Annotated in this window: 116 protein-coding genes, 2 tRNA genes and 5 pseudogenes (2 of these 123 cut by a window edge); 51 read left to right on the forward strand and 72 right to left on the reverse strand. The window is 67.7% G+C overall.

The genetic code is table 11. From position 1 onward, the window contains the following. The 7 genes from OG371_RS09520 to OG371_RS09550 form a co-directional block, all read right to left on the reverse strand. Positions 1–988, reverse strand: the 5' portion of a protein-coding gene (locus tag OG371_RS09520; RefSeq protein ID WP_329067660.1) for an MFS transporter. 242 nt of this gene lie to the left of the window's left edge; 988 of the gene's 1230 nt are visible here — the first part of the coding sequence; its start codon is at positions 986–988; its stop codon lies off the left edge, out of view. 62 nt (positions 989–1050) lie between these two features. Beyond that, complete coding sequence (locus OG371_RS09525) at positions 1051–1683, reverse strand: TetR/AcrR family transcriptional regulator (protein WP_329067662.1); 633 nt, start codon at positions 1681–1683, stop codon at positions 1051–1053. 91 nt (positions 1684–1774) lie between these two features. Next, a complete protein-coding gene (locus OG371_RS09530; protein ID WP_329067664.1) occupies positions 1775–2962 on the reverse strand; it encodes a glycoside hydrolase family 5 protein in 1188 nt (395 codons plus the stop codon). A 167-nt stretch (positions 2963–3129) separates the two neighbouring features. Further along, on the reverse strand, positions 3130–3567 hold the full coding sequence (locus tag OG371_RS09535) for a MarR family winged helix-turn-helix transcriptional regulator (RefSeq protein ID WP_329067666.1): 438 nt from the start codon (positions 3565–3567) through the stop codon (positions 3130–3132). Positions 3568–3629: 62 nt separating this feature from the next. Then, complete coding sequence (locus OG371_RS09540; RefSeq protein WP_329067667.1) at positions 3630–4616, reverse strand: amidohydrolase family protein; 987 nt, start codon at positions 4614–4616, stop codon at positions 3630–3632. 123 nt (positions 4617–4739) lie between these two features. Next, positions 4740–6161: a rifampin monooxygenase gene (rox, locus tag OG371_RS09545; protein ID WP_329067668.1), complete on the reverse strand. Its 1422-nt coding sequence runs from the start codon at positions 6159–6161 to the stop codon at positions 4740–4742. 220 nt (positions 6162–6381) lie between these two features. Next, complete coding sequence (locus OG371_RS09550; RefSeq protein WP_329067669.1) at positions 6382–7605, reverse strand: cytochrome P450; 1224 nt, start codon at positions 7603–7605, stop codon at positions 6382–6384. Positions 7606–7666: 61 nt separating this feature from the next. Here OG371_RS09550 and OG371_RS09555 point away from each other — a divergent pair, with 61 nt between their 5' ends. Continuing rightward, positions 7667–8293 carry a TetR/AcrR family transcriptional regulator gene (locus tag OG371_RS09555; protein ID WP_329067671.1) on the forward strand — a complete coding sequence of 209 codons (627 nt, stop codon included), beginning with the start codon at positions 7667–7669 and terminating at the stop codon, positions 8291–8293. Between the two features lie 121 nt (positions 8294–8414). Here OG371_RS09555 and OG371_RS09560 read toward each other — a convergent pair whose 3' ends face one another. Then, positions 8415–9026, reverse strand: a complete 612-nt coding sequence (locus OG371_RS09560) for a TetR/AcrR family transcriptional regulator (RefSeq protein ID WP_329067673.1) — start codon at positions 9024–9026, stop codon at positions 8415–8417. Between the two features lie 94 nt (positions 9027–9120). Between OG371_RS09560 and OG371_RS09565 the strand changes: the two genes are divergently transcribed. The 3 genes and pseudogenes from OG371_RS09565 to OG371_RS09575 all read left to right on the forward strand — a co-directional run bounded on the left by OG371_RS09565 (position 9121) and on the right by OG371_RS09575 (position 11349). Next, entirely contained in the window at positions 9121–10152 is a 1032-nt protein-coding gene (locus tag OG371_RS09565) for a hypothetical protein (protein WP_329067675.1), read from the forward strand. A gap of 297 nt (positions 10153–10449) precedes the next feature. Further along, positions 10450–10758 (forward strand): annotated as a pseudogene (locus OG371_RS09570) (muconolactone Delta-isomerase family protein). A gap of 102 nt (positions 10759–10860) precedes the next feature. After that, positions 10861–11349, forward strand: a complete 489-nt coding sequence (locus OG371_RS09575) for a YkgB family protein (protein WP_329067677.1) — start codon at positions 10861–10863, stop codon at positions 11347–11349. Here the strand turns inward: OG371_RS09575 and OG371_RS09580 are convergent. The 21 genes from OG371_RS09580 to OG371_RS09680 form a co-directional block, all read right to left on the reverse strand. Beyond that, complete coding sequence (locus tag OG371_RS09580; protein ID WP_329067679.1) at positions 11346–11786, reverse strand: hypothetical protein; 441 nt, start codon at positions 11784–11786, stop codon at positions 11346–11348. The genes OG371_RS09575 and OG371_RS09580 overlap by 4 nt on opposite strands. A gap of 41 nt (positions 11787–11827) precedes the next feature. Continuing rightward, positions 11828–12538 (reverse strand): class I SAM-dependent methyltransferase, encoded by a 711-nt coding sequence (locus OG371_RS09585; protein ID WP_329067681.1) that lies wholly within the window; start codon positions 12536–12538, stop codon positions 11828–11830. A gap of 9 nt (positions 12539–12547) precedes the next feature. Then, positions 12548–14053 carry a pyruvate, phosphate dikinase gene (locus tag OG371_RS09590; RefSeq protein ID WP_329067683.1) on the reverse strand — a complete coding sequence of 502 codons (1506 nt, stop codon included), beginning with the start codon at positions 14051–14053 and terminating at the stop codon, positions 12548–12550. Continuing rightward, positions 14050–14658 carry a hypothetical protein gene (locus OG371_RS09595; RefSeq protein ID WP_329067685.1) on the reverse strand — a complete coding sequence of 203 codons (609 nt, stop codon included), beginning with the start codon at positions 14656–14658 and terminating at the stop codon, positions 14050–14052. The genes OG371_RS09590 and OG371_RS09595 overlap by 4 nt, the downstream gene beginning before the upstream one ends. A 238-nt stretch (positions 14659–14896) precedes the next feature. Beyond that, the gene (locus tag OG371_RS09600; protein WP_329067687.1) at positions 14897–16468 is read right to left on the reverse strand and encodes an AMP-binding protein; all 1572 of its coding nucleotides are present in this window, start codon (positions 16466–16468) and stop codon (positions 14897–14899) included. Next, positions 16468–17643 (reverse strand): acyl-CoA dehydrogenase family protein, encoded by a 1176-nt coding sequence (locus OG371_RS09605; protein WP_329067689.1) that lies wholly within the window; start codon positions 17641–17643, stop codon positions 16468–16470. Before OG371_RS09605 ends, OG371_RS09600 begins: the two co-directional genes overlap by 1 nt. Further along, a complete protein-coding gene (locus OG371_RS09610) occupies positions 17640–19292 on the reverse strand; it encodes a PEP-utilizing enzyme (RefSeq protein ID WP_329067691.1) in 1653 nt (550 codons plus the stop codon). The genes OG371_RS09605 and OG371_RS09610 overlap by 4 nt, the downstream gene beginning before the upstream one ends. 12 nt (positions 19293–19304) lie before the next feature. Next, positions 19305–20498 (reverse strand): acyl-CoA dehydrogenase family protein, encoded by a 1194-nt coding sequence (locus tag OG371_RS09615; RefSeq protein WP_329067693.1) that lies wholly within the window; start codon positions 20496–20498, stop codon positions 19305–19307. Between the two features lie 8 nt (positions 20499–20506). Continuing rightward, on the reverse strand, positions 20507–21733 hold the full coding sequence (locus OG371_RS09620) for an acyl-CoA dehydrogenase family protein (RefSeq protein WP_329067695.1): 1227 nt from the start codon (positions 21731–21733) through the stop codon (positions 20507–20509). A 30-nt stretch (positions 21734–21763) separates the two neighbouring features. Then, positions 21764–22654, reverse strand: a complete 891-nt coding sequence (locus OG371_RS09625) for a pyridoxamine 5'-phosphate oxidase family protein (protein ID WP_329067697.1) — start codon at positions 22652–22654, stop codon at positions 21764–21766. Further along, positions 22647–23447 carry a class II aldolase/adducin family protein gene (locus tag OG371_RS09630; RefSeq protein ID WP_329067699.1) on the reverse strand — a complete coding sequence of 267 codons (801 nt, stop codon included), beginning with the start codon at positions 23445–23447 and terminating at the stop codon, positions 22647–22649. The genes OG371_RS09625 and OG371_RS09630 overlap by 8 nt, the downstream gene beginning before the upstream one ends. Then, on the reverse strand, positions 23440–24909 hold the full coding sequence (locus OG371_RS09635; protein ID WP_329067701.1) for an FAD/NAD(P)-binding protein: 1470 nt from the start codon (positions 24907–24909) through the stop codon (positions 23440–23442). Before OG371_RS09635 ends, OG371_RS09630 begins: the two co-directional genes overlap by 8 nt. Positions 24910–24938: 29 nt before the next feature. Continuing rightward, entirely contained in the window at positions 24939–25502 is a 564-nt protein-coding gene (locus tag OG371_RS09640) for an SRPBCC family protein (protein ID WP_329067704.1), read from the reverse strand. A gap of 31 nt (positions 25503–25533) precedes the next feature. Further along, positions 25534–26238 (reverse strand): PIG-L deacetylase family protein, encoded by a 705-nt coding sequence (locus tag OG371_RS09645; protein WP_329067705.1) that lies wholly within the window; start codon positions 26236–26238, stop codon positions 25534–25536. A gap of 85 nt (positions 26239–26323) precedes the next feature. After that, positions 26324–27580 carry an aspartate aminotransferase family protein gene (locus tag OG371_RS09650; RefSeq protein WP_329067707.1) on the reverse strand — a complete coding sequence of 419 codons (1257 nt, stop codon included), beginning with the start codon at positions 27578–27580 and terminating at the stop codon, positions 26324–26326. Between the two features lie 24 nt (positions 27581–27604). Continuing rightward, complete coding sequence (locus OG371_RS09655) at positions 27605–31759, reverse strand: AMP-binding protein (protein ID WP_329067709.1); 4155 nt, start codon at positions 31757–31759, stop codon at positions 27605–27607. A 9-nt stretch (positions 31760–31768) separates the two neighbouring features. Beyond that, on the reverse strand, positions 31769–32596 hold the full coding sequence (locus OG371_RS09660; RefSeq protein WP_329067711.1) for a transglutaminase-like domain-containing protein: 828 nt from the start codon (positions 32594–32596) through the stop codon (positions 31769–31771). A gap of 31 nt (positions 32597–32627) precedes the next feature. After that, the gene (locus OG371_RS09665; RefSeq protein WP_329067713.1) at positions 32628–33908 is read right to left on the reverse strand and encodes an ATP-grasp domain-containing protein; all 1281 of its coding nucleotides are present in this window, start codon (positions 33906–33908) and stop codon (positions 32628–32630) included. Positions 33909–33918: 10 nt separating this feature from the next. Next, positions 33919–35133 carry an MFS transporter gene (locus OG371_RS09670; RefSeq protein ID WP_329067716.1) on the reverse strand — a complete coding sequence of 405 codons (1215 nt, stop codon included), beginning with the start codon at positions 35131–35133 and terminating at the stop codon, positions 33919–33921. A gap of 215 nt (positions 35134–35348) precedes the next feature. Continuing rightward, positions 35349–36398 (reverse strand): ParB/RepB/Spo0J family partition protein, encoded by a 1050-nt coding sequence (locus tag OG371_RS09675; protein ID WP_329067718.1) that lies wholly within the window; start codon positions 36396–36398, stop codon positions 35349–35351. A 135-nt stretch (positions 36399–36533) separates the two neighbouring features. Next, on the reverse strand, positions 36534–37274 hold the full coding sequence (locus OG371_RS09680) for a GNAT family N-acetyltransferase (RefSeq protein WP_329067720.1): 741 nt from the start codon (positions 37272–37274) through the stop codon (positions 36534–36536). 43 nt (positions 37275–37317) lie between these two features. Between OG371_RS09680 and lxmK the strand changes: the two genes are divergently transcribed. From lxmK to OG371_RS09700, 4 genes are all read left to right on the forward strand, one after another. Further along, complete coding sequence (lxmK, locus tag OG371_RS09685) at positions 37318–38373, forward strand: class V lanthionine synthetase subunit LxmK (protein WP_329067722.1); 1056 nt, start codon at positions 37318–37320, stop codon at positions 38371–38373. Then, a complete protein-coding gene (locus OG371_RS09690; RefSeq protein WP_329067724.1) occupies positions 38370–39266 on the forward strand; it encodes a T3SS effector HopA1 family protein in 897 nt (298 codons plus the stop codon). The genes lxmK and OG371_RS09690 overlap by 4 nt, the downstream gene beginning before the upstream one ends. A gap of 92 nt (positions 39267–39358) precedes the next feature. Continuing rightward, entirely contained in the window at positions 39359–39517 is a 159-nt protein-coding gene (locus OG371_RS09695; protein ID WP_329067726.1) for a hypothetical protein, read from the forward strand. Positions 39518–39539: 22 nt separating this feature from the next. Further along, positions 39540–40763 carry an MFS transporter gene (locus OG371_RS09700; protein ID WP_329067729.1) on the forward strand — a complete coding sequence of 408 codons (1224 nt, stop codon included), beginning with the start codon at positions 39540–39542 and terminating at the stop codon, positions 40761–40763. On the opposite strand, the gene OG371_RS09705 is transcribed toward OG371_RS09700, so the two are convergent. Beyond that, positions 40737–43982, reverse strand: coding sequence for an AfsR/SARP family transcriptional regulator (locus OG371_RS09705; RefSeq protein WP_329067730.1), 3246 nt, complete (start codon positions 43980–43982; stop codon positions 40737–40739). The two genes, OG371_RS09700 and OG371_RS09705, sit on opposite strands and share 27 nt — an antisense overlap. A gap of 202 nt (positions 43983–44184) precedes the next feature. On the opposite strand from OG371_RS09705, the gene OG371_RS09710 reads away from it, so the two are divergent. Beyond that, a complete protein-coding gene (locus OG371_RS09710) occupies positions 44185–44448 on the forward strand; it encodes a hypothetical protein (RefSeq protein WP_329067732.1) in 264 nt (87 codons plus the stop codon). A gap of 421 nt (positions 44449–44869) precedes the next feature. On the opposite strand, the gene OG371_RS09715 is transcribed toward OG371_RS09710, so the two are convergent. Next, positions 44870–46078, reverse strand: coding sequence for a hypothetical protein (locus OG371_RS09715; protein ID WP_329067733.1), 1209 nt, complete (start codon positions 46076–46078; stop codon positions 44870–44872). 130 nt (positions 46079–46208) lie between these two features. Here OG371_RS09715 and OG371_RS09720 point away from each other — a divergent pair, with 130 nt between their 5' ends. The 3 genes from OG371_RS09720 to OG371_RS09730 all read left to right on the forward strand — a co-directional run bounded on the left by OG371_RS09720 (position 46209) and on the right by OG371_RS09730 (position 49249). After that, entirely contained in the window at positions 46209–46739 is a 531-nt protein-coding gene (locus OG371_RS09720; RefSeq protein ID WP_329067735.1) for an Rv3235 family protein, read from the forward strand. A 76-nt stretch (positions 46740–46815) separates the two neighbouring features. Further along, entirely contained in the window at positions 46816–47622 is an 807-nt protein-coding gene (locus tag OG371_RS09725; RefSeq protein WP_329067737.1) for an ETEC_3214 domain-containing protein, read from the forward strand. A 235-nt stretch (positions 47623–47857) separates the two neighbouring features. After that, positions 47858–49249 (forward strand): hypothetical protein, encoded by a 1392-nt coding sequence (locus OG371_RS09730; RefSeq protein WP_329067739.1) that lies wholly within the window; start codon positions 47858–47860, stop codon positions 49247–49249. A 202-nt stretch (positions 49250–49451) separates the two neighbouring features. Here OG371_RS09730 and OG371_RS09735 read toward each other — a convergent pair whose 3' ends face one another. From OG371_RS09735 to OG371_RS09765, 7 genes are all read right to left on the reverse strand, one after another. Next, positions 49452–50258, reverse strand: coding sequence for a hypothetical protein (locus OG371_RS09735; RefSeq protein ID WP_329067741.1), 807 nt, complete (start codon positions 50256–50258; stop codon positions 49452–49454). 738 nt (positions 50259–50996) lie between these two features. Beyond that, entirely contained in the window at positions 50997–51224 is a 228-nt protein-coding gene (locus OG371_RS09740; protein ID WP_329067742.1) for a hypothetical protein, read from the reverse strand. Positions 51225–51408: 184 nt separating this feature from the next. After that, positions 51409–51789, reverse strand: coding sequence for a hypothetical protein (locus OG371_RS09745; RefSeq protein WP_329067744.1), 381 nt, complete (start codon positions 51787–51789; stop codon positions 51409–51411). A 220-nt stretch (positions 51790–52009) separates the two neighbouring features. After that, positions 52010–52732 carry an AAA family ATPase gene (locus OG371_RS09750; RefSeq protein WP_329067746.1) on the reverse strand — a complete coding sequence of 241 codons (723 nt, stop codon included), beginning with the start codon at positions 52730–52732 and terminating at the stop codon, positions 52010–52012. Positions 52733–52823: 91 nt separating this feature from the next. Beyond that, entirely contained in the window at positions 52824–53039 is a 216-nt protein-coding gene (locus OG371_RS09755; protein ID WP_329067748.1) for a hypothetical protein, read from the reverse strand. A 236-nt stretch (positions 53040–53275) separates the two neighbouring features. Then, positions 53276–53488, reverse strand: a complete 213-nt coding sequence (locus tag OG371_RS09760; RefSeq protein ID WP_329067750.1) for a DUF397 domain-containing protein — start codon at positions 53486–53488, stop codon at positions 53276–53278. Further along, positions 53485–54366 carry a helix-turn-helix domain-containing protein gene (locus tag OG371_RS09765; protein WP_329067751.1) on the reverse strand — a complete coding sequence of 294 codons (882 nt, stop codon included), beginning with the start codon at positions 54364–54366 and terminating at the stop codon, positions 53485–53487. The genes OG371_RS09760 and OG371_RS09765 overlap by 4 nt, the downstream gene beginning before the upstream one ends. A 250-nt stretch (positions 54367–54616) precedes the next feature. Between OG371_RS09765 and OG371_RS09770 the strand changes: the two genes are divergently transcribed. From OG371_RS09770 to OG371_RS09795, 6 genes are read left to right on the forward strand one after another with little or no spacing between them, the layout of a single operon-like run. Then, positions 54617–54979, forward strand: coding sequence for a hypothetical protein (locus tag OG371_RS09770; protein ID WP_329067752.1), 363 nt, complete (start codon positions 54617–54619; stop codon positions 54977–54979). Further along, on the forward strand, positions 54976–55188 hold the full coding sequence (locus OG371_RS09775) for a hypothetical protein (RefSeq protein WP_329067754.1): 213 nt from the start codon (positions 54976–54978) through the stop codon (positions 55186–55188). The genes OG371_RS09770 and OG371_RS09775 overlap by 4 nt, the downstream gene beginning before the upstream one ends. Before the next feature lie 2 nt (positions 55189–55190). Next, positions 55191–55607: a hypothetical protein gene (locus OG371_RS09780; protein WP_329067756.1), complete on the forward strand. Its 417-nt coding sequence runs from the start codon at positions 55191–55193 to the stop codon at positions 55605–55607. After that, positions 55604–55831, forward strand: a complete 228-nt coding sequence (locus OG371_RS09785; RefSeq protein WP_329067757.1) for a hypothetical protein — start codon at positions 55604–55606, stop codon at positions 55829–55831. The genes OG371_RS09780 and OG371_RS09785 overlap by 4 nt, the downstream gene beginning before the upstream one ends. Then, positions 55828–56238 carry a hypothetical protein gene (locus OG371_RS09790; protein WP_329067759.1) on the forward strand — a complete coding sequence of 137 codons (411 nt, stop codon included), beginning with the start codon at positions 55828–55830 and terminating at the stop codon, positions 56236–56238. The genes OG371_RS09785 and OG371_RS09790 overlap by 4 nt, the downstream gene beginning before the upstream one ends. Before the next feature lie 15 nt (positions 56239–56253). Next, positions 56254–56496, forward strand: a complete 243-nt coding sequence (locus OG371_RS09795; RefSeq protein WP_329067761.1) for a hypothetical protein — start codon at positions 56254–56256, stop codon at positions 56494–56496. A 228-nt stretch (positions 56497–56724) separates the two neighbouring features. On the opposite strand, the gene OG371_RS09800 is transcribed toward OG371_RS09795, so the two are convergent. Further along, entirely contained in the window at positions 56725–57675 is a 951-nt protein-coding gene (locus tag OG371_RS09800) for a hypothetical protein (protein ID WP_329067763.1), read from the reverse strand. A gap of 98 nt (positions 57676–57773) precedes the next feature. Between OG371_RS09800 and OG371_RS09805 the strand changes: the two genes are divergently transcribed. Then, on the forward strand, positions 57774–57968 hold the full coding sequence (locus OG371_RS09805) for a hypothetical protein (protein ID WP_329067765.1): 195 nt from the start codon (positions 57774–57776) through the stop codon (positions 57966–57968). Between the two features lie 52 nt (positions 57969–58020). Here the strand turns inward: OG371_RS09805 and OG371_RS09810 are convergent, their stop codons facing one another. After that, the gene (locus OG371_RS09810) at positions 58021–58350 is read right to left on the reverse strand and encodes a hypothetical protein (protein ID WP_329067767.1); all 330 of its coding nucleotides are present in this window, start codon (positions 58348–58350) and stop codon (positions 58021–58023) included. 498 nt (positions 58351–58848) lie between these two features. Here OG371_RS09810 and OG371_RS09815 point away from each other — a divergent pair, with 498 nt between their 5' ends. From OG371_RS09815 to OG371_RS09830, 4 genes are read left to right on the forward strand one after another with little or no spacing between them, the layout of a single operon-like run. Beyond that, the gene (locus tag OG371_RS09815) at positions 58849–59523 is read left to right on the forward strand and encodes an SAV_915 family protein (RefSeq protein WP_329067769.1); all 675 of its coding nucleotides are present in this window, start codon (positions 58849–58851) and stop codon (positions 59521–59523) included. Between the two features lies 1 nt (position 59524). Continuing rightward, positions 59525–59869 (forward strand): hypothetical protein, encoded by a 345-nt coding sequence (locus OG371_RS09820; RefSeq protein WP_329067771.1) that lies wholly within the window; start codon positions 59525–59527, stop codon positions 59867–59869. Between the two features lie 9 nt (positions 59870–59878). After that, positions 59879–61114, forward strand: coding sequence for a WXG100 family type VII secretion target (locus tag OG371_RS09825; RefSeq protein ID WP_329067773.1), 1236 nt, complete (start codon positions 59879–59881; stop codon positions 61112–61114). 53 nt (positions 61115–61167) lie between these two features. After that, positions 61168–61854 (forward strand): hypothetical protein, encoded by a 687-nt coding sequence (locus OG371_RS09830; RefSeq protein WP_329067775.1) that lies wholly within the window; start codon positions 61168–61170, stop codon positions 61852–61854. Positions 61855–61892: 38 nt separating this feature from the next. Here the strand turns inward: OG371_RS09830 and OG371_RS09835 are convergent, their stop codons facing one another. Further along, complete coding sequence (locus OG371_RS09835) at positions 61893–64910, reverse strand: ATP-binding protein (RefSeq protein WP_329067777.1); 3018 nt, start codon at positions 64908–64910, stop codon at positions 61893–61895. Between the two features lie 688 nt (positions 64911–65598). On the opposite strand from OG371_RS09835, the gene OG371_RS09840 reads away from it, so the two are divergent. The 11 genes and pseudogenes from OG371_RS09840 to OG371_RS47380 all read left to right on the forward strand — a co-directional run. After that, positions 65599–65844: a hypothetical protein gene (locus OG371_RS09840; protein WP_329067779.1), complete on the forward strand. Its 246-nt coding sequence runs from the start codon at positions 65599–65601 to the stop codon at positions 65842–65844. 44 nt (positions 65845–65888) lie between these two features. After that, on the forward strand, positions 65889–66032 hold the full coding sequence (locus tag OG371_RS09845; protein ID WP_329067781.1) for a hypothetical protein: 144 nt from the start codon (positions 65889–65891) through the stop codon (positions 66030–66032). After that, complete coding sequence (locus tag OG371_RS09850; protein ID WP_329067783.1) at positions 66029–66154, forward strand: hypothetical protein; 126 nt, start codon at positions 66029–66031, stop codon at positions 66152–66154. Before OG371_RS09845 ends, OG371_RS09850 begins: the two co-directional genes overlap by 4 nt. A 53-nt stretch (positions 66155–66207) precedes the next feature. Beyond that, the gene (locus tag OG371_RS09855) at positions 66208–66417 is read left to right on the forward strand and encodes a hypothetical protein (protein ID WP_329067785.1); all 210 of its coding nucleotides are present in this window, start codon (positions 66208–66210) and stop codon (positions 66415–66417) included. Beyond that, positions 66414–66980, forward strand: coding sequence for an MT-A70 family methyltransferase (locus OG371_RS09860; RefSeq protein ID WP_329067787.1), 567 nt, complete (start codon positions 66414–66416; stop codon positions 66978–66980). The genes OG371_RS09855 and OG371_RS09860 overlap by 4 nt, the downstream gene beginning before the upstream one ends. Before the next feature lie 341 nt (positions 66981–67321). After that, positions 67322–67498 (forward strand): hypothetical protein, encoded by a 177-nt coding sequence (locus tag OG371_RS09865; RefSeq protein ID WP_329067790.1) that lies wholly within the window; start codon positions 67322–67324, stop codon positions 67496–67498. Continuing rightward, on the forward strand, positions 67495–69771 hold the full coding sequence (locus OG371_RS09870; protein ID WP_329067791.1) for a type IV secretory system conjugative DNA transfer family protein: 2277 nt from the start codon (positions 67495–67497) through the stop codon (positions 69769–69771). Before OG371_RS09865 ends, OG371_RS09870 begins: the two co-directional genes overlap by 4 nt. A 115-nt stretch (positions 69772–69886) precedes the next feature. Continuing rightward, complete coding sequence (locus OG371_RS09875; protein WP_329067793.1) at positions 69887–70714, forward strand: replication-relaxation family protein; 828 nt, start codon at positions 69887–69889, stop codon at positions 70712–70714. Between the two features lie 70 nt (positions 70715–70784). Next, the gene (locus OG371_RS47375) at positions 70785–71159 is read left to right on the forward strand and encodes a helix-turn-helix domain-containing protein (RefSeq protein ID WP_442876095.1); all 375 of its coding nucleotides are present in this window, start codon (positions 70785–70787) and stop codon (positions 71157–71159) included. Between the two features lie 53 nt (positions 71160–71212). Further along, on the forward strand, positions 71213–71866 hold the full coding sequence (locus OG371_RS09880; protein ID WP_329067794.1) for an ImmA/IrrE family metallo-endopeptidase: 654 nt from the start codon (positions 71213–71215) through the stop codon (positions 71864–71866). Positions 71867–71934: 68 nt separating this feature from the next. Further along, positions 71935–72933 (forward strand): annotated as a pseudogene (locus tag OG371_RS47380) (recombinase family protein); the annotation flags it as partial. Between the two features lie 126 nt (positions 72934–73059). Here the strand turns inward: OG371_RS47380 and OG371_RS09890 are convergent. The 6 genes from OG371_RS09890 to OG371_RS09915 form a co-directional block, all read right to left on the reverse strand. Then, entirely contained in the window at positions 73060–73431 is a 372-nt protein-coding gene (locus tag OG371_RS09890) for a hypothetical protein (RefSeq protein ID WP_329067798.1), read from the reverse strand. Positions 73432–73636: 205 nt separating this feature from the next. Beyond that, positions 73637–73712 (reverse strand) — tRNA-Ala (locus tag OG371_RS09895). A gap of 72 nt (positions 73713–73784) precedes the next feature. Next, positions 73785–74654: a divisome protein SepX/GlpR gene (gene sepX / locus OG371_RS09900; RefSeq protein WP_329067800.1), complete on the reverse strand. Its 870-nt coding sequence runs from the start codon at positions 74652–74654 to the stop codon at positions 73785–73787. Between the two features lie 174 nt (positions 74655–74828). Then, positions 74829–75488, reverse strand: coding sequence for a GNAT family N-acetyltransferase (locus OG371_RS09905; RefSeq protein WP_329067801.1), 660 nt, complete (start codon positions 75486–75488; stop codon positions 74829–74831). Between the two features lie 11 nt (positions 75489–75499). After that, the gene (gene glp / locus OG371_RS09910; RefSeq protein ID WP_329067803.1) at positions 75500–76789 is read right to left on the reverse strand and encodes a molybdotransferase-like divisome protein Glp; all 1290 of its coding nucleotides are present in this window, start codon (positions 76787–76789) and stop codon (positions 75500–75502) included. Next, positions 76786–77691: a UTP--glucose-1-phosphate uridylyltransferase gene (locus OG371_RS09915; protein ID WP_329067806.1), complete on the reverse strand. Its 906-nt coding sequence runs from the start codon at positions 77689–77691 to the stop codon at positions 76786–76788. The genes glp and OG371_RS09915 overlap by 4 nt, the downstream gene beginning before the upstream one ends. 24 nt (positions 77692–77715) lie before the next feature. On the opposite strand from OG371_RS09915, the gene OG371_RS09920 reads away from it, so the two are divergent. From OG371_RS09920 to mscL, 4 genes are all read left to right on the forward strand, one after another. Next, the gene (locus OG371_RS09920; RefSeq protein WP_329067808.1) at positions 77716–78342 is read left to right on the forward strand and encodes a 5-formyltetrahydrofolate cyclo-ligase; all 627 of its coding nucleotides are present in this window, start codon (positions 77716–77718) and stop codon (positions 78340–78342) included. A 221-nt stretch (positions 78343–78563) separates the two neighbouring features. After that, positions 78564–78911, forward strand: coding sequence for an FmdB family zinc ribbon protein (locus OG371_RS09925; protein WP_329067811.1), 348 nt, complete (start codon positions 78564–78566; stop codon positions 78909–78911). A 131-nt stretch (positions 78912–79042) separates the two neighbouring features. Further along, on the forward strand, positions 79043–79696 hold the full coding sequence (locus tag OG371_RS09930; protein ID WP_329072976.1) for an SAF domain-containing protein: 654 nt from the start codon (positions 79043–79045) through the stop codon (positions 79694–79696). Between the two features lie 77 nt (positions 79697–79773). Continuing rightward, complete coding sequence (gene mscL, locus OG371_RS09935; protein ID WP_329067813.1) at positions 79774–80184, forward strand: large-conductance mechanosensitive channel protein MscL; 411 nt, start codon at positions 79774–79776, stop codon at positions 80182–80184. A gap of 3 nt (positions 80185–80187) precedes the next feature. Here the strand turns inward: mscL and OG371_RS09940 are convergent, their stop codons facing one another. Then, positions 80188–80358, reverse strand: coding sequence for a hypothetical protein (locus OG371_RS09940; RefSeq protein ID WP_329067815.1), 171 nt, complete (start codon positions 80356–80358; stop codon positions 80188–80190). A 48-nt stretch (positions 80359–80406) separates the two neighbouring features. Then, on the reverse strand, positions 80407–80907 hold the full coding sequence (locus OG371_RS09945; RefSeq protein WP_091617475.1) for a MogA/MoaB family molybdenum cofactor biosynthesis protein: 501 nt from the start codon (positions 80905–80907) through the stop codon (positions 80407–80409). A gap of 124 nt (positions 80908–81031) precedes the next feature. Here OG371_RS09945 and OG371_RS09950 point away from each other — a divergent pair, with 124 nt between their 5' ends. Together OG371_RS09950 and OG371_RS09955 are read left to right on the forward strand one after the other, a co-directional pair. Next, positions 81032–82093 (forward strand): NAD-dependent epimerase/dehydratase family protein, encoded by a 1062-nt coding sequence (locus OG371_RS09950; protein WP_329067819.1) that lies wholly within the window; start codon positions 81032–81034, stop codon positions 82091–82093. A gap of 54 nt (positions 82094–82147) precedes the next feature. Further along, positions 82148–82984 carry an MBL fold metallo-hydrolase gene (locus OG371_RS09955; protein WP_329067821.1) on the forward strand — a complete coding sequence of 279 codons (837 nt, stop codon included), beginning with the start codon at positions 82148–82150 and terminating at the stop codon, positions 82982–82984. A 73-nt stretch (positions 82985–83057) separates the two neighbouring features. Here the strand turns inward: OG371_RS09955 and OG371_RS09960 are convergent, their stop codons facing one another. The 3 genes from OG371_RS09960 to OG371_RS09970 are packed head-to-tail and all read right to left on the reverse strand — an operon-like array spanning position 83058 to position 86226. Next, on the reverse strand, positions 83058–84107 hold the full coding sequence (locus OG371_RS09960; protein WP_329067823.1) for a sensor histidine kinase: 1050 nt from the start codon (positions 84105–84107) through the stop codon (positions 83058–83060). Then, positions 84107–84805, reverse strand: a complete 699-nt coding sequence (locus OG371_RS09965) for a response regulator transcription factor (RefSeq protein WP_329067825.1) — start codon at positions 84803–84805, stop codon at positions 84107–84109. The genes OG371_RS09960 and OG371_RS09965 overlap by 1 nt, the downstream gene beginning before the upstream one ends. Positions 84806–84813: 8 nt before the next feature. Further along, positions 84814–86226: a hypothetical protein gene (locus OG371_RS09970; RefSeq protein ID WP_329067827.1), complete on the reverse strand. Its 1413-nt coding sequence runs from the start codon at positions 86224–86226 to the stop codon at positions 84814–84816. Between the two features lie 154 nt (positions 86227–86380). Between OG371_RS09970 and OG371_RS09975 the strand changes: the two genes are divergently transcribed. The 5 genes from OG371_RS09975 to OG371_RS09995 all read left to right on the forward strand — a co-directional run bounded on the left by OG371_RS09975 (position 86381) and on the right by OG371_RS09995 (position 90618). Next, entirely contained in the window at positions 86381–87040 is a 660-nt protein-coding gene (locus OG371_RS09975; protein ID WP_329067829.1) for a glycosyltransferase family 2 protein, read from the forward strand. Beyond that, positions 87037–87717: a TIGR04282 family arsenosugar biosynthesis glycosyltransferase gene (locus OG371_RS09980; protein WP_329067831.1), complete on the forward strand. Its 681-nt coding sequence runs from the start codon at positions 87037–87039 to the stop codon at positions 87715–87717. Before OG371_RS09975 ends, OG371_RS09980 begins: the two co-directional genes overlap by 4 nt. Continuing rightward, positions 87714–88349 (forward strand): class I SAM-dependent methyltransferase, encoded by a 636-nt coding sequence (locus OG371_RS09985; protein WP_329067832.1) that lies wholly within the window; start codon positions 87714–87716, stop codon positions 88347–88349. The genes OG371_RS09980 and OG371_RS09985 overlap by 4 nt, the downstream gene beginning before the upstream one ends. A gap of 638 nt (positions 88350–88987) precedes the next feature. Beyond that, positions 88988–90142: a molybdopterin-dependent oxidoreductase gene (locus OG371_RS09990; RefSeq protein WP_329072978.1), complete on the forward strand. Its 1155-nt coding sequence runs from the start codon at positions 88988–88990 to the stop codon at positions 90140–90142. Further along, a complete protein-coding gene (locus tag OG371_RS09995; RefSeq protein WP_329067833.1) occupies positions 90139–90618 on the forward strand; it encodes a hypothetical protein in 480 nt (159 codons plus the stop codon). Before OG371_RS09990 ends, OG371_RS09995 begins: the two co-directional genes overlap by 4 nt. Before the next feature lie 209 nt (positions 90619–90827). On the opposite strand, the gene OG371_RS10000 is transcribed toward OG371_RS09995, so the two are convergent. The 7 genes from OG371_RS10000 to OG371_RS10030 form a co-directional block, all read right to left on the reverse strand. Further along, positions 90828–92336 carry a S1C family serine protease gene (locus OG371_RS10000; RefSeq protein ID WP_329067835.1) on the reverse strand — a complete coding sequence of 503 codons (1509 nt, stop codon included), beginning with the start codon at positions 92334–92336 and terminating at the stop codon, positions 90828–90830. 83 nt (positions 92337–92419) lie between these two features. Beyond that, a complete protein-coding gene (gene galT / locus OG371_RS10005; RefSeq protein WP_329067837.1) occupies positions 92420–93502 on the reverse strand; it encodes a galactose-1-phosphate uridylyltransferase in 1083 nt (360 codons plus the stop codon). Then, a complete protein-coding gene (locus OG371_RS10010) occupies positions 93499–94335 on the reverse strand; it encodes a DeoR/GlpR family DNA-binding transcription regulator (protein WP_329067839.1) in 837 nt (278 codons plus the stop codon). Before OG371_RS10010 ends, galT begins: the two co-directional genes overlap by 4 nt. Positions 94336–94499: 164 nt before the next feature. After that, on the reverse strand, positions 94500–95915 hold the full coding sequence (locus OG371_RS10015) for a HAMP domain-containing sensor histidine kinase (protein ID WP_329067842.1): 1416 nt from the start codon (positions 95913–95915) through the stop codon (positions 94500–94502). Then, positions 95912–96604 carry a response regulator transcription factor gene (locus tag OG371_RS10020; protein ID WP_329067844.1) on the reverse strand — a complete coding sequence of 231 codons (693 nt, stop codon included), beginning with the start codon at positions 96602–96604 and terminating at the stop codon, positions 95912–95914. The genes OG371_RS10015 and OG371_RS10020 overlap by 4 nt, the downstream gene beginning before the upstream one ends. Positions 96605–96666: 62 nt before the next feature. Beyond that, entirely contained in the window at positions 96667–97293 is a 627-nt protein-coding gene (locus tag OG371_RS10025; protein WP_329067846.1) for a trimeric intracellular cation channel family protein, read from the reverse strand. Further along, positions 97294–97947 carry a response regulator gene (locus OG371_RS10030; RefSeq protein WP_091617461.1) on the reverse strand — a complete coding sequence of 218 codons (654 nt, stop codon included), beginning with the start codon at positions 97945–97947 and terminating at the stop codon, positions 97294–97296. 238 nt (positions 97948–98185) lie between these two features. On the opposite strand from OG371_RS10030, the gene OG371_RS10035 reads away from it, so the two are divergent. The 3 genes and pseudogenes from OG371_RS10035 (at position 98186) to OG371_RS10045 (ending at position 99643) form a co-directional block, all read left to right on the forward strand. Next, positions 98186–98258, forward strand: a tRNA-Arg gene (locus tag OG371_RS10035). A 224-nt stretch (positions 98259–98482) separates the two neighbouring features. Next, a pseudogene (locus tag OG371_RS10040) lies at positions 98483–99204 on the forward strand (AMP-binding enzyme); the annotation flags it as partial. A 64-nt stretch (positions 99205–99268) separates the two neighbouring features. Beyond that, positions 99269–99643 carry an FAD-dependent oxidoreductase gene (locus OG371_RS10045; protein WP_329067848.1) on the forward strand — a complete coding sequence of 125 codons (375 nt, stop codon included), beginning with the start codon at positions 99269–99271 and terminating at the stop codon, positions 99641–99643. A gap of 202 nt (positions 99644–99845) precedes the next feature. On the opposite strand, the gene OG371_RS10050 is transcribed toward OG371_RS10045, so the two are convergent. Next, a complete protein-coding gene (locus OG371_RS10050) occupies positions 99846–100322 on the reverse strand; it encodes a winged helix-turn-helix transcriptional regulator (protein ID WP_329067850.1) in 477 nt (158 codons plus the stop codon). A 307-nt stretch (positions 100323–100629) separates the two neighbouring features. Between OG371_RS10050 and OG371_RS10055 the strand changes: the two genes are divergently transcribed. Then, a complete protein-coding gene (locus OG371_RS10055) occupies positions 100630–101094 on the forward strand; it encodes a hypothetical protein (RefSeq protein ID WP_329067852.1) in 465 nt (154 codons plus the stop codon). Here the strand turns inward: OG371_RS10055 and OG371_RS10060 are convergent. The 11 genes and pseudogenes from OG371_RS10060 to OG371_RS10110 all read right to left on the reverse strand — a co-directional run bounded on the left by OG371_RS10060 (position 101057) and on the right by OG371_RS10110 (position 112228). Next, complete coding sequence (locus OG371_RS10060) at positions 101057–101812, reverse strand: alpha/beta fold hydrolase (protein WP_329067855.1); 756 nt, start codon at positions 101810–101812, stop codon at positions 101057–101059. The two genes, OG371_RS10055 and OG371_RS10060, sit on opposite strands and share 38 nt — an antisense overlap. A gap of 89 nt (positions 101813–101901) precedes the next feature. Then, the gene (locus OG371_RS10065; RefSeq protein ID WP_329067857.1) at positions 101902–103056 is read right to left on the reverse strand and encodes an acyl-CoA dehydrogenase family protein; all 1155 of its coding nucleotides are present in this window, start codon (positions 103054–103056) and stop codon (positions 101902–101904) included. 17 nt (positions 103057–103073) lie between these two features. Further along, positions 103074–103976, reverse strand: coding sequence for a phosphotransferase family protein (locus tag OG371_RS10070; protein ID WP_329067859.1), 903 nt, complete (start codon positions 103974–103976; stop codon positions 103074–103076). Positions 103977–104118: 142 nt separating this feature from the next. Beyond that, a pseudogene (locus OG371_RS10075) lies at positions 104119–104927 on the reverse strand (SDR family oxidoreductase). After that, positions 104924–105504 (reverse strand): annotated as a pseudogene (locus OG371_RS10080) (SDR family oxidoreductase). The pseudogenes OG371_RS10075 and OG371_RS10080 overlap by 4 nt, the downstream one beginning before the upstream one ends. Then, positions 105504–106241 carry an SDR family oxidoreductase gene (locus OG371_RS10085; protein WP_329067861.1) on the reverse strand — a complete coding sequence of 246 codons (738 nt, stop codon included), beginning with the start codon at positions 106239–106241 and terminating at the stop codon, positions 105504–105506. Before OG371_RS10085 ends, OG371_RS10080 begins: the two are co-directional and overlap by 1 nt. Before the next feature lie 71 nt (positions 106242–106312). Further along, entirely contained in the window at positions 106313–107308 is a 996-nt protein-coding gene (locus OG371_RS10090) for an NADPH:quinone oxidoreductase family protein (RefSeq protein ID WP_329067863.1), read from the reverse strand. Positions 107309–107310: 2 nt separating this feature from the next. Beyond that, positions 107311–108543 (reverse strand): acyl-CoA dehydrogenase family protein, encoded by a 1233-nt coding sequence (locus tag OG371_RS10095; RefSeq protein WP_329067865.1) that lies wholly within the window; start codon positions 108541–108543, stop codon positions 107311–107313. 30 nt (positions 108544–108573) lie between these two features. Continuing rightward, complete coding sequence (locus OG371_RS10100) at positions 108574–109596, reverse strand: ABC transporter permease (RefSeq protein ID WP_329067869.1); 1023 nt, start codon at positions 109594–109596, stop codon at positions 108574–108576. Continuing rightward, positions 109593–111161, reverse strand: a complete 1569-nt coding sequence (locus OG371_RS10105; RefSeq protein WP_329067870.1) for a sugar ABC transporter ATP-binding protein — start codon at positions 111159–111161, stop codon at positions 109593–109595. The genes OG371_RS10100 and OG371_RS10105 overlap by 4 nt, the downstream gene beginning before the upstream one ends. Continuing rightward, positions 111146–112228, reverse strand: a complete 1083-nt coding sequence (locus OG371_RS10110) for a sugar ABC transporter substrate-binding protein (protein WP_329067872.1) — start codon at positions 112226–112228, stop codon at positions 111146–111148. The genes OG371_RS10105 and OG371_RS10110 overlap by 16 nt, the downstream gene beginning before the upstream one ends. Positions 112229–112552: 324 nt before the next feature. Here OG371_RS10110 and OG371_RS10115 point away from each other — a divergent pair, with 324 nt between their 5' ends. Together OG371_RS10115 and OG371_RS10120 are read left to right on the forward strand one after the other, a co-directional pair. Beyond that, entirely contained in the window at positions 112553–113314 is a 762-nt protein-coding gene (locus OG371_RS10115; RefSeq protein ID WP_329067874.1) for an SDR family NAD(P)-dependent oxidoreductase, read from the forward strand. Positions 113315–113391: 77 nt separating this feature from the next. Beyond that, the gene (locus tag OG371_RS10120) at positions 113392–113979 is read left to right on the forward strand and encodes a QsdR family transcriptional regulator (RefSeq protein WP_329067876.1); all 588 of its coding nucleotides are present in this window, start codon (positions 113392–113394) and stop codon (positions 113977–113979) included. 9 nt (positions 113980–113988) lie between these two features. Here OG371_RS10120 and OG371_RS10125 read toward each other — a convergent pair whose 3' ends face one another. Beyond that, on the reverse strand, positions 113989–114020 hold the 3' end of the coding sequence (locus OG371_RS10125; RefSeq protein ID WP_329072980.1) for a long-chain-fatty-acid--CoA ligase. Its footprint extends 1504 nt past the window's final position; 32 of the gene's 1536 nt are visible here — the last part of the coding sequence; the start codon falls outside the window, past its right edge — the gene reads right to left on this strand; its stop codon occupies positions 113989–113991.

Here is a 114020-nt window from a genome sequence, read left to right on the forward strand (position 1 = left end):
ACACCCCGCCCATGAGGATCTGCCCGGCGAACATGCCGACGGCGTTGGCCGTGAGGGCGAAGCAGAGATTGGCGCCGACGCCGAACGCGGCTCCGAGGACCATCAGCCGCATCAGGCCGATCCGGCGGGCGACGACCATGGCCACCGGCATCAGGATCAGCTCGATCAGGGGCTGGATGCCGATCACCGCGCCGCTGACCGCGGTCGGCAGGTGCAGGTCGTCGTGCAGGTAGATCGGGAGATAGCCGTACTTGATCGGCTCTCCGGCGTAGATCAGCACGTACAACCCGGTGAAAACGAGCAGGGGCAGCATGATCCGCAGCCCCGGCGCGCGTTCGAGCTTGGCTTCGGGCTCAGCTGTGGGCTCGAAAGCAGGCTTCGGGCGTTCGCGTTTGAAGCCCATCGGGAAGATCTGCGCCAGGGTGCACGCGCCGGTGGCCACCAGCATCACCCGCGGGCTGGTGGCGGTGGCCAGCAGGGAGCCGGCGACCGGGCCGACGATCCAGCCGGCCGTCAGCGCCATCCGCACGATCGAGACAACGCCGTCGCCGACCGGGCTTGCCGTGGCCTGCAGATCGTCGTGGACCGCGGCGAACAGCTGCGAGCCGGCGGCCCCGGCGAAGCCCAGCACGAGGGCGCTGACCACAAACGGCATCCACAGCTGGCCGGACGCCGCCATCGCGCACCAGCCGAGGAATCCGGCCAGCGCGCACAGCCGGAAGAGCCCGAGCCGTTTCCCGGTCCGGTCCGAGCGGGCGCCGACGAGGTAACCGGCGATCGGGGCGGTGACGTTCGTGAGGTAGTACAGGCCGGCCGTGGACAGCGAGGCGTGCAGATCGTCGACGAGGAACAGCGCGATCTGCGGGGCCGCGGCGGAGACACCCAGCCCGGAAAGGAACAACGCAACGGTCGCACCCCGGTAGAGCGGCGAATTCCACACCGCGCGCACCGCGGACGGTGGCGCGGCGACGGCGAGTTCTTGTGACAAGACAGGCCTCTCGGAGGTCAAGACTCGTGAGTGTCTATGCCGGTTCTAACCGTCATAAACACTCACGAGTAGTTGAACAGCAGCGTGGCGGCGGCTTCCCATTCGCGGACGAGGTCGACGGTCCCGGGCGAGCGGAGCCAGTGGAGCTGGAGGCCGTCCATCATCGCCATGATCTGGCGGGCCAGGAGCGCCGGCTGATCCGTGACGCCCTTGGCCATGGCGGTGAACGCGGCGAGCGCCTGGCTCTGCCGTTTCGCGAAGTACTCGTGGGTGGGGTGGCTCGGTGCCAGCGACTCGGCCTCGAGCACGAGGAACAGCCGCACGATCTCCGGCTGCTGCGCGTTCCGTCGCATCGTCGCCAGGCAGAGCTGGCGCAGGTCGACGCCGTCCGGGCCGCCCTCGGACCACTCGTCCGGCATCTCGTTCTCGCTGACGCCCAGCTCCACTCGCAACGAACGGGCGTCTTCGACGTCCCGATGCGCCAGCACCGCGGTGAGCAGCCCGGCCTTGGAACCGACGTGGCGGAGCACGCCGGGCACGGTGAGCCCGCACCGGTCGGCCACGTCCTGCATGGACAGACCCCAGAAGCCGCGTTCGGCGATCAGCGAGGAGGTGATTTCCAGGATCTGGTGCCGTCGCTCGGCCGCGGGCAGGCGCTGCTGATCCCGCCGGTAGGAGGGGGCCCGCTCGGCCATGACGCTGGAGACCTTCCGTTCGTGGCGGCCTTGTGCCGCCGGGGATGAACCGGACCCGTCCGGCCGGGTTCGGCCGGACGGGTCAGTCGGATCAGGGGTAAACGCCCGAGAGCCGATCGACGATGTTCGGCCGCTGCCAGCTCACCGAGTTCCGGTTGAGCAGCCCGAATTGGTCGTCGCCGACACCGGTGGAACCGTTGTCCCACACCACGACCTTCTGCCCGTACGTCTTGGCGTAGGACGCGATGTGCGACTCGTAATTGGCCACCTCGTTGGAATTGTCGCCGCCGTTGTACGGCTTGACGGTGGCGCCGAACTCGGTCCAGATCACGTGGATGCCCTTGCCGGTGAACAGCTGGTTCGCATGGTTGACGTCACCGTCGGGCAGGTAGTTCATCGAGCCGTCCCAGGTCAGGTAGTTCGGCGCGGTCGCCGAACAGAAGGCCCACGGGTTGTAGGTGTGGATCGAAACCCCGACGTGACTGTCGTTGGGCACCGTGAGATGGTCCGCCCCGGTCCCGGCGTTGGCGCCGTATGGCACGACGAGCAGCCAGCGGGAAGAGTTGTTGCCGCCGGCCGCGCGGACGTCGTTGACGAAGTCCTGGTTCAGCGTGTTGATCGCGCCCCAGTTGTCGGAAGTGCCGCCGCCGTAACGGTTTCCGCCGTTGGCGTCCTGCGGCTCGTTCATCGCCTCGAACAGCAGGTGGTCGCCCTCGCCGTTGAAGTAGCCCGCGACCTGCCGCCAGATCGCGTTGAACTCGGGCTCGACCTGAGGGAGCCGCGAGGCGCTGGGGATGAGCCAGTTGTCCCCGCCGCCGTCGTGGTGGATGTTGACGTCCACGTACATCCCGTCGGCGATCGCCCAGTCGACGACCTGCTTGAGCCGGGCCAGGAACGCGGGATCGATGGTGTAGCCCGGCGCACCGGCGGTGAGGTGCGGGTACCAGGTGACCGGGATGCGCAGGAAGTTGAACTTGCCCGCCACCTGGTCGATCATCGCCTTGGTGGTCGCCGGATTGCCCCAGCAGGTCTCGCACGGGGTGGCGTCGAAGGAATTGCCGAGGTTCCAGCCCGCTTTGAGCTGGCTCCAGATGTCGTCGCTGCTGGAGCGGGGTGTGCTCGTTGCCGCGGTGGCGGGCGCCGTCGTCGCAGTCGCGGTGCCGAGTCCCAGCCAGGCCGAGGACACGGTCAGGACGGCGGCCGCGGTGGCGGCCAGCGTCGTCCGCCAGGCCCGCCTCGATCGCCTCCGGGTCAAACCCGGTTTTCCGGTGGGGACCATCGGTTTTCCTCCTTGCTCGCAGGGACGTCGCTGTCTTGCAGGGGAGGGTCATTCCGTTGGCGGCCGGGCATGACTCGGGGCCGGCGCACGCGCCGGGTCATTAGTTAGTAGCTACTAACACCTTACTACGGCAAGGTCGCCGAGCCTAGAGTCCAGCTCGTTCTTGGTCAGCTGTCGCGCTGCGGCGAGGTCAGCGCCGCGATGTACTCGGTGAGGAATCGGCCGGCCTGCTCGATGTGGGCGGCGTCGAGGTGGGCCAGGGAGCCGCCGATCACCTCGTCGACGGCGGCCGTCGCCTGGCCGAGCACCTTTTTCCCCTGCCGGGTCAGATGGTTCTCCACGATCCGGCCCCGGGCGCTGCTGCGTTCGACGAGCTGCTGGTCCTGCAGGCGCTGCAGCAGCCCGCCCACGGTTTGCGGAGTGTGGAACGAAGTGCGTCCCAGCTCGGACGCCGAGGCGCCGGGCGTGCGGCCGATCTCGCGCAGGACCCGCCACAACCCGAGGCTCAAGCCCAGCGGACGCAGCGCGTCGTCGATGCGCAGGCCCAGCAAGTGCTGCGCCTGCTTGAGATTGAGGCCGAACTCCACCGCGGATGAGTACGTCACGGGGAGCACCATAGCAACCGCCTTCCATATGCCAGGCGTCTTCAATCGGCGCTCGACTGCCCTCAGGCGTCCTTGCCGATGCGCGCGGGGAGGTTGGGGAACAGGCGCCGGGCGTTGAGGTGCCCCATCCTGGTCCGGTCACTGTCGCTGATGGCAGCGTGGTCGAACCAGCCGGACGCCTCGCGCATGGATTCGTACGGGTAGTCGCTGGAGTAGAGCACCCGGTCGACGCCCATTTCGGCGAGGGTCGCGTTGAGCGTCTGGGTGTGGAAGTTGCCGCTGGTGGTGAGGTAGAAGTTGTGGTGCAGGTAGTGGCTCAGCGGCTTCTCGAACTTGATCAGCTCGCCCATCGCCTCGGCGCGGTGGCTGATGCGCCACATGGTGAACGGCAACGTCTCGCCCAGGTGGCCGAGGATGATCGTCAGGTTGGGGAATCGGTCGAACAGGCCGCTGGTCATCAGCCGCAGCGCGTGGGTGGCCGTTTCCACCGTGAACATCCAGACCGCGCCCATCAGGACCGGGTGCCCGTCGTAGATGCCGGTGTTGGCGGGCAAGGGATTGCGCGGGTGCAGGTAGACCGGGACGTCGAGTTCCGCGACCCGTTCCCAGAACGGCAGGAAGCGCTCGTGGTCGTAGTACCAGCCGGCGTCGCCGTTGTCGGTGAACCCGTTGACCATCGCGCCGTGGAACCCGAGCCGGCGCACGCAGCGTTCGAACTCGGCCGCGGCCTCCTTCGGGTCCTGCAACGGCAGGGTCGCGAACCCGCCGTAACGGGTCGGGTTGGCGGCCACGACCTCGGCGAGCGTGTCGTTGGCTTGCCGGGCCAGGGTGATGGCGCGCGGCGTGTCGGTCACGGCCTGGACGCCGGGCGCGGTCAGCGACAGCAGCGAGAAGTCGATGCCGGCGGCGTCCATTTCGGAGAGCCGCAGGGTGCTCAGATCAAGCAGGCGGCGGTTGATGTCCGCCATCAGCTCGGCGTTGACGTACTGGGGGTGTTCCCCGTTGAACTCGGGAAGGTTGAAGTGCTCCTCGATCGCGATCTTGCCCATGCGTCGCTCCTCGGTTGGTATTGCAGCCACCTTCAATATAGAAGTCACCTGCAATACCCGTCAAGTGAAGTGCGGACGGTCAGGGCGGCGCGGCACCGCCCTGACCGTCACGCGTTGGGCTCGTTACCCGGCCGCCCCGAACCACTGCGCCAGGCGATCGGCCAGCTCCTGCTGATCGTCACCGACCCAGACCACGTGGCCGTCCGGCCGCAGCAGGACCGCGGGCACGTCCAGCTCCTCGCTCACATCGACGACGTGATCCACCCGATCGCCCCACCCGGCCACCGAGAGCCCGCCGGTCTGGTCGAGCAGGAGTCCACGGCCGGCGTGCATCTGCGCGTAGAGCCGGCCCCGCTTCAACCCCACGTCCCGCAACCGTCGCCCCAGCAGGTAGTGGCCTTCGCCGAAGTCGTAACGGATGCCGATCGCGCTGACCCTCTCGATCAGGAACCGGTTGACCTCTTCGAAATCCATCAGCTCCGAAACCAGCCGCCGCACCGCCCGTGCGCCTGGCTCCAGTGACATCAATTCCGATTGCGCCCGCGTATTGTTCAGGACCGAATCGGCGACCGGATGGCGTTCGACCTCGTAACTGTCGAGCAGTCCTTGCGGCGCCCAGCCATGGATCTCGGCCGCCAGTTTCCAGCCCAGGTTGAACGCGTCCTGAATGCCGAGGTTGAGCCCCTGCCCGCCCATCGGCGGATGCGTGTGCGCCGCGTCGCCCGCCAGCAGCACCCGGCCGTCCCGGTAGTGCTCGGCCAACCGGGTCGCGTCGCCGAACCGCGAAAGCCAGCGCGGGGAATGCATACCGAAATCGGTCCCCGCGGTTGCCCGGGTCGCCGCTTTCAGCTCGTCCAGCGTCGGCGGGCGGGTGCGGTCCTCGGCCACGTCCAAGGCGGGCGTGACGAGCCGGTAGCCGCCGCCGGGCAGCGGGCCGGCGCCGAACCCGAGCTGGGTCTTGCGGACCTCCGTCATCACCGCGGTGATCTCGTCGGCGTCGGCGGCCAGCTCGACCTCGGCCAGCAGCCATTCGTGCCGCGCGGACTCACCGGGGAAACCGATCCCGAGCAGCTTGCGCACGGTGCTGCGCCCGCCGTCGCAGCCGACGAGGTAGCGCGAGCGCAGCTGGGTGCCGTCGGCCAGCTCGACCGTCACGCCGTCCTCGTCCTGGCTCAGCCCTACCAGCTCGCACCCGCGCCGCAAATCGGTGCCGACCTCGAGGGCGTGCTCGGTCAGCAGCTTTTCGACGACGGTCTGCGGCAAGCCGAGTATGTGCGGGAACGAGGTGTCCAGGTGCGCCGGCGTCGGCTTGCTGATGCCGGCGAATCCCCCGATCGGGTACTGCGTGCCGACCGCCAGGAACCGCTCGAGCAGCCCGCGCTGATCCAGCACCTCCAGGCTGCGCGTGTGCAACCCCAGCCCGCGAACGATCTCGCTCGGCTCGGCGTCCCGCTCCACCACGACCACGTCCAGCCCCTGCAACCGCAGCTCGGCCGCCAGCATCACACCGGTCGGCCCACCACCGGAAATGATCACGTCGATCACGAAACTTCCCCCGCTTCACACTCGTCTCCACACCGGAACCCCGGCACGCCTCGACGATTGTGCGCCACCGGCGGGGGCTTGCCGCAAGCCCGGTGGTGCGGTATATGTTGGAAATGGCAGGGAGTGGTCCCTGCTTTTTTTGTGCGTTTTGTCCGCCGTATACAGTGGACAGACCACCGCGTCGTGCGGCCACCGCAGGGAAGGCCGGAAGTGGCCGGTCTCAGCCGGCAGTCCCTTGTGGACCTGCCAGCCCGGTGGCCGGAAGGCTGACCCAGCCCCGGGTGAACGGAGAGCGCAGCCGTACCGCCTGGTCGAGGTCTACCCCGACGTCCGGGTGCCGCGAGAGCAGTTCTTCGAGTGCCACCTTCGCCTGGAGCCGGGCCAGGTGGGAGCCCACGCAGAAATGCGGTCCGCTGGAGAAGCCCAGGTGCCGCGGGAACTCGCGGGTGATGTCGAGCCGGTCGGCGGCCGGGCCGAATTCGCGTTCGTCGCGATTGGCCGCGCCGAAGAGCATCAGCACCTTTTCGCCGGCGGGGATCTCGACGTCGTGGAGCACCACCGGGCGGAGCGTGGTTCGCGCGAGGCCCTGCACCGAGCCCTCCATCCGGAGGAATTCCAGCAGCGCGCCCGGGAGCAGATCCGGTTGCCGCAGCAGGAGTTCACGCTGGGCGTGATCGCCGTCGAGCAGGGTCACCGCGTGGGAGATGAGATTGCCGGTGGTGTCGTTTCCGCCCGCGACCATCACGAAGCAGAACCCGAGAATGTCCCAGTCCGTCAACGTTTCCCCGGCCACTTCCGCGGCGGTGAGCGCGCTGATCAGATCATCGCCGGGATTCGCGCGCCGGGCGGTGATCACCTCGGAGAAGTACCCGAACATCTCGGTGACCGCGTCGGCGGCCTTGAGCGCCGCGAGGTCGAAACCGCTGTCCTGCAACGTGGTCAGCGCCGACACCCACGGCCCGAACCGCGCCCGGTCGTGCTCCGGCACGCCGAGCAGATGGGCCAGCACAAAAGTGGGGATACGCGAGGAGAAGTCCCGGTGCAGGTCGACCGGAACGCCGTCGGCGGCCTGCTGCTCCATCGCCGTGATCCGTTCCCGGGCGAACGTCCGGATCATCGCCTCGAGATCGGTCACCCGTCGCGGGGTGAAGCCCTTGCTGACGAGCGCCCGCAGCTGGCCGTGTAGCGGCGGATCCTGCATCACGATCGTCGGGGCGAGCCCGAGTTTCCCGATCTCGTCGGGCAGGAAGGTCAGGCCCTGCGCCGAAGAGAACGTGCCCGGATCGCGTACGGCGTTCCAGACGTCCTCGAATCGGGCCAGGGTCCAGAACGGTGGCGCGGTGTGACGGTGCACCGGATCGTCGTCCCGCAAGCGCCGGTAAGCCGGATACGGGTCGGCCAGGACCGCCTCGTCGAACGGGTCGTAGTAGCTGGCAACGGTCATGGCGCCCCCTTCATCAGGGTTAACGGTCACCGTTATTAACGACAGTGGTTAATATAGCGGCATGCCAAGGTCTGCCACAACCACCAGGGAGCGGCTCCTGAGCGCCGGGGCGCGCCTGTTCGCCCGGCACGGCATCGACGGCGCCGCGACCCGGGACATCGTGGCGCTGGCCGGGCAGGCGAACGACTCGGCCGTGCACTATCACTTCGGCTCCCGGCACGGCCTGCTGACCGCGATCATCGAGCGGCACGTGCGACGCATGGAGGACCAGCGAAAACCCGAGTTGGACGCGCTCGGCCCGGCCCCGGATCTCGGCGCCGTGGTCGCCGCCGTCGTGGGCCCGGTCGCCGCCGAACTCACCCGCGAGGACGGGCGCGACTTCCTGCGCATCATCGCCCAGCTCGCCGGACGCGCCGGCGTCCGCACGCACGAGCTGCCCGACCCGGTCGCGGGAACGGCGCTGGCCGGGCAACTGGCCCTGCTGGAGGACTGCTGCCGCGCGCGACTGCCCGAGCCGGTCGCGCTGGAACGCATCGCCCTCACGATCACCATGCTCACCGCGAGCCTGGCGGACCGCGCGAACCGCATCGACGAACGGCTGCCGGTCCTGCTGGATCACCCGGCCTTCGTCGCCAACCTGATCGCCATGCTCACGGCCGGACTCGAGGCGGACGTCACCCCGGACTGACGCGTCGACTGCCCGCCATCCCCCCTGGTGGTAGCCGCGAGGAGCGCGGGCGGCCCGCCCATCTCCGTCTGCAACATCCCCGGCGCTGACGGCAAGCAAGGTCCGCTGAACCCCGCCGCCGTTACCGGCGGGTGGCGATGTCGAAGGTCTCGACGAGCTCCTCGGCATAACCGCCGAGATCAAGGTCGGGCCGGGCCTCGAGGAGGAACGCCAGGCCGTCCACCGACCGCTGCACCAGCGAGCCCAGCACAAACGGGTCGAACGCCCGGAACACCCCGTCCTCCTGGCCGCGGCGCAGGATCTGTTCCACCGCACCGATCGCGCGCTGGTCTTCGCCGGAGTCGTAGGAGCGGCCGCCGAACTCGTCGCGGAAGCCCAGGAAGATCGACGCCATCGCCTGCATCACCGTCCGGTGCCCGGCGACGAACTCGACGGAGGCACGGACGTAGGCCGCCAGCTGGGCCCGCGCCCCGGTCGCCGCGGCGAGACGTTCGTCCAGGTGCTCCCCGAGCTGCTGGTACACGTGCGCCACCGTCGCCGCCATCAGCTCGTCGCGGCCGGCGAAATGGTAGGAGATCAGCCGGGTGCTGCTCAGCCCACCGCGTTCCGCGATCTTCGCGAAGGTCGTGGCCCGGTAGCCGAGGGCGGCGACGGTGTCGATCGTCGCGGCGATGATCTCCCGCCGCCGGTCCTCCGGGGGCAGCCGCCGCCGGGCCGCCCGGGCGTTTGTCACTGTTATCGGATCCACACCTTCCCTCGCGTCCACTGGCCGACCATGCTAACTTCCGTCTTATTACTTGGCTAGGTAATAAGCTGGAGGTAGCGACGTGACCGATCGTGCTGGCGCCGTTGTGGAGCGAGCCGGCACCGGACGGCTGAAGGCCGCCTGGACGCTCGTTCTACTGGCCCCGATCTGCGCCGAGGCGACGTTCACCGGGATCTCCCTGCCGGCGATCTGGCTGGCTTTTCCTTTGCTGGTACCGATTTACGGGGGTGGGGTGCTGCTGGCACGTGAACTCGTCGTCCGGACCGGCGCGAAGTGGCCCGCGCTGCTGGTCCTCGGCCTCGCCTACGAACTGGCCGAGGACGGCCTCGGGCTACAGGCGCTGACCAGCCCGCACCTCTACACCGCGGCCAGCTGGGGCCGGGTGTTCGGGTTCAACCTCACCTACTGGGAAAGCCAACTCGGCTACCACCTGGTCTTCACCGTGCTCATCCCCGTCACGCTCACCGGCTTGCTGTTCAAACGCCACGCCGGACGCCCGTACCTGGGCCGGTTCGGCCTGATCGGGACGGCGGTCGTGTTCGTCATCGGGGTCGCCCTCGCGCGGCTCGCCATCGCCACCACCGAGGACCCCGGTTACACCACACCGTGGCCGGTGGTCGCCGCACTGCTGGTGATCATCGTGCTGCTCGGCATCCTGGCGCTGCTTGTGCTGCCCCGGCTGCGAATTCCCCGCCCGGCCCCGGTCGCCCGGCTACCGCACCCCGCCGCGCTGGGCGCCCTCGCCGCGCTCGCGCCGATCGTCTTCCTCGGACTGCTGTTCCCGCTCAAATCCAGCGCCGGACATCCCGCGATCGGGCACGGAGCCTGGCTGGCGATCCCCCAGCTGGTCGCGCTCGCGGTCGCCATCGCCGCGGGCTGGCTGGTGGCCCGCTGGTCGGCCACCGGCACGTTCACCGATCACCACCGGATCTGGCTGATCGGCGGCGCACTGGTCGGGCACTCGTTGTTCGCCGTGGCGAGCGGGATCAGCAACGGTCACGTCGTGCTGGCCCCAGTGCTCGGCGTGGTCGTGATCGGCGTGACCGTCCTGCTCCTGGCCCTCCTCGACCGGCGCCTGGGCCGCGCTCGCTGAGGCTCGCTGAAACCGTTGGCGGAGAAGCTTTTTGTCGATCTTTCCGAGCGGCGTGCGCGGGATGCTCTCGACGATGTGACAGCCCTTCGGCGTCTGGACCGGGCCTTTGAGCCGCCGGATCTTCGCCGGCACCGACTACCCGTTCGATATGGGCGTCACCGACCCTCTGTCGCGTTTGGACGGTGCGGGATTGTCGGAGCGGGAGCGGGAAACGTTGCCATGAAAACACAGTCTCACTCATGCATGGCTTGGTATATACTGCTCGGTATATACCGCCGAGCTGAAGGAAGCCAGACCATGCGGGACTTCATAGTCGAACTGACCACCACCATCCCCGAAGGCACCGATCAGTCCGAGGTGGACGCCCGCCGAGCCGCCGAAAACGTGCAGGTCAAGGCTCTGACGGAAAACGGCCACCTGGCCCGCCTGTGGTGGCTGGCGGGCGACTGGCCCGCGGGCCAGTCGCCCGCCAGCATCGGCGTCTGACGCGCCGACGACGAGGCCGACCTCCACGCCAACGTCCTGGGCACCCTGCCACTGCGGCCGTGGATGACCGTCAAGATCACCGCGCTGCGGCCACACCACAACGATCCGGGTCCGGCCTGATCGCTCTGGTCAGAAAACCGTAATGCGCTACCCCGCCTGCGCCCGTCCCGGCGTCACTACGGTCGAGCCGGTAAACAAAGCCGGCGAAAGGGTGTAGCCACAGTGATTTCCGCGCGGCAGGCCGGGAGCCGGATCAGCGTCGCCGGAGCGGTGGTGCTCCGGTACGGCCTGGTGGTCGTGATCGCCTGGATCGGCGCGTTGAAGTTCACCGCTTCGGAGGCGGCGCGGATCCAGCAGTACGTCTCGCACAGCCCATTCCTGAGCTGGACGGGCGAATTACTCGACCCAAAGGCCCTCTCCGCGGTATTCGGCACCACCGAACTCGCCGCGGCGATCTTGATCGCCCTGCGCCCACTACTCCCGCGATCTTCGGCGGTGGGCAGCCTGCTCGCGGCCGGATTGTTCTTGACCACCCTCAGCTTCCTGTTCACCACCCCCGGCATCGGCGACCCAGCAGCAGGCGGCCTGCCCGCCCTCTCACCGACCGGCCAATTCCTGCTCAAGGACATCGTCCTGCTCGGCGCCTCCCTGTGGACCTTGGGCGAGTCCCTGGCGGCCGCCCAACGAAAAGACACCTCAGCCGGCAGCTAATCGGCCGCGATACCCGAAGTTCGCCCGCCGGCCGCGGCGTAACAACGATTGCGTTCCCGCTCCCACAAGGTTTCGTCGTCGAGCTCCTGATACTCGGGCCGCACCCGTCGAGCCATCCGATGGAAACCCGAGTTGGGACGCCCGGTCACCTTGGCGACCACCAGCGCACTCCACAGCGGTTCGTCACGATCGGCGGCCCGGCTGGAAACCTGGTCAAGCGGCGCACTGAGAAAGTCCGGCCGGGTGGCCACGCGTTTCGCGATCTGCGCGTAGCCGATCAGCCCGCCACCAGTAGCCACGCCGTAGAGGATGTCGGCGATACGGTCCACTCGATCAACTTCGAACATTTCGACCATCAGCCCACCGCAATTCGTCATCTCGGCGCGCTCAAGAGCCACGCGCAAGGAAGCCAACAACGCTTCCTCGTCACGCAGCACCAGGTACCTGTTACGACGTCAGCCTCGCCGTTACCGGATTTTCATCGACGGACCGAGGCCAGCAAACCGACTGCGGGAAGGAGGTTTCCGGCGATGCGGCGTTCCTCCGCGTCGCGCATGGCGTTCAGGGCTTCGGGGACAGAGGTGGCGGGTTCGACCCAGACACCGCCGCGGCCGTCGACCAGGCGCCACAGGATGCTCGTGTCCACCACGGTCAGCTCGGAACCGACACGGCTCAACGCCTCCAGCATCGCTGAGCCGCGCTGGAGGTGGTGGTGGCCGGCGACCCAGGCGTCGAGCAGATCATCGGCAGGGACGTCCGCCTGCATCAGGCCCGTGGCGACCAGCATGGCCCGGTTGTCGTAGATGAAGTGCGCGGCGGCGGTGTCCACGCGCTCCCAGGCGAACTCCTCGATGATGATCTGCCCGCCCGGAGCCAGCAGGGTGCCCGCGTGGGCCAGGAGCTCGTCGAGATTCTCGGCGTGGTGCAAGGAACGCGTGAACAACACGACGTCGTACTCGCCGGAAACGTCGCGGAGGTCCGCTTGGACAACGCTGACTCCGAGTTCCTTCGCCGCGGCGACGGCATCGGCATCACGGTCGACGCCGGTGACTTCGTAACCCAGGTCCGCCAAAGCGGCGGCCAAGGCACCGCGGCCGCAGCCGGCCTCGAGAATGCGCGCCGGGGCCGGGGGCAGGAGCGGCGTCAAGTGCGTGAGCGTGTGGGGCACCGCGACAGTGGACAAATTCATTCGTTAACCTTACAACGCGTCAGTTGTGTTCGAAAGATCGGTACGCCGAACGTTTTCCGGAGCAGTGCGTGCCGGCCCGGAAGAATCGCCCGGCGGAATTGCGGCCGAGCCGAGGAACCGGCGAGCACCCGGGAGATCCGGTGCGGCCCGCGCCCATTCCGCAAGAACGGCAAGGTCCGCTTCGACCCCGATACCACCCCGGACCGTCGGAAGCGCGCCCGCGTACACCAGACCCGAGGAGCCGTCCACGGTCACCAGCTGCCCATCCAACGCAGTCAGCGCGCCGGATCCGCACCCGACCACACACGGCACCCCCAGTTCCCGGCAGACCACGGCCGCGTGGGACGTGCTCCCGCCGAGTTCGGTGACCACCGCCTGCGCGACGGCCATGGCCGGGACATCACGCGGATCGGTCGTCCGGCGCGCCAGCACCACGTCGCCTTGTGCGGCAACGGTACCGCCGGCGACCACACCGATCCCGACGCCCGGACCGGCCGGCTTCCCGCGGGCCAGCACCGTCCCGGCCGCCGCCGCACCCGGCTCGATGACCGGCCGCAGCAGCGCGCCGACGTGCTCCACCCGCGCCAAGGCCTCCTCGCGGCTGATCAGCCCCTCCCGCGCCATGGCCACCGCGTGCCGGACCGCCGCCTCCGGAGAACGCTTGGCCACCCGCGACTGCAGCAACCACAACGTGCCCGACTCGACGGTGAACTCGACGTCCTGCACATCTCGGCCGTCCCGCTCCAGGACGCGCACCCACTCGCGGAGTTCCCGGTACGCCCCGGGCAGCACGGCGTGCAGATCGCCCAGCGGCCGGGCGTCGGCCCGGCCGGCCACGAGCTCCTCCCCCTGTCCGCCAGGCAGCCACTCGCCGTAGACCTCGGCACCGCCCCCCACCGGATCGCGGCTGAACACCACACCGGTTCCCGAACGGCCGTCGCGGTTGCCGAAGACCATCGCCTGCACGGTCACCGCCGTACCGGCCTCGTGCCCGAGCCCCTGGCGGGTCCGGTACGCGACCGCGCGCGGCGACATCCACGACTCCAGCACGGCCGTGATCGCCATCCGCAGCTGGTCCCACGGATCGGCCGGCGGCTGTCCGCCGACGACTTCCTCGAACTGCCCGGTGAACCGGCGGCGGGTGTCGGCGCCGTGCGGGCCGAGGGCCGGCTCGATTTCCGGCGTGAGGCCGACGTTGAGCACGGTGTCCATCATCCCGGGCATGCTGACCGCCGCCCCGGATCGCACCGAGAGCAGCAACGGCCGCGGTCCCCGGCCGAACGTGCGCCCGGTCGCCCGTTCCAGGCCACGCACCAGATCCGGCAGCCGGGCCCACACCTGCGCCGGCACTCGCCGCGATTCCCGGTAGTACTGCCGGCACACCTCGGTGGTCACCACGAACGCCGGCGGCGTCGGCGCGCCGAGGGCGACGAACCGGTCGATGCCGGCGGCCTTGCCGCCCAGCAGGTCGCGGTCGCCGCCGGTGCCGCCGTCGAGTGGCAGGAGATCGGTCATTCCGCTCGCCCCGCCGCCGCCTCGTGCGCCCGGACCAGCCCGGTCAGCCCGAGCAGTTCTTCGTGCAGCTCGAACCAGACGGTGTGGTAGCTGTCGACCAGCGGGCTGGTCAGCCAAGCGGGCTCGCCGCCGCGCACCCGGTGCAGCGCCTCGGCGAGCCGGTGCGGGTAGGGCGCCAGCCGGGGCACGAGGCCGACGATCCCGGCCAGATCCTCACAGGCGGCCTCGTGCAATTCGGCGAGCCTGCCGATGACCCGGGCGTCGTAACCGGGGTCGCCGTGGTCGTTGACCGTCGTCTCGTCGATCAGCTGCCAGTCGGTGAAAATCCGCTTGGCGACAGCGTTGTGGACGACGAACCGGTCGTAGGACGCGAGCAGGCCCGACCGGTCCACGCGGTCGCGCTCCGCGGCGAGCTCACGGTCCAGCCGGTCGAGTCCGGCCGGGGTCAGGCGAAACCGCCCGCGTTCTTCGGCGCACCACTCGGGCATCGCGCCCAGCACCTGCCGCAGCGCTCCACTGTGGACGCCGACCGCCGCCGCCAGCTCCCGCTCCGCGGGCAGGCCCTTCAGCTGCAGGGCCCGCAGCACTCGCATTTCCTCGGACATCGGCGTTCTCCACGGTTGCGCGATCGGCAGCGGTCCACCCATCGCCCGTGGCACGTACGCGCCGGCGATGGGTGGACCGCGAAAAACCGAAGTCACCACGGGCGCCGGGTCAGCGAACACGCTTCACCCGGGCGACTTCTCGTAAACGGGTTGATGATCAGTAAGGGCAGCTCATGTTTATCTCCTTAAATAGTCGGGGATCTGCCGGCTCAATGTTCTCCTGCCGACAAGAAAAACGTTAGCAGGAGCCAATAACCGCGGCAAGGTTGTGCGCCATGCGGGCCCGGTTGATTTTGCCGATCCCGGTCTTGGCGACTTCTTCCTTGGCCACCGGGAAAACGCGGCTCACCTGGAGGCCGAACCGCTTCGCGACGTGGTCGACGACGCGCCAGTTCTCCACGTCCGAAGAAAGCCCGGAACGGGAGTGGAAGAAAATCGCCAGTGCGCGCCCGGATCGGTCGGCGCAGGCGACCGTGAAGGACGATTCGACAAAGGGCAGCTCCTCCACCGCGGCTTCTATTTCGTGGCCGTAGTAGGCGACCCCAGCGATGTCGATGACGTCGTCCGCGCGGCCGGTCACCGTGAGCGCCCCGGCCGAGACGAACCCCAGGTCCCCGGTCTTGAACCAGCCACCGTCGTCGAACGACTGGCGGTTCTGCCGCTCGTTGCCCCAGTACCCCGGCGTCACCGGCGAGCCGGCGACTTGCACCCGGCCCACCTCGCCCACCGCTCTCGGCCGGCCGGCGTCGTCGACCACCCGCACGGACACACCGGGATGCGGTTCGCCGAGGCTGACGAACCGATCGTCGTCGCCTCCCCCAGGCGGGAGCACGCAGTCGACCACCCCGGAGGACGTCTCCGACATGCCCCAGCCCGGGTGCATCGCGGTGGGCGGCAGGCCGAACGGGGCGAGCAGCTCGAGGAACCGCCGCGCCACCTTGGGTTTCACCGCCTCACCGCCGTTCATGACGTACCCGAGCGCGCTGAGGTCCCAGGTCTGCGCCGCGATGCGGTCCGCCTGGTCGGCGACCAGGCCGAACGCGAAGTTGGGCGCCCAGGTCGTGTCGCAGCGGTGCTCGCTGAGCCCGCCCGGCCAGCGCAGCGGGTCTTCCAGGACCCAGGAGGTCCTGGCGTGGACCTGGTGGCAGCCGAGCAGGACGTCGCGGGCGTGGAACATGATCAGGCCCCCCACGTGGTCGAGGGGCATCCAGTTGAACGTCCGATTGCGGTGGGACAGCCCGCGCACGAGGGCGGTCGCGGTGGACCGGCTCAGGATGTTGCGCTGCGTCAGCATCACCGCCTTGGGCCGCCCGGTGCTGCCGGAGGTGAGCAGCAACGCGGCCAGGTCGTCGGGCCCGGCCGGCTGGAAGTCCTGCGCGGGCGCGCCGGCCCGGAGCCGATCGGCCGGGCCCAGCCACCGCGCCGCACCCGAGTCCACTGTGGACACCAGCCACGGTTCGCCGCCGACGACGTCGTCCGGCACCACCGCGGAGGAGGCCGCCAGCGGCACCGGGACGAACCCGCCGAGCTGGCACGCCCAGAACACCGCCAGCAGGTCGGGCTCGTCGGCGAGCCGGATGAGCACCCGGTCGCCCGGGGCGACACCCGCGTCCCGCATCCCGCGCAGGATCCGGGCGGCGTCGAGCAAGAGGTCCGAATAGGACAGCACGCGCGGCTGTGGCGCACCCTGCAGGAAGACGATCGAGCCCGCGTCGGTCATCCGCGCGGCCCGGATCAGCGTCTCCGCCAGGTTCCGCATCGGCAGCTCCGGAAGCGGGCCGCCGTGCAGCACGGCGAGCCGGCCGGCCATCAGTTCACGATCCCGAGCGCGAGCGGGAACCGGGGCGTGCCGCCGAGCAGGAAGGCGCCCGCGGACTGCACGATCTGGTCCTGTGCCATCACGTGCTGGCACATGGTTTCCAGGTCCCGGAGCCACCGGTCCATCGGCCCCGGCCGGTAGATCGACGTGGTGGCCAGCAGGTCGTAGAGCCGGCGTACGACGGTCCGGGCCTGCCGCATCGCGGCGAGCCGGGTCAGCATGGTGTCGACGCGCTCGTCCGGCGTGAGGTCGTCGAGCGTCGTGCCGGCCGCCATCCGGTCCCACCGGTGTTCGAGACTGCGATACACCCCGCGCCGGACGGCGGCGAGGTCCATTTCGCACTCGGCGATGGTGCACTGCACGCGGTAGTCCTCGGCCCACCGCCGGCCGGTCATCCGGTTTTCCTTGCTCCGCGCGACATCCCGGGCGTGGTCGAGCGCGGCCCGCGCGACGCCCAGCGCCACCGCGGGCATCTTCCGCATGAGCGCGTCCGTTGCGGCCAGCGGTCCGGTCCGGGTGGGTTCGCCCAGGCTGAACGTGTGCTCCTCCGGCACGAACACGTCGTCGACGGTGTAGTCGACGCTGCCGCTGCCGGCCAGGCCCGTGGCGTGCCAGTTGTCAATCAGCTCGACCTCGCCGGGGCGCACCATCATCACCCGCCAGTACGGCTTCCCGCTCGCGGTGAGCTCCCGCTCGCCGCCAGCGTGGACGAAGGCGCCGGAGGAAACCCAGTCGGCGTGCGCGATCCCGCTCGCGAAGGCCCACCGGCCGGTGAGGCGGTACCCGCCGGGCACCCGGTCCGCCCGCCCCATCGGCGGCAGCATCCCGGCGGCGATCACGTCCAGCGCCGGGAACATCTCCCGCACCGCCGCGTCCGACAGCGCGTACAGGCCCGCGTCCATGCCGATCATCGCGCACCAGCCGGCCGCGGTGTCGCCGGTCGAAAGGACCTCGACGACCTCGACCTGCTGGGCGGACGTCAGGCCGGGACCGCCGAACTCCGCCGGGAAGCCCATCCGGAACACGCCGGTGCCGCGCAGCAGCTCCGCGACATCGGCCGGCAGCCGCCGCTGTCCTTCGATCTCCGCGGACCGCGCGCGCAGCCGCGGCACCACCGCCTCGGCGGCCGCGAGGATCTCCTGCGGACTGTTCGGCACCGTGGTCATTCGCCTCGCCCCTTCCGTTCGCCGGCCGGGACCGGCTCGGCCCGGCTGAGAATTTCTACCGACCCCGTGGTGCCGTCCACCCGGACCCGGTCACCGGTGCGCAGGGCCGTGGTCCCGTCGCCGGTGCCGACGACACAGGGCACGCCGAGCTCCCTGGCCACCACCGCGGCGTGGCTGAGCAACCCGCCGACGTCCACCACCAGGGCGCCGGACAGGAACAGCACCGACGCCCAGCTCGGGTCCGTGGTTTCGCAGACCAGCACGTCACCCGGCCGGACTTCGGCGAAGGTGGTGCTGTCCAGTACGCGGACGGTGCCTTCGGCCACCCCGCCGCTGGCGGCGATGCCCTGCACCGAACCGCGTCCGCCGTCGGCGCGGCGCGGCGCACCCACTTCGACCGGCACCGGGTTTCCGCGCCAGCACGACGGAAGCTCGGTGGCCAGGAACGCCTCGCGCCGCGCTCGCCGCTCCCCGACGATGCTCCGGGCGCCCGCCATCGGCATCGCGGTCAGTTCGTCCACGGTGAAGGAGAAGACGTCCTCGGGATCCGCCAGCACCTCGAGGTCCGCCAGGAGGGTGCCCATCCGGCGAGCCGAGCCACGCGCCACGTCCAGCGCCTGCAGGAAGGCCGCCTTGGCCACGCCCCGCAGCGGAATCCGCGCGGCGGCCAGGGAAAGCACGAACCGCGCCGCCGGGCGCCGCAGCGGGGGCAGCGAGGCGATGAGCGCCCGTTCGGCCGCCACGCGTTCACCGGCCCGCCGCGCGGCCGCGTCCGCCGGGTTCGCCTGCTCGTCGAGAGTCGCGTACTGCTCGGCGAGCTTCAGCACCGGAGCCGGGTCCTCCCGCCACACCCGGCTGGACGCCTCGCCTTCGTGCGGACCGTGGTAACCGTGCTCGGCGAGGAAATCCGCCAGCGTGATCCGGTCGCGCCCCAGCTGCCACAGATCGTGGATCAGGTCCGTCTCGGCGTGCTCGCCCTGGCCGCCCACGACGGCGTTGACCTGCTCCGGGGTCAGGTCCGCTCGCTCGACCAGCGCGGTGAGCCGGTCGTACACGGGCTGGACGCCGACGAACAAGCCGGCGGCCTGCACCCGCAGCATCTCGGTGAACATGGCGCGCGCGTCGAGCAGCGCGGCGAGGGAACCGGCGAGGTCGAGCGTGTCCAGCCGGAGCGTCCACTGCCGCCACCAGTCCTTGACCGGCGCGGTGCGGCGCAGCACGTCGGCTCGGATCGTGGCCTGGGCGTGCGGCATCTTCACCGCGACCACCGGCCGGCGCCGCCGGGTGCTGCGCACCGGAATGCTCGCGGGCAGCTCGCCCAGGAACTGGCGGGCGATCGCGTCCGGCGTGCTGCCGGGCAAGTGCGCGCCCATCCGGCAGAAGAAGTTCACGTTGAGCGCGCCGCGTCCGTGGAACACCGAGATGAGCCGGTCTTCGGCGCGGTCGGGAACGCGGACCTCGCGGCGGGGCAGCGCGCCCACGCGCGCGTAGCTGTCCCGGATGCCGACCTCCACCCCCGGCGCGCACAGCGACCAGCTCAACGGCGTGACGACGCCGGGAAACGCTTCGCCCACGTTGGTGGTGCTCCAGAACGTGTCCGGATCGGACGGCGAGTGCAAGGGGTCTCGCGGCGAGTCGATGAGGGTCATCCGGGTCAGCTCCTAGTCGAGAATCCCGAGCACCAGCGGGTTGCGCGGCGTCCCGCCGAGCAGGAACGCGCCGGCGGACTGGATGATCTGGTCCTGGGCCATGAAGTGCTGGCACATCGTTTCGAGGTCCCGAAGCCACCGGTCCATCGGCGCCGGCCGGTAGATCGACGTGGTGGCCGGCAGGTCGTAGAGCCGGCGCACGATCGCGCGGCAGCGGCGGAAGGCGCTCACCCGGGCCAGCATCGTGTCGATCCGCTCCCCGCGGTCGAGGTCGGACTGGGTCGCGCCGTCCGCCAGCCGGGCCCAGCGGTGGTCGAGGCTGCGGTAGACCGCGTGCCGCACGGCCGCGAGCTCCAGCTCGCACTCGCCGATGACGACCTGCACGCGGTGGTCGTCGGCCCAGCGCTGCCCGGTCATCCGGTTCACCTTGGTGGCGGCCAGCTCCCGCACGTGGTCGAGCGCGGCCCGGGCCGCGCCCAGCGGCACCCCGGGCATCTTGCGCATCTGCAGGTCCGGGGTCGACAGCGGCCCGGTCGGCACCCGCGGCTCCCGGAAGCTGAACGAGTGCGCCTCCGGCACGAACACGTCGACGATCTCGTAGTCGAGGCTGCCGCTGCCGGCCAGACCCGTGGCGCGCCAGTTGTCGATCAACTCGACCTCGTCGGGGCGCACCATCATGACCCGCCACTCCGGCCCGCCGGCGGCGGTGACGTCGCGCTCGCCGTTCGTGTAGGTGTGCGCTCCGGCGAACACCCAGTCGGCGTGGGTGATCCCGCTGCCGAACCCCCAGTGGCCACTGAGCCGGTAGCCGCCGGGGACCCGGTCCGCGCGGCCCGCCGGCGCCAGCATGCCGGCCGTGCTCAGGTCCAGGACCGGGAACATCTCCCGGACCGCGGACTCGGCCAGGTAGTTCGCGAACAGCCCGCTGTCCATGCCGACCATGGCGCACCAGCCGGCCGAAGTGTCCCCATAGGACAGTTCTTCCAGCACCCGCGTCTGCTCCGCCGAGGTCAGCCCCGGCCCGCCGAACTCCGCGGTGAACCCCATGCGGAACACCCCCGTGCCGCGGACCAGCTCCACGACGTCCGCGGGGAGCCGCCGGTCCCGCTCGATCCGCGCCGAGTTCTCCCGCAGCCGCGGCACGATCGCCCGGACCGCGGCCAGGATGCCGGCCGCCGTGCGCGGAACAGTGTCCACTGTGGTCATCGCCGGCCTTATTCCGTGATGCCCACGGCGAACGGGAACTGCGGCGTGCCGCCCAGCAGGTACGCGCCCGCCGACTGCACGATCACGTCCTGGGCCATCACGTGCTGGCACATCGTGGTCAGGTCCCGCAGCCAGCGATCCATGGGCGAGGGCTTGTAGATCGACGTGGTGGCCAGCAGGTCGTACAGCCGGCGGACGATGTCCAGCGCGCCGCGGAACGCCTTGAGCGCCAGCAGCACCGTCTCGACCCGCTCGTGCGGGGTGAGGTCGGCGTAGTCGACGCCGGACTCGAGCCGGCTCCACTTGTGTTCGATGCTGCCGTAGACGCCGTGCCGCATGGTCAGGAAATCCGCCTCGCACGAGCCGAGCTCGAACTGGATGCGGTAGTCGTCGGCCCACCGCTGCCCGGTCATCCGGTTCACCTTGGTGGCGGCGAACTCCCGGACGAAGTCGAGCGCGGCGCGCGCGGCCCCCAGCGGCACGCCCGGCATCTTGCGCATCAGCGCGTCGGGCGCGGACAGCGGGCCCTTGCGGCTCAACGGCTTGCCGAAGCTGAACGTGTGCTCCTCCGGCACGAACACGTCGGCGATCTCGTAGTCGACGCTGCCGCTGCCCGCCAGGCCGGTCGAGTGCCAGGTGTCGATCACCTTGACGTCCTCGGGCCGGACGAGCAGCACGCGCCAGTTCGGGTTGCCGGATTCGGTGCGGTCCTGCTCTCCATCGGTGTAGGTGAACGCGCCGGCGGACACCCAGTCCGCGTGCGTGACGCCGCTGCCGAGGTTCCAGTGCCCGCTGAGCCGGTACCCGCCGGGCACCCGCTCGGCCCGGCCGTTCGGGTTGATCAGGCCGCCGGTGATCATGTCCGGCGACGGGAACATCTCGCGGACCGCGGCCGGTGCGAGGTACGCGGAGTACAGCCCGCTGTCCATGCCGATCATGCCGCACCAGCCCACCGCGGTGTCCCCATAGGACAGTGCTTCGATCACCCTCGTCTGCTCGACGGAGGTGAGGCCGGCCCCGCCGAACTCCTTGCCGAAGCCCATCCGGAACACGCCGGCGCCCCGCACCAGCTCCACGACGTCGGCGGGCAGCCGCCGGTTCTGCTCGATTTCCACCGAGCGGTCGCGCAGTTCGGGGGTGATCGCCCGTACCGCGGCGAGGATCTCTTCGGCGGTGTTCGGAACGGTGCTTTCCGGCGGCGTGGTGTTCGCCGGCCGGGAGTGGAGAATGGTCATCGATCGAGTCCTTGGTCTCGGTGGTGCGGATCAGGGGTTGAACGAGGAGGCTTCGCTGGGGTGCCAGCGCAACGTGGTGGCGTTGTCGACCTGGACGACTCGCCGGATGGTGAAGTGAATGGTGCGGATCGCACCGGGTTCGGCCCGGTCGTGCCAATCGACGTGGCTCTCACCGGTGAGGTGCAGCGTATTTCCGCGGGACCAGTCCAGGAAGAGCAAGCCGCACCGGGGATCGAGCTCGACGTTGCCCAGCGTCATGTAGAACGAGTTGCCGCGGTAGTCCGGCCAGCTGAGCCGCCGGCTCCCGGTGACCGTGACGAACCCGGCCCTCCCACCTCGATGGCTCGCGTCGGCGCCGTGCCCCGAGGCGTGACTCGCGACGAAAAACGTGTCCGCCGAGGCGATCCACTCCCGTTGCCGCTCGGTGAGCTCGGATCCGGCGACCGCTCGCGAACGGGCGGGGTGAGCGTCGGGGGCGAGCTCGCGTTGCTGGATGTACTTGGGACAGTTGCGCAGCACCTGCTCGGTGCGCAGCACCAAACCCTGGCCGTCGCGGTGGATCCGGCCGTTCGCCCGCACGCGCCGGCAGCGCGCCGGGTCGAGGGCGAGCATTCCGCCGGCGCGCGGCACCTCGAACGCGTCCCGCAGCGGATCGCCGTCGGCGGGCAGGCCGGCGATCCGGATCGTGCGACCGTCGACCGGCCTCGCGAACCCCTTGGCACCGGCCAGGATCGTGGCCCAGACCAGGCCGTCGGCGGCCGCGCCCAGCACGAGCAGGCGCCGGCTCGCGATGAACTCGGCGTGCCCGGTCGCGATCTCCGGGCCGAACATCGGCGACCCCCGGCCGGGGCCGCCTTCGCCGACCCGCTGCTGCACCGCCTGCTCCCCCGCGTGCGTGCGGCCGGGGAACCGGTCATTCATCGAGCAGATCCGGTTGCTCGTAAACGATTTCGTCCCACATCGGCTGGAAGCTGAACCAGGCGAGCTGCGGGTCGCCGAAGCCGTCCCGGGCGAGCACGGCCTGGCGTTCGGTCATCGGCTTCACCGGACCGGCCGCGTTGGCGAGCAGCTGCACCTGCGCACAGCTGTCGTAGGTGAAGAACCAGTGCATCGCCTCCTCCAGCGAGCCGCCGACGGTGATCAGCCCGTGGTGGCGCAGCAGCATCGCCCGGTTGCCCGAGATCCGGTCGGCGATGTCGCGGCCCTGCTCGACGCCGATCGCCGGCCCGTCGTAGCCGTCGTAGAGCACCTGGCTGTCGTGGAAGGCGGCGGCTTCCTGGTCGATCGGCTCCAGCAGCCGGCCGAGCGCGCCGAGCGCCCGGCTGTGCGCCGTGTGCCCGTGCGCGATCCCGTCGGCTCCGGGGCAGCGCTGGTGGATCTGCGAGTGGATGGCGAACGCGCTCGGGTTGACCCGGTGCCTGCCCGCGACGACGACGCCGTGGGTGTCCACGCAGATCAGGTCGGCCACCGTTACCCGTTTGAACGAAACGCCGAACGGGTTGACCCAGAACAGATCCGGGTCTTCGGGGTCGCGCACCGAGATGTGCCCGGAGATCCCTTCCCCGAAGCCGTACTTGCCGAACAGCCGGATCGCCGCGGCCAGCCGCTGCTTGCGGTGCCGCCGCTCGTCCTCGGCCGAGGCGAACACCGGCGCGTCCGGGATGGGCAGACCGGTCCTGGTGTCGGCGAGGTGGGCCACTCGTTGCTCAAGCACAGTTTCCTTCTCTCCGCCGGGACTGCCCGGCGAGGACGTCGGTGACGATGTCGTGGCAGCGGTCGACCAGCGACGGGACGCCGAACGTGAAGAAGAACGTCCCGCCCGCGAGGTCGCCGATCGCGTAGATGCCGGGGTTGGTGAGGCTGGTCCCGACCAGCCGGCTGGTGGCCGTGTCGACGCACAGGCCACCGTCGGGGTGCGGAATGGCCAGGCGCTCGTCGAACAGCGAGTTGATCAGCCGCCGCGCGCCCGCCGAAATGCGGTGCGCCGGCGCGTTGACGCCGTTGACCACGTGCCGGACGTCGAACTCGGTGCGGCCGGTGGTGATGCGGAACCCGCCGTCCGCCGAAGCGGCGACGTTCCGCACGCCGCCGAGCACCGTGAGGCGACCGGCGTCGATCAGCCGCAGGAGGGTCTTCGCGCTGCGCGGCGGCATCGGGCAGCAGAGGCTCATCATCGTGCGGAAATGCGGGCCCAGGACGTGCTGACGGACGCCTTCCGGCAGCAGCGGCCACAGGTCCGGACCACACACGTGCACCGCCTGCTGCAGCACCCGCAGCCCGACCCGCCGGCACCCGACGTCGGCCAGCTGCCGGCGCAGCCGCACCTCGGGCGCCTGCTCGTGGACCCCGGAGATCTCCTGCCAGACCTCGTCGAGGTCCGCGCCCGCGGCGGCCAGCTCGACCCGGAGCAGCTCGATCGCGTCGGAGAGCGCGAGCCGGCGGTGCCGCCCGGCGAGCGCGTGCAACCGCTCGGGCACGAAGTGCTTCAGCTCGTAGGAGATCGGCCGCTGCCGCACCGCGGGCAGCACGCCGCGCCGGGACAGCAGGGTGAGCGGCCCGCGGTGCCCGCGGGCTTCGAGCGCGATCAGGACGTCGACGGCGGTCAGCCCGGTCCCGATCACCCCGACGCTCTCGTCCGGATCGATCGCGGCCAGGCTCGCGGAGACCGGGTACGGCTCGCCGACGAAGTTCGGCTTGCCCGTCAGCCCGTAGGTATCGCGCGGTCGACCCCCACCGATCGCGAGCACCGTGTGGTCGCACCGGACGGGCGAGCCCTTCCTGGTCCGCAGGACGACCTGGCCGGCGTGGTGGCGCGCGCCCACCACCGCGTCGCGCACGACCGCGACCCGCCAGCCGCGGGCCCGGAGCCGGGCGATCCCGTCCCGGGCGGTGGCCTCGAGGTACTCGCCGTACACCGTGCGCGGCGCGAATTCCGCGGTGTGGCCCCGTTCCGACAGCCACCGCGCGTAGTGCCCCAGGTCCCCGTGCCGCACCGACATGTCCTCGGCCGGCGAGTTGACCAGGATCACCTCGGCGTCGCGCTGGTAGGCCCGGCCGCGCCACAGCTGCGGCGACGGGTCGAACACCGTCAGCTCGCCGGCGGGGTGAGCGGACTGGGCCAGCGCGTCGACGACGCACACCGAGGACGCACCCGCGCCGACAACCGCGATCTTCACCGGCCACCCCCCTTCTGTCCCAGGCTCAGTCAGCTGAGCTGTTCACACGCCTTCTTGATTTCGGCCAGCGTCGACTCCATCGAGTGCTGCAGGTGGTCCCGGCGCAGGCGCACGCTGTCCAGCCGCTCGTTCTCGGCGGACTCCTCCAGCAACATGCGGTAGAACGGGCCGACCAGCTTCATGGTGTGGCTCTGCGTCAGCTCGCAGCCGGACCCGGTCTCGCGGAGGGTGAAGGCCCACGTCTGGTCTCCCGGCCGCGAGCCGCCCACCCACTGGGTGTCCGGTCCGGGCCGGCCGCCGCAGAACGCCAGGACGGTGAACCCGAACTCACGCGCCGGCGTGGCCGCGATGACCTCGCACTCGCTGGTCCACTCCGCCTCGTCCTCGCGGTTGAACCCGTGGAACCGCGCGCCCTTCTCCCCGGGCGTGCCGCTCAGCCACTCGCCGCCGTAGCACTCCGGGGACCATTCGCCCATCCTGGTGATGTCGCTGACCAGGTCGTAAACCCGTTCGGCCGGGCAGTCGATCGTGACCGAAGCGTTCAGTGCCCAGGAGGCCGAGAAGGCGTCGGTCAGCTCGTCGGTCATGCTCATGATGATTTCCTTCGTGCTCGGGAGTTCGGGTTCACAGCATTTCGAACGCAACTCCGGGGCGGCCCGAAAATTGCGCGGCGACGTCCGTCGAGAATTTCCGCAACATGGCTTCGACCTCGTTCGGCTTGGTGCCGAGGTGGTCGAGGTACACGCTGTGCGCGAGCAGGGATTTCACGCCGCTTTCGAACCACTCGCCGATGTCGACGGCGTGCGTGTTGTCCGGCGAGCCGAGCAGAGCCAGGTGCCGCACGCCCGACCAGGGCTCCTCGGCCAGGTCCCGGAACACCCAGCCGTTCGCCGCGTCGCGGACCGCGTCGATCGCGGCCTGCCCGACGGCGCGGTGGTCGGACATGTTGAGCATGCCGTTGCCGCTGAGCTCCCGGTGGCTCCCGATCACGACCAGCTCGGGCCGGTGCCGGCGGATCGCGGCGGCGATGTCCCGGCGCAGCCCCAGCCCGTACTCGATCATCCCGTCGGGGTGGTCCAGGAACTCCACGACGGAAACGCCGACGACGGCCGCCGCGGCGATCTGCTCCTCGACCCGGATCTTCCCGGCTTCCTCCGGCGGCAGTCCGCCCAAGCCCGCTTCCCCGCGGCTGGCGATCAGGTAAACCACTTCTTTTCCCTGCGCGGTCCAGCGGGCGATCGGGGCGGCACCCGGATATTCGACGTCATCGGGATGGGCGACCACCACCAATGCGGAATGCCAATCTTCGGGAAACTCGATGAGATTCACCCGCATTTTCTAACACAGTCCTCTGTGGTCGACCAGGTGTTCAAAAACTGCACGCAGACACAACTCTGCACTATTCGACGAACTGTCACGCAACGGTTACGCGCACAGCCTCCGACCACAACGCGACGGCTTCGTCGATCTGCTCGGCCGTGACCACGAGGGCCGGCATCATGCGGACGACGTTGCCGTGCGTGCCACAGGTCAGCAGCAGCAGCCCGAGATCCGCCGCGGCCTGCTGAACCCGTTGCGCGGCAACGGGATCGGGCGATCCGTCCGGCCCGCAGAACTCCGTGCCGACCATCAGGCCGAGCCCGCGGACGTCGGCGAGCCCCGGCGCGCCGGCCGCCACCTCCCGCAGCCCGGCCAGCAGCCGCCGGCCCTGCTCGGCGGCGTGGGGCACGAGGCCTTCGTCCCGGATGACGTCCAGGGTCGCCAGCGCGGCGGCGCACGACACGGCGTTGCCGCCGTAAGTGCCGCCCTGGGACCCGGGCCGGGCCCGGGCCATGAGCTCGGCGGGCGCCGCGATGGCCGACAGGGGGAATCCGCTGGCCAGCCCCTTCGCGGTGACCAGGATGTCCGGCACGCCCCGCAGGTGGTGCTGGAACGCCCAGAACTCGCCGGTCCGGCCGAAGCCGCTCTGCACCTCGTCGAGCACCAGCAGCACGCCGTGGCGGTCGGCGCGTTCCCGCAGCCCGTCGAGGAATCCGGCGGGGGCGGGCACGTAACCGCCCTCGCCGAGCACGGGCTCGACGAACATCGCGGCGGTCTCCTCGGGGGCGCTCGTCGTGGCGAACACGTGGTCCAGACCGGCCAGCGCGTGCTCGACGGCTTGCTCCCCGGTCATCCCGAGCCGGAAGGCGTACGGGAACGGCGCGACCGCGACGCCGGGCATCAGCGGGCCGATCCCGGCGCGGAACCGCGTGCCGGCCGTGGTCAGCGCGGCGGCGCCCATGGTGCGGCCGTGGAACGAGCCGTCGAAGACGATCACGTTCTGCCGCCCGGTCGCGTGCCGGGCCAGCCGCAGCGCGGCCTCGACCGCTTCGCTGCCCGAACTGACGTAGAACAGCGTGTCCAGGCCCGCGGGCAGCACCTCGCCGAGCCGCTCGGTCAAGGCCAGCAACGGTTCGTGGAGCACGGTCGTGTACTGGCCGTGCACCAGCGTGGCAGCCTGCCGCTGGGTCGCCGCCACCACGCGGGGGTGGCAGTGCCCGGTGCTGGTCACCCCGACGCCCGCGGTGAAGTCGAGGTAGCGGCGGCCGGCGGCGTCGAACAGGTGGACACCCTCGCCGCGGACCGCCACGACCGGGGTCGCCTGGCGCAGGATCGGGGACAGGTGCGACATGGATCTCCTCGGGAACTGCGTCGGTCAGGAGGTTCGGGCCGAGACGGGCGCGGGGTCGAGGAACCCGGCCCGCTCGGCCCAGGACAGCGCGGCCGCCCACCACTCCCGGGTGGGCTCGGCGAAGCGCACGCCCGCCAGGGCGAGCGTCGAGGTCGTGTACGCGGAGTCGGCGACGACGTTGCGGTCCGGCAGCTGCGACCAGGCGGCGGCCTGCCGGGCGGCGATCGGATGCCGTTCCTCGACGCGGTCGATCGCTTCGGCGAACGAGTCGTCGTCGACGAGCGCCACCGGGTACCCGCAGTCGCCGAGCCAGCCGACGAGCTCGTCGTGGGGCAGTTCGTAGGGCGTCTCGACGTGGTAGGTGCCGGGGGCGGTGTGCGGGTGCAGAGCCAGCGCGGAGATGCCGGCCGCGACGGTGTCCCCGTGGGAGAAGGCGAACTTGGTCGCGGGCCGGCGCGGCGCGGCGCCGGCCAGGATGTAGCCCCGGATGAGCTGGTAGACGCGGTTGTCGGCGACGTTGCGCTGGAACGCTCCCGTGCGGCTGTGCGCGGCGATGTGCCCGCTGCGGTGGACGAACGCCTGGCCACCGGCCGAGGCCCACGCCCGGACCAGCTTCTCGGCGTCGAACTTCGAGCGCTCGTAGGAATTGTGGAACCGCTGGCCGATGTCCAGCTCGGTTTCCCGGAACCCGCGGGGGATCCCGTCGGCGTAACCCGCGACGGCGAGCGTGGAGACGTGGTGGAACCGCACGCCGTCGGTCTCGGTGTCCAGCCAGTCGAGCACCCGGCGCACGGCCGCGGTGTTCGTCCTGGCCAGCTCCGCGGGGGCGGCGACGAGCCGGACGTCGGCGGCGGCGTGCACCACGACCCGGACGTCGCGCACCGCGGCCCGCCCGGCTGCGGACAGGCCCAGCCCGTCCTGCGTGATGTCGCCGGCGACGACCTCGACGCGCCGGCCGGCCGGCAGCCGCGTCGCACCGCCGTCGTGCCCGCCCCGCACGAGGCACGTGACGCGCGCGCCGCGTGCCGTGAGCTCGGTGAGCAAGTGCCCGCCGAGGTAACCCGTGGCGCCGGTGAGCAAGACCCGAGCCGGTTCGTCGAGCACCCGGCACCGTGCCGGCCGCGGATTCGGGCCCGGGTACAGCACCTGGCCGGAAGGAGACGGCACCGCCGACGCGGCCGAGCACGTCCCGGCCCCCGCGGCCGCCGCCACCGCGCGGCCGAACGCGGCCATGATGCGTTCGGCACCGCGAGGGGACACCGCCGGCACGGCGTGGACGAGGTCCGTGACCAGCCGGCCGTCGACGATCCGGGCGGTCAGGTGCAGCCGGTGGACCGGATCGCCGCTCGGGCACCGCGCGACCCCGGGCGACTCGGCCGCGACGCTCCACCGCAGTGCCGGCTCGTCCGGAAGCCGGAAGGCGCCGAGGAAGTTGAAGCCGATCTTCGGCCGGGTGCCGCCGACGTCCATCGGCAGCAGCCGGGCGTCGCGCACCTGGCGCTCCACCTCGGCGACCCGCTGCTGGGCGAGGTGGTCATCGCGGGCGTCGGCCCCGGCGAGCTCGACCTGCTTCACCGCGGTGAACCAGCCGACGGTGTCCAGGTGCTCGGCGGACCCGACGTCACGACCGTGCGTCTCCACCTCCACGGTGAGTCCGGGGCGGTGGAACCAGTCGGCGGCCGCGCCCGCGAACGCCGCGAGCAGGGCCGCTTCCAGCCGCTGGCCGCGACCGAAGCGTGCCGTGAGCCCGGCGGTGGCCGGTTCGTCCAGCGCCCAGCTCAACGCGGCCGGGGTCGTACCGGGGTTCGGCTCGCTCGCCGCCGGTCGGGTGGAAGCGTTTCCGTGCGGAGAAGTCGTTGCCCAGCGGTAGAAATCGGCGGTCGGCGGAAGGTCCGAGCGTTCGCCGGCCAGCGCGGCGCGGTAGGCGAGCGCGAGGTCGTCCAGCAGGATCCGCCAGGACACGCCATCGACGGTGAGGTGGTGGACGAGCACGGCCAGCCGGTCGGGCACCTCGCCCTCGCCGCGGAACAAGTGCACCCGGACCAGGCGCCCCGCGGCCGGCTGCATGCTGCGCTGCAGCTGGGCGCAGAGCCCTTCGACGTCGGCGGCGACCTGGTCCGCTTCGGCCGGGAGCCGGGAGAACGAGACGACGTCGAGATCGGCCACCGCCCGTGCTTCGGCCGCCGGGCCGTCCGCGCCGACGGGTCGGCGCAGCGCGGAATGGCGCTCCAGCACGGCGCCGACGGCCTGCCCGAGCGCCGCGGGCTCGACGCGCCGGCCGCACTCCAGCAGCACGACTTGGTTCCACCGCTGGGGTTCCTCGAGCCGCTGGTGGAAGAACCAGCGCTGAGCGGGCGCGAGCACCAGTCGCTCCGGGCCGGTCCGGCGCGGTTCCGCGACCTCCTGGACCGGGGCCGCCCCGGCGGCGAGCAACCGCGGCGTCGGGCGGAGGTAGAAGTCCTCGAAGGTGACCCGGTGGCCCTGCCGGCGCAGGAACGCGATCGTGCGCATCGCGAGGATCGAGTCGCCGCCGAGCGCGAGCACGTCGGCGTCGACGGAGAACTCGGGTAGTCCCAGTGCGCCCGCCCAGAGGCCGGCGATGGCGTCGGCGAGCAGTGAGTCGGCCGGAGCCGCGGCTTCGGTCCGCGCGGCGCGGCCGGCGATGACCTCGTCCAGGACCGCGAGCACCCGGGACCGGTCCAGCTTTCCGTTCGGGCCCGCCGGGAAGCTCGGCAGCGCCACGATCGGCGTCGGCACCGAGTAGCCGGGAAGCCTTTCCCGCAGGTGCTCACGCAGCGCGTCCGGCACGGTCTCGCCGGCGCCGGCCAGCCGCACCGCGGCGAGCAACTGGTTGCCCGCCGGGGAAGTCCGGGTCAGCACCACCGAGCCGGTGACGCCCGGCCACTCGTCGATGGCCCGCTCGACCTCGGCCGGGTCGACGCGGAAGCCGCGGATCTTCACCTGCCGGTCGGCGCGGCCGAGGAAGACGAGGGCGCCGTCGTGCCGGCGACGGCAGAGGTCGCCGGTGCGGTACATCCGCTCGCCATCATGGTCCACAAAGGACTTTCCGGTCTCGTCCGGCCGGCCGAAGTAGCCGGTGCTGACGCCGGGGCCGCCGATGAGCAGCTGGCCGGCCTGCCCGGTGGCGGCCTCGTGCCCGCCGTCGTCGATCAGCCGGAGGACCCCTCGGCCGAGCGCGGTGCCGATCGGCACGGTCGATTCGTCGGCGGGCAGGCCCGCCGCGGAGGTGGCGACGAAACAGGTCGCGCCAATCGTTGTCTCCGTCGGCCCGTAGTGGTTCACGACCCGGCCGGCGACCGCCGCGTCGAACAGCCGGCCGGCGAACGATCGCGAAAGCGCTTCCCCACCGAGCAGCACGGTGTCCAGCGCCGGAGTTCCGGCGGGCCGCCCGTCCAGCAACGCCTCGAGGTGCGTCGGCGTGGTCTTCAGCATCGAGACCCCGGCGGCCCGCACGGACCGCCAGAACGCCTGCGGATCCCGGGTTCGCTCGTCCGGCACGATGTGCGCCCGGCCGCCGGTCGCCAGCGCGAGCAGCCACGAGGTGTGCCCGAGGTCGGCGGCCAGCGTCGTCAGGTGCGCCACGCACGGCGGTTCGGCGTCGGTGAGCCCGAGGCGCTCGCGCAGCGCGAGTGCGTAGTGCACGACGTTGGCGTGGCTGACGGCGACGGCCTTGGGCGCGCCGGCCGAGCCCGAGGTGAACGAAAGGTAGGCCAGGTCGCTGCTTTCCGGGGGCTCGATCGCCGAGGGGCCGGCGGGTGGCAGCCCGGCGAGTGCGTCGACGTCCACGACCTCGGTGGGCCGGCCGCCCGGAGTCCGCACGTCGGGCCCGCTGGTCACCACGCAGTCGGCCGAGATCGCGGTCAGCCGCCGGCGCAGCTCGGGTTCACTCCACTCGTCGCTCGCGACCACGGCCGCGGCGCCGGAGCACAGCACTCCGTACAGCAGCAGGCAAAGCCGTGCGTCCCGGGGCCCGAGCAGCACCACGCGGCAGCCCCGCCCGACGCCACGCTCGGCGAGCCGCGCCGCGACGTGCGCGGCGGACCGCGCGAGCGTCCGGTAGTCGTAGGACCGGGTGTCGTCGCTGAGCGCGATCCGGTCGGGATGGGCTGCCGCCTGCCGGCCGAGCAGCTCGGGAACCGAAGAAGGGTGTGTGTTCACGCGGGGGGCTCACTCGGCCCGAAGCGCCGGCTGCGTGTCGTAGAGCCGCCGCACGTCGTCGAGCGGACCGCCCACGGCGCTGATCTTCGCCGCGCTTTCCAGGAGCGCCAGCTCGTCGGCGCCGAGCCGCTCGTGGGGCACCGTCATGATTCCCCATTCGTCCCAAGGAAAAACCTCGACCCCGTTGAGCGCGGCCAGGTCGCGCACCACGGTCGGCCCGATCACCGGCAGGCCGCGGCGGCGAAGCCCGCTCACGATGAACGTCTCGGGATCGCGGCTCCCCGAGCACGCGTCCAGCCAGGCCTGCCCGGCGACCACGAACCGGTCGCGCGGCACGTCGACGGGGTCGAAGCCGATCCGGTAGTCGGCCATGGCCGAGCCGCCGACCTGCGCGTCGGCCAGCCGCCAGCCGTGCCCGGCGGTCCAGTACTCGACCACCCAGTGGTCGTCGAACAGCTTCGGCGCGCCGAAGATCCAGTTGTAGTTGCCGAACCCGCCCCGCACGCGGGCCGGCACGCCCCGGTGCCGCAGCATGGACACCAGCAGCACGCAGAAATCCCGGCACGTCGCCCCGAACCGGTCCTCGGGCGGCCGTTCGGCGAACCCGCCGAGCAGCGCCAGGATGTCGCGGACCTTCCGCGTCTCCCCCTCGGCGTACCGCTGGTCCGACAACATGACGCCGAACCGCCACAACGCGCCGTCACGGTGCATCGCGACGTTCTGGATGAGCGTGATCAGCTCCGCCACGTCGTCGGGGATTCCCTTGTACAGCCCGGAAAGGTCGCCAGGATCGGTGATTTCCGTCTGCCGCCGGTAGAAGTCCAGCTCGAATGTCATGCCCTCAAGACCTTTCTGCCCGAGCCGGCCGTCAGCGCGCAGCCGGCTCGACCGCGACGGCTTCCGGCTCCAGCTCGTAGAACCCGTCACCGTCGAGGTAGTTGATCGTGCCCGCGTCCCGCAGCACGGTTTCCTCGGCGTCGTGCTCCAGCAACACCAGCAGCGGCAGCAGGTCGCTGGTGGTCGGCACGATCCGCTCGCCCGGCTGCACGAACACGAGCACCTCGCGGAAGCTCTCCAGCTCGCGAATCCGGTCCAGGTGCCGGTACGCCCGCAGCGTCCCCTCGACCGGGCAGGCCATCGGCACGATCGCGAAGTGGCGCCCGGCCGGGTAGTCGCCGCCGGTCCGCGCGTGGAACCGCCGCGGGTTCAGGTAAGCGTCCACCGTCAGGTCGATCTGCGATTCGCCGAGCAGTTCCCGGGTGAACGTGGGCACCCGGCCGCCGCACAGCCGCGCGCCCACCTCGACCAGCGCCGGGCCCGCCTCGGTCAGCTTGATGTCGAGGTGCGCCGGGCCGTGCCGGATGTCCAGCGCGTCGAGCACGCGGCCCGCGTAGTCGGCGAGCCGGTCCTGCACCTCGCCCCGGCGCCGCATCAGGTGCACCTGGTTCGCGAAGTCGATGATGCCGTTGACCGAGATCCGCGCGGTGCGCCAGATGTCGGTCACGTGCCGCTTGCCGTCGCGGCTGACGGTGTTGACCGAGTACTCGGTGCCGCGCAGGTACTCCTGCGCGACGACTCCGGCGTTGCGTTCGGAGTAGAGGTTGACCGCCCCGACGACCTTGTCGAACGCGGCGGCGGAGTCCTCCGGGGTGTCGCAGAAGTGCAGCCCGTCCCCGCCGGTGGACCGCAGCGGCTTGATGACCACCCGGCCGCCGATCGAGCGGTGCCACTCGAACACTTCCTCTGCCGATCGCGGGCGGATCTGCCGCATCGTGGTCAGGCCGGCTCGCCGGACCGCCTCGATCATCTCGTACTTGTCCCGGCGGGCCTCGCTCAGCTCGACGCCGTTCGTCAGCAGGCCCAGCCCGGCGCTGAGCCGGTCGGCGAGCTCGATCCCCGGTTCTTCGCCGGCCACGACGGCGATCGGCTCGTGCGCCCGGACCTTCGCCAGGGTGGCGGCGAGGTCACCGTCGTGGACGATGTCGGCCACGTAGTCCGCCCCGTCGACGGGCCGTCCCCGGAACAGCGCGGGCACGGCCGGGCCGCTCTGCACCCTGACCAGGTCCACGCCCGCAGCGCGGAACTCGGTGGCCAGCGGCTTCGTCGTGCCGTACGCGTCGACCACGACCACCCGGCGTGCTGATGACATCGTTCGATCCTCATTTCCCTGATTCGGCGGAGACCGGTTCTTCCGCGGGCGCGGCGGGTTGTGTGCTGCCCGGCTTGATCAGCCCCCGCAACGGGCGCGCGGCGAGCAACCCGACGAGGACCCCGACGACGCCGATCACCACGAAGCTGACCTGGTGCGTGCTGTGGTCGTAGACGAGTCCGGCCAGCGGCGGCCCCACCGCGTTGCCCGCCATCACGGCCGTCCCGAAGAGGCTCATGACCATGGCCCGCGAACCGGGCGGAGTCAGCGTGCCCGCGACCTGGGCGATCGCCGAAAACACCGGGGAGACCAGCAAAGCGACCGGGATGAACGCGAAAATCAGCCAGCGCCAGTCGGCCCAGATCCCGACGGGGAGCATGACGAGCCCGATGACGACGACCACGGGGGCCGGCGCCCAGCCCCGTTTGAGGGTGCCGTAGGCCAGGCCGCCGAGAAGCGAGCAGGCCGCGCACACGGCCATCACCGCGCCCGCCCACGCAGTCTGCCCGACCGACTTCAGCGTGGCCAGCAGTGCGACGTCGCTGCCCGAGGTCATCACGCCCACCGCGGTCGCGCAGGCGAACACCAGGGCCAGCTTGGCGTTCAGGACCGACCGGACACCCCCGCCCGCGGCTGTCGGCTGCTCGGCCGGGAGCCGGCGGCCCGCCAGCAGGGCACAGGAAAGCACGAACGCCGCGCCCACGGCCAGCACCGCGGCGGTGCCGCTCACCTGCGTCGCGATCACCACCGCCAGCGCCGGGGCGACCAGCACCGAGAAGGCGGTGAGCATCGAGCTGAGGGCGAACGCGGTGTGGCTGCGGTCTTCGGGAACGAGTGCGCTCACGGCCAGCCTCGTGATGGTGCCGCCCGATACCACGAACATGCCCGCGACGAACGCGGTCACGGCGAGCACCGGAAACGGCACCACCACGAGACACCCCCAGAACGCCGCGTGGACCAAGGTTGCCGCGATGAAGATCGGCCGGAGGCCACGCCGGTCCATGAGCCGGCCCTGCAGCGGTGACCCGACGGCCATGCCGGCCATCCACAGGGCCACCACGAGGCCGGCGGCACCGAAGTCGCCGTTCCGGACCTCGGTGGCGGAGTACAGAGTGAGTACCACGGGTGCCGCGGTACTGGGAAGGTTCAGCAGCAGCCCCAGCCCCAGGAACGCGGGGAACCGGGGCACCGCCAGCACCCGGCGGTACGCGTTGAGGTCGAGCATGGAGGTCCTCCGAGATCGCGAAACTGGGCTGGACGAAAAACGGTTTTCGACGCCACCCGGACTTTCCCGGATGCCCGGCGTAATCACTATCCTCTCCGCGCGTTCGGCGTCTATTCACCGGCGTGGGAAAGGCGATTTCCGTTGAATTTTCCTGTTCGACTGCCCGGAACGGTCAGTCGAACACCACGTGGAATCACCGAGGTATTCGCCGGCCTTTACTCGACAGCCACGGCGACTTGGCGCTCCAGCCGTTCCGCGAAAACCTGCCAGACCGAGGCGCATTCCCGGGCGAGGAGGACCACCGTCTCGCGCTGGTGCGCCGGCACCCGGCGCGCCATCTCGTCCCACTGCCCGTCGTCGACCGCGACGCAGCCGACGTAGCGCAGCAGCGACCGGCCGGCGTCGGTGAGCCGCAACGACGGATCCCGGGCGAGCAGCGCGACGAACTCGGCCGGCGAGGCGTCCCGGGGCCCGCCCCGCCGTGGTCCCCGGCCGCCCTTGCGCCGGGCCCGTTGCTCCTCGATCGCGCTCACCCCGGGCGGGTACTCCGCCGGGGCGGGGTCCGGACCGGGGGTGGAACCACTGGTCAGGCCCGGGTTCTGCTGCCGGGGCGTGAGTGGTTCCTCGCCGCGGGCGAGCCGGTCCCGCACGTCCCGCGCGGTCGAGGGCGAGATGCGGGCCTCCTTCGCGATGTGACGCAGGGACGCCGCCGGGTTCGCCGTGATCACCGCCGCCGCTCGCCTGCGGGCCTCGGCACCGTCCAGCGGCCGCAGCCGGCCGTCGCGCCCGACCCTGGTGTTCGACTGCCCGATCCGGGCGGTCGAACACTGCCGGATCGTCGCGACGGTGGTGGCCGAAAGACCGGTGACCGCCGAGATGCGCCGGTCCGACCAGGCCGGGTGCGAGGTGATGATCCGCGCGGCGGCGACCTTGCGGTCGGTCACCGACAGCGGCAGGCCGTGGGCGTGGTTGAGCTCGACGGCCAGCGCGAACGCGTCGCTGTCGTCGCCGCTGAAATACACCACGTCGATGGTGTCGGCACCCCGCAGGACGGCCGCCTTGAGCCGGTGCATCCCGTCGACGACCCGCATCGTCGCCCGGTGGACGACGATCGGGGGCAACGCGCCCGCCGCCTCGGCGAGCAGCTTCACGTGCTCGGCCTCCTCGCCGGAGGTCCGCGGCGAATCGCCGCTCGCCAGCCGGGCGATCGGCACCTTTTCCGGTGTGCTGGACAAACCGGGTCGTTCGATGAGCGGTGCTGACACGTGACGTCTCCCCTCGGCCGCGGCGGGAGGGCGGCCACCGGCTCGCACCCCCGCCCCAGATCCCTGCGAAGAGCTTCGCCGACGCCGCAGACGTTTCGCAGACGCCGCCGTGTCCGCGCAGGTCAGAGCCGGTTCTCAGGGAATGCTGACGGTCGCCGGCCGCTCGAAGACGGTGAACCCGTGCCGCTCGTACAACCGGTGCACCGGGTTGCCGTCGGTCACGACCAGGCCCAGGACCCCGACGCCGGCCGACGCGGCGTGGGCGAGCGTGCGCCGCAGCAGGAGCGTGCCGGTGCCCGGGTACGCGGGGTGCCGGAAGAGGTCCGTGATCAGCAGGCCGCCCCACGGCACGTCGCCGGGAAAGTCGTTGACCAGGAGGCCCGCGACCACCGTGTCGCCGTCGCAGACCAGGCCGCTCAAGGGGGACGGCGGCCCGAACGTCGTCCCGGCCACCAGGCCTTCGATGCGCTCGAGCACCACGCCGGCGTCCGCGTACTCCGGCCGGTAGTCGGCGTGGCCGGGCGCGTACGCCGCGCTCCAGGCGGAAACCAGGTCCTCGGCGGGCCGGTCGGCGGGTTCGAGCCGCAGCGGCCGGTCCGGTTCCCGGGTCGCCCACTCTTCGGGCGGGCGCTGAACGGACAGGTCGCACGTCATGCGCTGCGTCGCCCGGGTGAGCCGGGCTCCCCGCGTGACCAGTTCGTCGGCGAGCGCCCGCGGGCCGGTCGCCAGCCAGCCGGACATTTCCCGGAGGACGACCTCGGCGGCGCCGGGCGAGAGCACTTCGATCCGGTCCGCCCAGGGTTGTCCTTGGACCTCCCGCCGGAGATAAGAAACAACCGGAACACCGTCAGTGTCGATGCAAAACTCGCGCACCATGGCTCCCTATCCTTATACCGGCGGCGAGGTTAACATGATCGGGATGAAGGGGGCCAACATCAGCGAGTCCGGTAGTGCCGAACGGGCGATTGTCGATTCGCTGTTGACCGAACTCGGGCTGGGTGCGCTCTCCTCGATAACCGGAACTTTCGCGGGGCGGCACCGGAATTGGGCCGGTGCCACCGAGTCGGGTGCCGGAGTGTTCATCAAGCGAATTGAGCGCGATTCCCCCGGCGGCACCGCCCGGCTCGGCCGGCTGATCGCCCTGGAGTCCGCCGGCTGGCACCCCGTGCCGCGGCCGCGCTGCCGGGGATGGGACCGGGAAGCGGGGATTCTGGTCTACGAGCTGATCACGCCCGCGCGCGACGGCCGGGAGCTGGCCGACGACGGCGAGTTCGACCAGGCCACCGCGGCGGCTCTCGGCAGGATGGTCGCCGGGCTCCACCACGCGCAGCCGCCTTCGTGGCTCGACACCACCCCTCCCCAGCTCCCCCCGCTGCGTGATCTCGAAGCCCTTCCGCTGGAGTCGTTCCGCATCGCGTGCGCCGCCGAGCTCGAGCTGTGGCGGCTGGTCCAGCGCGACGACGCGCTGTTCGCGGCGATCCGGCGGCTGCGCGAGACCACGGGCGTGCCGCTCGCGCCTACACACGGCGACCTCAGGCTCGACCAATTCCTGTTCCGCGGCAACGACATCCACCTCGCGGACTGGGACGAGCTGCGGCTGGCGGATCCCGCGCGGGACGTCGGCGCCTTCGCCGGCGAATGGCTGTACCGGAGCACGCTGCGGATCGCCGAATCCGGCGGTGCGCCCGACCACCGGGAGATCGTCGCCCGGGGCACCGCCGAGTTCGCCGCCGTGCGGCCGCTGATCACGGCTTTCTGGCAGGCGTACCGAAGTCGCGGCGAGAGTCCCGGCCAGGACGCCGGTCTCGCCCGGCGCGCGGCCGCGTTCGCCGGCTGGCACCAGTTCGACCGCGTCGTCGCGGCCGCCCACGGGCAGGCGCGCCTCGCCCCGGTCGAACGCGCGGCGGCAGGCATCGGCCGGGCCGTGCTGCTCGACCCGGAGCGGTTCGTCACCACGCTGGGGCTGACCGCGTGACCGGCCCGTCGGCCGAGTCGCTGCTCGACGCGGTGCGAGACGTCGAGGTCGACCTCGAGCGGAACTTCGCCGTGGTCGCCGGGCAAGAGCTGCACGCGGCGAGCCGGCCCGAGCTGCGGGCGAAACTCGCGGGGGCCCTGTACGACCACTTCCACGTGGGCCGGACGACGAGCACGCCCGAACCGCCCGGTTTCCGGACCGCGCTGACCGCCGCGGTACCCCACGAGTCCACCTCCGCCCGGGGCCGCGTGCTCTCCCGCGCGGCGGGCGAGGCGATCGTCGAAATCGAAGGAGTGCGAGTCCGCGTCCCGGATTCCCTGATCACGCCCGGAATCGAGGAAGAAACCGCCGCGATCGAGCTGGGATGCGTGCGGCCGAACCTGGCCCCCGACTTCTTGCTCGTCGACGGTTCGGCCGGACACGGCCTGACCGAGGCCGACCACACCTTGCGCGTCTACGCGCATCTGCTCGAACCGGAAACCGCGACCGCCGGGTGGCACGAGATCCTGGTCTTCCTCGAAGAAAATCGCATTCCGTTCCGTGCGAAAATCAGCCTGCGCCTTCCGCGGCGCGACGCGCTGGTGCTGTACCTGGGGCGCGAAGCGTGGCCGTTCACCGCGGACATCGCCGGCGTGCTGGCGCGACGATCCGGCCTCGGAAATGCGGTCTCCGCATACGCTCGGCAGCTCGCTGACGGCGTCGCGGCGGCCTGGGACCCGGTGGACCCGCGGCCCGAATTCCGAGGTCTCAGCTTCGGGGAGCACCGGTCGCACGTCCTCGCGGACGCCCTGCTCAGCCCCGGGACGCGGGCCGAGGAGCTCACCGAGAGCCTTACCTCAGGCCACGTCGATACGAGCGATATTTACCGAAACATTACCTCCCCTCGCCTGTGATCTGTTTCACACGAGTCTTTCACTTGTCATTCCGGCCGACCGCATCCAGTCTGGTGCTCACCAGAGGATCTTGCGCACAGAAAGGCTGCTTCATGCACTTCGAGGAACTGTTCGAGGCCTACGCCGAATTCACCACGTCGACCGAGCTTTCCGCCCCGGCGGCCGGTTCGCACACCGTGTCGCGCAACACCGCGACGCCCGGTTTCCTCTACCACTCCGCCGAGGCCGGGCCCGAGGCCACGAACGAATAAGGCGCACCTGGGGGAGGACGAGGTGGCGACTTTCCGGGAAGTCTTCGCGAACGCCGAATTCCGGGCCATCTTCTGCGGCTTCGGGTTGTCCACGGCCGGCGACTTCCTGGCCAGGGGCTCGGTGACGATCGGCGTCTACGCGTCGAGCCAGTCGACCGGGCTGATGGCCATCACCTACGCTTTGACGTTCCTTCCGGACCTGGTCGGCGGGGCCTTGCTGGCCGGCCTCGCCGACCGGTTCAGCCGCAAGACCGTCATGATCGCGGCCGATCTGCTCCGCGCCGCGCTGGTCGCCGTGATGGCGACGAGCGGGCTGCCGCTCGCGGTCCTGTGGCTGCTGTTCATCGCGGTGCGCCTGCTGGATTCGCCGTTCCGCGGCGCGCAGACCGCCACGCTTTCGCTGGTGCTCACCGGTGATCGGTACGTGGTCGGCACCTCGGCTAACACCATGGTGGCCAACCTCGCGGTCGGCGTCGGGTTCGCGGGAGCCGGAGCCGTCGCGCAGCAGCTCGGCATGAGCACGGCGCTCTACATCAACGCCGGCACCTTCGTCTGTTCGGCACTGCTGATCTGGCGTGGGGTCCGGCCGCGTCCCGTGGCCGGGCCGAGCGCGGGCGGGACGAGCGGCTGGTGGGGCTCGCTGGCCGCGAGCTCGCAGCTGATCCGCGCCGACCGCCGGCTGCGGGTGCTGATGTGGTTCGCCGTCGTGCCCGGCATCTGCATGGTCGCGACTTCGCTCGCCGCGCCTTACACGATCGAGTCGGGCCACGGCGAAGCCGCCGCCGGTGCCCTGATGGGCGTCGGCTCGGTCGGGATGGTCGCCGGCGTGTGGGCGGTGGCCAGGTGGGTGCGCCCCGAGACCCGGATGAAGCTGCTGGGCGTGCTGGCGGTGGCGTCGGCGGCGCCGTTCATCCTGTGCGCCTGGCACCCGGGCCTGGTCGCCGACACGCTGATCTGGTTCGTCAACGGCGCCGCGACCTGCTTCTGGGTGCCAGTCACCACCGGCGTGGTGACCGGTTCCCCCGAGTCCATGCGGGGCCAGATGAGCGGGCTGATCTTCGCGCTGCTCCGCGTGGTGCAAGGGGTTGCCGTGCTGGTGTACGGCCTGCTCGCCGAGGTCTTCTCGCCGTCGTCGGTCATCGCGGCGGCCGGTCTGCTCGGCGTGGTCGTGTCCGGCCTGATCGGGCTTGCCTGGCGGCGGGTCGGCGAACGCCCGCGATCAGCCACCGCGAACGTCGGCCAGTGACCGGCTGAGTTCGGTTCCGGCCAGGCAGCCCTCGACGAGGTCCCGGCACTCCCGCGCGGCAGCCGGGTCGCCCGCGGCCTCGCGGGCCAGGGCCAGCGCCTGCAGCGCGCGTGCCTGATCGAGCTGCGCGCCGAACGTCCGGGCCGCGGCGAGCGCCGACTCCGCGCAGCCGATCGCGCGGTCGACCGCACCGAGGTCGAGCTCGGCCCGCGCCAGCACGATGTCCGCCTGCATGCCCAGGATCCGCAGCCCCGAGGTCTCGCAGTGCTCTTTCGCCTTGCGGGCCTGGACCACGGCCAGCGCGGCATCGCCGGTCAGCCGGCTGACCTCGGCGTGCCCGGCCAGCGCGGCGATCTCCCCGCGGCGGTACGCGATCTCCTGGGACACGGCCAGTGCCGCGCGGTAGTGCCGGCGCGCCTCGTCGAACTCGTCCTGAACGCAGTGCACCGCGGCCAGCGCGGTCAACGCGTCGGCTTCGTCCTCCCGCGTCGCGCTGCTGCGGGCGATCCGCAGCGCCAGCCGGGCGTTGCGCGCGGCGGAGGCCGGGTCGCCGACTTCCCGGTACGCGCGCGAAAGGTGACCGAGCACGTCGGCTTCGAAGTGCCCGACCGAGCCGCGCCGGAGCAGCTCCAGGGCCTTGGTGAACTCGGCGATCGCCTCGTGGCAGTGCCCGCGCAGCAGCAGGATCTCGCCGAGCATGCCGCGGACGTCCCCCTCGGTGGCCCGTTCGCCGGAAAGATCGCACAGCAGGAGAGTCCTGCGGGCGGCGGCTTCGGCGTCGTCCAGATTCCCGCGCAGCAACTCGGCGTAGCTGAGCCCGAGCCAGCCGAACCGCTGCAAGGGCACGTTGGTGGTCGCCTCCGCCAATTCCAGGCCGGCGCGCACCCGAGCGGCGCCGTCGTCGACTTTCCCCACTTCCCGGTCCAGCGCGCCCAATGCGATCAGGGCGTTGGCCTGCCCCTCGGTGTGCTGTGCGGCCCGGTACGCGGCGAGCGCCTCCGTGAAGTGGTGCAGGGCGGCCGGGTTGTCGCCGTGCCGGAAGCTCAGCGATCCCATGGCGCAGTGGATCGCGGCAATCGCGGGGAGGTTGTCACGGGCCACCGCCACCCGAAGCGCGGCGGCAGACGCGACCAGCCCCTCTTCGCGATACCGGCCGCTGGTCACCAAATACGGCCGCAACGTCTCGACGAGCAGCCAGGCCAGCCACGCGAGGTCACCGTCGACGGCGTCGACCACGGCCGCGAGCACGTTCAAGCACTCGGCGTCCATCCACGCCACGGCTTCGTCCTGGTTCGCGAAGAGATCGGACGGTGTCCGCGCGAACCCTTCCGGCCGGGGAAGCCGCACGTAAGTCGGGTACAGCAAGGATCCCGCTGCCTCGGTGCGGTGCAGGTAGAACGTGAGCAGCCGTTCCCGAGCCGCCGTCTGCGTGGCTCCGCTGTCGGCGTCGGCGCACTGCTCCGCCGCGAACGCCCGCAGCAGGTCGTGCAGCTGGTACCGGGACGCACTGGTCCGCACGAGCAGGTTCGCCACGGTCAGCCGTTCGAGCATCTGCCGGACCTCGGCACCTGGCAGCCCGGCCAGCGCGGCGATGGCGTCGGCCGGGAAGTTCGGTGCCGCCACGAGGCCGAGCAGGCGGAACAGCCGCGCGGTGGCGTCGTCCAACGTGACGTAGGAGAGCTGGAACGCGTTGCGGACCGCGGCTTCTTCGTCGCCCACGATCCGGAGCGAGGTGAGGCGGTTGCCCTGCCGCAGCTCCGTGACGTAGTCGGCCAGCGGCGAGTCCGGCCGGCCGGCCACATTGGCGGCCGCGATCCGGATCGCCAGCGGCAGGAAACCGCACAGCTCGACGAGCTCGGCTGCCGCCTCGGGTTCGGCCAGCACCCGCTCCGCACCGACGATCAAGGCCAGCAGGGAGCGTGCGCATTCGCTGGTGAGCACGCCCACGTGGAACAACACGGCGCCCTGCAGGGCGACCAGTCCCCGCAGCTCGTTCCGGCTGGTGATCAGCACACCGCAGCCGGGGGCGTTCGGGAGCAGGGGCCGCACCTGCGCCGGGCCGGCCGCGTTGTCCAGGACGAGGAGGACCTTCCGGCCACGCAGCAGAGTGCGGTACAGCGCGACGAGTTCTTCCTGGCTCGCCGGGAGCCTGGTGATCGCCGGGTTCAGCGCGAGGACGAACCGGGCGAGGACCTCGGTCGGGGTCAGCTCCGGGGCGGCCGCGTGCCCCCGCAGGTCGACGTAGATCTGGCCGTCCGGGTAGTGGCAGCTCTTGCCCTGCGCGACCCGGACCGCGAGCGAGGTCTTGCCGACGCCGGGCAGCCCGGTGAGCACGATGACCGGCACCGCCACCGCCGAGCCGACCAGCACGTTCTCGATCTCGGTCACCAGCGGGTCGCGTCCGACGAACTCGGGCGCGGCCGTGGGCAGCTGGTGCGGAACCAGCTCCTGGGCGTGGGCTCCGGCCGACACCTGCGCGGCGTGGGCCGGATCGCCCGCGAGGATCTGCTCGTGGATTTTCTGGAGCTCCACGCTGGGATCGACGCCGAGCTCACTCGCGAGCACCTGCCGGATGCGGCTGTAGACCGTGAAGGACTCGGCCTGCTGACCCGAGCGGTACAGCGCGAGCATGAGCTGGCCGTGCAGCCGTTCCCGCAGCGGCGCGGCGCCGGCCGCGGCCTGCAGCTCCTGGATCAGTTCGCGATGCCGGCCGAGCTGGAGCTCGGCGTCGAACAGGTGCTCCATCGCGGTGAGCCGCTCTTGCTCCAGACGAGGAGCGTGCACGGTGCGCAGGAGGTCCGACGGGATGTCCGCCAGGGCGGCCCCCCGCCAGCACGAGAGGCATTCCCGCAAAACCCGAGCCGCTTCGGCTGGTTCCCTGGCCCGTCGAGCTTGGTCGTACAGCTCGCGGAACCGTTCGATGTCCAATTCTCCCGGCTCGACGGAAATGCGGTAGCCGTTGGACATCGTCGTAATGCGCTCAGCGTCGCCGATAGCCCGGCGCAATCGCTGCACATAGGTCTGCAACGTCGCCCGCGCCCCCCGCGGCGGCGCCTGGTCCCACAGCAGGTCCACCAGGTCGTCGGCGCTGACCAGGCTGTTCGCGGACAGGAGCAACATGGCCAGCAGAACGCGCTGCTTCGGCGCCTTGACCGGCACGGTCTCGCCCGCGGCGACCACTTCGAGTGGGCCGAGGATGCGAAACTTCAGCTCTTCCATCGTCCATCCCCCGCGCCGGCCCCTGTCCTAAAGCCAACTGTAGCCAGCAAACACCATCGGCAGCGCTCAACCCAGGCCTTTTACGTGTCCGACGGATGGTTACGGCCGATCAAGACGCCGCGAACGCCATTGCCGCGAACAGAGCAGGTTCACCCCCAGGAGGGCAGGGCACCACAGTGGTAGCCCAGGCGAGAGGCGAGCGATGGACCGGACCCAGAAGGGGCGAAACCCCCGGCCGATGCGGCCGAAACCACCATTGTGGGTGGCGGTGTCCCAAACCGCGCTCGCCGTGCCCACCGGTGACGCCCGGCAGACCCGCAATCCGGTCGCGTCAGCCGACACCGCGAACAGCCAGTCAGCGGTGCGCTGCGCACCGATGCCGATGCCGATGCCGATCTACTCACAGACGTCATCGAAGAAGACGCAGGACGCGCTCATGCGCTTTGGCGAAAGCCTCGACGAGTAGCCGCGCTGCTGTGCTTGCTGCCATCAGGGCAACGCAAAAGGCCGTCCACTCCAAAGTGGACGGCCTTTGAACTGCGGTGGAGCTTTGCCGTCGTTACTCGAACCGTGACGATCTCCTAAAACCCCTGGTAGACGCGCTGCGCCGGATCGAGGTTGGCGACGACACCGACACCCCTAAGCCCGATTCGGTGGTAGCTAGGCCGCCTTCGCGAAACCTGGAAGATCGACTCTCGGACGAGGCGATACAGGCCATGATCGATCTCTACCGGACCAAGCTCACCGCTGAACAGGTTGGCGAGCGGTTCCAAATCAGTGCCCGCAGCGTCCGACGCCTCATGAAGAAGCATGGAGTGCGCAAGCGCGCGTGAGCCCACCGAAGCCGCCCTGTCACGGCAGGGCGGCTTCGCCATGTCCGCAGGGGTTCAGACGTCCTCGTCGTCGATCCAGTCGGCCGGATAGACCAGTCTCCGGGTTGGTAGCTCAGCGTGAGCGAACCGGAGACCGACCCGATCAATACAGAACTCCAGCACCTCATCAGACAGCAGCTCGGGCGTCTCGCTCAGCGCGTCAACGAGGGCCGCAGCCCCTTCCTGGTCATACCCGCCTGGCAAGGCCACGCCCTTGGCCGTGGCAGCTGTGACCGCCTCTTGGCAGAGCGTCGGCCACCAGCTATGACCCCACCAGTTGCGCGTCGCTCCATCCGAGCCAACCAGCGTGAGCAACCGCAGCACGGCATCCGCTCCAAACCGCTCTTCGGCGCGCTCCCAGTACCCGATGTGCTCGTCAACAGAGGCCAGGATATCGGTCCAACCGTGCTGAAAGATGTCCGCCAACCTGCGACCGTCCGGCAAGGTGCGGTCGGCATCGCACAACACCTCGCGGACCTCGTCCCAATGCACCCCATCCGCGTCGATGCAGAGCATCAGGGCGCGGCTGGTGGCAATGTTCAGCTTGGCCATCAGCACGTCATAGACGTCGAGCCCGGCATCGTCCGCGTGCCAGTCCTCAACCTTGGTGTTTCGCCAACAGCTCAGGGTCAAGCCGAGTGCAGCGATCCGCGGAACGGCATCGGGCATGACGTAGCTCAAGTGGTCACCCAGCACCAAGACCATTGCGCTGAGCCACTTGGTATCCGTCAACGGACCAGGACGCCCGATCGTTGCAGGGTCAACGGCACGAAGGACGTCGTTACCGACGTAATCCTGAAGCAAACCGATCCATACCTCAGCACGTTGCATACCGGCATCCGAGGGCACCTGGAAGTAGGTCGGTTCGAGGAGCCCTTGCCGAAAGGCAAGGTCACCGACTTGGGCACGTCGTTGTTCGAGGCTGCCGGACAGGTCAACGGTCACCGGCTCGTCGAACACGTCGTACTCGGTGAGCAGTCCCGAAGCAGTGACCTCCTGAGGCATGGCTGTCGATTCAAAGAGCAACGCGTTATCGGCCGGGCGGTACTGGACGCCCAAGACCATGCAACTGCGCTCCAGACTCAGCAACGCCATTACCTCCGTTCGGGTCGTCTCCAGGTATGAACTGTCATCACGGGTCTGCCAACCAGCCTCATACAGCGGCGAGAGTAGATCCTCCAGTTCGTCGGCAGCAGCAGTAGGCCCGTGTCGTCGTTCCACCATGCTCGTATCCTCGCTTAATTGATCACTCGTATTTAAACACATCTTCCCTTTGCGGGCTACCGCGACCCTGAAACAAAGAGTACAAACAGAATTTCGCAAAAAGATTGCAATTTTAGACGGAGAACAACAGATGGAAAACTTCACCCACTACGAAGAAGGAGGCGAGGCACGAGCCTGCGAGGCACAACTGGAAACCGTATTTCGTGCGACCAGAGATATGACACTTGACGCACAACAGCTACGTGTCATGCCCGGCCATCGACAGATCATCGCGACGACCCCGCCGGCCGAATCGGCGTATGCCTGTCCAGACCTTGAACGAGCAACACCAAAGGAACGGCGGACAGTCGCACTGGTATTGGGCGGCCTTGTTGAAGTGCTCGATGACCGCCGTTCGCTACGCCAGCTCGAACAACACATCTCAGTGCCGCTGTACAACGAATTGAGCAAACGGATGCGACCACCGGGTGGCACGCAGCAGGGCTACCGGCTGCACACTCTGCATACACAGAAGCCTCGGCCTGAAGTCATCGAAGCAAATGGGACGGCAGCAAATGGCCAGAGCGCCCGTGCTGTAGCAGCCCGGTTTCATCGCCTCCGGTACGGCTGGCAGTGTGTGATGATGAAGATGATCGATGATCGAATACCGACTCACTGGTAGGTCATGCCTGAGGCTACGGAGCCACAGCGCACGAACTGGAGAGCCCAGAACACCTGATGTAGTGGATACTGTGCCGATGAGCATCAGCGCAGATCTGCCCGTCATCTGGCGGCATGCGACAGATGTCGCCGTGCCGATTCTGAAAAACACAGGTTCGTTGGTGGCGGCACTAGCCATTGGCAAACTACTACTCGACCTCTGGCGGGGTACTTTCGGGCGGCGCCGACGCTGGCTGAAGCTCTATCGTCAGTTGAGTCTGGGGCTGCAAGTAGACTACCTCTTTGAGTTATTTGGCAAAGCTGCATATAAACGAGTGGTAACAGTCAGCCCAGGAGAAGACACTATCGAGTATGTGTGGCCACTTTCTACAGATGGATACTTGCAGGCGATTATTTCCAGTGATGAAACGGTGGTTCGCTACTCGCTTACCTCGTGCAGCCGGCGGTTTAAACCAAAGCTTCAGATGGGTGGCCCCAAGGGAACTTCATCTACCTTCAAAGTTAAACTTGGCTCAACAAGGTTCGCCGACCTCCCAGGCGAGATATCCGATGTCTACCTGGTTCGAGGTGCCTCGTACTATGAGTACGGCGAAAATCGCTACGTCGGGCGGCCGGGAAAATATGCGCACTGGATTTGCAGCTACAACGTCATGGGCACGGGCCACCTAGAAGCGATCTCTATCGAAATACCAGTTGAGACCGACAGCATGCGACTACCGCCAAGTTGGTATGAAGGATTAAGTGAGGCCGACCAAGAAAATGTTCGACAGTCCCGAGCCAAAACGGTCGTCAATACAGTTACTATCAGCGATAGCAACGGTATAGGACCGGACGGTGGAAACTTCGGCCCTCGCTACGAACTGGTTGAACGACGGCTGGCGTAGTCGGCCTCAATGGTACACGTCGATGCTACTGCTGGAAGTGTGCAATAGCGGAGATTTGGCAACCTGTCGCACGAACTGTACGTAGCTGTAAGCTGGCACGATGATGCCACGGCTTTCAACGAAATACCGCTCAGGCTCAGATACCTGCGAATGGCCAACGCAGCCAGCGCATGGTGGCACCGGTGCAGATTGCGCCCTGTTTGCAGGGAAAAGCCCACTGCGCAAGCTGCGCGTCATGGTCGACGCACACCTTTTAGCTCGACTGGATGAAGGCGTGTACTCGGCGGAGTTGATCCTCGGGGAGTTACTTTCACACCGCTTCATTACAGAGTGCAGATACGCCGACGTCGGGCCTCCCGCCGGTACGCCGTCCAAACGCTCTCAAACTGGAGCGGAGGCATGTATTGGCTGGGCAGTGGTCACTTCTGAGGCCGACGAGCAAGGGATTCAATCCATTGTATACGCGGACGAGAAGCAATTTTTCGTCACGGGAACTTTCGGCAATCGTACGGAGATTGCGCAGCATGACATGTCAGGAACATCGTATGACGAACTCGGCCCCTGCCAGGCCGGTGAGCAGCGACGACTTGACGCAGTTGCGGGACAGGTCGCCGAAGCCTGGGGTGCCGACATTTTTGTGACCGAGCGGCCGTACCTGTTTGAATCGCGCATTGACTTTGCACAGGGTACGACGATCCTTCGGCCAGTCGACGCCCTGCCTGTCGTGGCGCTCTATCTCCGAGCGCAGGCGGTTTACATGATCCAGTGCGGACTCAATGGCCACGACACGCTTACGACGAGCAAAGGAGGATTTTATCTGATCGGCGCCCATGAACTGCTACCCGCCTCGTGGCGATGGTATGCAGCTTGCGCGAAGGAGGTACTTATTGGCAAAGGAGATGACCGGCTTCTGTACCTGGCACAGTCACTTTTGCAGCGAGTACAGCACGCGTTAGAGGCGCGAGACGCTGTTCACTGCACGCTGAATCGACCCCAGAATAATGACAGCACGAACACGGCGCTCTCAGATCTCAATACAGTGGCGATTCTTCTTATGGGTGCGGTAGATGCTGCCGCACGAGTGGCGCATTTGACGTTGAAGATGCCTGAAAATAAGCTACGAAGGGCCTCCTGGCAAGAACGGCAAAACAAAGGCTGGCTTGAGCAGGTGCGCGGCCTGTCGGCAGCGCTCGCCGATACTGTTTCAAACGGCGCGGACGGTGAACATGTCCTGACCGTCCTACGGAGTGTCCGAAACTCAGTACACGGTGAAGCTTTGCAGGGATTGACTATAAATGGGATCGGTGGCCATGTGGCTACTACCCTAATCGGCCTCCCGCGAGAAGATATTTCCGAAGTAATGACGGCTCTTACGGCACTAGGCGGTTCGGCAGCCTGGGGCGTACAGAGAAAGACTGCACATGAGCTCTTCGTTGAGCCCGGGGTATTCCTTGAGCAACTTTTCCCTCGTGTTCTAACCCTATTGAACCTGATGATGGAGAAGACGCCGGTGGAGAATTTGCCGAATTACAACTTGACGCTGGCCGATACACTTCCGCCTACGGACCCCATGGGAATGTTCAGCGAGCTGAACCGTCTGAGCATCCGCTGGCAGCTCGGCTTCTAAGGGCTTGCAGGTTGCGACGCTACAAGCAAAGGATTGTAACCACCGGACGCTCGACAGCGACTAGCCAGGCAGGCGCAGCTCGGGCAGGCCACGTGCTTGGACGCACCATCCGGCGGTTGCTCTGGCCGGCCGCTGCTCATTATCTCCGCGTAGCCGCGTACCTCGTACTGTGAGCCGCAGCGCCCGCAGCACCTGGCACACATCAAAAGACATTCAATCGAGTGCGGCGCTGATTCAATATTCCCCCAATGAGGAACAGTAGGCAGACAAGGCCAGCAATCAGCATGCTCAGACTCGACGGATGGGGTGACAAAAAGAGATATACAGCCGCGCCGATGGCTAACATGAACGCCATAACTATGTCGGCCTTCAGTGAGTCAGCATATCGACTAGTTTTCTCGTCAGGCACCCTGAGAACTTGGCGCGTCAACATCCGCTTGACTATTGCCGTAGTACTACCAGCTAAGAGGCCAAAAGCCGAAATGCTGCCGAACCAATGTACGGCGAGCAATGGACCCGGCCCGATAGTAACAGCAATAAACATCGCAGACTCAGCCAACGTCACCAACATCAGCATGATGTTCTCGGTCGCATCGATGCGTTCCTCGATAAATACAGCTCCGTACTTGACCGACAAGTAGACGAGTGCAACGGCGACGAAAGAGGCCAGCCAAAAGACAACGAGCACAAAGAAGTCCACGGTCAGCGCGACCGAAACCATGACCGTCTGCAACGCAACAACGCCAGCCGCCAAGGCAACACCAGCCAGGATGGCAAGCAGAAAACTGAAGTCGTCCCGGCCCGAAACACGGCCGACGCGATGACCTTGCGGTAAGCCTGTCTGTTCAACAGGAGAATGCGACCGTTCGCATCCTTGTGGATCATGACGCATCGACCGCCTAGCCAAGCCCGCCGCAAGCGCACCGGCCAGGAAGCTCAGTCCAACCAGAGAAGATCTCTTGCCCTTCATCTGCCTCCTGTCAGGGGCGTAGGAGTCGAGTGCCGCCATACGTCGTTGCGTAGGCAAGGCCGGCCTGAATCGAAGCCCTATTTCGACTTATGTCGATGTCGGCGTTTCCAGGCGACGGACCTGTACCAGGGTAGCTTCTAGATCTCCGCAGCGTACCGCCACATTTCATGATCTTTTAATAAGTACCTGTCATAATCTGTCCAAGGGAATGGGTCACGTTGCCGTTTTGTACGGTGACGGTCGAGGGGTTAACCTCAAGACCACAGATGGAGCTTAGAAGTTACCCCCCCCCCCCCCCCCCCCCCCCCCCGCTTTATTGCGACGGCGGCGCGGTTTACGTTGTGGCTCGGTTCTTAGGGTCTTGTGGAAGCAGGTTTTTTGGTTTTCACGGGCACCGACCGGCCGCAGCCTCTACCAACTTTAAACGAGGCACGTTCCATATGGACAAGCACGCACCAGACGAAGACAAAATACTTAGCGACCCGCTTACTGCGGCGCATATTACTATTAAGCCTAATGACATGAAGCGGGTCTTACTGGGCGTCTATAGCCCAGAAGACCCGAAGCCACAGTTTACTATGCGCTACTACCCGCATGAGGCACCACATGTCACCAGCTACCATGATACGGAACTACCCCAAGACGGCGTGTACTTGTTCTTTCGGCACTTCCAGAACTTTGGAGACAAGCCGTGTACGGTGACGATTCGGCGAGTGGAGCCTGACTTGCGGCTGGATAGGGCTTAGTCGAGTCGTCGTAGTAATGTTGCCTCCTCCTTTACGTCCGTCGTTTACGTGGCTCCAGTTCAGCCAGCACTTCACCTTCATTAAGAGAACGGCCGAGGTAGATCACTGCCCGGACGGCGTTCACGAGTCCGTCGTCGAGACTTCGTTGAGCTTCACTTGTTGCAGCTTCTAGACTCGCACAACCGCCGATCGATTGCACCTCCCGGCCTCGATCATTGATATAGGCGATACCAATATTCTTCGAATCAGCGGATGTCATTTGCATGATCCTTTTCTGCGATGCAGATGTTGAACTACTGGCCAGGGGTCTAACTCAATCTTAAAACCAAACCACAAATAGGCAGTGCTAATGAGGCACCTGCAAGCACCCCGCGATTTGACGCCGCGTGGCGCTCGCAGAAATGCCCAATGCCCACTTTTTGCGCTCCGGCCGCTCACAAGACTTAGACGACCATCAGCGACGAGTCCACTCCCTTCAGGGCTCCAACTACCGCCTGCGCATTCTTGATGCTCGCCGTCTTCGAGTAGGTGTTCTTCGTCCCATTCATAGCCCGGCTGAACCCGGAGTGGTACACCGCGTGCAGCTCCGTCAGGCGGGAACTGGTCTCCTCGTAGACGTAGATCTGCACCGCCCAACTACCGACGTTCTTGTCGTGTGAGGCGACAGCGCTGAAGGCCGGCTGGACCTCCATACCAGCAAACGGATCGTCACCCGGGTCGATTTTTCCGAACACGACCCGTCTGCCGTTCAGAGCGTTCTGGAACACTCGCGCGATCTCGCCGACATTCAAAGCGGATCTCACACGAATGACGTCACTTGGCATTTTCTAATCTCCGATCTTGGACTAAGCGGGCTTCCGATACTGAAAACCAGCAGCCGTGCAACAGATAGGTCCGTTCCAGACGCGGGTATGCTACGTCATTGCATCGAAAGCAACCAAGTTGTTATGTTACCGCCGACCATCAGCACAGCACTCCCCGGACGCCGAGCAACTGACCAAGAGGCCATCAAGATGGGACAGCTTAAACTAAGCAGAAGCTTGGTCAGTCTTCAAAGAACCCGCGAGGGTTTTCCAGAAACCTCCGGTGGAGGCCCACCAGTTCAAGCTCGTTCCAGGCAACCTCAGCAATGCCGTCTTCAGTCATTTGCAGAATCTGAGCACCTGGGATAGCTGAGATGAGCGGTGAGTGTGTTGCGTAGATAATTTGGACGTCTGGGTTCTTTGCAATCTCACGCAAGCGATACATCAAAGCCAAGGTCGACTCAACGGACAGCGGCCCCTCTGCCTCGTCGAGCAAGTAGAGCCCCGGACCATCAAAACGTCCAAGTATCGCCTGCAAGTACGACTCCCCATGACTCACTTCAGTCGAGAGCCGCTCCCCGTAGCCTCTGACGCCCATCTCAGTCATGTACGACAACATGCCGAAGGCAGTCTCAGCCCGCAAGAAGAAGCCCTTGGCGTGGGCACGAGTGAACCGCTGGCCGGTGGTTGTTCTCTTGAGTCGCAGTACTTCTCCGAGTGGCCCTTTCGTCAGACTGCTGCCGTACTTCCGTGCCCCATGGCCGCCTCGAACGTCTAGCCCGTAACTTTCGGCGATAGCTTCAACGAGCGTCGACTTGCCGGAACCGTTGGCACCCACTATGACCGTAATGGGGCTCGAAAACTGTAGACCTTTCTGCGCCACCTGACGGATAGCGGACACCGTAAACGGCCATGAACTGACGTCGTCGTTCTCGCTCAGAGCGTCAATGGCCGTAAATAGCATGTCAGTAGTATAGCAATGCTTCGGCCAGGCAAGGAAAAGAAACGTCGATCCTGCCACGTTCGTCGAACCAAGACCGACGTCAATTGACAGATTACTTCCAGTTGTCCTTGAAACCCTGTGCCTGGTTGTGGTGTGCTTCAGCCTCCCGGCGCTGACGGGCAACTTCTTCGGCGTGCTGTCTCGCCTTCTCGGCATTCTCAAGGGCGACGGCTGCAACCATGCGAGCTTGCTCGTCTCGGTACTTCTCCTGAGCGATTCGCTCCAGCTCTTCCTTTGCGGCGATCTGCTGCCTGGTGTAGTCGTCCACGCCTGCTCCTCGTGTCAGATACGAAACCTTTGTGGTGCACCGAATAGGTCTGTTCCAGGTGGATGCCTGCTACGCCATCGCATCGACAGCAACCAAGTCGTGACCTCAGTGGGTTAGAGAAAGACCATCTGCCGAGCCTTCCTGACGCTGCTCGACCGTTTGAAAAGTCGACACAACGAACAGCAATAAAGCCCGCCCTCCCATGCGGAAGGCGGGCTTTATTGCATTGCCAGGGACTAGAGCCGCTGAAACTCTCCATCAGCCATGCCGCCCGCAAAGGCGTCCCACTCGTCCGGAGTAAAGACGAGCGCCGGACCCTTACCCTGTTGCTTGCTGTCACGCATGGCCACGCGGCCGTCTTCTAGGAAGGCGACTTCTACACAGTTAGACTGACCGTTGCTGCGGCTGCTTTTCCGCCACTGAGCCCCGGTCAACTCGGCACTCATCATGACCCAAACTCCCTTGCTACTTCGATGAACATCTTCTTGCTGTCGGCCTCGTTTAGCGAGGCCTCCCAGATGCGCTCAAACGCCCGGTCGTAGCGCTCGATCTCCTGCGGCTTGTCCAGGTACAGGTCGCCGGTGAAGCCGTCCACGTAGACCGTAGGTGGCTCGGTTTCCTTGCCGTCACCGTTCATGGGGAAACGTAAGATGACGAACGGTCCGGACATGACGCCGTGGTGCAGGCCCGCGGTAAAGTGCGCTACCCGCAGCGTGACGTTGGGCAACTCGGCGACCTCCACCAGGCGGTTCAGCTGGCCGGCCTGGATAGCCGCACCTCCGACCGGGCGACGCAAGATGGCCTCGTTCAGGACAACCCGCAGCTCAGGGGAGGCCGTGACCCGAGTGAGCAGCGCTTGGCGCTCCATGCGCAGCCGAACTCGTCGCTCGATCTCCTCGGCGTCTACGTCGTTGTCCGCCATGATGAGCGTCCGCGCGTAGTCAGCGGTCTGGAACAGCCCCGGCACCAGCTCGGACTCGTACCACTGGAACGCGGAGGCAGCACCCTCCAACCCGATGTAGACGTCGAAACCGCCGGGGATGACGTCGCCGTAGGCGTGCCACCAGCCGCGCGTCTTGGTCTCCTTGGCGAGCCCCTTGAGCGCCTCGGTCATGTCCGGGTCTACCCCGTAGATACGACACATGGCCTCAACGTCCAGGCTCCTGAGACTGGTCTGCCCCGTCTCGATCCGCCAGATCTTGGCCTCGGACCACTCCAACGCTTCAGCGGCGGCCTTGACCGTCAGCCGAGCCTTGCCGCGCGCGTCGCGCAGGTACCGGCCGAGCTGCCTACGCGGCACTGTCGAGCCTGACATTCCGTCAGCCAACGTCTCCACCTCTCATTCTGGAGTCACCTTACACCCGTTTTGAAAGCATCTGAGCGCACGTCTTGAAATGCTAGACATGATTTCGGAGTTTTCCAAACGAGTCTTCTCTGTGAGTCTTGCATATTTGAGCTTCGTGGTGATTCACTCACAACCGGTAGCCAGCGAACGGCTGCCCCACGAATGTCCGCCCGGTGGTGCTGCGACCCCGACGCCATCACCGGGCGGGCTCACCAGCAAAGGGGTTCATGGGATGACTGCGCTTCTTGAGGACGACCTGCCGCCACATCTCGCGCTCCAGCCGCTGGCCTACGGCTACATGCGGGTGCCGTGCGACATACCGGACGCCAAGGTGCGCCGGATGGAGCTGGAGATGCAGCGCTTCGCCGAACGGCAGGGCTGGTGCCTGGCGGCCATCTTCTACGAGTTCGTCTGTGGCGTGCACGACGCCTTCGAGGAGCTGGTGGAAGAGCTAAAACGCGCCGATGCTCACCACGTCGTCATCCCGACCTACCGGCACTTGGCTCGCAGTCCGCTGCTCCAGAACAGCCTGCTACAGCGGTTGGAGTTCGACGCCCACGCCGAAGCTGTCGAGCTGGTGGAGACCGTCGCATGATTACCCCGAAGCCGGACGACCACCAGTCCGCGCGGCCGCCACTCGGCAACCGCGCAGGTCGCCGGACGTTTGCCACCAAGCTCAAGGCCGCGTCCGAAGCCAGGGCAACGACGTACGGGCTGGCCGTCCGCACCGTCTGGCGGCTCCTCAAGGAAGTGGACAGCACCATGCGGCGGACCGGGCCCGCTCCTGCTCGAAAGGGGCGGTGAACATGACCGCGGAAACCTTCCCTGAGCTGCACGTTCTCGCTCGTAAGTTGCTGACGATCCCGCCGGCCGAATATCCGGCCAACCCCCAGATGGTCTACGGCTACGTCCGTACCGGCACCGTGGACCCGGCATATGCCGATGCCTGCGCCGACCTCTTGACCTGGTGGAGTGTGGCCAGCGGTCTACGCCTCGGCACTATCTTCCGTGACCGGGGCGTGGCCAGTACGGCGCTCATACGTCCCGGGTTCACGGGACTGCTCGACGTGTTGCGGCTGCCGGACAGTGCCAGCGCGTTGGTCATCGAGAGCAAGCACCTCTCCGGCACGGCCACGATCGCCAAGCAGCTGACCGCAGAAATTCGTCGTACCGGCTCCACGCTGCGCATCCTGGCTGACGAGCTGGCCGAGGTGAGCGTATGAAGCGCCAAACGGGAGAGCTGGTCAACGCCCTGCACTCGGTCAACCGGCACGTGCCCACGGTGGCCACCGGCTTGTTGGCCGGAACCTTGCCGGTGGCCAAGCAGCACGAGTTCGCCGGACTACTCATCCAGCTGGGCAACTTGCTGCACCAGCACGCCGGCGACAGTCCGCCCGAGCCCCGGCACGCACTGCGCGACGACGGCGACGCCCCGCCCAGTCCGTGAACGGCTGGGCGGTCTGTGCTCTGGTGGTCATCGGGGCGCCGCTGCTCCTGCTCCTCCGCTGGGTCGTTTCTGACTGGCGGCGGGCGCGACGACGGCAGCGCTTCCGTGCCCGCCAGCAACCAGATTGGTCGGTCGCTGCGATTGTCGCGCGCGTCGAGCAGCAACGAGCTGACGAAGCAGCGGTCTGGCCAACCGAAGATCCCGAAGTGACCGACGTCTTGCCAGCGGTGCCGGTTAACGAGCAGCCCACCACCGTCACCCCGATTACCCGGCTGCCTGTTCGCAAGCGCCCATACGTCGAGCGCAGACCAAGCCCCTACCCACGGCAACGGACGCCGCTACAGGCACCGGACACCGAGATCATGCGGCAGGTGCTGGATGGCTTGCGACGATTCGACGAGAGGTAGCGACTCCTGGCCATCTTGCTGCTTCTCGCCGGGTTCCTGTTGGCGGTCCTCGGACTGGTGGCACTGGTGCTGGCTGTGCGTATCGCCCGCAGTTCCCGAGGTGGGCCGATCTATGCACCCATTGCGCTATCGCGAGCCCAGGCCGCGCTAGATACCGCCCAGTTGGCCGACTTCAACGAGCGCCGATTGGCGCTCGATCCTGACGTGACAGTGGTGCTGAGCCGGGTGGCGATGAACCGCATTACTGGCCGCTGGTAACGGGTTTGCGCCGACCGTCTACACCAGTTCGCCGGACCCCACGGGCAGTAGATCTACGACACTGCCCGTGGGGTGTCAGTGACGAGCTAGGGATACCAGGCCAAAGGACGCTATGCCGTGCTGGTGCAGCGGGGTGGCGTCCTTTTTGGCGTTTGTGCTGCTGGTCAGGCGGGTAAGTCAGCGTGCAATAGAGAAGTCGGCCAGCGCGAGATTATCGGAGATAGCCGCCTACCACTCCCAATAAAATCCCACTACTGCCCGTTCAATAGCTTCAACGTAGCGATGTACCGCCCGATGCTCGTCGAGAGAGAACTTATCTCGGTAAATCAACTTATTGTCAGGACCGGCGTAGTGCGCCCACTCGCCCCAATAAATGCTCCGGGGCAGCTTGTCAGGATGGAACTCGACGCGAACATCTAGGTGCTCAATACGTTCATGCGTACCGCGGCGCATTTCACAAGGTGGTGCAACGTCGTACTTTAGGATCGTCCAGAACTCTATATAACGCTCTTCTCCCGCTTTCAGCGGGTGAGGAAATTGCAATTCGACCGCCCAGATGCCCGACCCGAGCTCATGGAGTGGTCCCGCTTCGCCACCTCGAACTGCCTTAATCCGAGCATGCGGGGTGTCGAAGCGGTACAGATACGAGGTCAGGCCGTCGATGCGCGAGCGAAGAATAATTTCCGTGCGGTGACGTACGGGAAGGCCGTCGGGGCCTAACCAGTGGTGCTCTTGGAGTTTGAGCGTGTCGAAGGCCGGCTTTCGATAGCTTGGTCTCTGCTCCGGCAAGGGCAGCATCCCGACGATGACGCTTGGCCGCGCGTCTCCGCGGTACAACCCACGGATGCGGGTCACTTCTGCGTCAGAGAACCTGAACGCTCCAAGGAAGTGCCGCAGCAACTTGGGGCTCATAGCTACTCCCCGTAATGCCTTGCTTACCGGGTCCTTGAGCCTGCGCGGCAGATCTGTCACGGTATCCGGCTCTATGGCGTGTTCCCACATGTACAGCGCCAGGACCTGACAGACAGCCGCCTGCGTGATCTCCCCTGGCTTGATCTCCGCTGCAACCTCTTCCCACTGGTCACGGCACGGGCCAGGCTGGTACAGAAGCTCCCGAATGTGCAGGCCGGCCGCCTGCTCAGCCCGTCGCTGCTGGTCAGTTTTGCCTGGTCGGGGCATGCGCAGATAGCCTCCTCGTTTCGAGCGACATCTCCGCGACACCGCGTCCGTAGCGTCTACCTACGAAAGTACTGGATCGACGCAGAGAGGTGGGCAAGATGAGCGGCAATGGCCGATTTGAGACGCAGGACAACAACCCGAACGCGTGGGTTGGCGTGTCGTCGGATGGCGTCCACGAGGACACGGGTACTCCGGTGGCCTCGGAGTTCATCATCCAGGGCAAGAACCCGCCTGACCACATTCACCTCGGGTTCGACGAGTCTGGAGATCAACTCTTCGGACCGTCGGTGTAATCAGGCAGTATCGAAATGGCCCCTCTGGCCAGCAATCCAGGGGGGTCATTTCTTATGCGGGCCGCGTTAGGCCGTCTTCTTCAGCTACCGCCTCAGCAGCGCTTGAATAGATAGCATCGCTCGCTTGCGAAAGAAGCTGCCAGTGGGCAATCTCGTGGCGCTCAGCCCGAGTCATCAGCTCAAACCAATTCACTGAGTGAACTGCTTGCATGATTTCTACCATTCGGCGAGCTTCCTCAGTAGAACTCGACGGCCAGTGACTAGCAATTGCCGCCTCGACTTCTCGCACTTCTGACGACGCAAGGGAACGACCCGATCTGCGGGCGGTTAGTACATCTTCATAAATTTCATTGATACTACGCATAAGCATGTCTTTGTGCACGAGGCTGATTTTATATATGACGATAAAGGTGGAGCGGTCAGGCCCGAACTGACCATGCGAACGTCCTACGGCTCAACTGTGCACATGTCGATTACCCGCAGGCTTTTATACGCAAAATAAACAACTTGCATGGCGGCGATCCCACGCCCCTTCGCCCCATTAATAGCATAACAACGTGTTGCAAGATCGTCGAGTCAACAGGGCTAGCTGACACTCGCCCAGATGGCCATCGGCTCAAGCGCCGAGGAGCCTACACAGCGCAACCGCCGGCTTGCCAAATCTGCGGCGAACCGTCACCAGCCTGGTCGGGTCTCGCTGGGAGCCGTGATCCAGCCTGTCGACGACCACCTTCCGCTTACTCCACCTGGGTGACGAGGCTTGCAATCTGAGTGAAGTACTTCCGGCATAGCGGGTGCTAGCTACACTGAGCGCACGGCATGACACAGATACGAGACACAGGGAGCGCGTGCGCGGGGGCGCAGTGGTAGGGGGAGATCGTTGACCACCGGAGGGGAGGCCGCTGGTGCTCGGCATGCGCTGGTTCGGCTGGACGATGCACCTGAGCGGCTGCCAGATCTGCTGTTTGTGCTGGTAACACCACCCGAGGGTGGTCAGCCTGGCGGGGTCGAGGTGCGGCGGACTATCCGGCAGGACAAGGCCGTCACCGTCTACAGCGCGATTGATCTGCTCGTCGGTGCCTGCGGGGCGGGGCAGCCGTGGGAGCAGATCACCCGCGACCAGCTGATCGCATTCTGCGAGGAGCTGAAGGTCAGCACGATCATCCTGGACGCCGTGCTGGATGTCGTACCTCGTTATCCCGAGGTCGACAGCCGGGATCAGCCACCGCTTGAAGAACTCGAGCCGCTAGAGGAGCACGACAGCTACCTGTATGTGCCCTCGCGGCCGGTGCGCGAAGGTCAGTATGTGGTGGAACTGGAGCTGCAACCCGACCCGAGGGGTCGCCCTATCCTGCTGGCCTACACGTCGTCCGAGCTGCTGGTTCACGGCTGTGGGGAGCACCAGCCATGGGTTGCAATCCACACCGACGATATTGCCGACGTGGCCGAGGAATCCGGTGCCTACGGGGTGCTCCTCAACCCCGTCTTGGCTGACGAATCGCGCCATGCTGGGCCTGTGCACAACTGGAATTCGCGCTCGATCGGAGGGAACTGACGTGAGTGGGCCATACGGGGAAAGCGCGGGATACAGCTTCACCCCCGACGCGCTGAACAGCATCGTTGGGCAGTTGCGGCAGGGTGAGCAGGAACTTGACAGGGTGACGTCTGGTGTCGTGAGGGGCGTTGACGCCGGAGCCTCGTCGGCAGCAGTTGGAACGGTGCTCTCAGACATCGTGCAGATGGCGACCGCTTGTGCTGGCGTGACCGGCGGCACCGCGGCCAAGGTGCACGCCGCCAACGGCGCGTACGACAATATTGAGAACGATGCAGCCGGCCAAGTGACACTTAGCGGGCAGCAGAACACACCCGACAGCCGCCGCGAAGACCACGTGCACGGGTAGAGGGTACTCATGGGACAGGCGCTCAACACCACGGTTAATGGGTCGTCCGGCACCTGCGTGGCTGCCGCCGACTGGCTGCACACGGTGGCAGACGCGGGACACCGCGCGGCGGGCAACGTCCGTTCCGCTCACACCACCGCTGAAGCTGGCTGGCAAGGACCCGCGAGCCAGGCTTTCATGGACGCGATCAACAACGTCGACGTCGTCTCCGACGAGATGGGCGAATGGGCGACTCGCACCGAGCGCGGTTTGCGCGACTTCGCCTCGTCGCTGGACGCGGTAGTTGCCAGCATGCAGGACGCCCTCGCCAAAGCCACCGCGGGCGGCTTGGCTGTGCAAGGGCCGTTCATCGTCGAGCCCGATCCGATCACGACGCCTCAGCCAGGCACGCCCATTAAGGTGTGCATGGCGAACAATGTCACCGGGATCGTCGGCACCTACGGCGGGGACATCAAGGCGTACAACGCCGAAGTAGCCGTCTACAACGGCAAGGTGGCCGTCTACAACACCTGCAAATCAATCGTCGATGCGGCTCGTACCGCTGAGGGCAACGCCCACGGAGCACTCCGGCAGGCCATCCAGCCGCCTCCGCAGGGACCACAGATTGACACGTACCAGGTCGGCACTACCACGATCTCCCGAGTCAACGGGTACATCAAGACCTTCGAGAACCCTCGCGCGGAGAACCTTCTTAAAGCGCAGCGCTCTGACGCTGCCGGGAAGTTCTTCGACAGTTGGGCGCTCGGCACCCAAAGTACCTGGACTGAAGCTGACAAAGACCTGGTCAAGTGGGCTGGCGACGAGGCCCGCAGCAACAAGGCCGCTTACGAAACTAAAGCTCAGCAGTACGGCCAATACGTCGAAAAAGTGCCCGAGCCGATCCGCAAACTCATTTCGGCGTATCCCGGCAAAAGCTTAATTCACAATCTCCCCGATGACGCCAGCATGGGCCTCAAAGCAGGCCAGAAACTCCTTCGTGGCATGCCGTACGTCGGCAGTCTCATCACCGCCGGGACCGAAGCGTTCAGCGCCGCGAAGGGTGAGCAGAGCTGGGGCAAGGCAGCGGCCGACACTGGCGGCATTATCGGCGGTGGTGCGCTCGGCGGCATTGGCGCCAGCGCGCTGGCCGGCGCGCTCTACGGTGCACCCCTCGGCCCCGTCGGCTCGTTCGTCGTGGGTACGGTCGGCGGGATTGCCGGAGCCATCGGTGGGCAAGCTGTTGCAGATTGGCTGGTGCCGAGTTGAGCGAGAGGCCAGAGCACGTGACACCCCATCCACCTGAGGGTGACGAGCCACCGTTGGAGAGCTTGCCGCCGCGTCCTGACAGCGAGATCGGTGAACCGTTCCCGCCGCATGGCCTGTCCTACATGCGCGGTGACGCACCCGACCCCGAGTTTGACTCGAACCGTGAACGACGGCTGTCGCGGAAGCCACTGCCACCGCCCGGCCTCGGCCCGGTCCTGGCGTGGCACCGGGAAAGTCCTCGGGGCAAGGTTGTCCTGGTCCTGAGTGGTGTCGGGTTAATGCTGGTCATCGTGGCCGCAATCTCCGTTTTCAGCGGGAGCGGCCTGTCAGCGTTCACCTACTGGCAGATGTGGGTGTTCGTGGTCGTCGGCACCGTGCTGATGTCCAGCCCCTTCAGCTCTATGACCTATGCCGCAGGAGCCGACTGGCTTCTCGTCGAACGGACCCGCTGGGGCATCAAGAAGCGCATGTGGGTGGACCTCTACGAGCTGACCAAAATCGACGCTTCTTACGGCGGCACTACGTTTCACCTGTGGCTCTACGACAAGGACCTCGGGTTCGGCCGAAGTCTCGAAGAACTCCAGCGCGACCGCAAAATTTGGGATCTCGTCTACAACGGGATCTTGCATTCGGTGGCCAACGGTGCTCAGGTCAGCGTCCAGGCCATTGGCATACTCAAGCTCAACGAGACTCCGGCGCTGCGGCTGCGGGAGTCGGCCCGGTCGTCTGGGGAGGAGTAGAGGGGCACGATAGCACACCGCTCGTCTGATGACCTCCGCTAAAACGCAAGAATTCCAAAAGGCGACACTTGACCTTCTAGGACTCGCTTACACCACGGAAGAATCGACACTTCTCTCTCCTCAAAGGCGTCATCAAGGATCGACGGTATCGATTCCACCTCTAGCAATGACTGTAGAGTTCCGTAATCCTGGTCCGATCTGTCAACACAACTTACGATAAAGTGAGCCGCGGCGACTGCCTCATGGTGTAGGTATCTAAAGGTCGATTCTCTTGCGATCGCCGCCACGGTGCCAGCCGATGAAATGAAAGTACGCGCTTGTGCTAGCGTAAGTTCGCCGGGCGCTCGAAGTGCGTTCAATTTCAAGTGAAGTAGGTCTGCCCGCAACGCAAGTTCGATGTCGTTATCCTCGCGTGCCAGTTTCCGCAGAGCATTGCAACGTGTCGCGCAGGCGGGATAGTCATTATTCCTAGCTGCATCATAACGTATTTGGTCGTAGTGCTCACTAAAGCTCCGTGGCTCTCGGGAGTCTAGAACTGGAATCCAAAAGTAGTAGAATTGATGATTCTCTGCGTAGGCTTTCTGGAACTCGTCATGTCTTGAGTTAACGGCAAATAACTTGATGAGGTCAGTGACAGCTGCTTGAGCCGTCACCCTCGCCAATGCTGCGTTAGCTTCCATACTCAGGAGGGGCAGGCCGGTCTTACTGAACTGGCCATAGTCCTGGAACTTAGCAATTTCTTCATTACTTAGCGCACCCATCTCAGATTGAATATTCCAACGTCCTTCACTGCCAGTGATTGTCGTAGCATGACGTGCCCCGCTGAGCGCAAAAGCCTTACCGCAAATATTACTGGCTTGTTGCTCACCTTTTCCAAACGCATCGCGTGCCCAGAGGTACAGTTCGGTGGCGTTCTTCCAATCTCCCTCTTTGGCCCTGGCTTCTGCTGCTCGAAGAAAAGCCTCTCCGAGCCAAAGGCTCGGCGGCTCAGGCCAACTCCACAGCAGTTGCATAGTGGCGAAGGCGAATGTAAATAGTTCTGCTGCTGGTTTAATCTTGACAATTAGCAAGGCATCGTTCTCAAGTAGCCGTGCCCATACTCGGTGTTCGAGATCATCGTCGTTAACATTTTGATTCGCCACGCCGGCTATCGCGTGCAAATTTGTCGCATATCGTAGGTGATCGCCGTCACTAGCGTAATCGCTTGCAGCTGAGGCGTAGGCCAGTTCCGCATGATCGAGATCAAGATCTTTTAATTGTCCAAGCGCTTTCTTTGACGCTTCGGGCAACGCACCGCCTGTGTAGAGAATTTGCCAGACATGCAATAGACGGCCTCTCTGGTCGAAGGCTTGGTTGTGAATTCCATCAAACTTACCAAGGATGGTAACGACCCGACCAAGGTTGCAGTCGTACCGCTCGTCGTCAGAGATACTCGATAGTCGGTTTAAAGCACAGTCAACGTGGGCATATTCACCGTTGATTGCACCTTGCAGCGCCCGGCCTATCAGGGCATCAGGCACCGAAAAACCGAAGGCTGCCAAAATTGAGATGATGGCGTCCTGCTTCATGTCTCCTGCAAGTAGAACACCGACTAGTTGGTGCGTCAGGCTATGCATACGCCATTGCTCGTCATCGCTTTTCAAGAGCCGCAACCGTCGCAACTCGGCGAAGCCTACAGCGAACGGATAGCCGGGTGTCGTAGGTGCGACACCAAGTCGAGTTAGAAGAATGTCGTGACTGTCGGATAGCAGTGACAATGGAATAGCGTACGACAAGGTCTGCGCCAGCAGCCACAGCAGCAGCAAAGCTTCCGGGCATTCATCAGTTAGCCGATTGAGCATCTCTAAGTAGATAAACGTCAATGAACGCTCTGTGCTTGAACCAGGCCGGGAATCATAGGCTACGCCCGCCTGTAACTGTTGTTGCGCGACAAATACTGGCACCTGCATCCATCCGTCGTTGATAAGGCCGGAGGCATGGTCGATTGCTAGCGGCAAGTTGTGCAACTCAACCGCCAACAGTGAGCACTCGTCATCGGTTGCCCGTTCCGGCTCGATAAGCATCCGGGCAAGCCCTGCCGCCTCGGCAGGCAGCATCTCGTCAACTTCGACGAGGCGATACGGGCATCGTAAGGCTAGCTCGCCGTAGTTAGAAGTGAGCACAAAGAGAGTGGTTGGCTTGTGCGAGATGATCGCTTCTACGATCTCGCCGTCGGCCACGTCGTCCAACAGGACAACCGGCTGGCCGTTCTTTGGGTTGGCAATGTAGCTCGTGAAGTCGCGCGCTAACTGCGCGTCTTCACGTCCGACAGTTGGTATGTCGCGTAGGGAAAGCTCACGGGCAATGGACTGATACAAGGCACTAGAAGATGAGGCATCAAGGCGGAAGGAATCACGCCCACTGGCTTCCATCTGGGCAACAAGTTCGCTAGCTAGCCTTGATTTGCCCGTACCGCGGCTTCCTACGAAACATACGACGCCTTGGGGGAGTTCTTTGGCGGCTTGCCAGAATTTCTGTTCGAGCGGCTCGCGGTGAATGAAGGTGCTGACCTTGTCGGCATCTTTAGGTGGCAACTTTGCGAGTGTGGGCTCAGTTACGTCACCAGGACACAGGTGTGCGGCAATCTTCTGGCAAGCATCTGCAAAATCTTTTTGACCAGCACTGACCTGGACTCGATATTTTTCGACTGAGTGGCGCGCAAGGTACTGTTTGCGCGCTGTGAGATCTCCAGTCAAGGTTTCATCTTGAAGAAGATTAAAGTACACCCGCACAAGATTGCGATACTGCTCGATCTTGTCGGCGAGACTCAATGAGCGGCGAGTTCCGTCCCGTGGTTGCAGCTGATCAATGCGTTCGCCCAGAGTTTCGGCAAGGGTATTCCACAGGCGTCCGGGCGTCTGATCTAGATCGAGGCCAAGCACTTTGGCGAGAGCAGCACCCTTGCCCTGAAGGAATTTTACAAAGTCTTCGTCAGACCGCGCCGCACCCTCGTCTTTCGCGAAAGAACGCAGGCTGTTATAGACCTCTGCAAAAGTGGCTCCCGCACTCTCGGTCACGCAACCATCCTCCCTGCCCCAAAGTACGAACTATACCCTAGGTGCCTTGCAAGAGTTTTGACATATATTTACTGAAATGTTACAAACATAACAGTAAAGGCAACTGTTATGTCAGAAAATAGTCCACGAAAACGTCGAGAATATGAATTTGTTCAGCGATACACATCTAACGATCCCAGAAGCGAAGAAGCGACCGCAGCGCGAGGCGGTGCGCCACCGACGCCAATGGAGTTGGCTGTGTGGTTTAAGCGCGTACCCGGACCAAGGTTTGACTCTTACGACGTGGAGACACTCGCAGGATTGATTGAACGTGACGAAGTGCCACCCGATTTTGACGTAAACCTATTTTATCAGCAGATGGCACAACCTCGGCCTGCCGACCGCCAGATCGGCCACTCGCCACAAGTTCCACCGGAAGCGGAGCCTGCTCAGCCTGAGTATCCAGCTGCACCGCAACCGCCGACTGACCCGTACGACCCAACTGGTCAGTAGCCTCCGTGCGTTGCGGCCAAAGCACCTTTGACCTGCGCAAACGTAGTGGTCACAAGCGGCGGCCAGCCTACGACCGGTCATAACTCGATTCGGCGGCCGCCTCCTGGTCTAGTAGTTGGCGTCAGGCAGTCACGGCAACCAAGCGTCCGCCGGAACTGCATCCCCCGCTCAGAGGTAGGGGAGGTGTACACCTCACATGAAGCAAGGTTCTGGCTCCATCATCGGCCGTGTTGTCGGCATTGTTGCTGGCCTCTTGGTACTCGGGCTGTTTTTGCGGCTCATTGCGGGCATCCTTACCCCGGTGTTGCCCGCCGCGTTGTGGCAGGCCATTTCGGCCGGCTGGGACAACCTGTTCGGCATGGTTAGCCCAGCACTTCCGGCCATTGGAGCCGCGGTTGTCCTCGGTGGCATTTGCTGGGTTGTCGTCGGCCGACGCCGCTAGCCCTCTCGTCGTCTTTATTATTCTCATCCTCGTTGGAGACTTTCATGTTCTTCTTTATGCTGCTATTTTTCTGCCCGTTCGCCTTGTGGATCTTCCTTTCGGTGCTCAGCCACGTCATGGTCTGGCTGGTGGTGGTTGGGGTGCTGGTGCTGGCCGTCTGGCTGGTTGTGCGCATGGTCAAGCGGTGACCACTGAGGTGCTGGTGCTGGTTGCCAGCTCGGCCGGCTACATCATCGGCCGAGGGCACCAGTGGTTTCGTACCGCCCGCTACCTGATGGGCACCGACAAGAAGAAGGGAGTCCGCAAGTGAACAGTACCCCGAACCCGCCCCCAACTGGTGATCTGGCAGTCCAGCTGCGGCGGTTGAGCAAGCTGCTGGCGTCGACGGTTGAGCGGCTGGAGAAAGCAGAGGAAACCACAGCGCTCACCTTGTTCATCCAGGACGAGCTGTGCCAGCACGTCGAGCGGCTGCTCGACTACGTCGCCGAGCACCGCAAGCAGGTGCGGGCCACCGTGATGGCCGCCGATGTGTTCGCCAATCCGACGGCACACGAGGAATACCAACCCGAATGAGAGAGGACAAGACGACGAACGAAACAGGGGTGGGTGCGGCTGGACCGCACCCACCGGAGTCCAAGCGATACAAGACGATCCTGGCTGATCCGCCCTGGGATATCCAGCAGCAGGGCGGCTACGGGGCCGGACGACACTACCCGCTGATGTCCATCGACGAGATTTGCTCGTTGCGAGTCGATCGGCTGGCGGACGACAACGCCCATCTCTGGTTGTGGACCACGAACGCGGCGCTTCCGGCCGCGCAGGATGTCATCCAGGCGTGGGGTTTCCGTTACGTCAACCTCGTTACGTGGGTCAAGCCGCGGCTTGGCCTGGGTGTCTACCTCCGTAACGCGAGCGAGCAACTGCTGTTCGCGGTGCGAGGTAGAGCGCCGATCTTGTACCGGAGCCAGCCGACCTGGCTGTTCGCACCGGTACAGGAGCACTCCCACAAACCCGAAGAGGCGTATGCCGTCATTGAGCGGTGTTCGCCTGCCCCTCGGGTTGAGTTATTCGCCCGTCGCACCCGGCCGGGGTACGACGTGTGGGGCAACCAGGTGAGCTGTGATGTGGCGCTCTGAGGCACGACGGTGACCGGAGATAGGGCGGCTGCGGCCGTGCAGCGGGCGGTGACGTCGGTGGCCTACGGGTGTCGAACGAGGTCGCGGGGTTGCTGTTGCAGGATCTCCGCGCACCACGCGCCTGAGCTTCGGTTGTCGTGAAATATACAACTGTCACCAGGGGTCCCACCGTCTTCGGCTCGCTAGATCGCTTGACACGGCTTTTGTTTACAGGCACAAGAACAAGTAGAGGCTATTGCGCTGCTGAGACGCTGACGAATAAGGCCACTGGCCGGTCATCTCGCCGCGACGCTTAGAGATTTATTACTTTTCACGATGCTACGCGAAAGGAGGAGTTTGCTATGCCCAAAAACCAACGGGAGGTTCGGATACGCGGAACACAACGCGAGGTAATTGACGCGGACTTGATGGCGCAGATCGTCATCATGCTCGGTCGGCAACTCAAGCAGGAGACTATGACCGACACGGCGCCGGACATGGCTGAGAACGACGATCAGGATGACGGGAGTACATCGTGATCCTCTTCGCCGTGTTGCTCTGCGGCTGTGCCGTGTTGTTCGTCGTGGTGCTCGGCGCACAAGCGTGGGAGGCGGACCGCTGGTCTCGATCGCTTGTGCGCTACCGGCTGGGCCTGCCCCGTAACCTGACCGCCAGAGACGTGGCTGCCTGGTTGAGCCAGATCGGCGCGCACACAGTGCCGCCCCGTTTCTCGCTCCTTCAGACGTGGCCGGTGGCGGTCGAGATCGAAGCCAGCAGTAAGGGCATCACGCATACGGTGTTGGTGCCGGAGGGACGACATGCGGCAGTGCTGGCCTCGCTGCGAGCGTCGTTGCCCGGTGTTCGCGTCGACGTCCTGCCCGGCGATGAGCCGGCCGCGGTCTACCAGGCCGGAGTTGAGCTCCGCCTGACCAGTCATACTGCTCCGCTCGGTGATGACCGCGCCGTGACCGCTGCCAACGGCGCCTTGGCCGCCTTGCAGCCGTTGCCCTCAGGCAGTGCCGTCCGCGTGCAGTGGCTGTTTGCCGGTGTCCGGGCCAGCAAGTCAGTGGGTACCGGGACGGACGCGCTGCGGCTGTTCGCCGGGGCGACCCCCGACGACCACAACCTGCTACGCGACCAGCGACAGAAGCAGCGAGCACCGCTACTGGTTGCTACCGGTCGGATCGCGGCCAGTGGGCCGAGCAAAGCACACGCCTTCGGCGTCATCCACCGGATCGTGGGCGCGCTGCGCGTCTTGGAAGCACCCGGCGCGCACTTTCTGTGGCGGATAGTCCCGAGCTGGCTTGTACGCCAGCGCATAGCGACCCGCCAAGTCCCCTTGCTCGCCTGGCCACTGACGTTCAACGCCTTGGAAGCGGTCGGCGCGGCAATGTTTCCCCTCGATGGCGTGGCCCTGCCGGGGTTGCGTTCGGGCACCAGCCGCCGAATACCGCCGTCGCCCGATCTGCCCCGCACTGGCGTCGTGATCGGCGAGACCAACTACCCCGGCATCACACAGCCGCTGGCCATCCGGCCCCGCGACCGCACCATGCATACATACGTCCTTGGGCCAACCGGCACTGGAAAATCGACCCTGCTTGCCAATATGGCCCTGAGTGAGATCAACGCTGGCTACGGTGGAATCGTCGTCGATCCCAAGTCTGACCTGATCACCAGCATCCTTGAGCGATTTCCTGAGCATCGTCTGAAGGACTTGATCGTACTGGACCCGAGTGACCTGAACTATCCAACAGGCTTTAATCCGCTAGCTATCGGTGGTGGTGAGCACGAACGCGAACTGGCTGCCGAGACCATCGCGCACGTCCTAAAAGACATCTTTCGTGAGAACTGGGGACCTCGCACCGACGACATATTGCGAGCCGCCCTGCTGAGTCTCGTGCGGATTCCGGCACCCAACGGCGAGCCGTTCGCGATGACCGAAATTCCGGAGCTGCTGACGAATGTTGGTCTGCGACACTACGTCGCGAACCATCCGAAGCAGCATGACCGCTGGCGGGATTACTGGCGAGAATATGACCAACGCTCGGAGGCTGAGCAGTTGAATATGGTCGGCCCGGTCTTGAATAAGCTGCGGGCATTTACTCATCGCACGAGTTTGCGTCTGATTCTCGGGCAAGCACGCGGAGTCGATCTCAACGAGATATTCACAAAGGGAAAGATCGTGCTGGTGCCCCTGTCCGACGGGTTGATCGGCACGGAGGCTGCTAGTTTGGTGGGGTCACTGCTGGTTGGTAGCGTTTGGCGCGCAGCATTACGACGAACCGCTGTACCGTCCGAACAACGGCGGAAGACTTTCGGCGTATTCGATGAGTTTCAAAACATCGTTCGGATGAGCAACGACGTAACGGATATGCTAGGGATGGCTCGGGCTCTCAATTTTGGGCTAACCCTGGCTCACCAGTACGCCAAACAGGTGCCGGAAGCCGTCCGGGCAGCCGTACTCGGAACCGCACGAACGCAGATCTTCTTTCAGACCGAGTACGAGGACGCGCAACTGGTCGCCAAGCGCGTGGCACCTGTGCTCATCGCTGACGACCTGATGGGGCTCGGCGCGTATGAGATGGCCGCGCGGTTGTGTGTGGATGGACAGACTCGGCCGCCGGTCACTGGTCGCACGCTGCCGTTGTCCGCAGCCATCCGGGACGCTGTAGCGCTCCGCCGCAACCTAGCCGGCATCCACGGCGTTGCTCGTGCCGAAGTTGAAGCCGGGCTGCTCGCTCGCGCTCACGCCACACGTGGCACGCGACCGATCCGGCTCGGCGAGATCCCGACAAATGGAGGCATCGTATGAGCCGCCGAGCCCTTGACTTCGACGTTGATGTCGCTGCGCTGCTCCCAACCGGCCTGACCTTGGAAAATCGGGCGATAGCAGCCGGGCAATACCGCCTCTTGCAAGGAGAGTCATTATGACGCCGACACCACCCCCGAAGCGGGTACGGGCTCGACACCTCGCCTGGGTCGCCGAGCGCCTGAGTCCCCGTGACTGGCAGGTTCTGGAGACCGTGAACCGGTTGCACCTCGTCACCGGTTTTCAGGTCGAGCGCCTCCATTTTGTTGATCTTGCTGGGCGCTCCCGCATCGTCACCCGCTCACGATCCTTGGCGCGACTTGCCGAGTGGCGGGTGTTGCACCGGTTGCCGCGTCGGGTTGGTGGCGCAATGCGGGGATCCAGTGTGGCCGTGTACGGCCTGGGGATCGCCGGGCAACGCCTACTGGCGGTACGGACGAATAGTAGTAGCAATCCTCCTTCGGTTCGACCAGCACGCGTACCAAGCGACCGGTTTGTCGCGCACATCGTGGCGGTTAGTGAGTTATATGTAGAACTCCGCGAGGCCGAGAGAACCAACTCGCTGATACTCCGCAATTTTACCACTGAACCGGGCGCGTGGTGGCCGAACTCACGGGGCGGCTGGCTAAAGCCGGACGCGTTTTTAGTCACAAGCAACGGGCGAGTTGATCAACTGTTTTGGGCGGAGATAGATCGGGCAACGGAAAGCCTTGCCACGATTGATCGGAAGCTGCGGACCTACGTGGACTTTGTGAACCGGGGCGGCCTTGGCCCACGGTCAGCAGTACCCCGCGTACTCGTGACCGTGCCGCATGAAGTGCGACGCGCCGGGATCGTCCGGGTAGTCAGTCGCCTGCCGGAACCAGCAAGCGAACTGGTGCTGGTGACCGTCGATCGTGACGCCGTCGTGGCGTTGCTAAAGAGCCTGGCGGGACTGCCTCCGTAACGACACCAACTACCTGTATCCCGAAAATGGGACGACCGTGGTATAGTAAGGGGGATAAGCGGAGGACCAGATGGACCAACCAAGCGCCCCGTCAGCATCGACGTTAGGGAGCTTCCTGAAACAAGCACGAGAGCGTGCCCAGCTTAGCCTTAGTGACCTTTCAGAGATTACGTGTGTTCCTCGGAACACTATCCATCGCCTAGAGCGAGACGAGGTGCTTCACCCTTCGATCTTCGTTCTACTTGCGCTGGTCAACGCTCTTGAACTCAAGACACTCGATGTACTTGCGCTTCTTGGCGTTGATCAAGCAGCCCAGCTACCAGACCTCGCAACCTACTTGCAGATCAAGTATCCGCAAGTACCGGAGGCAGCACGCACTGAAGCGCAACGGCGATTGGAAGAGATCCTGCACAAGCACGAGCATAGCAACAAGAACGCCCCCTAATGCACGGAGAATTAACCTAAAACTACACCCCCGCGAAAGGAGGTGAATTTGCGATGACTGCGAACAATAAGAAAAGCGTGATCGATCAGATCCGCGACATTGCACCAAAGCGGGCACTGACACTCGGTGACGCTTACCAACTGGCAGAGGAGCAAGCCAAACAACTGCTCCGCTTACTTGATATAACAGCGCCACACGTTAGCTATGACGGCCTCCTGGCGCTACCCGACATTACGGTCGTAGTCGAGCCAAAGTACAAGATGAAACACCTTGTGGGCATCAGCCGTCACAAAGACGGTAAATGGCTCATCCAAGTAGACAAGAATGATGTCCACGGACGGCGGCGCTACACGCTGGCCCACGAGCTGAAACACGTCATTGATGACGGTCTCGACACGATGCTATATGCCAATCTGGGCTACGGCGACCCTGACATCAGAAGTCAGCAGATCGAGACACTGTGCCAGTACTTCGCGGCGTGCTTCCTGATGCCGAGGACGTGGGTCTCTGCTGCCTGGCTTAACGGCATACGCGACGTTCGCAACCTGGCATCTCTGTTCCAGGTTTCGGTGAGCGCCATGGAGATACGGCTCAAGTATCTTGGCCTCTGGGATAGCGAGCCCGGTCGCGCGACGCGGACTTATTTCAGCCAGGTTCGCGCACCGTTTACGGCATCGATCGATAAAAATTTGGTGGATTGCATATAGAGAGTTATAACTCGACTGCAAGGAGGGTAACAATGACCAAAACAAGTAGAGACGTTCGAGACGCCACGATGGGGGTCGGGCGTCGGAAACGAGCAGTGCTGTACCTGCGGGTGTCGACGCCAAGCCAGGTGAACACCGACTACAACCCGGAGGGCATCTCGATTCCCGCTCAGCGCGAAGCAGGCCAGCGCAAGACTGCCGCACTGGGCGCGGACATCGTGAAGGAGTTCATCGAACCGGGCAAGACGGCTACCAGCATCGACAAGCGACCGGTGTTTCAAGAGATGATGGCGTGGCTGAAGGACCACAAGGACATCGACTACGTCATCGTCTACCATTTCAACCGGATCTTCCGGAACAGCATCGATGCGGCGATCACCAAGAAGGAACTCGCCAAGCACGGTGCCCGGATCGTCTCCACCATCCTCGACATGGGCGAGTCGCCCGAAAGTTCGATGGTGGAGTCGATCATCCACGCGGTTGATCAGTACCAGTCACAAGCCAGCGGTGCCGATATCCGCTACAAGATGAGTCAGAAGGTCAAGAACGGTGGAACCGTAGGCCAGGCCAAGACCGGCTACCTCAACGTGCGGGAAACGAAGCCAGAGGGCGGCGAGATTCGGACCATCTCCGTCGATCCCGTGCGCGGCCCACTGGTGGCCAAGGCGTTCGAGCTGTTCGGCACCGGTCAGTACAGCGGAACGCAAGTGCTCCAGACGGTCACGGCCGCTGGGTTGACCAGCCGCGGTACGCGTCGCCGGCCGACGAAACCACTCAGCCTGAACACGCTGTACTCGATGCTCAGCGACCGTTACTACGTGGGCTATGTGTCCTACGACGGGCAGGAGTACAAGGGGCGACACGAGCCCCTCATCACCGAAGAACTGTTCGACCGGGTACAGCGGGTGCTCGTACTGCGCGGCGGAGGTGGCACGCGGGAACGGCGACACAACCACTACCTCAAGGGGGCACTGTGGTGCGGTCGCTGCGGCAGCCGCTGCATCATCATGCCGGGCAAAGGCAACGGAGGGACCTACTTCTACTTTCTGTGTCGAGGCCGCCAAAAACACGCCTGTGACCAGCCGTACATCGCGGTGCATGACATCGAGGCCAAGGTTGAGCAGCACTACGCCACGGTTCGCCTAACGGAGGATTTCCGGACCACGGTACGTCAGCTGCTTGACGACACACTGTTATATGAGCTTGGCAGCATGGACGCGCTGCGCAAGCGTCTGAAGGGCCGCTTGGCCGAGTTGGACACCACGGAAGATCGCTACGTGGAGCTCCTGGATGACCCCGCGTGGCCACGCGCCAAGATCAAGCAGAAGATTGCAACCATCGAGGTCGAGCGGCGAGAGATCAACGATCAGCTCACCGACACAGCAAGCAAGATCGACCGAGGGCGCGAGTTCTTCACACTGGCGCTCAAGCTGCTCAGTGACCCGCAGAAGTTCTACCGCGAGGGTGGCTCCGCTGTGAGGCGGGCCATGAACAAGGTCATCTTCGACAAGCTCTACGTCGATGGCGACGAAATCAGCGGCCAGGACTTCACTGAAGGGCTTCACGACCTCGTTGAGGCCGATCGGACGTACTACCGGCGCGAACGGCCTGTGAGCGCCGTGTTGGCCGACACAGGGACAGCTCGGGCCGCTGCTGAGGGGTGGAACGCAATCAGCCCCCTCACGAATGAGGGGGCTGATTGGGCCGAAGCTACCGGGACGGACCTGCTTGACCTGGCCCTTGCGGACTGTGGTTCAAGTAAGGCCGTCATGGTGGAGCTGAGGGGAATCGAACCCCTGACCTTCTCGATGCGAACGAGACGCGCTACCAACTGCGCTACAGCCCCTGGTAAACCTTGAGCCCCTTACTTGGTGCTCGTAGAGCTTATCAGCGCGCTACGAGCACCTCGCGGCGGGGGTCACTCCCCGACGGCGCGGCGGTACGGGCTGGTCCCGGGCTCGTCGAGTTCCTCGAAGGCCGGGTCCTCGTCGTCGAGGTCGACCACGACGGCCTGGCGGCGGATGCGGGACATCGGGGACGGCTTGCGTTCCACGATCTCGCGGCGTTGCGGGGCGACCACCTCGACGTCGTCCTGCTCGCGGGCGTCGTCGCGCTCGGGGGCGGGGCGCCCGGCGACCGGGTGGGCGGCCGGCTCTTCGTCGGCGATCGGGCGCTCGCTGGTGCGGCGCGGGGCCCGCGTGCTGCTGTAGCGCGCCATCCGCCGCTGCCGGATCTCGTTCTCGATGCGGACCTGGCGGCGCAGGTAGCCGAGGTAGCCGACGAGGACCACGTCCACGACCGCGTGCCCCCACCAGACGATGGGCAGCACGAAGCCCGCGAAGGCGGCCGAACCGGCGGCGACCACCAGCAGGATCACCACGATCCGCTGGCGGAAGGCGTACTTGGCCCGCGCGGCGATGTCCGCGGCCTCGGGGTCGAACCCGCCTCGGCCGGGGCGGTAACTCGCGCGGCGCTCGCGCACGGGCTCGTCCCGGACCGCCCGCGAGGGCTGCGGCAGTGGATCTGGCTCGAGTTCCTCGTCTTCGTCGAGGTCGGCATCGAGCTCCGCCTCGAGTTCGGCGAGGTCTTCCTCCACCGAAGGCTTCGCACTGTCGGACATGGCGAACTCCTCCTGTCCCTCGTTGCGAGAGCTCCCGCTGCGCACGACCCGCGCGGCCAGCGCGGAGGTAGGCGTTCGCGCGACCTGCTGGCGCTTCCGGGCCACCATGGGCACGAGAACGACGAGCCATGCCGCGGCGAGCGCGACGATGATCACCGAACTGGGCATCCCCCGTCACCTCCCCCGATCCTCTGCTGTAGTCACGCTAGCCACAACAGTCACACAGGAGGCGCAGACTCGCCGACTTCGATCACGAAAAACCGCCACCGGATTAGGTGAATCTCACAGTATGTGGTAACGCGTGATCAGGCCCCGACCCGTAGTCACCACGAAGGGTGACGGTCAGGCGTAGCCGGCGCGGCCCGTCGACACGAGCCGGGACACGAGGCCGTCGCCGGTCTCCTCTTTCGTCACGGCGAAGCAGAGGTGGTCGCGCCACGCGCCGGCGACGTCGAGGTACCGCTCGAACAGGCCCTCCTGCCGGTAGCCGGCCTTGATCAGCACGCGCAAGCTGGGGTTGTTCTCGGGTCGCACGGTGGCCTCGAGACGGTGCAGCCCGGCGGCTTCGAAGGCGTGATCCGTCACGAGCGCGACGGCCGCCGTGGCCACTCCGCCGCGCACGATCTCGGACGACACCCAATACCCGATCCAGGCCGAGCGCAGCGACGCGCGGATGACGTTACCCACCGTGATCTGGCCGGCGAACCTTCCATCGACCGTGATCGTGAACGGCAGGCACTGGCCGCGCCGCGCGAGCCCCCGGAGCGCCGCCCACTGCGAGGGCCACGACCAGAACGCGTTGCGGTCCGGCCACGGCCCGATGCCCGTCGGCTCCCATTGCTCCAGGTGCGCGCGGTCGCGCAGCCGGATGCGGCTCCACTCGCCCGCGTCGCGCAGGCGCACCGGGCGCACCTCGACGATCCCGGCCGGCACCCGGAGCCGTCCGGGCTTGCCCGGCCAGCCGGGATGCCGGCTCTCCACCGGGTAGGTCACGGCAGCCACCGATGAGCCCGCTACGCCCGCTGCGCGAGGAAGGTGACCTTGACCTGCTCGCCCGCCGCGACCTCGGTGAGGTCCTCGTCGACGTTGATCAGGCAGTTCGCCTCCGCGAGCGACGCCAGCAGGTGCGCCCCGGACGTGCCGAGCGGCTGCACCAGGTACTCACCGTTGGCCTCGTCGCGCAGGAGCTGCCCGCGAAGGTAGCCGCGTCGGCCCTTGGTCGACGTGATCGGTGAAAGCAGGCGCGCGCCGACGATCCGCCGGTGCGGGTTGCGGGTGCCGCGCGCGGCGCGGATCAGCGGCCGCACGAGCACCTCGAACACCACCAGCGCGCTCATCGGGTTGCCCGGGATGAGGAACGTCGGCACGGAGTCCGGCCCGAGCCGGCCGAAGCCCTGCACCGAGCCCGGGTGCATGCCGACGCGTGTCATGTCGATGCGGCCGAGCTCAGACAGCGCGCCGTGCACCTCGTCCCCGCTCATGCCGCCGGCGCCGCCCGCGACCACCACGATCTCCGACATCAGCAGCCGGCCTTCGACGATCTCGCGCAGCCGCTTCGGGTCGCTCGACACGATGCCGACGCGGCTCACCTCGGCGCCCGCGTCGCGAGCGGCCGCGGAGAGCGCGTACGAGTTGACGTCGTAGACCTGGCCGACCGACGGCGTGCGGTCGATGTCCACCAGCTCGTCGCCCACGGACACGATCGACACCCGCGGCCGCGGGTAGACCAGCACCTTCGCCCGGCCGACCGCGGCGAGCAGGCCGACCTGCGCGGAGCCGATCGTGTCGCCCTTGCGCACGGCGACGTCGCCGATCTGCACGTCCTCGCCCGCGCGGCGCACGTAACCCGCCGAGGGCACGGAACGGTGCACGCTGACCTTGGCCTGGTGGCCGTCGGTGTAAGCGGTCGGCACGACGGCGTCGGCGAGCGTGGGCAGCGGCGCGCCGGTGTCGACGCGCACCGCCTGGCCGGGCTGGAGCCGCCGCGGCTGCCGCGAGCCGGCCGGGATCTCCCCGACCACGGGCAGCTGCACCGGCTCGTCCCCGGCCGTGCGGACGTCGACGCTGCGGACCGCGTAGCCGTCCACCGCGGCCTGGTCGAACCCGGGCAGCGCGTGTTCCGCGACGACCTCTTCCGCGCAGAGCAGGCCCTGCGCCTCGGAGATCGCCACGCGCACCGGACGCGGGCGCACCGCCGCGTCCAGCGTCAGCGCGATCTGCGCGTCGACGGAGCGAAACTCCGCCGACGGCTCGGCCGGCTCGGCGCTCGCGTCGGCCTGGGCAGCGTCGAGGGAGTCCGTCATGGGCGTTCGGTCCCGATCCGTTCGGTCAGCCACGCCCGTAACGATGGCCCGTAGTCGGGGGTTTCCAGCGCGAAATCGACGGCGGCGCGCAGGAAACCACCCGGATTCCCCAGGTCGTGTCGCCCGCCGCGGTGCACCACGATGTGCACGGGGTGTCCCTCGTTGATCAGCAGGGCCACGGCGTCGGTCAGCTGCAGCTCGCCGCCGGCACCCGGCTCGATCCGCCGGATCGCGTCGAAGATCGCCCGGTCCAGCAGGTAGCGGCCGGCCGCGGCGTACGTCGAAGGCGCGTCCTCCGGCTTCGGCTTCTCGACCATCCCGTGCACCTGCTTGACGTCGGGATCGTCGGTGTCGGAGACGTCGAAGACGCCGTACGGCGAGATCTGCTCCTTGGGGATGTCGAACGCGCAGAGCACGCTGCCGCCGTGCTTCGCGCGCACGGCGGACATGCGGTCCAGCACCCCGACGGGCAGCACCAGGTCGTCCGGCAGCAGCACGGCGACGGCGGTGTCCTCGTCCGTCAGGTTCGCCTCGGCCTGCGCGACGGCGTGGCCCAGCCCCAGCGCCTGCTCCTGGATGGCCACCTCGACGTCGAGCAGCTCCGTGGCGCGGCGGACCTTCTCCAGCAGCTCGGTCTTGCCCTTGTCCTCGAGCGTCTTCTCCAGCTCGGGCTGCGGCTCGAAGTACCGGACCACGGCTTCCTTGCCCGGCGAGGTGACGATCACCAGCCGTTTCGCCCCGGCCGCGGCGGCCTCCGAAGCGACGAGCTCGATCCCCGGTGTGTCGACCACGGGCAGCAGCTCTTTCGGCACGGCCTTGGTCGTCGGCAGGAATCGCGTGCCGAGTCCGGCGGCAGGCACGATGGCGGTTCTGAACGTCTGGGTGGATGCGGCGCCCGTCATGGGCGCAAAGCCTAACCTGGTCGCATGCGGGCGCCGGGCAATGAGCACCTGAGCAAGGCGGAGTGGCGCAAGCGGATTCTGCGGGCGCGCGCCTCGCTGAGCCATTCGGAGCATGCCGAGGAGGCGGCCGCACTGGCCGAAGCGGCCGCGTCGGTGGCCACGCCGACCGTCTGCGCGTACCTGCCCTTCGGCACCGAGCCAGGCACCGTCTCACTGCTGGATTCCCTGGTCAGCGCCGGTTCCCGGGTGCTGCTGCCGGTGATCCCCGACGTTCCAGGCCCCCTCGATTGGGCGGTCTACACGGGTGCCGGCGAGCTGGTCCCAGGGCGGCTTCGCGGCGTCCGTGAACCTTCCGGAGCCAGGCTCGGCGTCGAGGCGGTCGGAGCGGCGGAACTCACCCTCGTGCCCGCGCTCGGCGTGGACCGCCGAGGCGTCCGTCTGGGCCGCGGCGCCGGCTACTACGACCGTTCGCTGGTCTTCGCGGCCCCGAGCGCATCTTTGCTGGCCGTCGTCCGGGCCGCTGAGCTGGTGGAATACCTCCCCGGCCAGCCGCACGACGTGCCAATGCACGGGGCGCTGACCCCGGCCGGCCTGATCCGGCTGCCCCGGTGTGAGGCGCCGGACAGCGTCGAGCCAGGTCCAGACCTTTAAAATGGAGCCGGGAACGCCTCACGGCGGCCCACGGCGTTACCTTCGTCACATCCTCGCTGCGCCACCCGGGCCGTCCGGGCGCGGAACAGGCACGGAGCGACACCCCGCGCGGACGGTCGGCCCACGACCGCGATACCACGTTTGACCAGCGCGGGAATACGCCGGTACCGTTGATTACTAGCACTCTCGTCGGACGAGTGCCAGCGCATGGAGGAGCACCAGTGCCCACGTATCAGTACGCCTGCAAGGAATGCGACCACCGGTTCGAGGCAGTGCAGTCCTTTTCCGATGCGAGCCTGACGGTCTGCCCCCAGTGCTCCGGCCCGCTGCGCAAGGTCTTCAGCTCGGTGGGCGTGGTCTTCAAGGGCAGCGGCTTCTACCGCACCGACTCCCGTGAAGCCGCCAAGTCGAGCACCTCGGCCACGCCGGCGAAGAGCGAGGGCAAGTCGGAGACCAAGTCCGAATCGAAGTCCGAGTCCAAGGCGCCGGCCAAGTCGTCTTCGGACAGCGGTAGCTCCTCCTCATCGTCCTCCTCGGGTACGACAAAAACGGCTGCTGCCGCTTCCTGACCCCTGGTTTGTCCACACGGGGGTAGTTGTCCACAGATCGCGGATCCGCCTCTTACGGCGCCCCGCCCAGCGTCCCTAACGTCGGTTTCGTGCGGCACCTCGCCGCACGAGGAACCGACGAGGGGACGACCGTGGACACCTTGCTCAGCCGCCTTCCCGCGCTGCCCGATCTGAGCCGGCTGCGCGGCCGCCGCGCCCGGCTCGTCCGCCGCTGGCTCGCCGCGGCCCTGCTGCTGGCCGGCCTGCTCCTGTTGATCCACCCCGCCTCGGCCCGTGGTGCGCCCGGCACCGCCACGGTCGTCTCCGCCCGCGATCTGCCCGCGGGCGCCACCTTGCGCGCCGCCGACCTCCGGCTCGCCGACCTGCCCGACGGAGTCCGGCCCGCCGGAGCGCTCGGCCGGATCGACGAGGCCGCCGGCCGGCTGCTGTCCGGTGCCGCGCGAGCCGGGGAACCCCTCACCGACGCACGAGTGCTCGGCATCCCCGGGGCGGGTGAGTCCGGCCGGGCGGCCGTGCCCGTGCGGCTCGCCGACGCGGGCGTCGCGGACCTGCTCCGGCCCGGCCAGCACGTCGACGTCGTGGCGGCACCGGACGCTCTGCATCCGGCGTCCGTGCTGGCCGAGGACGTGAGCGTGGTCACCGTCAGCCGTCCGGAGACCGGCGGCGGCCGGATGCTGGGGCCGTCCGACAAAGGCCCGCTGGTCCTGCTCTCACTCCCCGTGAGCGTGGCGACACAGGTGGCTGCCACTTCGCTGGAGCGACCCGTTACGGTTACTCTCCGCTAACCCGTTCCGGTTCCAGCGGGCGACGCCGTCCCCACCGAAGTGAGCGGCCGGACCCCGCCCCAGCTTGAGGAGTGGCAGTGCTGAAAGGCTTCAAGGACTTCCTGATGCGCGGCAACGTCGTCGACCTCGCGGTCGCGGTGGTCATCGGCGCCGCCTTCACCTCGATCGTCACGGCGTTCACCACCGGCTTGATCAAACCGCTGATCAACGCCATCGGCGGCAGCGACGCCGCGCAGGGCCTCGGCTTCAAGATCCTCGGCGCGAACCCGTCCACGTTCATGGACTTCGGCAGCGTGATCAACGCGGCGATCAACTTCGTGATCGTGGCGGCGGTCGTCTACTTCCTGATCGTGCTGCCGGTCAAGCACCTGCAGGAGCGGCGCAAGCGTGGCCAGGAGCCCGGCCCGGCCGAGCCGACCGATGTGGAGCTGCTGACGGAGATCCGCGATCTGCTGCGGGCGCAGGCCACCGGCAAGAACGGCAGCTGAGTGTCACCGGTCGTGATGCGGCGGCCGGTTCTCGAGGTACCAGGAGTCCGGGGTCGCCCGGTCCTGGCCTCCCTCGTCCCGCTCGTCGGAGGTCGTCTCGGGCAGCACGTCGCCGAAGATCTCGTCGACCCGGCGGCGGGCGGCCTGGGCGTCCCGTCGTTCGTCCTGCGGCATGGATCCATCGTCCCACCCGCTGTTTGACAACTGCAGAGAGATGCGGCTCTAGACCTCTTCGAGGCCGGAGAGCTCGTCGATCACGTGCGGCACGAGCGAGGAGAGCGTGGCCATGCCGTCGCGCACCGCGGCGCGCGAACCGGCCAGGTTGACCACGAGGGTGCTGCCGGACACGCCGGCCAGGCCGCGGGAGATCCCGGCGTCGACCGCGCCCGCGGCGAGGCCGGACGCGCGCAGCGCCTCGCCGATGCCCGGGATCGGCCGGTCGAGCACGCCGGAAGTGGCGTCGGGGGTGCGGTCGCGCGGCGACACCCCGGTGCCACCGACAGTGATCACCAGGTCGGCGCCGCCGATCACGGCCGTGTTGAGCGCGTTGCGGATGCCGGCGGTCTCGGCCTCGACCACCACCACGCCGTCGACGATGAAGCCGGCCTCTTCGAGCAGCTCCGTGACGAGCGGTCCGGTGTTGTCCTCGTGCTCCCCGTGGGCGACCCGGTCGTCCACGATCACCACGAGGGCTCGGCCCAGCCGCTGTGCGCTCCGTTCCATGCCGACACCGTATCCGGTGAAGGCACCTCTCCGCCGCCGCGGGGCCTGGTCATTTCTGACGATTCGGTGACGTGGTCCGGTTCGGCCGCGCGCGCGGCCGGTGGTTCGCCCTAGCGTCGGTCAGGTGCGCGTACTGATCACCGGCGGGGCCGGGTTCATCGGCTCCCACATCGCCGACCAGCTGGCCGATTCGGGCGACGAGGTCGTGGTGCTGGACAGCCTGCTGCCCACCGCCCACGGCTCCACCGTGCCACCCGGCTACACCGGGCGGCACCGGTTCCTGCGCGGTGACGTCACGGACCCGGAACTGGTGGCCGAACTCCTCGACGGGGTCGACGCGGTCTGCCACCAGGCCGCGGTGGTCGGGCACGGCATCGACCCGTCCGACGCGCCGTCGTACGCGCTGAACAACGACTACGGCACCGCGGTGCTGCTGGCCGGCATGCACGCGGCCGGGGTGCGCAAGCTCGTGCTCGCGTCGTCGATGGTGGTCTACGGCGAGGGCCGGTACGAGTGCCCGGAACACGGGATCGTGCCGCCGTCACCGCGTCGTCAGTCCGATGTGGACGCCGGCCGGTTCGAGCCGGCGTGCGGGGAGTGCGGCGCGGAACTCGAGTGGCGACTCGTGCCGGAGGACGCACCGCTGATGCCCAGGAGTACTTACGCGGCAACGAAACTGGCACAGGAGCACCTCGCGGGCGCGTGGGCGCGCCAGACCGGCGGCACGGTCTGGGCGATGCGCTACCACAACGTCTACGGCCCGCGGATGCCGCAGAACACGCCGTACGCCGGGGTGGCTTCGCTGTTCCGCTCGTCGCTCGTTCGCGGTGAAGCGCCGACAGTGCTCGAGGATGGCCGGCAGCAGCGGGACTTCGTGCACGTCCACGACGTCGCCCGGGCGAATGTGCTCGCGCTGCGCACCGAAGGCGCGGAAGGCGAAATCACGCCGTTGAATGTCTGTTCCGGACAGCCGCACACCGTCGGCGAGCTGGCGGAGGAACTGGCCCGCGCCTGTGCCGGCCCGGCACCCCGGATCGCCGGCGGCGCGCGGCCGGCGGACGTCCGGCACGTGGTCGCCGACCCGGCCCGGGCGCGCGAACTGCTGGGCTTCACGGCCGAAACCTCGTTCGAGAAAGGCATAACCGCCTTCGCGACCGCGGAGCTGCGCGCACCCGTCGGCGGTTGAGACGAAGGTCACTTCCCGGAATCAAAACGGGGCACGCGGGTCTTGGTGCTGGGCATGCGGTCCATCGAGATGGGGAACATCGAGATCCATGCGCTGGCCGACGGCCGGATCCGGCTGCCGACGACTTTCTTTCCGGGACTCGACGTCGGGCGGCACCCCGAGGTCGTGGCGCCGGACGGCACGGTCCACGTGCCCACGGGCGCGTACCTGGTCCGCGGCGGCGGGCGGACGATCCTGGTCGACGCCGGGCTCGGCCCGCGGGAAATCGGCTTCGCCGAAGGGGTTCAGCCCGACGACGGCGACATGGGCGCGGGCGGCGGGCTGCCGCTGGCACTGAGCGAGGCCGGGGTCAGACCCGCGGACGTCGACACCCTGCTGCTGACGCACCTGCACCCCGACCACGTCGGCTGGATCGCGCCGCACGGGGTGCCGTACTTCCCGAACGCCGAGGTGCTCTACGGCGAGGCCGACTGGGCCGAGCTGGTCGAGACGGCGGGACGGCACGACTGGACGCGAATCGGCCTGGAAGCCGTGCGCGCCACCGGAAAGCTGCGCCCCTTGCGCGGCGATGTGGAGATCGCGCCGGGCCTCACCGCCCGCCACGCTCCCGGGCACACGCCGGGCCACTACGTGCTGGACATCGTTTCCGAAGGGCGCCGCGCGGTGCTGCTGGGCGACGTCCTGCACACCCCGGCCCAGCTGGCCGATTCCGGCATCAGCTCCAGCACCGACACTGACCCGTCGCTCGCCCATTTCACGCGCCAGCGGTGGCTTCGCGAGGTCGAGGGCACCGAAACGGTCATCGCGCCGGCGCATTTCCCGGGCATGCGGTTCTTCCGGGTGAGCGCGGACCGGGTGGCCGAGCCGGTGTCCGCGGTCTCCGCCGGCTGAGGGCGGTTCGGCTGAGGACGGTTCGTCGGCGACCGGTCGGGGGCCGCCGAAGGACCGTCCTCAGTGGACAGGTTCAGGACACGGCCAGCGGCAGCCGGACCTCGAACCGGCAGCCGGGGCCGTGGTTGTGCACCCCGATGTGGCCGCGGTGGGCCTCCACGAGCCCCTTCGCGATCGCCAGTCCGAGCCCGCCGCCGGCGGTGGTGCCGCTGCGTTCGGGAGTGCGGGCCTGGGTGCCGCGGAAGGCGACGTCGAAGACCCGGCCGATCTCGTCGTCCGGGATGCCGCCGCAGGAGTCGTCCACGGCGAGCAGGGCCTGGTCCCCGTCGATGTCGATCTGGACGGCGACCGTGCCGTCGGGCGGGGTGTGGCGGATGGCGTTGGAGACGAGGTTGCGGACGATCCGCGCGAGTTCCGGGTCGCTGCCGGACACCACGGGCCAGGCCTCGCCGTTCTCCAGCACTCGCACTCGCTTGCGCTCGGCCACCGGCGCCTGCGCGGCGACGGCGTCGCTCACCACGTCCCGCAGCGGCACGGCCGACATGGTCAGCCGCAACGCGCCCGCGGTGATGCGGGACAGCTCGAACAGGTCGCCGACCATGCCCGAGAGCCGGGTGCTCTCACCGCTGATGCGCTGCGCGTAGTCCGCGACCTCGCTGCGTTCGCTGACCACGCCGTCGGCGAGGGCCTCGGCCATGGCCTGGATCCCGGCGAGCGGGCTGCGCAGGTCGTGGCTGATCCAGGCGACCAGCTCGCGCCGCGACTGCTCGGCCGCGCGCTCGCGTTCGCGGGCCTCGCGCTCCCAGACGCTGCGCCGAGCGATCGCGCGGCCGAGGATGATCGCCGCTGGCACGGTGACCACGGCGACCAGCAGGCAGACGAGCAGCATCGTCGTCAGGGCCGGGGTGAACATGAACCCGCTGATGCCGAGCACCCCGGCGAGCGTGGTGACCACCGGGGTCAGCACGAGCAGCGTCATGGTGCTGGCGAGCGAGCGCCGGCGCAGCAGGTAGAGCCCCAGCCCGCCGAGCGCCGCGACGGGAAGCGCGAACAGCAGCGCGAACGGGAGGATGTGCAGGACGTGCGTGAGCATGTCCCGGAACGACTCACTGGGTTCGATCATCACTGACCCCGGTCATAGCGGTAGCCGACGCCCCACACGGTCGCGACCCGGACCGGCTTGGCCGGGTCGCGTTCGATCTTCTCGCGCAACCGTCGCACGTGGACGGTCACCGTGGACTGGTCGCCGAAGTCCCAGCCCCACACCTTCTCCAGCAGGTCAGCGCGGGAGTACGCGACTCCCGGGTGGGCGAGGAAAAACGCGAGCAGGTCGAACTCCCGGGTGGTGAGCGGGAGTTCGGCGCCGGCGAGCGTCGCCTGGCGGGCGTTCATCTGCAGGCGCAGGTCGCCGTCCACCAGTTCCGCCGCGGGCGGTGTGGGCCGCGGCATCCGGGCGCGGCGCAGCACCGACGCGACGCGCAGCGCGAGTTCCTTGGGGCTGAAGGGTTTCGTGACGTAGTCGTCGGCACCGAGCTGGAGCCCGGCGATCCGGTTCTCCTCCTCGCCCAGTGCGGTCAGCATCACGATCGGCACCTGGCTGACCTGCCGCAGCCGGCGGCACACCTCGAGGCCGTTGATGCCCGGCATCATCACGTCGAGCACCACGAGGTCGGGCTCGCGCCGGGCGAACAGCGCCAGGCCCGCGGCGCCGTCGCCGGCCACGTCGACGGTGAAGCCGGCGACCTCGAGGTAACGGCGCACGACGTCGCGCACCGTCTCGTCGTCATCGACCACGAGCACGCGGCCGGCCTGGTCTTCCATGCCTCACCTCACCAATTCGTCAGCAGGAAGTGGTTCACCGCGAGCGCGGTCACGGCCTGCGCGGCGAGCCACCAGCGGCGGCCCCGGACGGGCAGCAACGCGGTCATCGGCAGCAGCCACACCGCGAACGGTAGCCAGATCCGCTCGGTCTCGGCTTTGGACAGGCCGGAGAGGTCCGCGAACAGGATGGTGAGCACCGCCGCGACGCCGATCAGCAGCAGGGGATCACGCAGCAGGTCGCGACGGGGCTTGGTGAGGAACGCGCTGGTCACGCCGCGGCGGGCGGCGGCGATCACGGCGGGCCCGGCAGCGACGGCGACGGCGGCGAGGTCGGCCCACACCCAGTACGAGTACGGGCGGACCAGCGCGACGCCCTGGTAGTAGCGCTCGACCACGAGGTGGTAACCGTCCAGCCACCAGAAGCCGGCCAGCGCGAAGACGGCGACCACGGCGAGGGCCCCGACGATGGCCAGCGCGGCCGCTCGCCACTGCCGGCCGAGGATCGCGACGGCGAGCGCGATCAGGCCCAGCAGCACCAGGCCGTAGGACAGGAAGATGCCGAAGCCGAGCAGCACCCCGGCGCCGAGACCGACCGGCAGCGCGTAGCCGCGACGGTGCTCGAAAGCCTTGGCGGACAAGGCGAGCAGAGCGATCCCGGTGGCTGTGACACCCGCGAACATCCCGTCGCCGGAGACGCCGATCCACACCGCGCCGGGGAAGAGGACGGCGAACGGCAGCACCACACGCGCGGCGTCCGGCCGTCCCAGCAGCGCGACCGTGGCCGGCACCGCGACCGCGGTCAGTGCGCCGATCAGCACGACGGCCGTCGCCGCCCACGCGCCGCCGTGCAGCCCGAGGCGGTCGAGCCAGACGAACACGAGGGTGGCGCCCGGCGGGTGCCCGGACACGTGGGTGGTCCAGGAGTTCGGCTGGAAGTCGAGGATCCGGGAGGAGAACTCGCGCAGGAACCGCGGGATGTCGGTGATGCCGGGGACCTCGTGCAGGTACTCCTGCGGCGTGGTGAGGCGGTCAGTGAAGCCGCGGGACCAGCCGTCGACCATCGCGAGGGCGAAGATCCAGGCGAGCGCCGTCGCGTACCCGGCGACCAGGGCGCGGCGCCAGGACAGGCGCGTCACCACGGTCGGGCCCCAGAGCACAGTCGCGGCGGCGATCAGCACGGCGAACACCGAGCCCGGGCCGACGTGCGGCAGCCAGAGGGCGAACAGCGGCGGGGTCGACGCGTAGATCACCACACCGGAGTTCGGGCGGTTGTAGTACAAGCCGACCGCCGCGGCGGCGGCGACGAGCACCACGGCCGAGCCGACCGCGACCAGGTCGGGGCGCAGGCCGCGGCGGGTGCGGGCGGGGGGTTCGGGCGCGGGCGGCTCAGCGAGCCGAGCGGCAGGAGTCGACTCGCTCATCGTCCGCAGGGTAACGCCACGAGGCCCGGCGCGCGGAGCCTGGCGGCGAGCCGTGAGAACTCGGTAAGAACTTGTCACCCGGTGGGTTGGTGTCAGGAATCCGTAAGCAGCGTAAGGCTTCTGGACCATCCACTACGGACTTACGGTACGCCGTGTGACCGATCTTCAGGTAGACGTCGTACTCCCCTGTCTCGACGAGGCGGGCGCCCTGCCGGGTGTGCTGGCCGCGTTGCCGCCCGGATACCGCGCGATCGTGGTCGACAACGGCTCGGGCGACGGCTCCCCCGAGGTGGCCGCCGATCTCGGTGCGAAGGTCGTCAACGAGCCGCGGCGCGGTTACGGCGCCGCCGTGCACACCGGCCTCGAAGCCGCCACCGCCGACATCGTCTGCTTCGCCGATGCCGACGGCTCGCTCGACCTGGCCGACCTGCCCCGGCTGGTGGCCGCGGTCCGCGAGGGTGCCGATCTGGCCGTGGGCCGCCGGGTGCCGACGCACCGCGGTGTCTGGCCGTGGCATGCGAGAGCGGGGAACGCGGTGCTGTCGCTGTTGCTGCGCAGCCGTGGGCTGCCGGTGCGCGACATCGCGCCGCTGCGCGCCGTGCGACGCCGGGCGCTGCTCGATCTCGACGTCACCGACCGCGCTTTCGGTTATCCGCTCGAGCTGCTGATCAAGGCGCAGCGGGCGGGCTGGCAGGTGCGGGAATTCGAGGTCAGGTACGGCGAACGGGCGAAGGGCACCAAATCGAAGGTGTCGGGTTCGCTGCGGGGCACGCTGCGCGCGATCCGCGACTTCGGAAAGGTGCTGGCCCGATGAGCGCCCGGTTCTGCCTGCTCGTGGTGGCGAAGGCGCCGGTCCCGGGATTCGCGAAGACGCGCCTGTGCCCGCCCGCCACGCCGGAGCAGGCCGCGGAGATCGCGGCGGCGGCGTTGCTCGACACGCTGGACGCCGTGTCCGCCACTCGCGGCGCGGTCCCGGTGGTCGCGATGACCGGCGAACTCGGCGCGGCCATCCGCGGCACGGAGATCGGCAAGGCACTGCGCGGGGCGACCGTGATCGCCCAGCGCGGCTGGGACTTCGGCGCCCGGCTGGCGAACGCGCATGCGGACACGGCCGCGGTGCACGCCGGCCTGCCCGTGCTGCAGATCGGCATGGACACCCCGCAGGTGACGCCGGACCTGCTGGCGGCGGCCATCGAACCCGTGCTGAATGGTGGGCATGACGCTGTGCTCGGCGGGGCCGAGGACGGGGGCTGGTGGGCGCTGGGGCTCCGGGATCCCCGTCACGCGGAGGTGCTGGCGCAGGTGCCGATGTCGAAGGACAACACCGGTGAGCTGACGCGCCGCGCGCTGACTTCCGCAGGCTTAGGGCCGGGAGCGCTGACCGTACTGTCCGATGTGGACACCATGGCCGACGCCGAGCGGGTCGCGGCGACGCGGCCGGACGGCCGGTTCGCCCGGGCAGTCGGGGCTGTGGCGGTGACCGTCCGATGACCGCGCAATTGGCACCGCTCGGCCGGGAGTTCGACCAGGGACTGCTCGGCACGCACTGCTGGCTGGAGCTGAGGAACGGCGACCGCATCGAGCTGCCGGTCGAGCGCTGGACGGACGGCTGCGGACAGGGCGACGCCGTACTGCTCGACGCGTGCGCCGGACCGACGCTCGACATCGGCTGCGGCCCGGGCCGGCTCACCACGGCCCTGGCTGAACGCGGCGTCGCGGCACTGGGCGTGGACAGCTCCCCGACGGCCGTCCGGCTGACGCACCAGCGCGGCGGCGTTGCGTTGCTGCGCAACGTCTTCGACCGCTTGCCCGGCGAAGGTCGCTGGCACCACGCGCTGTTGGCGGACGGCAACATCGGCATCGGCGGTGATCCCGTCGCGCTGCTACGCCGGATCGCCGCCCTGCTGGCCCCCGGCGGCGACGCCCTGGTCGAACTGGACCCGCCCGGCCACGGCCTGCGGCACGACCACGTCCGGCTCCACCCGAACCCCGCCGGAACCTGGTTCACCTGGGCCTGGGTAGGCGCCGACGCCATCGCGGAGGTCGCCGCCCGAGCCGGCTTCCACGTAACCTGGACGACGAGCCGCGGCCACCGCTGGTTCGCCAGGCTGGAGCGGTCGTGAACCACAAAGACCCCACCCCTGAACCACCCGCGCCGGGCTCGGCGGCTTCGCCGGACGATGCCCAGCCACCTGTGGCCGACACCGCCGCAGCCTCTGCTGCCGCCGCACCGGAGAGCGCCGCACCGGCGCCGGATAGTCCAACAGAAACGGCTGCAGAGCCGGAAACCGAGACCACCGCTGAATCGGCTGCCGCGCTGGGGTCGAAGCCCACAGAGGACTCGATTGCCGCACCAGAGTCCGCCGCCACAACGGAATCGACTGCCCCGGCCGAGTCGGCTGCGTCTGCAGCCGAGTCAGGCGCTAGGCCAGATTCCATGCCGGAGTCGGAACTGGCCCCAGAGCCGGATGCCGCGCCGGGAGCAACCGACTCGGCGGAGCCAGTCGCCGCGGCAGAACCGACCGTCGCGACGGCGCCGGGGGGCACGACGAGGCCAGTTGTCCCAGCAGGACCAGGCGCAGCAACGGAATCGAGCGGTGCCCCCGCGTCGGTCGCGGTGGTGGACAAGCCACGGGTGCGCGACCGGATTGCCGGAGTTCGGGCGCGGTTGGATGAGCGGATCGAGAAGCTGCCGATTCCCGAGGAGAAGCAGTTCAAGGCCGCAGCGCACAGTGAGGGGGTAACGGCGCGGATCGGGGTGATGCTGGCCGTCACGTTCTCCATCTGTTTCATTACCGGACTGCTCAGTCATCTCATCCAGCATCCGCCGGGGTGGTTCTTCTGGCCCAGCCGGCCGATTTGGCTGTACCGGGTGACGCAGGGCGCGCACGTGATCTCGGGCATCGCGTCGATTCCGTTGCTGCTGGCGAAATTGTGGAGCGTGTTCCCGAAACTGTTCGGGCGGCCCGTCGTGCGGTCGTTGCCGCATGCGCTGGAGCGGCTCTCGATCCTGGTGTTGTCCGGGTCCGCGTTTTTCGAGCTGAGCACGGGGCTGCTGAACGTCGCGCAGAACTACCCATGGGGCTTCTACTTCCCCCAGGTGCACTACGCGGTGGCGTGGCTGGCGATCGGGTCGATCCTGGTGCACATCGCGGTGAAGCTGCCGGTCGTGCGGCGGGCGCTGACTCGGGAATCCGTAGCCGACCCGGAAACCACAGCTCGTCCAGCCGCCGACCTCCCTGAAACCGACAGCCTCCCGGAACTCGCGGCCCACTCGGAATCCGGAACCCGCGCAGCAGCTGCCAATCGACCGGCCCGCCAGGACGGTCTGTCCCGCCGCGATTTCCTGCGCACCACCTGGATCGCCACCGGGGTGGCCGTGGTCGCGACCGCGGGCGCCACCGTTCCGTTGCTGCGCAACGTCTCCGGCCTCTCCTGGAAGACCGGCAAGGGCACGCAGGGCCTCCCGGTGAACCGCACCGCCGTCGCGGCCGGTGTCATGCAAACCGCTCGGGACGCGGCGTGGCGGCTGTCCGTCGTCACGACCGCGCGGACCACCCAGTTCTCCCTCGACGAGTTGCGTGCGCTGCCGCAGACGACCGTCGAGCTGCCGATCGCCTGTGTTGAAGGGTGGAGCCAGTCCGCGGTGTGGCGGGGTATCACCGTGCCGTCGCTGCTGCGGGCCGCGGGCAGCCGGCCGGGGGTGGACCTGCGGGTGTCCTCATTGGAGAAAGGCGGGATCTACGGCGTCACCATGCTGCCCGGCGAGCACACCAGCGACAACGACACGCTGCTCGCCCTGGAGCTGAACGGCGAGGTGCTCGACATCGACCACGGGTTCCCGTGTCGGATCATCGCCCCCAGCCGGCCCGGGGTGCTGCAGACCAAATGGGTCTCGAAGCTGGAGGTGCTGTGAAAGCGATCCGGATCCTGCTCGCGCTGGGCGGACTCGCCGCGCTGGGCTTCGGGGTGTCGTTGTTCCTGGACTACGCGCTGCCGGTGCGGCCGGACGTCGTCAAGACGCTCGTCTGGCTCGTCGGGGCGCCGGTGTTCCACGACGCCGTGATCGCGCCCGTGGTCGGCGTCGGCGGGTTGTTGCTCAGCCGCGTCGTGCCCATACCGTGGAAAGCCCCGGTGATGGCCGGGACGGTGCTGACCGCCGTGCTCGGCATCCTCGCGTTCCCCTTGCTCTGGCGGACTTACGGCACGGCGCCGGAACCCGGTCTGCACGACGGGAACACCTGGCTGGGCCTGCTCGTCACGCTCGCGGTGGTCTGGGCCCTCGTACTGCTGGCCGGGATCGTCCGCACGATCGCCGGGAACGGGAGGAAAAACCGGAAGCCTTCCCGTACCGCCTCCGACTCGGTACGGAAAGGCCTCCGTGGGGCGTGAGGTGCCCACACCCCACCAGCCCCAAACGTCAAATGCCCACGAATCTTTCAAGCCGCGCGAAACCACTGGTCAAACGCTTCACCCGGGCAGAAAAAACGGCCACGCGCGACCGGCGTCGAAAGCCGGTCGCGCGTGGCCTGCAAGGGTCCGGCCCCGATCAAGGGGGTCGAGCCTGGCTGGTCTCGGCCGCGGCTTGGCGGCCGAGCGCTCTAGTTGGACGGCACGGGCTGACCGCCCAGGGTCACCGGCACCGTGCGGCCGTCGGAGAGGGTGAAGGTCACCTTCTCGTCCGGGGCGCGGGTGCGGATGGCCGCGATCAGCGTGTTGGCGCTGTCGATGGTGCGGCCCTCGATCTTGGTGACCACGTCGCCGGACTTGAGGCCGGCCTTCTCGGCCGGGCTGCCGGGCGTGATGTCGCCCAGCTGGGCGCCGCCGTTCTGCGCGTCCTGCACCTTGGCGCCGATGTAGGTCTGGGTGGCGTGGCCGGTCTTGATGATGTCGTCGGCGGTGCGGCGGGCCTGGTCGATCGGGATGGCGAAGCCGATGCCGACGTTGCCGCCCTGCTGGCTACCACCCTGGCCGCCCTGCCCGGACTGCGGGCTGTAGATCGCCGAGTTGATGCCGATGACCTGGCCGTTCATGTTCGCCAGCGGGCCGCCGGAGTTGCCCGGGTTGATCGCCGCGTCGGTCTGGACGGCGTCCATCACCGTGGTCTGGTCGGTTTGGTCGCCGCCCGCCTGCACCGGCCGGTGCAGCGAGCTGACGATGCCGGACGTGACGGTGCCGGCCAGCTCGAACGGCGAGCCGATGGCCACCACCGGCTGGCCGACCTTGAGGTCGTCGGACCGGCCGAGCTCGACCGGGGTGAGCCCGTTGACCCCGCTGACCTTCACCACGGCGATGTCCGTGGTCGGGTCGCGGCCCACCACCTGCGCGGCCGCCTTCTTGCCGTCCTGGAACACGGCCTGGATCTGGCCGCCGTTCGCGGCGACCTCGACCACGTGGTTGTTGGTCAGGATGTAGCCGTCGGTGCTGAGGATGAAACCGGAGCCCTCACCCGCGGCAGTGCGGCCGGAGACCTGCAGCTCGACCACGCTCGGCGAAAGCTTCTGCGCCACCGACTCGATCGAGCCGGCCGGCGCGTTTCCGGTCTGCTGGGCCGGTTTCGGCTGGTCGAGCGCGTTCACCGTGGGACCGGAGGAGCCACCCGTCAGGTAGCCGACGGTGCCGCCCGCGACGCCGCCGATCACCAGCGCGATCGCGGCGACACCGGCCAGCAGCCGGCCGGGGCCGGACTTCTTGGGCTGGGCCGGGGCCGCGGCGTAGATCGAGGTGTTCGGCTGCGCGCCCGAAGCCGCGTACGGGTTCGTGGGCTGCGCCGTGCCGCCGGTCGGCGGGTACGGGTTGTGCTGGGCCTGCGTCTGACCGGTCTGGGGCTGGCCCGGCGGGACCTGGGGCTGACCCGGCTGACCCGGTTGGACCTGAGGCCCCTGCGCACCTTGGGGCGACCACGGGCTCGGCGCGCCGTACACCGCGTCGCCACCGGTGGGCGCGGCGTAGGTCGGCTCGGCCGGAGCCTGGTATGGGGTCGGTTCGCCCGAAGCGGGCGGGGTACCGGGTGACTGGCTCCAGGCCGCCTGGCCCTCGGTGCCCGGCTGGGCACCCGGGTTCTGGCGACCCGCCGCGGAGTCCGGCGCGTGGGGGTCGTTCTCGGTCATGTCCTTCACCTAAGCGGGTGGGCCTGAGAGGTTCCTGAGCCGAAGCTGTGTTTCGGAGATGAGTCTGCCACCCCGGCGCCCGCTCAGCCCGCCGCGCGCAGCCGTTCCGCGATCTGCTCCGGCGTCGCGTCGTTGATCCACACGGCCATGCCCGACTCCGAGCCGGCCAGGTACTTCAGCTTGTCCTTCGAGCGCAGCACGGAGAACAGCTCCAGGTGCAGCCAGCCCAGGTCGCGGTCGCGGTGCACCGGCGCCTGGTGCCAGCCCGCGATGTAGGGCAGCGGGCGGTCGTACAGGGCGTCGCAGCGGCGCAACACGTCGAGGTACACCCGCGAGAAGTCGTCGCGCTCCTCGGCGGTCAGCGAAGGGATGTCGGGCACCTGCCGGTGCGCCACGATCTGGATGTGCACCGGCCAGCGCGCGGCGGGCGGCACGAACGCGGTCCAGTGCTCGCCGGCGGCGATCACGCGGGCGCCGGACTTCTGCTCCGCCGCCAGCACGTCGCCCATCACCGGGCGGCCGTGCTCCTGGGCGTACGCGCGCGCGACGTCCAGCATTCGCTCGGTCTTCGGCGTGACGAACGGGTAGCCGTAGATCTGGCCGTGCGGGTGGGAGAGCGTCACGCCGATCTCCTCCCCGCGGTTCTCGAACGGGAAGACCTGCTCGACGCCCGGGGTCTCGCCCAGCGCCGTGGTGCGGTCGGCCCACGCGTCGACGACCAGACGCACCTGCTCGGGGCTCAGCCGGGAGAACGCGCCGTCGTGGTTGCTGGTGAAGCAGACGACCTCGCAGCGGCCGCGGCCGGGCGCCGTCGGCACCAGACCCAGACCGTCCACACTGGACGGCTCGCCGGAGACGTTCTGGGAGAACGAGGGGAAGCGGTTCTCGAAGACGACCACGTCGTAGTCGGCCTCGGGCACCTCGCTCGGCTTGCCGGGCCGCGTCGGGCACAGCGGGCAGAGGTCGGCGGGCGGCTTGTACGTGCGGGTCTGGCGGTGCGCCGCCATCGCGACCCACTCGCGGGTCAGCGGGTCGAGGCGGATCTCCGACGCGGCGGCCACCGGCGGGAGGTCCCGGGTGTCCTCGGCGACGCGCTCGGGCGCGCCGGGCTGGTCGAAGTAGATGATCTCCCGGCCGTCGGCCAGGTGTCGCAAGGTGCGCTTCACGCTTCTTCAGCCTCGAAACTCTCCGCCGTCTCGGCGATCATGACTTCTCCTGCGCGTTCGGCGAGGGTCTCCCTCGCGGAGTCGGAAAGGCCGTCGTCGGTGACCACCACGTGCGCCTCGTCCAGGTCGGCGATGGTCGAGATGCCGACGGTCCCCCACTTGGTGTGGTCGGCGAGCACCACGAGCTTGCGGCCGGCTTCGACCAGCGCGCGGTCGGTCTCGCTCTCGGTGAGGTTCGGCGTGGTGAAGCCCGCGCCCTCGGCCATCCCGTGCACGCCGAGGAAGACCAGGTCGAGGTGCAGCGAGCGCAGGCTGTGCACGGCGACGGGGCCGACCAGCGCGTCGGACGGCGTCCGCACGCCGCCGGTGAGCACCACGGTGCGCTCGGGCTGGGTCGACGCGCGCAGTACGTCGGCGACCTGGATCGAGTTCGTGACGATGGTGAGGCCCGGGATCGCGTCGAGCGCGCGGGCGAGCGTCCACGTGGTGGTGCCGGCCGAGAGGCCGATCGCGGTGCCGGGCTTGACCAAACCGGCGGCGACCGTGGCGATGGCCTCCTTCTGCGCGCGCTGGCGCACGGACTTCGCCTCGAAGCCGGGCTCGTCGGTGCTCTTGCCGACCACCGAGGTCGCGCCGCCGTAGACCTTCTCGACGAGGCCGCGGCCGGCGAGCACGTCGAGGTCGCGGCGCACCGTCATGTCGGACACGCCCAGCCTCGTCACGAGGTCACTGACCCGGACCGCACCGGTCCGGCGTGCCTCTTCGAGGATCACCGCCTGTCGCTGCCGCGCGAGCACCGCCACTCCCCAATACAAGGCGTCAACCGAAACCATCAACTACACAAAATCCTACACGATTCAACATGTCTCGTGCGGGACGCGCCACCCGCACGGCGTCCCCCGTGCGGGCGAGCCCCCAGAGGGAGTGGCCCGATATCTGAGACGCCGCCCGGAGCCGATGGTTCCGGGCGGCGTCTGCGGCCGTTCAGCGCGGTGGCTCAGCCCGGCGCCCCCGGGAGCCGGATGGTGAGCAGGGCCCCGCCTTCGGGCGCGCGCATCGCGTAGACGTTGCCGCCGTGGCGTTCGGCGGCGTGCTTGACGATCGCCAGTCCCAGCCCGGAGCCGGGCAGCGTGCGGGCCTCCGACGAGCGGTAGAAGCGGTCGAACACCTTGGGCAGGTCCTCTTCGGCGATGCCCGGGCCGGCGTCGGCGACCTCGACCACCGCCGTGCCGTCGCCCAGCGCGCGCAGCGAAACCCGCACGCGCGAGCCCGGCGGCGAGAACTTGACGGCGTTGTCCAGGAGGTTGAGCACCGCGCGTTCCAGCCCGCTGTTGTCGCCGGTGAGCACCCACGGCTCCAGCGTCACGTCGAACTCGATCTCGCCGGCGCGGCGGCGGGCGCGGTCCAGCGCGCGCTCGACGACCTCGACCAGCTCGACGCGTTCGGTGTGCTCGCGCGGCTCGTCCTGCCGGGCCAGCTCCACGAGGTCGCCGATGAGCTGCGTCAGCTCGTCGATCTGCCCGCGGATGTCGGCCTCGATGTCCGCGCGGTCCTCCTCCGGCAGCGTGCGCGAGCCCGGCCGGCTGGCCGAGAGCAGCAGCTCCAGGTTGGTGCGCAAGGAAGTCAGCGGGGTGCGCAGCTCGTGGCCGGCGTCGGCGACGAGCTGGCGCTGCCGTTCCTGCGAGTCGGCGACCGTGCCGAGCATCGTGTTGAAGCTCTGCGTGAGCCGGGCCAGCTCGTCGTCGCCGCTGACCGGGATGGGGCGCAGGTCGCCGGTGGCGGCGACGCGCTCGGCAGCCGAGGTCAGGCGGTCGACCGGCCGCAGACCGGCGCGCGCGACGGCTGTGCCCGCGCCCGCGGCCACCACGATCCCGGCGCCGCCCACCAGGAACAGCACCACGGCCAGCTCGTTCAGCGTCCGCTTGGTCGGCTCCATGGACTGCGCGAGCACCATCGCCTCGCCGTGCCCGGACGGGAGCGCGACCACCCTCGTGTCCGTCGCGACGTCCGTGCGCAGCGATTGCGGCGACTGCCCCGCGGCCACGGCCAGCTCGGGCGCCCCGTACGGCGGCGGCGAGCCGGCCTGCGGGTACGTCAGCTCGTTCGTCAACGCGTTCAGCTGGCCGATCTGCAGGTCCGCGCTCGCCAGGAACGCGCCGGGGACCTGCTTCAGCTGCGCCTGCACCGGCGGCGAGTCGACCGCCGCCTGCGCGCGGGCCAGCAGGTTGTCGTCGAGCTGCTGGTAGAGGTTGCTGGAGACGATCATGTACGCGCCGAGCGAGACGAGCGCGACGGCGCCGGCCACGCAGGCCGCGGCCAGCAGCGTCACCCGGCCGCGCAGCGAGAACCGGCGGGTGCTCCAGCGGTCGCCGCGCGGGTCGGTGACGTCGACCACCGGAACGGCGCCGGTCACGGCGGGGTTTCGCGCAGGACGTACCCCACGCCCCGCACCGTGTGGATCAGCCTCGGCTCCCCGTCCGCTTCCGTCTTGCGGCGCAAGTAGCCGACGTAGACCTCCAGCGCGTTGCCCGACGTCGGGAAGTCGTAACCCCATACTTCCTCCAGAATCCTTCCCCGCGTCAGCACGTGCTTGGGGTACGAGAGAAACAGTTCGAGCAGCGCGAACTCGGTCCGGGTGAGGCTGATCTCGCGGCCGCCGCGGCGGACCTCGCGGGTGCCCGGGTCCAGCGTCAGGTCGGCGAACGACAGCACTTCCGACGTCTCGCCCGGCTGGTTGTCCGGCACGGCGCGGCGCAGCAGCGCGCGCAGCCGGGCCAGCAGCTCCTCCAGCGCGAACGGCTTGGGCAGGTAGTCGTCGGCGCCGGCGTCGAGGCCGGAGACCCGGTCGGAAACGGTGTCGCGGGCGGTCAGCACGAGGATCGGCAGATCGTCGCCGGTGCTGCGCAGGCGGCGCGCCACCTCGAGCCCGTCGAGGCGCGGCATCATCACGTCGAGCACCATCGCGTCCGGCCGGTTCGCGATGATCGCTTCCAGGGCCTGCGCACCGTCGCCGGCGAGTTCCACCTGGTAGCCGTTGAACTCCAGGGATCGCCTGAGCGATTCACGGACGGCGCGGTCGTCGTCCACCACAAGGATGCGCATGGCGTCAGTCTTACGCAGCGTGCTGAGACTCGCCTAAGAACACACTCAGAACACACAAAGGATTAGTCACGTTCCGGTTCCGGACCGGGCGGCCTGGCCACCGGCGCGTTCCAGTGCCGCCAGAGCGCGAGCATCCGGACGGCGACCACGGCGGCGGCCGCCACGATCGTGACCGGCCCGGCCGGCCATTTCAGCTCGTGACCGATGGCGACGAGCACCGCCCCGGCCAGCGCCGCGACCGCGTAGATCTCTTTGCGCAGGACCAGCGGGATCTCGCGCAGCAGCAGGTCGCGCACGGCGCCGCCGCCGATGCCGGTGGTCATGCCGATCAGGCACGCGGCGTACACGGTGGCGCCGGAGTTGAGCGCGATCGTCGTCCCGCTGGTGGCGAAGACGCCCAGCCCCAGCGCGTCGGCGAGCAGCACGGCGCGCCGCAGCCGCGCGACCTGCGGGTGGAACGCGAACACGACCAGCGCCGTGGCCGCGCACACCGCGAGGTACGGCCAGTTGCGCAGCGTGGTCGGCGGGTGGATGCCCAGCAGCACGTCGCGGATGACGCCACCGCCCAGCGCCGTGGTGAGGCCGACGATGACCACGCCGAACACGTCGAGCCGCGCCCGCACCGCGGCGAGCGCGCCCGAGGCCGCGAACGCCACGAGCCCCAGGAACTCGAGCGCGGTGAGCGCCATCTACTGGTCGAGCAGCCCGCCGCGGTAGGCCAGGAGCGCGGCCTGCACGCGGTTGGCGGCGCCGATCTTGGAGAGCACCGCGGAGACGTACCCCTTGACCGTGGCCTCGGACAGGTGCAGCCGCCCGCCGATCTCCGCGTTGGACAGCCCCTGCCCGATCAGCGCGACGACCTCCCGCTCGCGCTCGGAAAGCGAGGCGAGCAGCTTGCGCGCGGGCTGGGCGGCGCGCTGCTCGTCGCGGTGGGTCTGCACCATCCGCGCGGCCACCCCGGGATCGAGGACGGCGCCGCCTTTGGCCAGGTCGCGCACGGCGCGCAGCAACGCGGCGGGGTCGATGTCCTTCAGCAGGAACCCGTTCGCGCCGAGCCGCAGCGCGAGGCTGACGTACTCGTCGATGTCGAACGTGGTCAGCATCGCGACGGTGGGCGGGTCGGGCAGCGCGAGGATGGCCCGCAGCGCCCGGATGCCGTCGTCCGGCGCCCGCATCTTGATGTCCAGCAGGGCCACGTCCGGGTGATACCGGCGCGCGACCTCCACCGCGGATCTGCCGTCGCTCGCCTCGCCCACGATCTCGATGTCCGCAGCTCCGGACATCATGGCGCGCAGCCCCGAACGAACCAGTTCCTCGTCGTCGGCGAACATGAGCTTGATCAACGAAGCCCTCCGGCAGCCGGTGGTGGAGGCGGCTCCCCGCATCCCGTTAAGGAAGATTACCTACTGTTGTTCAGGGTTTCGAAACCAGACACGACCAGGTGATGGGACTGGTCCGCATGGGCGCCCGTGTAGCCAGGTCCAGCCCGCCGGAGGTCCCCCACATGGGCGACTACTTGCGTCGCGTGCCCTGGTGCTTCCCCTGGGCCGGCTTACCGGTAGTCTTCGGATGGCTACACATGCCCTCGTAGCTCAGGGGATAGAGCACCGCTCTCCTAAAGCGGGTGTCGCAGGTTCGAATCCTGCCGGGGGCGCGAACGAGCCAGTATCCGAACTGTGCGAACCTTTGCACTTCAGGCGGTGACAGTGACCGAACTGTTACCTCGTAGGGACGCGCCGCGCCATGAGCGGATGATCGTCTGGGGCAGGTGGGGAGCTCTGCCAGGCTGAGACGTGCTGGCGGCTCTCGCTGGTGAACGACTCCCGCGTCCATCCGTCCGTGTCGCGTAGTAGGGACCGGAAACACCGTTGCGGAAACAGTCCCCCCATGGCGGCGTTCGACAAGCTGGGCGTGCGCGTCTGCCACGCCTGGGGCATGACCGAGACGTCTCCGCTCGGCACTGTCGCCCGGGCCCCGGCAGGCGTCGAACCTGACAGTGCGGAGGAGTTCGCATATCGGCTCACCCAGGGGCGTTTCCCGGCGGGCGTGGAGGCGCGACTGACCGGTCCCGACGGCGAGCACCTGCCTTGGGACGGCAAGGCCGTTGGCGAGCTCGAGGTCCGCGGCCCGTGGATTACCGGCGCGTATTACGGAGGCGGCGGCGCGAAGGGCGAACCGCTGCGCCCCGCCGACAAGTTCAGCCAGGACGGCTGGCTCAAGACCGGCGACGTCGGCACAATCAGCCACGACGGCTACCTCACCCTCACCAAGGACGTCATCAAGTCCGGCGGCGAATGGATCTCCAGCGTCGACCTCGAGACCGCCCTGATGTCCCACCCTTACCTCGCCGCGGCCGCCGTCATCGCCGTGTCGGACGACAAGTGGGACGAACGGCCGCTTGCCACAATTGTGTTGAAGGAGGGCGCGAGTACGGATTTCGAGACGCTGCGCGCGTCCTCGCCGAGCGGGTCGCCAAATGGCAGGTGCCAGAACGCTGGACGATCATTCCTGCGCTCCCGATGACCAGCGTCGGAAAGTTCGACAAGAAAGCGTTGCGCAAACAGTACGCGGACGGCGAGCTCGATGTCACCACGTTCTGACCTCCCCTGGCCCGGTGGACCTGATTCAGCGTCTGTACACAGCAGATTGAGAGGAGCAATGGCCTTGCCGAAAGACCTGATTCAGACCGATGTCGCGATCATCGGGGGCGGGTTGGTCGGGCCGTCCTGTGCCTACCGTCTGAACGCCGCTGGGGTACCGAGCCTGGTGTTCGAGAAGGAGCCGTTCGTCGGCGGTCGAACCAAGATGATCTCAATCGCCGACGAGTTCGTGCCCAGCGGCGCCGGGGCCGTCTACCGTGGAACGCCGACCGATCGGCTGTGCGGCGAGCTGGGCATCGAACGGTCCCCGATTCGCCCGGCAGCCGGTGCACCGGCAACGGATTCCAGCCGGTGGGCGGCGCTGCTTCCGGTTGATCCGGCAACGCCGAGTGGAAACAGCAGAAATCCCGCGAGGGCCGCCGATGCTCCCAGGCCGTAGCCCATCTCCGGCGAGAGCGACGATGGTGGGGAACGAGACCAGGATGGCGCCCGTAGGCGAAGGCGATCACGAATGCGTTCACGCACAAGACGGGGACGCCTCGCCCGCCGATCCGCAGGTCCAGGATCGGGGTTTTCCCGCCTGGGCGTCGCCGCGGTGACCGCAGTTGGTCACCGCGTCCCGGCGCCGGCCGCCCTTGCTGTCATTTCGGCTCGCCGCTGCGCCCGTTGTCGATGCGCACGTCGGACGGAGCTACCAAATCGCCGCGCTCGTCGACGAACCGGACGGTGAGGGGAGTGCCGTCCGGACTGAAGAAGCGCAGCGCCGGCTGGTCACTGGGGCGGTACCGGTCGCCCCACTGCTGCAGCGCGGCCACCGCCAGCGCGAGTTCCCGGCCGGCCGCGGTGAGGTGGTAGCTGAACCGGGCGCGCTGGCCGGTTTCGCGGTACTCCCGCCGCTCCAGGATCCGGCTTTCGACGAGGGCCGCCAGCCGGTTGCTGAGCACATCCGAGGCGATGCCGAGCACGTCGCGGAACTCCGAGAAACGGGTGGCCCCGCCGAGCGCCTCGCGCAGGATCAGGAACTTCCAGCGCTCACCGACCATCTCGACGGTCTGGGTGAGTGAGCAGGACTCCACCGCCCCGGCCGGGAGCTCCGCGTTGCCTGCAGTCCGAGTCATGTGCCCATCATCTCAAACACCTAAATTGGCTTTGCCAATCCAGATGCTAGATTGGTGAAGCCAACTTAGATACCCCGGAGGTCACTGTGATTCGCTTCCTCTCCCTGATCGCCCGCCGCCCCGATGTCAGCAAGCAGAAATTCCACGACCATTGGCGCCACCCGCACGGGACCATGGGCCGGCTGATCCCCGGCCTGCTCGACTACGTGCAGGCCCACCAGATCGACACCGCGCTGCTCGGGCTCGATAGGCCGAATATGAGGGCATCGCGATCTCGAGCTTCGACTCGTCCGCGGCGGCGGAGGAGTTGCTGCGGGACCCCCAGTACGTCGACAAGGTCGCGCCGAACGAACCGTCCTTTCAGGACTTGCCGAGGAACAGGTTCTTCTCCACGGAGGAGGAGGTACTTGCCAGCCGGCCGCGCACGGATGGCGAGGGCCACCCCGCCGACGTCCAGTGGAACGTGCTCGACCGCCCCACCAGCGTCCAGCTCCTGCAGTTCGTCCATCTGGACGGCAACGCCGGGTGGGCGGGTGAGGAAGACACCGAGCTGGGCCACCGCCTGCGGGCCTTCCGGCACGTCCGCAACCGGCCGAGCACCGAGGTGCACGGAGCGGACGCGCCGTTTCTCGGTGCTCGGCAGCTATGGTGGCCCACGGTCTCCGCGTTCGAAGAGGGAGTCAGGGCCGCCCCCGGCGCGCTGGCCGAACTCGTTGACCGAGCTGGGCACGCGATCACGATGCTGGCTGTTTCGGAACGCTTCCTGCGCTGAGGTAGCGAGTGATTTCACGCGCGACGGCATCGGGCGCCTCGTAGCCGCAGAGGTGGCCCATGCCGGACAGCAGGACGGCTCGGCCGGCGGGCATCGCGCGGACGTCGTCGATCTGTTTGCTCAGGTCGACAACGGTGTCCCCGCCGGCAAGCACGTAGCAGGTGGGCACCCGCAGGGTCGCCAACTGGTCCGCCTGGCTGGTCAACGCGCCGCCGGCGAGCCAGCCGTGCCACATCTCCTCGGATACGGTCAGCATGTCTTGCGCGAGGCGCGCCGTCTTGCTGGGGTCCGAGGAGATGGCCGCCACGCCCTGTGTGATGCTGTCGGCGTCGCCGAACGCGGCATCGAACCCGGACAGCACGGGGTCCTGGGCAGAGGTGCCCGCCGCGTTCCACGGGACGACGCCGACAAGCGCGTCGATCTCGTCGGGATGATCGAGCGCCATCCGGAGTCCGATCGCACCGCCCAGTGAATAGCCGAGAACGGTGTAGGGCGGTGCCACCACCTCGTGGACGGCGTTCCGGACGAGATCCGCGAGGCCGGGAAGGTGACCGTCGGTGCGGACACCGGCCGATCCAGCGTGCCCGGGCAGGTCAAGGAGAACGAGCCGGAAGCCTGCCAGCCGATCGGCGATCGGACGCCAGATGTCGGTCGAGCAACCGAATCCGGGGAGCAAAACGAGGGCGCGCTCGCCCTGCCCCTGCTCCGTGTAGAACATGCCTGAGCTCGTTCGTGACATCATCGTCTCCTCAGCGAATTGGCTGGTGCCCTTGTCCCGGGACACGCTCCAGCGGAACGAAACCCTGGTCAAAGACCGAGATCGCGACTGATCAGTTCTTTCATGGTCTCGTTCGGCCCGGCCCAGATCTTGGCGACCCGGGCGTCGCGCCAGGCACGGGCGACCCGGTACTCGTTCATGAAGCCGTAGCCGCCGTGCAACTGCACGCAGTGGCCAAGGACCTCGTTCTGCACCTGGGAAGTCCACCATTTGGCCTTCGCTGCGCCGGTCGCGGTCAGCTCGCCGGCCGAGTGGGCCGTGACGCACCGGTCGACGTAAGCCTGACTGACGTCCACCTTCGTATAGAGCTCGGCGAGCAGGAACTTGTTGTGCTGGAACGAACCTATCGAACTACCGAAAGCCGTGCGTTCCTTTGTGTACTCAAATGTCTCGTCGAGAATCTGCTTGGCGTGCGCGAGATTCGAAACCGCGCACCCCAGCCTTTCCTGCGGGAGGTTGCGCATCATGTGGATGAAGCCGCCGTCGAGATCACCCACGATGTCGTCGTCGGTGACCCGCACATCGCCGAAGAACAACTCGGCGGTGTCGGACTCGTCCTGGCCGACCTTGCCGAGCTTGCGGCCACGGCCGAAGCCACGTGCGGTGGCCTCGACGGCGAACAGCGTGATGCCGCGTGCCTTCTTCGCCGGGCTGGTGCGGGCGGCGACCAGCACGAGGTCAGCGGAGTAGCCGTTGGTGATGAAGGCCTTCGACCCGTTGAGTACCCACTCGCCGCCGTCACGAACCGCGGTGGTCTTCAACGCCGCGAGGTCCGATCCACCGGACGGTTCGGTCATCGCGATCGCGGTCAGCAACTGTCCATTCGCGACCTGCGGCAACCATCGCCGGCGCTGTTCCTCGGTGGTGAGGTGGACCAGATAGGGCGCGACAATGTCGGCGTGGATACCGACGCAGGACGCGAGAGCGGCGTTGACCTTGGCCAGTTCCTCCAGCAACACGGCGTTGAAGCGGTAGTCCTGTGCAGCCAGTTCACGGGAACCACCGTGACGTTCGGGAATCGCCAGGCCGAGGAAGCCCTGCTTACCGGCCTCGAGCCAGAACGCTCGCGGCAGCCCTTTGTCCGCGGCGTATTGCCCGACGTTCGGGATCACCGATCGCTCGAGGAACTCCCTGACCGACGAACGGAACGCCTCGTGGTTCTCGCCGTAGATAGTCGCCCTCATCTTGGTCTCCGCATCTTTCACCGTCCCCGAAGAGCGGCCAGACCGGCCGCCAGCAGGGGCTCCACTACTCGACCGATGGCGTCGAACCCCTTCCCGACGGTCTGCCCGGCCAGGAAGCGGAAATGAATGCCCTCCAGGATGACGGCCATCTTGAAATACGCCAGCCCGAGGTAGAACTCCATCCCCCGCAGTTCACGACCGCTGGCAACCGCGTAGTGCTCCAGCTGCTCGGTCACACTGGGATAGCCCGGTGCGCGGCTCACGTCGTTGATGTCCCGACCACCGTCCATCCGGCCGAGTTCGTCGTAGACCAGGACAAGGGCAAGGTCGGTGAGCGGGTCGCCGAGCGTCGCCATCTCCCAGTCGATGACGGCTCGCACCGACTCCTCCCACCCGGCCGCGCACAACAGGTTGTGGAGGTGATAGTCGCCGTGCACCCCCGTCGCGGCATCATCAGTGCCGGTGGGAACGAGGTCGGCCAATGCCGCCCGGAGTTTCTCCGCGTCGGGCAGCTCGCGGGTGCGCGATCCCTCAAGCTGCCGGCCCCAGCGCCGTACCTGTCGCGCCAGGAAGCCGGCGGGCCGGCCGAGGCCACCGAGACCAACGGACTCCGGCTCCACGGCATGAAGCCGTGCCAGGACGTCGATCATGGCGGTCGCGAGGTGCTGCGTGCGGTCCTCGCCCAGCGGCAACAGCTCCCGCGCACTCCGGTAGGAGGTGCCCGCCACGTGTTCCATCACGTAGAACTCGGCTCCGATCACCGTGGGATCGGCCGAGTGGGCGTAGGTCCGCGGGACGGGCACATCGCTGTCGCGCAGCGCTGTCATCACCCGGAACTCGCGTCCCATGTCGTGAGCGGTGGCCTGCACGTGCCCAAGCGGTGGTCGTCGCACGATCCGCCGATGCACCCCGTCGGTCACCAGGTAGGTGAGGTTCGACTTGCCGCCGGCGATCAGCAGGCCCGCAGGCCGGCCCCGAGATCCCCAGGGCACATTTGCTCGTACCACTTGTGGAAGGCGGTCAGGTCGAGCCCCGGGATTCCCTCCGGCCGCTGCTTCTCGCTCACCGGTCCCGCCCCCACGACCGCTCGACCTTCGCCCACACACGGCGCATTCCGCCGAGCCACCGGTCGATGTCGGCCGCCTTCGCCGCGTAGTACCCGGCGACCTCCGGGTGGGGCAGGACCAGGAACCGGTTGTCCTCCAAGGACTCCACCCACGCGTTCGCGACCTGGTGCGGGGTGAGCACGAGGTCGTGGGACAGCAGGTTCCGCAGCGGGGCGGCCGCCTGGTCGAGCATCCGAGTCCGCACACCCTGCGGGCAGATGGCTTGCACGATGACCCGGTGACCGCCGTAAGTGATCGAAAGCCATTCTGCGAACGCGACAGCCGCGTGCTTCGTGACCGAGTAGGCGGCCGACCCGAGCATGGTGAGCAGACCTGCCGCCGACGCCGTGACCACAAAGCGGCCACCCTGCCCGGCCACCCAATCGGGCATCAGCTCGTGGGCGGCCCGGACGTGCGCCAGCACGTTGGTGTCGAACATGGCCCCCCAGCCCTCATCCGTGGCCTGGAGACTGTCGGCGCGTCCGTGGTCGATGCCGGCGTTAGCGAAGTAGATGTCGATTCCGCCCAGCTCTTCCCTCGCGGTGGCCAGCAGTTCGGCGACTCCCGCGCCGATGCGCAATCGCCAGGGGCCGCGTGAGCACCGATGCTCCGCGCGACCGCGCCACAGGCATCGGCATCGGCATCGACGTCGTTGACCACCACGCGCGCGCCCTCGGCCGCGACCCGGGTCGCGAGCGCCGCGCCGATCCCGTGCCCGGCTCCGGTCACGACCACACGCTTGCCTTCGATCGCGGTGTGAGTCATGCGGCATCTCCCCGGGCCAATGTGATTCCTCCGTCCACGACCAACGTGGCGCCGGTGATCCACCCGGCCTCCTCGGACAGGAAAAACGTGACGGCACCCGCGATGTCGGAAGGGACGCCGAGACGGCCCAGCGGATACGACGACCCCAGTTCCGCCTCGCGGTCTTCGTAGAGAGCGGCGGCGAACCTCGTCTTCACCACGGCCGGGGCGACCGCGTTCACGCGAACCCGTGGCGCCAGTTCGACGGCCAGTGCCTGGGTCAGGCTGATCAGCATTGCCTTCGTCGCACCGTACCAAGCGATCCCCGGGGCGGGCTCCAGGCCGGAAACGGAGGAGAGGTTGACGACGGCACCGTCGTGTTCGGTCCACCATGCGGCATGAGCGGCCTGCACCCAGGCGAGCGCCCGATCGCGTGGTCCGCGCCGCCCAGGTCCTCGGCTGCCCGCGCGAGCGCTTCGGGCTTGCGTGCGGTGAGCACGACCCGCGCCCCGGCGGAGACGAGGCGTTCCGCGATCCCGAACCCGATTCCGCGACTGGCCCCGGTCACGATGGCCACCTTTCCAGCCAGGCCTCTCATCAGATCGAGATTCCGCCGTCGACGGGCAGCACGGCGCCCGTGATGTAGCGGGCCTCGGCCGAGGAGAGGAAGGCCACCGCGTCGGCGATCTCCGCCGGGTCGGCGAAGCGTCCGAGCGGTATCGCCCGCGCGAGTTCGGCCCGCTTGTCGTCCGGAATGGACTCAATCATGCGAGTGTTGGCGTTCGGGGAAATCGCGTTCACCGTGACGCCGTAGCGCCCGAGCTCCTTGGCGGTCGTCTTGGTGAAGCCGATGATCCCCGCCTTCGCCGCCGCGTAGTTGGACTGCCCGGGATTGCCCCGGATACCGGTGTAGGAAGTGACATTGATGATGCGACCGGACCCTTGCGTCCGGAACGTCGGCACCACGGCGCGTGTGAACTTGAAGGTTCCCCCGAGATGGACGTCGAGGACGGCCTGCCAGTCCTCGTCGGTCAGATGCCACACTGTCCGGTCCCGCAGGATGCCGGCGTTGTTGACGAGCACATCCAGCCGGCCAGTGGCGTCGAGCACCGTCGCGACGACGTTCTCGACCGCGTTCGTGTCCGCCACGTCCGCGGCCAGCCCGCTCGCGCCGAGCCGGGCGGCTTCCTCGGCGACGAGGCCCGTGTCGAAGTCGACCATGAAGGTGTGAGCACCGGCGCGGGCGAACAGTTCGGCGATGCCCAGCCCGACGCCGCGCGCCGCGCCGGTGATCAGCACGCTGCGTCCGGCAAAATCGTAGGTGAGATTGCGCATGGAACCTGTGACTCCAGGTAGTGGATTGGTAGTAGCACGTGGCGCACCCTGAGTCGTGGCGGGCAAGCGCATCACCGGCCCGCCTGGGCGTCGAAGACCACCCGGCCGACGGTCTTTCCGTCCGCGAGACGCTGCAGACCCTCCGCGACCTCCCCGAGGCCGAGGCGTTCACCGATCAGTGGACGGATCTTGTCCGCCGTGACCAGCGACGACAGGGCGCAGTGACAATCGGCGACGGCCGCAGGGGCGTGCTGGTTGTACAGACCCCAATGCAAGCCGGCGATCGAGTAGTTCTTCACGAGCGCGTGGTTGAGGGCGATCCGCTGGATCTCCCCGCCGGCGAACCCCACGACCACGATGCGCCCCTCGAACGCGACGCATTTCGTGGACCGGAGGTAGGTCTCGCCGCCGACCGGGTCGTAGATCACGTCCGCGCCCCGCCCGCCGGTCTCGGCTCGCACGACCTCGACGAAGTCCTCCTCGTGACGGTCCACCACGACGTCCGCGCCGAGGGCCTCGGCGACCGCCTTCTTGCCCGGACCGCCGACCACCCCGATCACCCGTGCTCCGACCGCCTTGCCGAGCTGAACCGCGGCACTGCCGACGCCGCCCGAGGCCGCGTGGACGAGCAGGACCTCACCCGCGCGCAGGCCGGCCCGCCGATGCAGGCCGAACCAGCCGGTCTGGTATCCGATGTAGAGCGATGCCGCCTCGACGTCGTCCAGTTCTTCCGGCGCGGGAAACGTGGTGGCGACGTCCATCAGCGCGAGGTCGGCGAACCCGCCGTGCGGCAGGACCACTCCTCCGACCACCCGGTCGCCTATCCGGTGGCCGTGGACCCCGGGTCCGAGAGCGACGACCTCGCCGCACAGCTCGACACCCGGGGTGAACGGCAGGTCGGGCTTGACTTGGTACAGACCACGGCACATCAGGACGTCCGGGAAGTTCGCGGCCGATGCCAGTACACGCACAAGGATCTGACCGGGACCGGGCACCGGGTCGGGGACATCCTTGAGTTCGAGGACCGCGATCGGCTCTCCGAGGCCGCCCACCTGCCACGCCTTCATGCTCACCCCACCCGCCGGCCGGGACCACGGCGACGGAGCTCGCCCTGCGCGAGGGACCGCTTGTGCACCTCGTCGGGTCCGTCCGCCAGCCGCAGAGTTCGTTGATATGCCCAGAAGTAGGCGAGAGGAAAGTCCTCGGTCACTCCGGCGCCGCCGTGGACCTGGATCGCACGGTCGATCACCTTCAACGCGACGCGCGGGGCGGCCACCTTGATGGCCGCGATTTCCGTTCTGGCCTCGCGGTTGCCGACGGTGTCCATCAGCCACGCGGCTTTCATCGTCAGCAGGCGGGCCATCTCGATGTCCACTCGCGACTCGGCGATCCAGTCCTGGATGTTGGCGCGGTCGGCGAGCGGAGCGCCGAAAGTCACCCGCGCCTGGGCCCGGTCGATCATGAGGTCCAGCGCCCGCTCCGCCATCCCGATCGACCGCATGCAGTGGTGGATGCGACCGGGGCCGAGCCTGGCCTGGCTGATCATGAACCCGTCGCCCTCACCGGCGAGCAACGCGGAGGTGGGCACGCGCACGTCCTCGAACACCACCTCGGCATGGCCTTCCCGGTCGTAGTACCCGTAATAGGGCAGCCCGCGAATCACCGAGACACCGGCGGTGTTGATCGGCACGACCATCATCGACTGCTGCCGGTGCTTGGGGGCGCCCGGATCGGTCTTGCCCATGACGATCAGGACCGCGCACCGGGCATGCAGGGCGTTCGACACGAACCACTTCCGTCCATTGAGGACGTATTCGGCACCGTCGCGCACCATGCTGAGCTCGATGTTGGTCGCGTCCGAACTGGCCACGGCCGGTTCCGTCATCGCGAACGCCGACGCGATCTCTCCGGCGAGCAGTGGTTTGAGCCAGCGCTCGCGGTGCTCGTCGGTCCCGAACAGCTCGAGCACTTCCATGTTGCCCGTGTCCGGCGCGTTGCAGTTCGTCGCTTCCGGTGCCATGTGCGGGCTACGGCCCATGATCTCGGCCAGTGGAGCGTAGTCGGTGTTGCTCAGCCCCGGCGAACCCCAGGCTTCGTTCTCGTGCGGATGGAACAGGTTCCACAGACCCCGCGCCCTCGCTTCCTTCTTGAGGTCCTCGAGGATGGGAGGGTGGAAGTTCGGGTCGCCCGACGCCGTCATCTGCGCGTGGTACAGGGGCTCGGCCGGGTAGATGTGACTCTCCATGAAGTCCAGCACGCGCTCTTGGTAGTGCTTCGCGCGGTCGGACAGCTCGAACTGCATCGCGGGACCTTTCTCCTGGTTGAGGGGGCGTCACGTAGTGCGCTTGGCGCGGATCGACAGGGACACGGCCACGATCAGGGCGAGGCCGTTGAACAGGTTCGCGATGAACGACGGGGCACCGGCCAGTTGGAGCCCGTAGATCCCGGTCGCCAGCAACGTGACCGCGACCAGCGTCCCGACGGCGTTGACCCGGCCGTTGGTCTTGATCTGGGTCGCACCGAGGAGAACGGCGGAAAATGCCGGCAGCAGGTACGGCGGCCCGATGTCGGCGCTGCTCGAGCCCAGCTGCGCGGACAGGACGACACCCGCGATGGCGGCGAGGAGACCCGAGCACACCAGCGACCCGAACCGCAGGCGATCGACACGGACACCCACTAGCCGTGCCGCTTCGGCGTTACCTCCGACGGCGTAGAGGTACCGCCCCAGTGTCGTGCCTTCGGTGACGTACAGGAGAACGGCGGCGATTCCGCACGCGATCCACACCGCCGTGGGGAGACCGGCGAAGGCGCTTTGTCCGAAGACGACGAACGGGTTGCTTAGGTCTGCGACCAGCTGGAATCCGTGGGTGATCCAGAACGTCAGCGCGGCGACGACGCTGCTCATTCCCAGGGTGGCGATGAAGGAACTGACGCCGACCCTGACGACGAGAAAACCGTTGACCGCGCCGATCACCAGCCCCGCCAGTAGGCTGGCGAGGATCGACACCGCGATGCTCACGCCCTCGATCTGGAGCTTGAGGACCAGCACCGCGCCCAGCCCCAGCGTCCCGGCAACCGAAAGATCGAAAAGGCCACAGGCCAGCGGGACGATGAGCGCCAGTGCGGCGATCGAAGTGACCGCCGAACTGCCACTGACGCTGCGCAACGTCGTCGCCGTCAGGAAGGTGTGCGGAACCCACACGGCGAACAGGGCGATGACCAGCCCGAGGGCGTACACCCCGCTCAAGCGGTCCAGACCGATCAGGCGAAGCGGCGAACGGCGACGGTTCCGGGACGCCTGGACCAGGGTGAGGTCGGCGCCTTCTGACTCCTGCGTATCAAGGAAAGTGCTCATCGGTGGCCTTTCTGCTGGATGTCCGCGATACAGGCCGCGGTGATGGCGTCGGCGCTGAGCGGTGCGGTGAGTTCGCGTGCCACCCGGCCGCGGACGAGGACGACGACCCGGTTGCACAGCCGTGCCAGCTCCTCGCTGTCGGTCGAGCAGACGATCACCGCGCTTCCCTCGGCGGCAACGGCCTGGACGCGCCGATGGATGTCTTCCTTCGCGCCGACGTCAACACCTTGGGTAGGTTCGTCGAGGAGCAGGAGTCCGGGCCGCCCCCGCAGCGAGCGCGCCAGCACGACTTTCTGCGCATTGCCTCCCGAGAGCTTCTCGAGCGGTATCCGCGGTACGCGAGGCCGGACATCGAGCTCGTGCAGCCACCTCGACGCCTCATCGCGCTCGAGCCGCCGCAGTCGCAGCCCGAGACGGGTGAAATCGCCAGGTCGGACAATCGAGATGTTCTCGCTGACGTCATGACCGTGCAGCACCGCCTTGACGGCACGGTCGGCCGGTACCAGCGCGATACCGGCGGCGATGCTCAGATCGGGGCGACCCGGCCGCAACGGCCTTCCACGCAACGCCACGGTGCCGGTCCTCGGAATCGCGCCGAACAGGAGTGAGGCGATCGACTCCCGTCCCGAGCCCGTGATCCCGGCGATGCCGAGGATCTCGCCCTCCGCCACGTCGAGGTCGACGTGCGCCACGGAACCGCCGGACAGGCCGGTGGCGCTGAGCACGACAGGCGCCTCGGCGCGGCGCGGCGCGATCGGGGCCGCCTCCACCGCACGGCCGACCATCAGCTCGATCAGCCGGTCGTGGCTCAGCTCGCGCACGGGATGCGTACCGACGACGGCACCGCCGCGCAGGACCGTGACCGAATCGGCCAGGTCGAACACTTCGTTCAGGTGGTGTGAGACGAACAGGACCGCGATGCCCTCCTCTCGCACCCGCCGGACCAGGGAAAACAGCCGATCGACCTCGGGGCCGGGCAGGTTCGCCGTGGGCTCGTCGAGCACCAGCACGCGGACGCGGCTGTCGTGGCGGGAGACGGCTCGTACGACGGCGACGGCGGTTCGTTCGCTGGCGGTCAGCGAGCTCACCGGCTTGCCGACATCGACGTCGTACCCGAACCGCCGCATCAGCCCGCGTGCCTCGCCGGCCCTGCGTTTCCACCGGACGGGGCCCCACATCCGGGCCCCGTAACCACGTCCGAGCCCCAGGTTCTCCACCGTGCTCATCGCTTCGACGAGCCCCAGGTCCTGGTGGACGAAGCGCAGTCCGGCGGCATCGCTCACGCCCGGGTCGTGCAACGCGATGCCCTTCCCACAGACCTTGACCGCGGTTCCCGCATCCGGGACGTGATAGCCGGCGAGGATCTTGATCAACGTCGACTTGCCCGAGCCGTTCTCCCCGACCAGCGCCCGGATCTCTCCGGCGCGGATTCGCAGGCTCACGTCGTCCAGCACTCGCTGAAGGCCAAAGGTCTTCGAGACACCGGAAATGTCGAGCACCGTGTCCCCGGCCGTGCCGGGCTGCGTTCTCGCGTGCTGTGCCGGCACGGTCAGTCCGTCTTCCACAGCCTGGCGAACTGGGCCTGGTATCCCTCGACGCCGACGTAGAATCCGTGATCGACGACGATGTGCGTGACGTTGTCCGCGGTAATGACTTGCCCCGGAAGCAGTGCCTTGGCGGCCTTGGCCGTGTCGGCCCCGACGAAGTGCCGGGCGAGAATGTCGATCACCCGCCAGCCCAGGATGTCGACCGGATCGGCGACCCAGGCGGCCTCCGCTTTCGAGGCGAGGTTGGCGAGGTTGGCCTCGGTGGGCACTTCGCCCATGATGTTGATGCCGGTGAGGCCGGCCGTGCGGATCGCCGGGCTCACGCCCTGTGAGATGTCCCCATTGCTGAAGACGACCCACTTCGCGTCGGGATGGCGCTGGAGGTAGCTCACGACGTTGTTGGGCGTGGTGGTACCCGGATCGGTGAGTTGCTGATTGAGGACCTCGGTGCCGCAGTCCGGACACCACTGCCGGACGGCTTCCTGGAAACCATCGACGAACGCGGTGAGGATCGGGTAAGCGTTGATGTTGAAGATTCCGGCCTTGCCCTTCGCGCCGGAGTGCACGACGAAGTAGGCGGCGGCCCGCCGCCCGTAGAGCTTGGCTTCCTCGGTGCCCCGCACGTCGGTGACGACCCCGTCCACGGGGCCGTCGCCAGTCGCGTTGCTGACGACGGCGATACCGGCCGCTTTCGCCTTCCTGATCTGGTCGGCGAACAGGCTCGCGGGGTATCCGGAGAACGCGATCGCATCCGGCTTGCGGGACAGGGCTGCCTCGAACGCGGCCACGGCGGATGCCGGCGTGGCGCCCGCCGCGATTGAGCTGTAGTCCCAGCCGAGCTTCTTCGCCGCCGCTTCCTCCGCGTCGCTGAGGCGCTTCGCGACAGGCAATGGCACGGTCAGGGTGATGACCGACTTCCCGGCCGGTGGCCGGGCGGGCAGCGGCTCGTCCAGCACGATCGAGGTCGGATTGGCGCTGAAGTCCGCCAGGTATGCCGCGGCTTGCTTCGCGCCCTCGGTGGTGGGAGCGGCATCCGCGCTGGATCCGGAACTGGACGTCGGCGAACTGCAGCCGAGGACCGTCACAGCGGTGAAGGCGATGAGCGCGACAGCGGCAACTGCGCGTGTTCGGGCTGGGTCCACAGAGACTCCTAGTTTCGCCACGACGTTGTGGTCCAGCCGCTCAGGCGGCCGGGCGACCGGGAGAAGCCGGCGACCACCACTATGAACCAAACCCGAGCCTCATGCAACTATTTGTCAAAATGTTGCACTTCCGCCTACGATCATCGACGAGCTAGCTGGTGATCATTCGGCAATTTATCCGATTGAAAAGTACCTTTTTGCCCTCCTGGACCGACAGCCGTTGATGCAACGGTCTTGATAGATATTTCATTCGAGAAGGAGTTCAGCGTGCATGTCCTCGATCAGTTTAGGCTCGACGGCCGGGTTGTCGTCGTGACAGGTTCTTCATCGGGCTTGGGGGTCCGTTTCGCGGAGGCGTGCGCGCAGGCGGGCGCTGACCTGGTTCTCGCTGCGCGCAGGACGCAGCTGCTCGAGACAACGGCGGAGCTCGTGCGGCAAGCCGGGCGCCGGGCCGTATCGGTCGCCACCGACGTGGCGGACCCGAAGGCCTGTCAGAACATGGTGGATCGTGCCATGGAGGAGTTCGGACGAGTCGACGTTCTCGTCAACAACGCCGGCATCGCGACCGCCGTCCCCGCGACGCGCGAGACGTCCGAGCAGTTCCGGAAAGTCATCGACACCAACCTCAACGGTGCCTATTGGGCTGCGCAGGCCTGCGGCCGGGTGATGAAGCCGGGAAGCTCCATCGTGAACATCTCGAGCACAGTGGGCCTCACGACCGCCGGCCTCCCGCAGGCGGCGTACGCGGCGAGCAAGGCGGGGCTCATCGGGCTGACCCGCGACCTCGCCCTGCAGTGGGGCACCCGCAAGGGGATCCGGGTGAACGCCCTCGCCCCGGGGCTCTTCAGATCCGAGATGACCGATCAGTACGCCGAGGGCTACGAGGAGTCGCTCGCGCCACGCATGGTGCTGGGGCGTGCGGGGCATTACCGCGAGATCGCTGGGACTCTCGTGTGGTTGATCTCGGACGCCGCGGGGTACGTCACCGGACAGACGATCGCCTGCGATGGCGGCTTCACAATCACATGAGCGAGGTTCCGGCGCCGGATGGCGTTCGCGGTCACGTGGCCGGGACCCCGGCGTCCGCTGGCCCCTATGCTCGTGCCGTGCCGACTTCGAAGCCCAACAGCCGCACGTCCGGCCGGCAGCGAGCGCAGCCCGCGGACGCCTACGCCCTCGCTCGGCGCAAATACCTGGCCGGGCAGCGGATCGACCTGGGGCAGCTGGCGGAGGAGCTCGGTGTCAACCGGGTGACCCTGTACCGCTGGGTGGGCAGCCGCGACGTGCTGCTGGTGGAGGTCATCTGGCGGCTGACGGAGGAGACACTGACGCGGGAGTGGGAGAAACTGGCGAACGTCCGGGGACCGCGTGTGCCGAGGATGCTGGGCGCCTACCTCCGCGACACGATGTCCCAGCCGGGCGCCAGACACTTCCTGGTGACCGAGAACGAGCGCGCGATGCGGCTGTTCACGCTGGCAAGCCATGGTTTCCAGCCTCGGTTCCTCGCCGCCGTCAGGTACTACCTTTCGCTCGACATCGAGACCGGCAGAATCAGTTCCCCTCTCGCCGTCGACGACCTGGCCTACGTGACGGTCCGCATCGCGGAGTCCTACCAGTACCTGCCCACCATCGCGGGAGCGGCTCCGGACCCCGACACCGCGGAGCGCGTGCTCACCGCCCTGTTGAGGGCGTGACGAGTCCCGCTAACGCAAGCTTCGCTTCAGGATCTTTCCGG

This window comes from Amycolatopsis sp. NBC_01480 (assembly GCF_036227205.1).
Taxonomy (GTDB): domain Bacteria; phylum Actinomycetota; class Actinomycetes; order Mycobacteriales; family Pseudonocardiaceae; genus Amycolatopsis.

Coding starts and splice junctions, on each gene's coding strand:
- OG371_RS09525 (WP_329067662.1), bottom strand. CDS start 1,683: ATGGCCGAGCGGGCCCCCTCCTACCGGCGGGATCAGCAGCGCCTGCCC.
- glp (WP_329067803.1), bottom strand. CDS start 76,789: ATGACGGACTCCCTCGACGCTGCCCAGGCCGACGCGAGCGCCGAGCCG.
- OG371_RS10050 (WP_329067850.1), bottom strand. CDS start 100,322: ATGACTCGGACTGCAGGCAACGCGGAGCTCCCGGCCGGGGCGGTGGAG.
- OG371_RS09550 (WP_329067669.1), bottom strand. CDS start 7,605: ATGACCGTTGCCAGCTACTACGACCCGTTCGACGAGGCGGTCCTGGCC.
- OG371_RS09595 (WP_329067685.1), bottom strand. CDS start 14,658: ATGTCCGAGGAAATGCGAGTGCTGCGGGCCCTGCAGCTGAAGGGCCTG.
- OG371_RS09625 (WP_329067697.1), bottom strand. CDS start 22,654: ATGAATGACCGGTTCCCCGGCCGCACGCACGCGGGGGAGCAGGCGGTG.
- OG371_RS09860 (WP_329067787.1), top strand. CDS start 66,414: ATGAGAGAGGACAAGACGACGAACGAAACAGGGGTGGGTGCGGCTGGA.
- OG371_RS09840 (WP_329067779.1), top strand. CDS start 65,599: ATGAAGCAAGGTTCTGGCTCCATCATCGGCCGTGTTGTCGGCATTGTT.
- OG371_RS10010 (WP_329067839.1), bottom strand. CDS start 94,335: ATGGTTTCGGTTGACGCCTTGTATTGGGGAGTGGCGGTGCTCGCGCGG.
- OG371_RS09695 (WP_329067726.1), top strand. CDS start 39,359: ATGCACTTCGAGGAACTGTTCGAGGCCTACGCCGAATTCACCACGTCG.
- sepX (WP_329067800.1), bottom strand. CDS start 74,654: ATGCCCAGTTCGGTGATCATCGTCGCGCTCGCCGCGGCATGGCTCGTC.
- OG371_RS09880 (WP_329067794.1), top strand. CDS start 71,213: ATGACTGCGAACAATAAGAAAAGCGTGATCGATCAGATCCGCGACATT.
- OG371_RS09530 (WP_329067664.1), bottom strand. CDS start 2,962: ATGGTCCCCACCGGAAAACCGGGTTTGACCCGGAGGCGATCGAGGCGG.
- OG371_RS10100 (WP_329067869.1), bottom strand. CDS start 109,596: ATGAGCACTTTCCTTGATACGCAGGAGTCAGAAGGCGCCGACCTCACC.
- OG371_RS09980 (WP_329067831.1), top strand. CDS start 87,037: ATGAGCGCCCGGTTCTGCCTGCTCGTGGTGGCGAAGGCGCCGGTCCCG.
- OG371_RS09940 (WP_329067815.1), bottom strand. CDS start 80,358: ATGCCGCAGGACGAACGACGGGACGCCCAGGCCGCCCGCCGCCGGGTC.
- OG371_RS09555 (WP_329067671.1), top strand. CDS start 7,667: ATGCCAAGGTCTGCCACAACCACCAGGGAGCGGCTCCTGAGCGCCGGG.
- OG371_RS09605 (WP_329067689.1), bottom strand. CDS start 17,643: ATGACCACGGTGCCGAACAGTCCGCAGGAGATCCTCGCGGCCGCCGAG.
- OG371_RS09920 (WP_329067808.1), top strand. CDS start 77,716: ATGCGGGCGCCGGGCAATGAGCACCTGAGCAAGGCGGAGTGGCGCAAG.
- OG371_RS09785 (WP_329067757.1), top strand. CDS start 55,604: ATGAAGCGCCAAACGGGAGAGCTGGTCAACGCCCTGCACTCGGTCAAC.
- OG371_RS09915 (WP_329067806.1), bottom strand. CDS start 77,691: ATGACGGGCGCCGCATCCACCCAGACGTTCAGAACCGCCATCGTGCCT.
- OG371_RS09845 (WP_329067781.1), top strand. CDS start 65,889: ATGTTCTTCTTTATGCTGCTATTTTTCTGCCCGTTCGCCTTGTGGATC.
- OG371_RS09615 (WP_329067693.1), bottom strand. CDS start 20,498: ATGACCACAGTGGACACTGTTCCGCGCACGGCGGCCGGCATCCTGGCC.
- OG371_RS09620 (WP_329067695.1), bottom strand. CDS start 21,733: ATGACCATTCTCCACTCCCGGCCGGCGAACACCACGCCGCCGGAAAGC.
- OG371_RS09770 (WP_329067752.1), top strand. CDS start 54,617: ATGACTGCGCTTCTTGAGGACGACCTGCCGCCACATCTCGCGCTCCAG.
- OG371_RS09825 (WP_329067773.1), top strand. CDS start 59,879: ATGGGACAGGCGCTCAACACCACGGTTAATGGGTCGTCCGGCACCTGC.
- OG371_RS10065 (WP_329067857.1), bottom strand. CDS start 103,056: ATGAGGGCGACTATCTACGGCGAGAACCACGAGGCGTTCCGTTCGTCG.
- OG371_RS09725 (WP_329067737.1), top strand. CDS start 46,816: ATGAGCATCAGCGCAGATCTGCCCGTCATCTGGCGGCATGCGACAGAT.
- OG371_RS09650 (WP_329067707.1), bottom strand. CDS start 27,580: ATGTCGCACCTGTCCCCGATCCTGCGCCAGGCGACCCCGGTCGTGGCG.
- OG371_RS09640 (WP_329067704.1), bottom strand. CDS start 25,502: ATGAGCATGACCGACGAGCTGACCGACGCCTTCTCGGCCTCCTGGGCA.
- OG371_RS09760 (WP_329067750.1), bottom strand. CDS start 53,488: ATGATGAGTGCCGAGTTGACCGGGGCTCAGTGGCGGAAAAGCAGCCGC.
- OG371_RS09720 (WP_329067735.1), top strand. CDS start 46,209: ATGGAAAACTTCACCCACTACGAAGAAGGAGGCGAGGCACGAGCCTGC.
- OG371_RS09945 (WP_091617475.1), bottom strand. CDS start 80,907: ATGGAACGGAGCGCACAGCGGCTGGGCCGAGCCCTCGTGGTGATCGTG.
- OG371_RS09960 (WP_329067823.1), bottom strand. CDS start 84,107: ATGATCGAACCCAGTGAGTCGTTCCGGGACATGCTCACGCACGTCCTG.
- OG371_RS10000 (WP_329067835.1), bottom strand. CDS start 92,336: ATGACCGAGAACGACCCCCACGCGCCGGACTCCGCGGCGGGTCGCCAG.
- OG371_RS10025 (WP_329067846.1), bottom strand. CDS start 97,293: ATGGCGCTCACCGCGCTCGAGTTCCTGGGGCTCGTGGCGTTCGCGGCC.
- OG371_RS09865 (WP_329067790.1), top strand. CDS start 67,322: ATGCCCAAAAACCAACGGGAGGTTCGGATACGCGGAACACAACGCGAG.
- lxmK (WP_329067722.1), top strand. CDS start 37,318: ATGAAGGGGGCCAACATCAGCGAGTCCGGTAGTGCCGAACGGGCGATT.
- OG371_RS09800 (WP_329067763.1), bottom strand. CDS start 57,675: ATGCCCCGACCAGGCAAAACTGACCAGCAGCGACGGGCTGAGCAGGCG.
- OG371_RS09590 (WP_329067683.1), bottom strand. CDS start 14,053: ATGACCGATCTCCTGCCACTCGACGGCGGCACCGGCGGCGACCGCGAC.
- OG371_RS09750 (WP_329067746.1), bottom strand. CDS start 52,732: ATGCTATTTACGGCCATTGACGCTCTGAGCGAGAACGACGACGTCAGT.
- OG371_RS10085 (WP_329067861.1), bottom strand. CDS start 106,241: ATGCGCAATCTCACCTACGATTTTGCCGGACGCAGCGTGCTGATCACC.
- OG371_RS10020 (WP_329067844.1), bottom strand. CDS start 96,604: ATGCGCATCCTTGTGGTGGACGACGACCGCGCCGTCCGTGAATCGCTC.
- OG371_RS09955 (WP_329067821.1), top strand. CDS start 82,148: ATGCGGTCCATCGAGATGGGGAACATCGAGATCCATGCGCTGGCCGAC.
- OG371_RS09780 (WP_329067756.1), top strand. CDS start 55,191: ATGACCGCGGAAACCTTCCCTGAGCTGCACGTTCTCGCTCGTAAGTTG.
- OG371_RS09985 (WP_329067832.1), top strand. CDS start 87,714: ATGACCGCGCAATTGGCACCGCTCGGCCGGGAGTTCGACCAGGGACTG.
- OG371_RS47375 (WP_442876095.1), top strand. CDS start 70,785: ATGGACCAACCAAGCGCCCCGTCAGCATCGACGTTAGGGAGCTTCCTG.
- OG371_RS09540 (WP_329067667.1), bottom strand. CDS start 4,616: ATGGGCAAGATCGCGATCGAGGAGCACTTCAACCTTCCCGAGTTCAAC.
- OG371_RS09740 (WP_329067742.1), bottom strand. CDS start 51,224: ATGACATCCGCTGATTCGAAGAATATTGGTATCGCCTATATCAATGAT.
- OG371_RS09965 (WP_329067825.1), bottom strand. CDS start 84,805: ATGGAAGACCAGGCCGGCCGCGTGCTCGTGGTCGATGACGACGAGACG.
- OG371_RS09875 (WP_329067793.1), top strand. CDS start 69,887: ATGACGCCGACACCACCCCCGAAGCGGGTACGGGCTCGACACCTCGCC.
- OG371_RS09775 (WP_329067754.1), top strand. CDS start 54,976: ATGATTACCCCGAAGCCGGACGACCACCAGTCCGCGCGGCCGCCACTC.
- OG371_RS09715 (WP_329067733.1), bottom strand. CDS start 46,078: ATGGTGGAACGACGACACGGGCCTACTGCTGCTGCCGACGAACTGGAG.
- OG371_RS09670 (WP_329067716.1), bottom strand. CDS start 35,133: ATGCTCGACCTCAACGCGTACCGCCGGGTGCTGGCGGTGCCCCGGTTC.
- OG371_RS09665 (WP_329067713.1), bottom strand. CDS start 33,908: ATGTCATCAGCACGCCGGGTGGTCGTGGTCGACGCGTACGGCACGACG.
- OG371_RS09735 (WP_329067741.1), bottom strand. CDS start 50,258: ATGGCGGCACTCGACTCCTACGCCCCTGACAGGAGGCAGATGAAGGGC.
- OG371_RS10095 (WP_329067865.1), bottom strand. CDS start 108,543: ATGCAGTTCGAGCTGTCCGACCGCGCGAAGCACTACCAAGAGCGCGTG.
- OG371_RS09805 (WP_329067765.1), top strand. CDS start 57,774: ATGAGCGGCAATGGCCGATTTGAGACGCAGGACAACAACCCGAACGCG.
- OG371_RS09710 (WP_329067732.1), top strand. CDS start 44,185: ATGGACCGGACCCAGAAGGGGCGAAACCCCCGGCCGATGCGGCCGAAA.
- OG371_RS09970 (WP_329067827.1), bottom strand. CDS start 86,226: ATGAGCGAGTCGACTCCTGCCGCTCGGCTCGCTGAGCCGCCCGCGCCC.
- OG371_RS09610 (WP_329067691.1), bottom strand. CDS start 19,292: ATGACCCTCATCGACTCGCCGCGAGACCCCTTGCACTCGCCGTCCGAT.
- OG371_RS09730 (WP_329067739.1), top strand. CDS start 47,858: ATGGTCGACGCACACCTTTTAGCTCGACTGGATGAAGGCGTGTACTCG.
- OG371_RS09585 (WP_329067681.1), bottom strand. CDS start 12,538: ATGAATTTGTCCACTGTCGCGGTGCCCCACACGCTCACGCACTTGACG.
- OG371_RS09660 (WP_329067711.1), bottom strand. CDS start 32,596: ATGACATTCGAGCTGGACTTCTACCGGCGGCAGACGGAAATCACCGAT.
- OG371_RS10090 (WP_329067863.1), bottom strand. CDS start 107,308: ATGAAGGCGTGGCAGGTGGGCGGCCTCGGAGAGCCGATCGCGGTCCTC.
- OG371_RS09705 (WP_329067730.1), bottom strand. CDS start 43,982: ATGGAAGAGCTGAAGTTTCGCATCCTCGGCCCACTCGAAGTGGTCGCC.
- OG371_RS09990 (WP_329072978.1), top strand. CDS start 88,988: ATGCTGGCCGTCACGTTCTCCATCTGTTTCATTACCGGACTGCTCAGT.
- OG371_RS09600 (WP_329067687.1), bottom strand. CDS start 16,468: ATGGCCGGCCGGCTCGCCGTGCTGCACGGCGGCCCGCTTCCGGAGCTG.
- OG371_RS09680 (WP_329067720.1), bottom strand. CDS start 37,274: ATGGTGCGCGAGTTTTGCATCGACACTGACGGTGTTCCGGTTGTTTCT.
- OG371_RS09745 (WP_329067744.1), bottom strand. CDS start 51,789: ATGCCAAGTGACGTCATTCGTGTGAGATCCGCTTTGAATGTCGGCGAG.
- OG371_RS10060 (WP_329067855.1), bottom strand. CDS start 101,812: ATGTTCTACACGGAGCAGGGGCAGGGCGAGCGCGCCCTCGTTTTGCTC.